The 115,343-nt window shown below is 46.1% G+C and carries 115 protein-coding genes and 1 other annotated feature (2 of these 116 running past the window's edge); of the genes, 103 read left to right on the forward strand and 12 right to left on the reverse strand.

The features are described from left to right. The 44 genes from HP548_RS29465 to HP548_RS29670 all read left to right on the forward strand — a co-directional run. A protein-coding gene (locus HP548_RS29465) for a hypothetical protein (protein WP_175383646.1) crosses the window boundary here: on the forward strand, positions 1 to 696 show its 3' portion. It extends 210 nt beyond the left edge of the window; 696 of the gene's 906 nt are visible here — the last part of the coding sequence; its start codon lies off the left edge, out of view; it ends in the stop codon at positions 694 to 696. A gap of 198 nt (positions 697 to 894) precedes the next feature. After that, positions 895 to 1,095, forward strand: a complete 201-nt coding sequence (locus HP548_RS29470; RefSeq protein ID WP_175384013.1) for a hypothetical protein — start codon at positions 895 to 897, stop codon at positions 1,093 to 1,095. Next, positions 1,095 to 2,558, forward strand: coding sequence for a phage tail sheath family protein (locus HP548_RS29475; RefSeq protein ID WP_175383647.1), 1,464 nt, complete (start codon positions 1,095 to 1,097; stop codon positions 2,556 to 2,558). The genes HP548_RS29470 and HP548_RS29475 overlap by 1 nt, the downstream gene beginning before the upstream one ends. 176 nt (positions 2,559 to 2,734) lie before the next feature. Next, entirely contained in the window at positions 2,735 to 3,142 is a 408-nt protein-coding gene (locus HP548_RS29480; protein ID WP_064640174.1) for a phage tail tube protein, read from the forward strand. A gap of 180 nt (positions 3,143 to 3,322) precedes the next feature. Continuing rightward, a complete protein-coding gene (locus tag HP548_RS29485) occupies positions 3,323 to 3,757 on the forward strand; it encodes a phage tail assembly chaperone (RefSeq protein ID WP_053783415.1) in 435 nt (144 codons plus the stop codon). Between the two features lie 35 nt (positions 3,758 to 3,792). After that, positions 3,793 to 3,915 (forward strand): hypothetical protein, encoded by a 123-nt coding sequence (locus HP548_RS33800; protein WP_256337973.1) that lies wholly within the window; start codon positions 3,793 to 3,795, stop codon positions 3,913 to 3,915. 25 nt (positions 3,916 to 3,940) lie between these two features. Next, the gene (locus HP548_RS29490) at positions 3,941 to 5,707 is read left to right on the forward strand and encodes a hypothetical protein (RefSeq protein WP_175383648.1); all 1,767 of its coding nucleotides are present in this window, start codon (positions 3,941 to 3,943) and stop codon (positions 5,705 to 5,707) included. A gap of 54 nt (positions 5,708 to 5,761) precedes the next feature. Beyond that, positions 5,762 to 6,391 carry a LysM peptidoglycan-binding domain-containing protein gene (locus tag HP548_RS29495; protein ID WP_175384014.1) on the forward strand — a complete coding sequence of 210 codons (630 nt, stop codon included), beginning with the start codon at positions 5,762 to 5,764 and terminating at the stop codon, positions 6,389 to 6,391. Beyond that, complete coding sequence (locus HP548_RS29500) at positions 6,388 to 7,374, forward strand: XkdQ/YqbQ family protein (RefSeq protein WP_175383649.1); 987 nt, start codon at positions 6,388 to 6,390, stop codon at positions 7,372 to 7,374. The genes HP548_RS29495 and HP548_RS29500 overlap by 4 nt, the downstream gene beginning before the upstream one ends. Then, entirely contained in the window at positions 7,367 to 7,777 is a 411-nt protein-coding gene (locus tag HP548_RS29505; protein ID WP_175383650.1) for a hypothetical protein, read from the forward strand. The genes HP548_RS29500 and HP548_RS29505 overlap by 8 nt, the downstream gene beginning before the upstream one ends. Continuing rightward, a complete protein-coding gene (locus tag HP548_RS29510) occupies positions 7,770 to 8,225 on the forward strand; it encodes a DUF2634 domain-containing protein (RefSeq protein ID WP_175383651.1) in 456 nt (151 codons plus the stop codon). The genes HP548_RS29505 and HP548_RS29510 overlap by 8 nt, the downstream gene beginning before the upstream one ends. A gap of 4 nt (positions 8,226 to 8,229) precedes the next feature. Then, complete coding sequence (locus HP548_RS29515) at positions 8,230 to 9,369, forward strand: baseplate J/gp47 family protein (RefSeq protein ID WP_175383652.1); 1,140 nt, start codon at positions 8,230 to 8,232, stop codon at positions 9,367 to 9,369. Then, positions 9,362 to 9,622, forward strand: coding sequence for a hypothetical protein (locus HP548_RS29520; protein ID WP_125477268.1), 261 nt, complete (start codon positions 9,362 to 9,364; stop codon positions 9,620 to 9,622). Before HP548_RS29515 ends, HP548_RS29520 begins: the two co-directional genes overlap by 8 nt. Next, positions 9,582 to 10,172, forward strand: a complete 591-nt coding sequence (locus tag HP548_RS29525; protein WP_175383653.1) for a YmfQ family protein — start codon at positions 9,582 to 9,584, stop codon at positions 10,170 to 10,172. The genes HP548_RS29520 and HP548_RS29525 overlap by 41 nt, the downstream gene beginning before the upstream one ends. Further along, positions 10,172 to 11,347 (forward strand): pyocin knob domain-containing protein, encoded by a 1,176-nt coding sequence (locus HP548_RS29530; RefSeq protein ID WP_175383654.1) that lies wholly within the window; start codon positions 10,172 to 10,174, stop codon positions 11,345 to 11,347. The genes HP548_RS29525 and HP548_RS29530 overlap by 1 nt, the downstream gene beginning before the upstream one ends. Beyond that, positions 11,344 to 11,748 carry a hypothetical protein gene (locus HP548_RS29535; RefSeq protein ID WP_175383655.1) on the forward strand — a complete coding sequence of 135 codons (405 nt, stop codon included), beginning with the start codon at positions 11,344 to 11,346 and terminating at the stop codon, positions 11,746 to 11,748. Before HP548_RS29530 ends, HP548_RS29535 begins: the two co-directional genes overlap by 4 nt. 46 nt (positions 11,749 to 11,794) lie before the next feature. Then, entirely contained in the window at positions 11,795 to 11,920 is a 126-nt protein-coding gene (locus HP548_RS33805; protein ID WP_281364931.1) for a CD1375 family protein, read from the forward strand. 236 nt (positions 11,921 to 12,156) lie between these two features. Further along, complete coding sequence (locus HP548_RS29540; protein ID WP_175383656.1) at positions 12,157 to 12,588, forward strand: phage tail terminator family protein; 432 nt, start codon at positions 12,157 to 12,159, stop codon at positions 12,586 to 12,588. Between the two features lie 241 nt (positions 12,589 to 12,829). Then, the gene (locus tag HP548_RS29545; protein ID WP_175383657.1) at positions 12,830 to 13,039 is read left to right on the forward strand and encodes a hypothetical protein; all 210 of its coding nucleotides are present in this window, start codon (positions 12,830 to 12,832) and stop codon (positions 13,037 to 13,039) included. Next, complete coding sequence (locus tag HP548_RS29550; RefSeq protein ID WP_175383658.1) at positions 13,039 to 14,355, forward strand: phage tail sheath family protein; 1,317 nt, start codon at positions 13,039 to 13,041, stop codon at positions 14,353 to 14,355. Before HP548_RS29545 ends, HP548_RS29550 begins: the two co-directional genes overlap by 1 nt. A gap of 1 nt (position 14,356) precedes the next feature. Further along, positions 14,357 to 14,815 (forward strand): phage tail tube protein, encoded by a 459-nt coding sequence (locus HP548_RS29555; protein ID WP_017690162.1) that lies wholly within the window; start codon positions 14,357 to 14,359, stop codon positions 14,813 to 14,815. 171 nt (positions 14,816 to 14,986) lie between these two features. After that, on the forward strand, positions 14,987 to 15,409 hold the full coding sequence (locus HP548_RS29560) for a phage tail assembly chaperone (protein WP_175383659.1): 423 nt from the start codon (positions 14,987 to 14,989) through the stop codon (positions 15,407 to 15,409). 201 nt (positions 15,410 to 15,610) lie between these two features. After that, positions 15,611 to 17,599: a phage tail tape measure protein gene (locus HP548_RS29565; RefSeq protein ID WP_217504859.1), complete on the forward strand. Its 1,989-nt coding sequence runs from the start codon at positions 15,611 to 15,613 to the stop codon at positions 17,597 to 17,599. After that, positions 17,600 to 18,295, forward strand: a complete 696-nt coding sequence (locus tag HP548_RS29570) for a LysM peptidoglycan-binding domain-containing protein (RefSeq protein ID WP_175383661.1) — start codon at positions 17,600 to 17,602, stop codon at positions 18,293 to 18,295. It begins immediately after the preceding gene. 13 nt (positions 18,296 to 18,308) lie between these two features. Continuing rightward, on the forward strand, positions 18,309 to 19,319 hold the full coding sequence (locus HP548_RS29575; RefSeq protein ID WP_175383662.1) for an XkdQ/YqbQ family protein: 1,011 nt from the start codon (positions 18,309 to 18,311) through the stop codon (positions 19,317 to 19,319). A gap of 6 nt (positions 19,320 to 19,325) precedes the next feature. Next, positions 19,326 to 19,583 carry a DUF2577 family protein gene (locus HP548_RS29580; RefSeq protein ID WP_175383663.1) on the forward strand — a complete coding sequence of 86 codons (258 nt, stop codon included), beginning with the start codon at positions 19,326 to 19,328 and terminating at the stop codon, positions 19,581 to 19,583. Next, complete coding sequence (locus tag HP548_RS29585; protein ID WP_063564533.1) at positions 19,580 to 19,993, forward strand: DUF2634 domain-containing protein; 414 nt, start codon at positions 19,580 to 19,582, stop codon at positions 19,991 to 19,993. The genes HP548_RS29580 and HP548_RS29585 overlap by 4 nt, the downstream gene beginning before the upstream one ends. Further along, positions 19,986 to 21,044 carry a baseplate J/gp47 family protein gene (locus tag HP548_RS29590; RefSeq protein ID WP_175383664.1) on the forward strand — a complete coding sequence of 353 codons (1,059 nt, stop codon included), beginning with the start codon at positions 19,986 to 19,988 and terminating at the stop codon, positions 21,042 to 21,044. Before HP548_RS29585 ends, HP548_RS29590 begins: the two co-directional genes overlap by 8 nt. Beyond that, on the forward strand, positions 21,041 to 21,586 hold the full coding sequence (locus tag HP548_RS29595; protein WP_175383665.1) for a putative phage tail protein: 546 nt from the start codon (positions 21,041 to 21,043) through the stop codon (positions 21,584 to 21,586). The genes HP548_RS29590 and HP548_RS29595 overlap by 4 nt, the downstream gene beginning before the upstream one ends. Then, a complete protein-coding gene (locus tag HP548_RS29600) occupies positions 21,587 to 23,932 on the forward strand; it encodes a hypothetical protein (RefSeq protein WP_175383666.1) in 2,346 nt (781 codons plus the stop codon). It begins immediately after the preceding gene. After that, complete coding sequence (locus HP548_RS29605; RefSeq protein WP_175383667.1) at positions 23,933 to 24,241, forward strand: hypothetical protein; 309 nt, start codon at positions 23,933 to 23,935, stop codon at positions 24,239 to 24,241. Next, positions 24,241 to 24,786 carry a hypothetical protein gene (locus HP548_RS29610; protein ID WP_175383668.1) on the forward strand — a complete coding sequence of 182 codons (546 nt, stop codon included), beginning with the start codon at positions 24,241 to 24,243 and terminating at the stop codon, positions 24,784 to 24,786. The genes HP548_RS29605 and HP548_RS29610 overlap by 1 nt, the downstream gene beginning before the upstream one ends. Positions 24,787 to 24,825: 39 nt before the next feature. Beyond that, complete coding sequence (locus HP548_RS29615) at positions 24,826 to 25,110, forward strand: hypothetical protein (protein ID WP_175383669.1); 285 nt, start codon at positions 24,826 to 24,828, stop codon at positions 25,108 to 25,110. Next, a complete protein-coding gene (locus tag HP548_RS29620; RefSeq protein WP_175383670.1) occupies positions 25,110 to 25,268 on the forward strand; it encodes a hypothetical protein in 159 nt (52 codons plus the stop codon). The genes HP548_RS29615 and HP548_RS29620 overlap by 1 nt, the downstream gene beginning before the upstream one ends. A 334-nt stretch (positions 25,269 to 25,602) precedes the next feature. Continuing rightward, a complete protein-coding gene (locus HP548_RS29625; protein ID WP_246318266.1) occupies positions 25,603 to 26,097 on the forward strand; it encodes a phage holin family protein in 495 nt (164 codons plus the stop codon). Positions 26,098 to 26,562: 465 nt separating this feature from the next. Continuing rightward, positions 26,563 to 27,501, forward strand: coding sequence for a glycoside hydrolase family 25 protein (locus HP548_RS29630; protein ID WP_175383671.1), 939 nt, complete (start codon positions 26,563 to 26,565; stop codon positions 27,499 to 27,501). 817 nt (positions 27,502 to 28,318) lie between these two features. Continuing rightward, positions 28,319 to 29,971 carry an ABC transporter substrate-binding protein gene (locus HP548_RS29635; RefSeq protein WP_076291570.1) on the forward strand — a complete coding sequence of 551 codons (1,653 nt, stop codon included), beginning with the start codon at positions 28,319 to 28,321 and terminating at the stop codon, positions 29,969 to 29,971. 155 nt (positions 29,972 to 30,126) lie between these two features. Further along, positions 30,127 to 31,131, forward strand: a complete 1,005-nt coding sequence (locus HP548_RS29640) for an ABC transporter permease subunit (RefSeq protein WP_175383672.1) — start codon at positions 30,127 to 30,129, stop codon at positions 31,129 to 31,131. A 252-nt stretch (positions 31,132 to 31,383) separates the two neighbouring features. Then, a complete protein-coding gene (gene nikC, locus HP548_RS29645) occupies positions 31,384 to 32,283 on the forward strand; it encodes a nickel transporter permease (RefSeq protein ID WP_175383673.1) in 900 nt (299 codons plus the stop codon). Between the two features lie 1,196 nt (positions 32,284 to 33,479). After that, positions 33,480 to 35,360 (forward strand): molecular chaperone HtpG, encoded by a 1,881-nt coding sequence (htpG, locus tag HP548_RS29650; protein ID WP_175383674.1) that lies wholly within the window; start codon positions 33,480 to 33,482, stop codon positions 35,358 to 35,360. Positions 35,361 to 35,938: 578 nt separating this feature from the next. Continuing rightward, entirely contained in the window at positions 35,939 to 37,354 is a 1,416-nt protein-coding gene (locus tag HP548_RS29655) for a deoxyguanosinetriphosphate triphosphohydrolase family protein (protein WP_175383675.1), read from the forward strand. A 30-nt stretch (positions 37,355 to 37,384) separates the two neighbouring features. Next, positions 37,385 to 38,380: an MsnO8 family LLM class oxidoreductase gene (locus HP548_RS29660; RefSeq protein WP_246318267.1), complete on the forward strand. Its 996-nt coding sequence runs from the start codon at positions 37,385 to 37,387 to the stop codon at positions 38,378 to 38,380. A gap of 361 nt (positions 38,381 to 38,741) precedes the next feature. Further along, positions 38,742 to 40,454 (forward strand): methyl-accepting chemotaxis protein, encoded by a 1,713-nt coding sequence (locus tag HP548_RS29665; RefSeq protein WP_175383677.1) that lies wholly within the window; start codon positions 38,742 to 38,744, stop codon positions 40,452 to 40,454. A 44-nt stretch (positions 40,455 to 40,498) separates the two neighbouring features. Beyond that, positions 40,499 to 41,473, forward strand: coding sequence for a TRM11 family SAM-dependent methyltransferase (locus HP548_RS29670; protein ID WP_246318268.1), 975 nt, complete (start codon positions 40,499 to 40,501; stop codon positions 41,471 to 41,473). Positions 41,474 to 41,609: 136 nt separating this feature from the next. On the opposite strand, the gene HP548_RS29675 is transcribed toward HP548_RS29670, so the two are convergent. Further along, positions 41,610 to 42,566, reverse strand: coding sequence for a D-2-hydroxyacid dehydrogenase (locus HP548_RS29675; protein WP_076291482.1), 957 nt, complete (start codon positions 42,564 to 42,566; stop codon positions 41,610 to 41,612). 189 nt (positions 42,567 to 42,755) lie between these two features. Here HP548_RS29675 and thpR point away from each other — a divergent pair, with 189 nt between their 5' ends. Then, positions 42,756 to 43,364 carry an RNA 2',3'-cyclic phosphodiesterase gene (gene thpR / locus HP548_RS29680; RefSeq protein ID WP_175383678.1) on the forward strand — a complete coding sequence of 203 codons (609 nt, stop codon included), beginning with the start codon at positions 42,756 to 42,758 and terminating at the stop codon, positions 43,362 to 43,364. A gap of 130 nt (positions 43,365 to 43,494) precedes the next feature. Further along, the gene (locus HP548_RS29685; protein WP_099855806.1) at positions 43,495 to 44,352 is read left to right on the forward strand and encodes a cell wall hydrolase; all 858 of its coding nucleotides are present in this window, start codon (positions 43,495 to 43,497) and stop codon (positions 44,350 to 44,352) included. Positions 44,353 to 44,629: 277 nt separating this feature from the next. Here the strand turns inward: HP548_RS29685 and HP548_RS29690 are convergent, their stop codons facing one another. Next, complete coding sequence (locus HP548_RS29690) at positions 44,630 to 45,850, reverse strand: MGDG synthase family glycosyltransferase (protein WP_175384016.1); 1,221 nt, start codon at positions 45,848 to 45,850, stop codon at positions 44,630 to 44,632. Between the two features lie 357 nt (positions 45,851 to 46,207). Between HP548_RS29690 and HP548_RS29695 the strand changes: the two genes are divergently transcribed. From HP548_RS29695 to HP548_RS29710, 4 genes are all read left to right on the forward strand, one after another. After that, the gene (locus tag HP548_RS29695) at positions 46,208 to 46,789 is read left to right on the forward strand and encodes a TetR/AcrR family transcriptional regulator (protein WP_076291486.1); all 582 of its coding nucleotides are present in this window, start codon (positions 46,208 to 46,210) and stop codon (positions 46,787 to 46,789) included. A gap of 208 nt (positions 46,790 to 46,997) precedes the next feature. After that, positions 46,998 to 49,280, forward strand: coding sequence for a YhgE/Pip family protein (locus HP548_RS29700; protein WP_175383679.1), 2,283 nt, complete (start codon positions 46,998 to 47,000; stop codon positions 49,278 to 49,280). Between the two features lie 675 nt (positions 49,281 to 49,955). Next, positions 49,956 to 54,554, forward strand: coding sequence for a glutamate synthase large subunit (gltB, locus tag HP548_RS29705; RefSeq protein ID WP_175383680.1), 4,599 nt, complete (start codon positions 49,956 to 49,958; stop codon positions 54,552 to 54,554). A 224-nt stretch (positions 54,555 to 54,778) separates the two neighbouring features. Further along, positions 54,779 to 54,934 (forward strand): hypothetical protein, encoded by a 156-nt coding sequence (locus HP548_RS29710; protein ID WP_175383681.1) that lies wholly within the window; start codon positions 54,779 to 54,781, stop codon positions 54,932 to 54,934. 102 nt (positions 54,935 to 55,036) lie between these two features. Here HP548_RS29710 and HP548_RS29715 read toward each other — a convergent pair whose 3' ends face one another. After that, positions 55,037 to 55,405 carry a helix-turn-helix domain-containing protein gene (locus HP548_RS29715; protein WP_024632898.1) on the reverse strand — a complete coding sequence of 123 codons (369 nt, stop codon included), beginning with the start codon at positions 55,403 to 55,405 and terminating at the stop codon, positions 55,037 to 55,039. 332 nt (positions 55,406 to 55,737) lie between these two features. On the opposite strand from HP548_RS29715, the gene HP548_RS29720 reads away from it, so the two are divergent. From HP548_RS29720 to HP548_RS29845, 26 genes are all read left to right on the forward strand, one after another. Continuing rightward, on the forward strand, positions 55,738 to 56,172 hold the full coding sequence (locus HP548_RS29720; protein ID WP_175383682.1) for a hypothetical protein: 435 nt from the start codon (positions 55,738 to 55,740) through the stop codon (positions 56,170 to 56,172). Positions 56,173 to 56,325: 153 nt separating this feature from the next. Next, entirely contained in the window at positions 56,326 to 57,084 is a 759-nt protein-coding gene (locus HP548_RS29725) for a tyrosine-protein phosphatase (RefSeq protein WP_175383683.1), read from the forward strand. A 66-nt stretch (positions 57,085 to 57,150) separates the two neighbouring features. Beyond that, entirely contained in the window at positions 57,151 to 57,903 is a 753-nt protein-coding gene (locus tag HP548_RS29730; protein ID WP_099855813.1) for a YveK family protein, read from the forward strand. Further along, positions 57,884 to 58,567: a CpsD/CapB family tyrosine-protein kinase gene (locus HP548_RS29735; protein ID WP_099855815.1), complete on the forward strand. Its 684-nt coding sequence runs from the start codon at positions 57,884 to 57,886 to the stop codon at positions 58,565 to 58,567. Before HP548_RS29730 ends, HP548_RS29735 begins: the two co-directional genes overlap by 20 nt. A gap of 262 nt (positions 58,568 to 58,829) precedes the next feature. Then, positions 58,830 to 59,738 carry a UTP--glucose-1-phosphate uridylyltransferase GalU gene (gene galU / locus HP548_RS29740; protein WP_079695397.1) on the forward strand — a complete coding sequence of 303 codons (909 nt, stop codon included), beginning with the start codon at positions 58,830 to 58,832 and terminating at the stop codon, positions 59,736 to 59,738. Continuing rightward, entirely contained in the window at positions 59,735 to 60,403 is a 669-nt protein-coding gene (locus tag HP548_RS29745) for a sugar transferase (RefSeq protein WP_217504861.1), read from the forward strand. Before galU ends, HP548_RS29745 begins: the two co-directional genes overlap by 4 nt. A 33-nt stretch (positions 60,404 to 60,436) precedes the next feature. After that, positions 60,437 to 61,399, forward strand: coding sequence for an NAD-dependent epimerase/dehydratase family protein (locus HP548_RS29750; protein ID WP_175383684.1), 963 nt, complete (start codon positions 60,437 to 60,439; stop codon positions 61,397 to 61,399). Positions 61,400 to 61,424: 25 nt separating this feature from the next. Beyond that, a complete protein-coding gene (locus tag HP548_RS29755; RefSeq protein ID WP_175383685.1) occupies positions 61,425 to 62,618 on the forward strand; it encodes a glycosyltransferase in 1,194 nt (397 codons plus the stop codon). Positions 62,619 to 62,625: 7 nt separating this feature from the next. Then, a complete protein-coding gene (locus HP548_RS29760) occupies positions 62,626 to 63,939 on the forward strand; it encodes a hypothetical protein (RefSeq protein WP_125477269.1) in 1,314 nt (437 codons plus the stop codon). Next, positions 63,936 to 65,099, forward strand: coding sequence for a glycosyltransferase (locus tag HP548_RS29765; protein ID WP_175383686.1), 1,164 nt, complete (start codon positions 63,936 to 63,938; stop codon positions 65,097 to 65,099). The genes HP548_RS29760 and HP548_RS29765 overlap by 4 nt, the downstream gene beginning before the upstream one ends. A 1-nt stretch (position 65,100) precedes the next feature. Beyond that, complete coding sequence (locus tag HP548_RS29770; RefSeq protein WP_175383687.1) at positions 65,101 to 66,183, forward strand: glycosyltransferase family 4 protein; 1,083 nt, start codon at positions 65,101 to 65,103, stop codon at positions 66,181 to 66,183. 37 nt (positions 66,184 to 66,220) lie between these two features. Continuing rightward, positions 66,221 to 67,366, forward strand: a complete 1,146-nt coding sequence (locus tag HP548_RS29775; protein ID WP_175383688.1) for a glycosyltransferase family 4 protein — start codon at positions 66,221 to 66,223, stop codon at positions 67,364 to 67,366. Positions 67,367 to 67,408: 42 nt separating this feature from the next. Next, positions 67,409 to 68,605: a glycosyltransferase family 4 protein gene (locus HP548_RS29780; RefSeq protein ID WP_099855830.1), complete on the forward strand. Its 1,197-nt coding sequence runs from the start codon at positions 67,409 to 67,411 to the stop codon at positions 68,603 to 68,605. A 33-nt stretch (positions 68,606 to 68,638) separates the two neighbouring features. Beyond that, a complete protein-coding gene (locus tag HP548_RS29785; RefSeq protein ID WP_099855831.1) occupies positions 68,639 to 69,991 on the forward strand; it encodes a lipopolysaccharide biosynthesis protein in 1,353 nt (450 codons plus the stop codon). Positions 69,992 to 70,043: 52 nt separating this feature from the next. Continuing rightward, the gene (locus HP548_RS29790) at positions 70,044 to 71,432 is read left to right on the forward strand and encodes a sugar phosphate nucleotidyltransferase (RefSeq protein WP_175383689.1); all 1,389 of its coding nucleotides are present in this window, start codon (positions 70,044 to 70,046) and stop codon (positions 71,430 to 71,432) included. Beyond that, entirely contained in the window at positions 71,429 to 72,760 is a 1,332-nt protein-coding gene (locus HP548_RS29795; RefSeq protein ID WP_099855835.1) for a UDP-glucose dehydrogenase family protein, read from the forward strand. The genes HP548_RS29790 and HP548_RS29795 overlap by 4 nt, the downstream gene beginning before the upstream one ends. A 39-nt stretch (positions 72,761 to 72,799) precedes the next feature. Continuing rightward, a complete protein-coding gene (locus HP548_RS29800; protein WP_175383690.1) occupies positions 72,800 to 73,717 on the forward strand; it encodes an LCP family glycopolymer transferase in 918 nt (305 codons plus the stop codon). An 18-nt stretch (positions 73,718 to 73,735) separates the two neighbouring features. Further along, on the forward strand, positions 73,736 to 74,326 hold the full coding sequence (locus HP548_RS29805; protein ID WP_217504862.1) for a VanZ family protein: 591 nt from the start codon (positions 73,736 to 73,738) through the stop codon (positions 74,324 to 74,326). A gap of 87 nt (positions 74,327 to 74,413) precedes the next feature. Continuing rightward, positions 74,414 to 74,932: a hypothetical protein gene (locus tag HP548_RS29810; protein WP_076291509.1), complete on the forward strand. Its 519-nt coding sequence runs from the start codon at positions 74,414 to 74,416 to the stop codon at positions 74,930 to 74,932. A 243-nt stretch (positions 74,933 to 75,175) separates the two neighbouring features. Continuing rightward, on the forward strand, positions 75,176 to 75,427 hold the full coding sequence (locus HP548_RS29815) for a hypothetical protein (protein WP_099855841.1): 252 nt from the start codon (positions 75,176 to 75,178) through the stop codon (positions 75,425 to 75,427). Between the two features lie 32 nt (positions 75,428 to 75,459). Beyond that, positions 75,460 to 76,368 (forward strand): ABC transporter ATP-binding protein, encoded by a 909-nt coding sequence (locus HP548_RS29820; protein ID WP_076291510.1) that lies wholly within the window; start codon positions 75,460 to 75,462, stop codon positions 76,366 to 76,368. After that, positions 76,361 to 77,158: an ABC transporter permease gene (locus tag HP548_RS29825; protein ID WP_076291511.1), complete on the forward strand. Its 798-nt coding sequence runs from the start codon at positions 76,361 to 76,363 to the stop codon at positions 77,156 to 77,158. The genes HP548_RS29820 and HP548_RS29825 overlap by 8 nt, the downstream gene beginning before the upstream one ends. A 221-nt stretch (positions 77,159 to 77,379) precedes the next feature. Continuing rightward, the gene (locus HP548_RS29830) at positions 77,380 to 78,453 is read left to right on the forward strand and encodes an AI-2E family transporter (protein ID WP_099855963.1); all 1,074 of its coding nucleotides are present in this window, start codon (positions 77,380 to 77,382) and stop codon (positions 78,451 to 78,453) included. Between the two features lie 216 nt (positions 78,454 to 78,669). Beyond that, positions 78,670 to 79,065: a GntR family transcriptional regulator gene (locus HP548_RS29835; protein WP_175383692.1), complete on the forward strand. Its 396-nt coding sequence runs from the start codon at positions 78,670 to 78,672 to the stop codon at positions 79,063 to 79,065. A gap of 342 nt (positions 79,066 to 79,407) precedes the next feature. Beyond that, the gene (locus tag HP548_RS29840) at positions 79,408 to 80,190 is read left to right on the forward strand and encodes a DUF1648 domain-containing protein (RefSeq protein ID WP_175383693.1); all 783 of its coding nucleotides are present in this window, start codon (positions 79,408 to 79,410) and stop codon (positions 80,188 to 80,190) included. Between the two features lie 52 nt (positions 80,191 to 80,242). Continuing rightward, positions 80,243 to 81,832 carry an alpha/beta hydrolase family protein gene (locus HP548_RS29845; protein WP_175383694.1) on the forward strand — a complete coding sequence of 530 codons (1,590 nt, stop codon included), beginning with the start codon at positions 80,243 to 80,245 and terminating at the stop codon, positions 81,830 to 81,832. Positions 81,833 to 81,977: 145 nt separating this feature from the next. On the opposite strand, the gene HP548_RS29850 is transcribed toward HP548_RS29845, so the two are convergent. Next, positions 81,978 to 83,324, reverse strand: coding sequence for a hemolysin family protein (locus HP548_RS29850; protein ID WP_163756378.1), 1,347 nt, complete (start codon positions 83,322 to 83,324; stop codon positions 81,978 to 81,980). A 375-nt stretch (positions 83,325 to 83,699) separates the two neighbouring features. Between HP548_RS29850 and cls the strand changes: the two genes are divergently transcribed. Together cls and HP548_RS29860 are read left to right on the forward strand one after the other, a co-directional pair. After that, positions 83,700 to 85,139: a cardiolipin synthase gene (gene cls / locus HP548_RS29855; RefSeq protein WP_175383695.1), complete on the forward strand. Its 1,440-nt coding sequence runs from the start codon at positions 83,700 to 83,702 to the stop codon at positions 85,137 to 85,139. Positions 85,140 to 85,485: 346 nt separating this feature from the next. Then, on the forward strand, positions 85,486 to 86,394 hold the full coding sequence (locus tag HP548_RS29860) for a YitT family protein (RefSeq protein ID WP_072734452.1): 909 nt from the start codon (positions 85,486 to 85,488) through the stop codon (positions 86,392 to 86,394). A gap of 59 nt (positions 86,395 to 86,453) precedes the next feature. Here HP548_RS29860 and ligD read toward each other — a convergent pair whose 3' ends face one another. The 5 genes from ligD to ku all read right to left on the reverse strand — a co-directional run bounded on the left by ligD (position 86,454) and on the right by ku (position 91,866). Beyond that, positions 86,454 to 87,344, reverse strand: coding sequence for a non-homologous end-joining DNA ligase (ligD, locus tag HP548_RS29865; RefSeq protein ID WP_076291517.1), 891 nt, complete (start codon positions 87,342 to 87,344; stop codon positions 86,454 to 86,456). A gap of 80 nt (positions 87,345 to 87,424) precedes the next feature. Then, the gene (locus HP548_RS29870; protein WP_175383696.1) at positions 87,425 to 88,390 is read right to left on the reverse strand and encodes an ATP-dependent DNA ligase; all 966 of its coding nucleotides are present in this window, start codon (positions 88,388 to 88,390) and stop codon (positions 87,425 to 87,427) included. 72 nt (positions 88,391 to 88,462) lie between these two features. After that, positions 88,463 to 89,560 carry a GerAB/ArcD/ProY family transporter gene (locus tag HP548_RS29875; RefSeq protein ID WP_175383697.1) on the reverse strand — a complete coding sequence of 366 codons (1,098 nt, stop codon included), beginning with the start codon at positions 89,558 to 89,560 and terminating at the stop codon, positions 88,463 to 88,465. Positions 89,561 to 89,779: 219 nt separating this feature from the next. Further along, on the reverse strand, positions 89,780 to 90,649 hold the full coding sequence (locus HP548_RS29880; protein WP_175383698.1) for a VOC family protein: 870 nt from the start codon (positions 90,647 to 90,649) through the stop codon (positions 89,780 to 89,782). Positions 90,650 to 90,954: 305 nt separating this feature from the next. Continuing rightward, positions 90,955 to 91,866: a non-homologous end joining protein Ku gene (gene ku, locus HP548_RS29885; RefSeq protein WP_076291521.1), complete on the reverse strand. Its 912-nt coding sequence runs from the start codon at positions 91,864 to 91,866 to the stop codon at positions 90,955 to 90,957. A 195-nt stretch (positions 91,867 to 92,061) separates the two neighbouring features. Between ku and HP548_RS29890 the strand changes: the two genes are divergently transcribed. From HP548_RS29890 to HP548_RS29920, 8 genes are all read left to right on the forward strand, one after another. Then, positions 92,062 to 92,358 (forward strand): hypothetical protein, encoded by a 297-nt coding sequence (locus HP548_RS29890; protein ID WP_063564487.1) that lies wholly within the window; start codon positions 92,062 to 92,064, stop codon positions 92,356 to 92,358. Between the two features lie 5 nt (positions 92,359 to 92,363). Beyond that, a complete protein-coding gene (locus tag HP548_RS29895; protein WP_053783520.1) occupies positions 92,364 to 92,540 on the forward strand; it encodes an H-type small acid-soluble spore protein in 177 nt (58 codons plus the stop codon). Between the two features lie 193 nt (positions 92,541 to 92,733). After that, entirely contained in the window at positions 92,734 to 93,216 is a 483-nt protein-coding gene (tsaE, locus tag HP548_RS29900; RefSeq protein ID WP_175383699.1) for a tRNA (adenosine(37)-N6)-threonylcarbamoyltransferase complex ATPase subunit type 1 TsaE, read from the forward strand. A gap of 2 nt (positions 93,217 to 93,218) precedes the next feature. Then, a complete protein-coding gene (tsaB, locus tag HP548_RS29905) occupies positions 93,219 to 94,067 on the forward strand; it encodes a tRNA (adenosine(37)-N6)-threonylcarbamoyltransferase complex dimerization subunit type 1 TsaB (protein WP_175383700.1) in 849 nt (282 codons plus the stop codon). A 237-nt stretch (positions 94,068 to 94,304) separates the two neighbouring features. Beyond that, positions 94,305 to 94,826, forward strand: coding sequence for a ribosomal protein S18-alanine N-acetyltransferase (rimI, locus tag HP548_RS29910; protein ID WP_076291524.1), 522 nt, complete (start codon positions 94,305 to 94,307; stop codon positions 94,824 to 94,826). Next, the gene (tsaD, locus tag HP548_RS29915) at positions 94,823 to 95,878 is read left to right on the forward strand and encodes a tRNA (adenosine(37)-N6)-threonylcarbamoyltransferase complex transferase subunit TsaD (RefSeq protein WP_063564484.1); all 1,056 of its coding nucleotides are present in this window, start codon (positions 94,823 to 94,825) and stop codon (positions 95,876 to 95,878) included. The genes rimI and tsaD overlap by 4 nt, the downstream gene beginning before the upstream one ends. 529 nt (positions 95,879 to 96,407) lie before the next feature. Beyond that, positions 96,408 to 96,578 (forward strand): hypothetical protein, encoded by a 171-nt coding sequence (locus HP548_RS34240; protein WP_432206571.1) that lies wholly within the window; start codon positions 96,408 to 96,410, stop codon positions 96,576 to 96,578. After that, positions 96,575 to 96,918 (forward strand) — a binding site (T-box leader). It overlaps the preceding gene by 4 nt. A 217-nt stretch (positions 96,919 to 97,135) precedes the next feature. Then, on the forward strand, positions 97,136 to 98,692 hold the full coding sequence (locus HP548_RS29920) for a 2-isopropylmalate synthase (protein ID WP_076291526.1): 1,557 nt from the start codon (positions 97,136 to 97,138) through the stop codon (positions 98,690 to 98,692). Positions 98,693 to 99,261: 569 nt separating this feature from the next. Here the strand turns inward: HP548_RS29920 and HP548_RS29925 are convergent. Further along, positions 99,262 to 101,220 (reverse strand): ABC-F family ATP-binding cassette domain-containing protein, encoded by a 1,959-nt coding sequence (locus HP548_RS29925; protein WP_175384018.1) that lies wholly within the window; start codon positions 101,218 to 101,220, stop codon positions 99,262 to 99,264. A gap of 278 nt (positions 101,221 to 101,498) precedes the next feature. Here HP548_RS29925 and HP548_RS29930 point away from each other — a divergent pair, with 278 nt between their 5' ends. The 8 genes from HP548_RS29930 to HP548_RS29965 all read left to right on the forward strand — a co-directional run bounded on the left by HP548_RS29930 (position 101,499) and on the right by HP548_RS29965 (position 107,283). Beyond that, on the forward strand, positions 101,499 to 102,137 hold the full coding sequence (locus HP548_RS29930) for a 5-formyltetrahydrofolate cyclo-ligase (protein ID WP_175383701.1): 639 nt from the start codon (positions 101,499 to 101,501) through the stop codon (positions 102,135 to 102,137). 15 nt (positions 102,138 to 102,152) lie between these two features. Next, on the forward strand, positions 102,153 to 102,656 hold the full coding sequence (gene moaC, locus HP548_RS29935; RefSeq protein ID WP_281364935.1) for a cyclic pyranopterin monophosphate synthase MoaC: 504 nt from the start codon (positions 102,153 to 102,155) through the stop codon (positions 102,654 to 102,656). Positions 102,657 to 102,693: 37 nt separating this feature from the next. Beyond that, entirely contained in the window at positions 102,694 to 103,179 is a 486-nt protein-coding gene (locus HP548_RS29940; RefSeq protein ID WP_024630749.1) for a MogA/MoaB family molybdenum cofactor biosynthesis protein, read from the forward strand. Positions 103,180 to 103,381: 202 nt separating this feature from the next. Beyond that, positions 103,382 to 103,630 (forward strand): twin-arginine translocase TatA/TatE family subunit, encoded by a 249-nt coding sequence (gene tatA / locus HP548_RS29945; RefSeq protein WP_076291530.1) that lies wholly within the window; start codon positions 103,382 to 103,384, stop codon positions 103,628 to 103,630. A gap of 78 nt (positions 103,631 to 103,708) precedes the next feature. Continuing rightward, entirely contained in the window at positions 103,709 to 104,491 is a 783-nt protein-coding gene (tatC, locus tag HP548_RS29950) for a twin-arginine translocase subunit TatC (RefSeq protein ID WP_063564478.1), read from the forward strand. A 449-nt stretch (positions 104,492 to 104,940) separates the two neighbouring features. After that, positions 104,941 to 105,222, forward strand: a complete 282-nt coding sequence (groES, locus tag HP548_RS29955; RefSeq protein WP_024630746.1) for a co-chaperone GroES — start codon at positions 104,941 to 104,943, stop codon at positions 105,220 to 105,222. 73 nt (positions 105,223 to 105,295) lie between these two features. Continuing rightward, complete coding sequence (gene groL / locus HP548_RS29960) at positions 105,296 to 106,927, forward strand: chaperonin GroEL (protein WP_063564477.1); 1,632 nt, start codon at positions 105,296 to 105,298, stop codon at positions 106,925 to 106,927. A gap of 119 nt (positions 106,928 to 107,046) precedes the next feature. Next, positions 107,047 to 107,283, forward strand: coding sequence for a hypothetical protein (locus tag HP548_RS29965; RefSeq protein ID WP_076291532.1), 237 nt, complete (start codon positions 107,047 to 107,049; stop codon positions 107,281 to 107,283). Positions 107,284 to 107,489: 206 nt separating this feature from the next. Here HP548_RS29965 and HP548_RS29970 read toward each other — a convergent pair whose 3' ends face one another. Next, positions 107,490 to 108,107, reverse strand: coding sequence for a hypothetical protein (locus HP548_RS29970; RefSeq protein ID WP_217504863.1), 618 nt, complete (start codon positions 108,105 to 108,107; stop codon positions 107,490 to 107,492). A 215-nt stretch (positions 108,108 to 108,322) separates the two neighbouring features. Continuing rightward, entirely contained in the window at positions 108,323 to 108,907 is a 585-nt protein-coding gene (locus tag HP548_RS29975; protein ID WP_175383703.1) for a TetR/AcrR family transcriptional regulator, read from the reverse strand. Between the two features lie 303 nt (positions 108,908 to 109,210). Between HP548_RS29975 and HP548_RS29980 the strand changes: the two genes are divergently transcribed. The 9 genes from HP548_RS29980 to rhaD all read left to right on the forward strand — a co-directional run. Then, positions 109,211 to 110,275 (forward strand): LLM class flavin-dependent oxidoreductase, encoded by a 1,065-nt coding sequence (locus HP548_RS29980; RefSeq protein WP_175383704.1) that lies wholly within the window; start codon positions 109,211 to 109,213, stop codon positions 110,273 to 110,275. 28 nt (positions 110,276 to 110,303) lie between these two features. Further along, the gene (locus HP548_RS29985) at positions 110,304 to 111,272 is read left to right on the forward strand and encodes an alpha/beta hydrolase (protein WP_175383705.1); all 969 of its coding nucleotides are present in this window, start codon (positions 110,304 to 110,306) and stop codon (positions 111,270 to 111,272) included. A gap of 197 nt (positions 111,273 to 111,469) precedes the next feature. Further along, a complete protein-coding gene (locus tag HP548_RS33985) occupies positions 111,470 to 111,694 on the forward strand; it encodes a hypothetical protein (RefSeq protein WP_343054948.1) in 225 nt (74 codons plus the stop codon). A 6-nt stretch (positions 111,695 to 111,700) separates the two neighbouring features. Beyond that, positions 111,701 to 112,405, forward strand: coding sequence for a helix-turn-helix domain-containing protein (locus HP548_RS29990; RefSeq protein WP_343054949.1), 705 nt, complete (start codon positions 111,701 to 111,703; stop codon positions 112,403 to 112,405). 26 nt (positions 112,406 to 112,431) lie between these two features. Continuing rightward, positions 112,432 to 112,920, forward strand: coding sequence for a DinB family protein (locus tag HP548_RS29995; RefSeq protein WP_076291538.1), 489 nt, complete (start codon positions 112,432 to 112,434; stop codon positions 112,918 to 112,920). A gap of 176 nt (positions 112,921 to 113,096) precedes the next feature. Continuing rightward, positions 113,097 to 113,384, forward strand: coding sequence for a hypothetical protein (locus HP548_RS30000; RefSeq protein WP_076291539.1), 288 nt, complete (start codon positions 113,097 to 113,099; stop codon positions 113,382 to 113,384). 184 nt (positions 113,385 to 113,568) lie between these two features. Then, positions 113,569 to 114,249 (forward strand): MORN repeat-containing protein, encoded by a 681-nt coding sequence (locus HP548_RS30005; RefSeq protein WP_246318296.1) that lies wholly within the window; start codon positions 113,569 to 113,571, stop codon positions 114,247 to 114,249. Between the two features lie 121 nt (positions 114,250 to 114,370). Further along, positions 114,371 to 114,892, forward strand: a complete 522-nt coding sequence (locus HP548_RS30010) for a GNAT family N-acetyltransferase (protein WP_175383707.1) — start codon at positions 114,371 to 114,373, stop codon at positions 114,890 to 114,892. A 395-nt stretch (positions 114,893 to 115,287) separates the two neighbouring features. After that, positions 115,288 to 115,343: the 5' end (the start) of a rhamnulose-1-phosphate aldolase gene (gene rhaD / locus HP548_RS30015; RefSeq protein ID WP_175383708.1), read on the forward strand. Its footprint extends 796 nt past the window's final position; the window shows 56 of its 852 coding nt (coding positions 1-56); the start codon lies at positions 115,288 to 115,290; its stop codon lies beyond the right edge, outside the window.

Raw genomic sequence — 115,343 nt, forward strand, 5'->3', positions numbered from 1 at the left:
AGGAGGATTATCAAAATCTCTCCATATGCACGCCCCGAAGATGGAGGAGCTGAACAAGTGGAAGTATGGTCAGCAGCGCTGATGGAAGGACTACACCAAGTCAGGCTGGAGGATGAAGAAGGTGGGGCATTTACCTGTATTTATCTGGGTTCTTCGGATGGTGATCGTGTGGATGCCAGTTCTGGACTGGTTACGCGCAGCCTGCGGTTTGGGGTGTATGTTCCAGAAATGCTGGAATACGCTCAGGCTGAAACCACAGATTTGTGGATGGCTGCACTTCAGGGCTGGACACGAACTCAGCTCGGACAGGAGTGGTCCGTATATGGGGATGCCTGGCCTGGAGGTTATAGGGCCAAGTCCATACTGTGGCGATTGACGGGATGCAGCACAACCACCGCAGGGACTTCTGCGCTGGAGATTCGTAAGCAATGGATTGGGCATGTGCTGGCTGCGAATGTGGGAGATGTCCATCAAACGGTCACACATCTGGTTGAACAACTGGCTGTGCAACCCCGTATTGCTTTGACGGATACAGACGGTACGCGATATGTGACGGTGGATGAAGTTTCTGCCGACTTGCAGGCAGACGCTTACTTAAACGGGCAGATTCGTCTGACGTTGCAGCAGCGTATTCGCCGTCCGGGTACGGATGTGCCATTAATTCGTGAGATTCACCATAGCAAAGGGATAGAGTAAGCGCTAGTCGAGAGGGACTCTAGATGGGGTTCCAGATGAGAAATTCAATATCATACTTTAGCTTCAAATTCATAGGTTCATAGCTTCGAAATCGAATAGCTTGTATAGGGTCATAGGGACAAAAATTCATAGGTCAAAATTATAGGCCAAGATCTGGTTCAAAGAATGCAGCAGTCCAACAGATGAGGTGAAATGGTAATGGCAAGCTCCGTGAAAAATAACAAACAGGCTGCCCCGCAGTATACGCGGGCCGAGCTGATGAATCATGCCGAAGCCCTCTTTGCCGTTAAGGCAGAGGTGCTGTATGGTGCGCTGTACGAAGCAGCGCAAGAGACGTTTTCCATAGAGGAAGCGAAGGAACGTATCAACCAATTTATGAAAGCGAAGGTGAAGGGATAATGGCAGGCGGAACTTGGGAGCAAACGAATCGTCCGGTACTTCCGGGCTTATATATGAATTTTCAGGCGGCAGCAACCTCGGCCATTCAGGCTGGTAACCGGGGAACGGTGGTTGTGCCGATTAAGGCAAACTGGGGTCCGGTAGGCACTTTTGTGGAAGTCGGAAGCGAAGCTGCAATTGAGCGTATTTTCTCGGCGCATGCCCTGGATAATGGAACAGCTTATACATCCTTGAAGCTCGCCTTGCTAGGTGGACCGAAAAAGCTGCTCGCTTATCGGGTAGCCGGAGAGACGGCGAAAGCAGCCACGCTTACGCTGAAAGACAGCAGTGATGCAGCCGTTCTGCAACTGGACGCCAAGTATCCGGGTGACCGGGGTAACGGGTTCTATGTCACCATTCAGCCGGGGGTAATTGATAATACGAAGCATGAAGTGCGGTTGTTTGAAGGCAACCGGATGCTGTATGCACTGCTGACTGCAGATATTTCGGCAGCGTCGCTGGCGAAAGAGATCAACGCGGATGAAAGCAACATTTGGATTAACGCTCAGGCGATTGGCGAGGGTATAGGTGTCGTTGCAACTGTTGCGGGAGCGGCGTTCAAAGGTGGTGCAAGTGGCAACGATGGACTGACCAATGCGGAGTATATCGCCGTGCAGGGCGCGCTGGAAGGTGAGCAATTTGACGTTTTGGCACTGGATCATGCGGCGGATGCACCTTTGCTGGCGAGCTTTGCAGCTTGGGTGGAACGTGTGCGCAATGAGGGTAAACCTGTGATGGCTGTATTCGGTGGTACTACGGCAGACGATACCTCTGCGACTGCAGCACAGAAGGCGGCGGCACGTTCACTCACATTGAATCATGAGGGTGTGATTAATGTTGGTACGGGTGTGCGCTTGGGAGATGCATTCTACAGCTCGGCGGAAACGTCTGCTTATGTCGCGGGTCTGATTGCCGGACAACGTCTGAATGAATCCACCACATACGCACCTTCTCCGTTCGATGACGTGACGCGTCGCTGGACTCGTGCAGAACAGGAGCAGGCGGTTCAGAATGGCGTATTTATTTTCTTCCATGATGGACGTCAGGTGAAGGCGCTTCGCGGAGTGAATACACTCGTGACCCCTGCCGTAGGACAGAATAATGCCTGGAAAAAAATCCGTTCCATCCGAGTTATGGATGCAATTAATACGGATTTGCAGCGCTCTGCAGAAGATACGTATATCGGCAAAGTGAACAATACGGAAGAAGGACGTCAGGCGCTGATCGGTGCGATGAAAGCCTATTTGGCGCTGCTCGCACAGAGCAATGTCATTGAAGCTGAGGAATACGATGTCGTTCTCGACCCAGCGTATTATGGTGCTGCACCAATTCTCAAGCCAGAGGCGGATCAGGTATTCCTGCAATGGAATGTGAAGCTGACGGATGTAATGGAGCAGTTGTTTGGAACGTTTTACGTGCAATAAGGTTGTGTAGAAGAGAAGATCGGTTATTAGATTAACTAAAATTATTTGAGCTGGTGTTTTGCACGATAACGGAGAGGGCAGAAAAATCTGGGGGATAACAGTGTTCGGGAGATTGTTCTGCCAGGGAGTTATATCGTGTAACAATGATCAGCCAACCATTCCAAGGAGGAATTGTCATGTTGGATGCGTCAAGAGTCATTCTCGGTACCCATGGTCAGCTGCATATCGATGGTGTGTGGCAGACCAATATTAATAAGCTGGAGGCCAGCGTTGAAATTGAGAAACGTGAGCTGAATCTGGTCGGCAACGATTGGAAAGTACACAAGAATGGTGCTAAAAAAGGAACAGGTACCATGACAGGTTACAAAGTAACTTCGGACATGATCCAGCGCGGCTTCACCAAGTTCCAAATTATCTCGAAGGTGGACGATCCAGAATCATACGGTCATGAGAGTGTTTTGCTGAAAGGTTGCATGGTGGACAAAATCCAGCTCGCCAACTGGACAGCGGGTGAGGAAGTACCGGAGGAAACAAGTTTTACATTTGAAGGATTTGAATTGTTGAACCCGATTGTAGCGAATTAAGGATGGAATGACTTCGAACTTCTAAAAGACCTCGTAATGAAGCTTGTCTGATCAGGCGTATGTGCAACGAGACTTACAGAAATGGGAACACATGTAGGCCGAGAAATTCTCGGTCTCTTTGTTGTCCCTGAATATGGAGATATTTTAACCAATTGTGAAATGAGAAGGAGATCGCACCCCATGAGTATGAACGAAAATATGTCTGAAGAACAAATTTTGGATCAGTTGTTTGAAGCAGCAGAACGTTTGCCGGAAGAGAATGTACGCATTCAACGTTTGGATCTGTTGTTAACCTTGCGTGGATTGACATCCTCTAAAGTGGATCAGATCCGAGAACGCTGTACGATTCGCAAAACGGTCAAAGGCCGCACCGAGGAAAAGGTGGATACCGAAACATTTAACGCGCTACTGATCTCCGAAGCAACGGTGAAAATGAATGTGCGCGGACTCGAACTGTCCGGTTGGGGAGACAACCGCATCACGGGTCGCATGAAGCTGTCCGGTGGGGAACAAGCGGTTCGCCGTATGTTACTCGCGGGTGAGCTGGATGCCGTTGGCGACAAGGTGCTGGAGCTTTCCGGCTTCGGTGTGGAGATTGAAGACCTAAAAAACTGATTCACTCCGGCGGGATGATCACGTTCCTGTATCATATGTGGGTTCGTCATCATCTACGGCCCGGAGAATTCTGGTCTTTGCCACGCGGGGAGCGTTCGCTGTTGATTGCGTTCTCGGAAGAGGAAATGGCAGCGATCACCTCGCAAATGAATCGATAACTAGATCGGACAGGGGGTGAAAGAAATGGCAGAAATGATTGTAGGTTTGTCCAAATCTAATGCGGAAATGCGAACGACCATCCGATATCTGGATCAGATCCAGCGTTCTACCGAACGGCTGGGCAGAGTTCGCTATCAGAGTCTGATCAAGGTGAACAATGAGCTGAGAACAACCGGGCGTAGGCTGGAGAGCATATATAGCACGGCTGTGCGATTGAGCAGACTGCGGATTACACCTAAGATTGGATTGGATGACCAACTTAGTCCGGCACTTGATCGCGCACTAGTGAAACTGAACAGTTTCAGGAATCAGATGGTGAAGGCATCAGGAACGGTATCCGTTGAGGTTCTTCAGAAGGTTGAAGTGGCGATGGGGAAAATGAACCCGGCGAGTGGTTCCTCCATATCCGTTGTGATCGGGAGTAACAATACAACCATTAATAATGCAGCTAAAGAAGAAGATAAAAAGTGGTGGGAAAAAGCGCTAGAATATACCAGTACTGGTTTGGATATTGCAAATAACTTAACTGATTTGATTGGGAAGGGAAAGAAAGCTTGGGCTGATCGAAAGTCTAAAAAGGATAAGGCTTCTAATCCCAGTAAGAGTACAGAAGTTGCAGAAGGTAAGATAGGCAAGAATCAAACTCGAAACAGTTCAAGAACAGGTAGTGACACATCAAGCAAACCGCCTGTCCGGAAAGTATCTGGTGGACGAGGGGGAGGAAGGTTTGCTTCCAGAGCAGCTACTCCAACTCCTGCACCAACGCCGAGTATGTCCCAAATTGATACAGACACATCTGAGCGTGCCTTTCAAGAAGCTAAAAAAATGGACAGAAACCGAAGAATTGGTGGCGGTAAAAAGTCAAATTTGGTATCAGGCTTGATGTCTAGTTCACCCATGGCGATGTCCAATCTCTTCTCGGGAGATGGCATGTTGGGTAAATTGGGCGGCGGCCTTGCCAAAGGTGCTGGAAAACTGGTTCGTCCAATCAGCATGCTCGCTGATGTGGCCAACATCGCAAGCGCACCGCCGGAAGAGAGGGGCCGAGCGGTTGGTTCCATGATTGGGGGCACAGCAGGAGCGGCGATTGGTAGTGCAATCGGTAGCGTCATTTCACCTGTCATTGGCACGTATATAGGCGGCGCAATCGGCGGTTGGGCTGGCAGTGCAGCAGGCGGCTGGATTGGGGACAAATCCAAGGATATTGGAAAATTCATGTCCAACGCTACCGAGGGTGTGGGTAACGCATTGTCGGGTGCAGCGGATTACATCTCTGAGAAAACGAAAAACATCACCGATGGCATATCCAGTTTCTTCGGTTTTGGCTCGAAGAAGGAGGACAAGACCGTATCGGCAGCAACGGTCGCTTCAACGTCGCAAGTAGCAACAGGTCCGCAGATGCCACCTGCGTATATTCCACCGGCACTGACAATGACGGGTCCAGCAGCTTATATGAACAATAAGGTCGGCCAGTCTACATCTGCTGGTTTCATGGGAACAAGCGTGATGCAGTCCCAAGCCATGGGTCTAGGTAACGGAGCGCAACCTGCTGGAAATGCCAATGGCAAATTACAAATTTCCGAAGACCAGATGAGCAGTCTGTCCGGTTACCTCAAGGATTTTAAAACCGAAACAACCAACCAGATTACCGTCAACGTACCACAAGGTGCTGTGCAGGTGACTGTCCGTGAGAATGCTATCGACTACGATGCGATTTCACATCAGGTTGGAATGAGATTTGCAGGTGAAGTGCGCCGTGCGATGGAAAATCGAAAAACGATTATGGCCTAAGCAGAAAGGAGGCCTGTCATGACTGTTTTTAAAGATAACGTGGAAGGTGTCAAAATGGAATTTACCCTGATCGATGGGAAAACGAAGTTTCAATTCCCGGTGAAACCGGAAGAACTGACAATCTCCCGATCCAAAGGGTATGAGACGATTAATCTGCTGGAGTATGGCGAGTTTGATTTTGCGCAGGGGGAGAAGGTGAAGGAGATCACCTTCTCTTCTTTTTTTCCCAAAGAATATGATGCGTCCTATTGCATGTACGAGCCTTTGCCTGACCCGCGTGTAGCGATGAATATGCTGAATACGTTTCTGGTATCGAAAAAGCCGCTGCGTTTCATCATTACCAACACGGGGGTGAACGTGCCCGTGTATCTGATCTCGCACAATACGACCTTTCGAGGCGGTGAGAGCGGGGATATTTACTTTGACATTACGCTGCGAACGTGGCGGGATTCCAAAGTAGAGAAGGTTGGCGGTGCAACATCCGCGAGCAAGTCCGGTTCCCGTACGGATCTGAAAACGAGCAGTAAGACCTACACCGTCAAATCTGGCGATTCCCTATCCAAAATAGCAAAGCTTGAGCTGGGTAGTAGTTCCAAGTGGAACGAGATTTATAAGCTCAATGTGAAGACCATCGGCAGTGATCCAAACCGGATCAAGCCAGGACAAAAGCTGGTGATGCCATGACCTACAAGGTCATTGTCGACGACAAATATGACATCACCAAGCTGGTGGAGACGATTACGTTGAAGGATTCGCTCGACCAGATTGCCTATCAGGCGAACATCCGGCTGGCGGTGTCAGCGTCTTCGGGTCTGCCTTCGATCTCACCGGGTATGGCGGTGCGGATCAGCGGGATTCCTTTTGGCGAAAAATCAATGGTTCACTTGCTGCACCCTGCCGTCATTTGGGAAGTGGAAAGCTCTAACAGCGGCACCAAGCGACTGTCCCTGACCGTCTACGACCGGATGATTTATCTGGAAAAATCAGAGGATGAGTTCCTTCTGCCGAAAGACCAGACTGCTACGCAACGACTGAAAACGTACGCTAAGGAATGGAAAATTCCCTACACCGCGCTGCCGGATACCAAAACGAAGCTGAGCAAAGCGGTATATCGGTCGCAGACGATTTTTTCGATGATGTTTGCCGATCTGAAGGAAACGGTGAAGTCCGGTGGTGATATGTATCATCCGCGGATGACGCCGGGTGGGTTGCAGTTGTTCAAGGTAGGCAGTAATGCGAAGGTGCACGAGCTGGATCGGCTGATCGATCTGACTCAGATGCGTACGCTCGAAGGTGCGGTCACCAAAGTTAAAGTGATGGCGGCCTCGGAGTCCAGCAGCGGCAAAGAAGTTCCTTCCAAAGTGCTCGCGATTGAGCAGGCTGGTGTAGCCGAGCTGGGCACGCTGCAAAAGCTGATCGAAGACGATCAGGTCAAAACGGCGACTGCCGCCAAGAAGCTGGCGAAAAGCCGTCTGACGGGTATTCAGGAGACCTTTACCGTATCTGCACCAGATGTGAATACGATTCGTGCCGGAGACGCGGTGCTGCTCAAAGGGTTGAAACTGATTGTCATGTCGGTTAGCCGTGATCTGTCCGCTGGGCCTGGAACGATGACGTTGGAGCTTGGCACGGTCGAGATGGTGAAAAGGAGGGTTTATCTTGAATAAAGAAGATCCGTACGGGCATTTTGCCGAGGTCATGCGGGGTGCGATGAGCACACAAACCCGTCAGGCTGTGAGCGGCATGGGAGCGGTGCTAGGTACGATGACTTCATCCGGCGTAAAGCTGGATGATTTCAAGCACGAAGTGCAGGACTATCTCGTGGCCGAGCTGCCGGGTACGCTTGGACTGCCGGAGCGCGAGGCTGCTGGCTCGATTTCCGGTATACCTGACGTGGCAAACGGCGGAACGACGGGCACGGGACGGTTTCTTTTGCAAAAAGGGGAAGTGGAAGAAGCGGTGTGGTCTCTTAGTAAAGGATTGAAAGCCGGTGACCGTGTGCTGGCGATGAGAGTGAATGGCGGTAACGACATTGTGGTGCTGTGTAAGGTGGTGAGTGCGAATGCCTAGTTTGTTCCCGGAAACGGGTTTGGTATGGGGAGACGAGGAAGATCTGTCGGGGGCGACCTCGGAAGAGGTGCGATTTGGACGGAGCTGGCGATTCGATTACGATGCGGGGGATTTTGTGCTGACCCCAAGTGGCAAAGTCGCTGCGGCGAGTGGGCATGAAGCTTGGGTGCAATGGTGCATCAAGGCGTTAAAAACGCCAAGGTACAGACATGTGATCTACTCCCGAAACTATGGATCGGAGCTGGATGAGTTGGTTGGTCAGGGGGACAGCCGGGGTGTGATGGAAAGTGAGATCGCCCGGATGGTTACGGAGACGCTGCTGGCTGATCCACGCACGGATTTGGTAGACCAGTTTACGTTTGATTGGAATCGGGAGCAGTGCAAGTTCTCATGCCGGGTGGCGAGTGTGCAGGAAGAGATGTTTATATTGGAAAGTGAGGTGATCTGACGAGATGGCTGAGATTCCGCGTTATTTGGAAGACCAGAAGGAGGAACAGATTATGCAGCGTATGCTGGATCGTCTGCCCGCGGATCTGGACAAGTCGGAAGGATCGTTTCTGTGGGATGCGGAGGCCCCGGTAGCTTTTATGCTGTCTGAGGCGGCGCTCTGGGCGCAGGAACTGCTGCGGCGTGGCTTTGCGAGTACTGCGGCGAGCAGTGATCCCAATTTTCGTTCGGAAGAGCTGGATCTGCGGGCAGAAGAGCATGGCATTACGCGGCGGGCTGCGGTGGCGGCACAAGGTGCAGTGAGGTTCATGGGTACGCCGGGCAAGGTGATTCCTGCGGGTACGGTTGTGGCTACGTTGGCAGATGAAATCTCCGGTGAGGCTTCGCTCGAATATGAAACCGTTGGTCGTGTGGAGCTGGGAGAAGATGGTCTGGGTAGTGTTGGTGTGCGGGCGCTCGTTGCCGGAAAAGAAAGCAATGTGCCTGCGGGCACCGTGACCGTGCTGTCTACACCGGTAAGTGGCGTGACGTCTGTGGTGAACACGGACGTTATCAAAGGCGGTGCGGATATTGAAGCGGATACGGCGCTGCTGGAACGCTTTTATGCCAAAGTCCGCAACCAGGGGACAAGCGGCAACAAGGCACAGTATGTGCAATGGGCCAGTGAAGTACCAGGTGTTGGCGCAACACGCGTAATTCCGTTATGGCAGGGGCCGGGCACGGTAGGACTGTATCTGCTGGATACGGACAAACGTGCGGCAGGCAGCGATCTCGTGGCGGCCGTGCAGAAGTACGTGGACCCGACGCAGGATGGTCAAGGTGAAGGCGTTGCCCCGGCAGGTCCGGTGGTGTCGGTCATGCCAGCCGAGGAAGTGCCCATGAACATTGAGGTGAAGCTGACGCTGGCGAGTGATGCAACCTTGGCGGATGTCCGAGCATTGATCGAACGCGGGGTGACCGCATATTTGAAGCAGCTTGCTTTTGCTGATCCGCTTGTGCGATACACCCGTATTGCCGCGATCCTACTGGACATCCCGCCGATTATCGACTATTCGGAGCTTACCGTAAACGGTGTGAGCGACCAGAATATCGAGATGAAAGCGAGTCAGGTGGCGGTGCAGGGGACGGTGGATGTGGATGAGTAGTGTTCGGCAGAAGGTGAAAGCGAAGTGTGGATGTGGTGGCAGCGGTAGTGTGGGACATCGGGAATGTTCTGACTATACGGTATCTGGTTCAGCTGGAAATGAAGAAAGTGTCGGGCAAGAAGAGTGCTTGGGTCGTGTGGTACGCCGCTCGGTAGCGCAGCTTTTGAGTGAAGCTATTTACGTTGATGTGAAAGGAAAGGAGGATGCTGCTCATGAATGCACCTTCTGCTGTTCATGTTGGATTGACGAGTGAAAAAGGGCGGGAGCTGTTCTCGTATTTGCCGAGTTATTATGAGACTTCCCGTGTGATGCAGGCCGATATGCAGTCCAAAGGAAACGAGATGGATCTGCTGTATCAGGCGCTGGGTGAAACATTGGATCAGTTCTTTGTTCGTACGGCGACGTGGGGTTTGGATTTCTGGGAACAGGAGCTTGGCATTGAGACGGATCGTCTCAAACCTATGGAGCAGCGGCGTGCCGTGGTGGAGTCCAAGCTGCGGGGTGCCGGAAAATTTTCGGGCAGACTGGTCGCAAACGTAGCTGAGGCGTATGCCGGGGGCAAGGTGGATATAACGTTTCAGCCGGAAGCGTGGAGCTTTACGGTGAGCTTTGTGGACACGATGGGCATTCCGCCCAATATTGACGATCTCAAACGCGCGATTGATGAACTGAAACCGGCCCACATGGCCGTGGAGTATGAGTATCGCTATCTGATCTGGGACGATCTGGACAATAAACAGATAACCTGGGATGAACTGGACACCGCGTCCCTGACGTGGAATGAATTGGAGGTGTGGGCGTAATGCCAAAAGAAACAGATCGATTGAAGTTGCCTCTTCCCTTGGGGAACGAGAATGTAACCCGGGAGAGTATTAACGGGATTTTTGAGAAGATAGATGCAGGTGTGGCAACACGTGAAGCAATCCTTATATCTGCTGGTTCTGATCTTAATAGTTATATTACAGAAGGGGAGTATTATTGCCCGGAGAATGCCACGGTAGAAACTTTAGCTAATTCTCCAACAGGTGTAGCTTTTCATTTGACGATAGAAAGACATGCTGGTGTCGTCCAAACTCTAACAACTTTCGAGCCGGGTGACCTACAAGTTTTTCAACGCAACTACTATTTCGGATGGGGTTTGTGGAAAAAAGTACCTACAATGGACGAGATTGAAGAGGTAAAGCTACTTGGAGTTGAGCAGAAAGCCAATGTGGTTGCCGTCCTCAACTCCATCGGTTTATCGGCATCCACAATTGAGTCATGGGCGCAACTGATTACGAAAATGTCCGGAATCATTCGGGCAACAGGGAACACAACAACCGCCGACGTAATCGCTGGAAGAACGTTCAGTAATTTGAACGCAAATGGTTTAACGGGTACTATTCCTGATCGAGGACCTGGAGGTATCGTTACGCCAGGAGCATCTGACCAGACCAAAGCGGAAGGACGATACACAACCGCGATTACAATTAAGGGTGAACCGAATCTTATAGCTGGAAATCTACCTAAAGACAAGACATTCTTTGGTATAGCTGGACTTTTAGAACGTATGACTACATCCGAAAAACAAAGTATAGCTAATCAAATTACAGCTAAAGGTGTACGGGCTACGACGAGTGATTCAAATGTGGTACTTGCCCAAAAAATCGGTATGATTGAAACCTCAAAGTATGCGCGGGGGAGTCTCTATGCTTCGGAGGGGCAGGTATATGTCAGTGGGGTGGCCTTCCGACCAAAATTGGTCAAACTGTACGGTCAATATTCTAGCAACGAGAGCTACTTTACAGCTTGTTTTCTCTTCGACGAACCAATCCATAGCGTATATGGTATTATCCCTCCGGACACGTCTATCAATGGAAGCGGGAGGTCAGGGTTTGGGGAAACCCTGACGGTTAATCGCATCAGCAATGACGGGTTTGGCGTTACTAATTACAATTGGAGATATAATCAGATTTATTGGGAGGCTTGGGGACATTGAATAACGCAATAGGTAGACGTCTATATTATCTGAAAACGACGGGTGAAGTGATTCAAGATACAGGGGAGCGTACCGGGTGGGTTGTGGAAACCACTGTGGAGCAAGACTTCGCCACATACCTCGCATTGCAGGAACGCGTGCCCGATACGGTGGGTATGATTCAACTGGGATACGGAGCATATGATGCTGATCGAGCAGAAGGTGGGATAATAACCCGGATTGACCTGGATAAGTTGGAACCGCTATTCGCATATCCTGATCCAGTTGACCCAGAGACGCCGCAGGAACCGCGTCCGGCGCTCAGCAAGGAAGTAGACGCCTTAAAGCAGGCAGACTTACAGAACAAAGAAGCCATTGCAGCCTTATACGAAATGCAGTTAGGAGCGGATCTGGAGGTTTAATATCCTTGTTCGGCTCCTTTTGTTTCTGAAAGGAGGTGAGCAGCTAATGCAGGTATTCGTTACGATTTATGTATCTCTGATCGTGGCTGGACGCCGGACGGTTGATCAAGTGCTGGCGAACATTCGCGAGGACGTTAAAGCCGATCTGGTAGCGCTGGGTTACGAGCAATAATCATTTATGCCCTCTGGAGTGGTCAGGATGCTTTGCCTATTATTCCTATTAAAAATATACAGGGATTTATTCTGTGAAATGTAGAAAAATGGATAAAAATAAGGTGAACCTATTACGTCTTTCACACGACCAGGTCTGAACGAATATTTATAACACGTAAAATCGGATGCTAGTCCCTGTTAGATAGGAGGACCTAACCTATTTCAAATTTCCATCACTAGAAAAGGAGGTGAACCATGACCACACACCAATTAACAACTGCCATCGCGACTACTCTAACAAAGAATTTCCCTAACATCCCGGTCCACCCAGCAAATGGCGGCACCACACCTGCTTCAGACGCCAAAGGCATCATCTACCGCCTGCTTTCCGCGCAACTTACCCGGGAGCGTAGCGATCGCTTCGTGCAATCTCATGCATTCGAAATCCGCTGGCTCGATGCAAGCAACATTCCAGACACCCTGCCGGACGAGCTCTTAGAAGCATTGGAAACGATCAATATAGAGGGAACCCCCTATCGAGCAACGGATCTACGTTGGGAGACCGAGGGCACTACACCTCGAATGCTGGTGTACTACACCATGCGAACCATCAAAGTGTCGGAGTCCGTCCCTGCCATGCAACAACTGGAGCAGCGACCCACCGCAATTAAAGCCGCGAAAGAATAACTATATAAATTGAACTAAACATTTACATGAGAACGGAGAGGACAGCAATAACCTGAAGAAGCGGAGCGTGCGCCTTTATCCCCGGATTTTCCCCTTTGAAAAAGGGAATCAAAAAAATCTGGGGATAACAGCGATCGGAAGGTTGTTCTGTCATCGGAGTGGCAAATGTAAATATTCTTTAGTTGAACTTAATCAATCAAATGAGGGGATCAGTATGAAAGGAATAGGAGGCGCATTGGCGATGTTTACGAAAAAAGAACCGGACTCTAAAAAACCGGAGGCTCAACAGAAAAACAACCAGAAATACAGCAAAGCACAGTTCGCCGAATCCCGGCAACTCAGCCGAATTGAGAAAGACATTTTGGCAGCAGTTCTGCTGGAACAAAAAACGTACACCTTGCAAGAAGCGCAAGAACACATCCAACAATTTATGAATGGGGAGGCACAATAATGGCTGGAGGAACATGGACAACACAAAACAAGGTACGCCCCGGCGTATATATGAATTTTGCATCGGAGGGCACATTGCCGGGGACGGTAGGGGAGCGGGGAACGGTGGCATTGGCACTTCCATTATCATGGGGACAAGCAGGCACAATCCTGACTGTACAAGCAGGTGAAGATGTACAAGCCAAGTTGGGCTATGACTGGACAGCACCGCAATTACTGCTGATTCGCGAGGCATTGAAACGGGCGCAGACCTTGCTTTTTTACAGACTCAATGCAGGTACCAAAGCCAAGGCAACCTTGGATAAACTGACGGTGACAGCCCAACACGGTGGTGTACGTGGTAATGATCTGGCTGTTGTAATCTCAGCAAATATCAATGACCCGGAACAATTGGATGTCTCCACGTTGCTTGCGGGTAAAGAAGTGGACAAACAAACTTCATCCACCATCGAAGCTCTGGAATCCAACGCATACGTCACATTTACTGGTGAAGGGGCACTCACAGCTACAGCGTCACTTCCACTAACAGGTGGATTGGATAGTACAGCAACGAACCAGGAGCATGCCGATTTCCTCACCAAGCTAGAGGTGTTAGATTTTAATACGGTCGGTCTGATCTCAGACGATGCCACACTCAAGTCAGTCTACACAGCTTACATCAAGCGTTTGCGTGATACCGAAGGCAAGAAGGTGCAACTGGTTCTGTCCGATTATCCGGCAGCAGATCATGAAGGTATTATCAGTGTCAAAAATGGTGTTGTGCTCGCAGATGGTACCGTTCTTACGCCGAAACAAACCGTAGCATGGACTGCCGGTGCAACAGCGGGAGCTAATCTGAATGAATCCCTGACGTTCCGTGCCTATGACGATGCCGTGGATGTGAACGGACGATTGACGCATAGCGAGACAGAAGCAGCATTGCGTAATGGCGAGTTTGTCTTTACCGCGAGCAGCAACCGTGCAGTGGTGGAACAAGATGTGAATACATTCCGTTCCGTAACACCGGATAAGGCACGTCATTTTGCCAAAAACCGTGTTGTCCGTGTACTCGATGGTATCGCAAACGATATGAAACGGATCTTCGAGTCCTATTACATCGGCAAAGTAAACAACAACGAAGATGGGCGCAGCCTGTTCCGTTCCCAATGTGTCACTTATCTGAAGCAACTTCAGGATATCGGTGCCATTCAAAATTTTGATTCCAAAACAGATATCACTGTTGCTCCGGGAAATGAGACGGACAGTATTCTGATCGAGATTCAGGTCCAGCCTGTGGATTCCGTTGAAAAAGTATATATGAAAGTGAAGGTGGTTTAAGATGGCATTTTTGAAAGCAAGCGATACGATCTCCGGCCAGGAAGGCCGCGCATACGCAACGATTAACGGACAGACGGAAGAAATGTTCTATGTGAAGACGCTGGAAGCAACAGTGGAGAAACAAAAAGCAGAGGTCAAAACCTTGGGCCGTCGCGGTGTACAGCACAAAGCAACCGGTTGGTCCGGTTCAGGTTCCATGACGATCTTTTATACCACTTCCCGTTTCCGTGAGCTGATGCTCCAGTACATGCAAAATGGTGTGGACACGTACTTCGACATTGAAGTGACCAACGAAGATCCTTCGTCTACGATTGGCAAACAGACCGTAACCCTCAAAGGCGTCAATCTCGACAGTGTGATCATGGCATCCCTGGATACCGAGGCGGAGGCGTTGGAGGAAGAAGTGAGCTTTACTTTTGAAGATGTCGATATGCCTGTATCGTTCAATCTGCCGAAGTAATGTAGCGTGGAAAGCATAGTGATTTGAGATTTATAAAGAGTATAAATTAACAGCGGGTTTGTAAAAGAAACCTGTTCAACTTGCCTGTGTTACGGGCTATTTGGCATGTCAAAATTCTGCTCTTCGCCGCTTCTTGCGGCGGGGAGCCTAACTTTAGAGGAGGAACAATACATGAGTGGATTAAGTATGTTTTTTGCCCAAAATGCAGCAATGGATACAACGGAGGAGTATATCGTGTCCCCCCGTTTCAAGGATGAGAAGGGCGAGCCAGTGGCCTGGAAACTGCGCAGCATGACCGAGGACGAGAACCAGGAATGCCGCAAGGCGGCTACTCGCAAAATTAAGGGCAAGAACGGTGTCTACACACCCGACATCGATCCGAATGATTACATGGCTCGTCTGATGAGTGCAAGTGTGGTTTACCCCGATTTGAAAAACGCAGAACTCCAGCGGTCATATGGCGTGATGGGGGCGGAATCGCTTTTGCGGAAAATGCTGTTGCCTGGGGAATTTGCTTCGCTGGGTGAACAGGTTCAGAAGCTGAACGGCTTCAATCAGGATATGAACGAACTGGTGGATGACGTAAAAAACTAATTAAAGAGGGCGATTCCGAAGCCAATCTGGCTTATTACGCTCTCCATGAATTAAACATTTTGCCGCATCAGCTAATGGCCTTCTCCATGCGAGAACGAGCGGCCATCTATGCGATGATCTCCATCCGGGTAGAAGAAGAGAAGAAAGAACGGTCCAAGAATCGCGCCCGGAAGAAATAAAAAGGAAAGGAGGGAGAAATGAATGTATGCCATGTTTGCAAGACTGTATATCATGTCAAACAATATGGTTCAGCAATTTCAAAATCTGCCTACCGTAATCAATTCGGTATTCAACCCTGGAAATCTGAGCCGAATTCAGTTGGCAGGCAACTTACTCCAAGGTGTGTCAGAAGAACAGGCTAAGGTAAATGCTGCCTTTACAGAAGGAGCCCAGCGCGTGCGTTCCTGGATCAGCATGATTAAATCAGCAGGACAAGCGGTTCTTGTACCAGCGGCGCAGGAAGAGGATCTGAAGCATCGCTATATGTCTACTACGGGTGATGATGCTCAAGGGGAGACGATCTTTAATCGGTACCGTGCGGAAGCGTTCAAGAGCGGACAGAATGTTACTGATGCTTTGAAAGGTGCGCTATCGCTCATCCCATATGCACAGAATACGGATCAGGTTGACCAACTGAGAGATATGACTAAACGGTTGAGTATGCTTTCTCCAGATGGAAAAAGTATGTCAGATGCATCCAGTGCCTTGGTCGCTGCCATGAACGGAGACAACGGTGAACTTGCCAATTCTTTTAACATTCCTGCAGAAGCTCTTAGCGGAGCGGGTCTGCAACAAACCATTGATTCATCCAATCTGGATGGGTTTATCACAAAGCTTGATGTCATTCTGCAAAAACAAGGCTATACCCAACAGGCTTTTGACACCATGTTAGATTCACCGTTACAGAAGTGGAATGCACTAGTTAATCAGTTTAATGGAGTTCTCCGTCAGATTGGACAGGCAGCCCTCGTTGCCTTAACACCTTTACTGGATCGATTAAATGAAGCCTTTGCAAATGGGGAGTTCACGCTCATTATTGAGTGGATTAGTAATGCATTTACTGTTGCGGCAAACGCGTTGACGATGCTGGTAAACGGTATTTTATACCTTGCAGCCGTGATTCAGCAGAACTGGGATATCATTCAGCCTATCCTGATGGCATTGGCAATTGTTGTACTGGCATTGGTCATCGCACAAGTCTATAGTCTAGTTGCTGCGTGGTTATTGTTGAATTGGCCGATTCTTTTGGCAATTGCTGCGATTGCGGCAGTTATTGGAATCCTGAACATGATGGGGATGTCAGGTACACAGATCCTGGGAGTTATTATTGGGTCATTTATGATGCTTGGGGAAATTGTACGCGTAGTTGTGGCTACAGTCTGGAACCTGTTTGCTTCGCTGGGGGAGGCTATTGTTAACTTTTTCATAGACCCAGTGTATGCCATACAGAAGTTATTTAAAGACATGGGGATTTTCATACTTGATATATTCTATAATGTTGTAACTGTAATTGAAGATGCCATGGAACGAATTAATGGTGGGCTTAACAGTCTGATCAAACTGGTTAACAAAACTTTTGGCTTTAATATTGGTTTGTTTCAAGAGTCAGATATTAATTTAGGTGGCAAGCAAATAAAGGAGTGGAAGAAAGGCCTGGAATCCTGGGAGCCTACGAGTGACAAAGATGTGAAGACATTTTTCAAAATGGACGGAGAATACAATCCTAAAGCTTTTGAAGATGGTCAGCAGGTTGCGGAGGATTTACTTTCTGGTTTCTCTTCAACCTCGAATGCGGATTCCAAGGATAAAGGTTTACCAGGCGGTAATTTTGGCAAAGACTTCACACCCGAAATACCCAAAACACCTCCTATGCCTTCCATACCAACTGCACCTGTTCCCACCGTTGTTCCAAATAACAATATGAGTAACATCAACAAAATCAACAATATCGGGCAGGTGGACAAGATCGGTGATGTGGATGGCACAGTGGATGTGACGAGCGAGGATCTGAAATTGATGCGTGAGCTTGCCGAGATGCAGGCGATTCAACGATTTGTCAGTCTGACGCCAACTGTTCAGGTCACCACAGGGGATATCAACAGCGGACATGATGTGGACAGCATCATCAGCAAAATCACCGATGGACTGAACAGTCAGATCGTCTCCAGTGCTCAGGGGGTGTATGGATAAGTGGAATATTATATTCAACTGAGTTTCAATAACCGCTCAGAATACATGTTTTTCCCGGTGACACCAGAGAGCATTGAGTTTTCGGATTCGGGAGACGGTAGTACGTTTAACGTGAGCGCTTTGGGTGAAATTAACGTGATCAAGTCGCCGAAGCTGCGTGAAGTCAGTTTCAGCGGGATTTTTCCGGCTGACTACAGCCCGTATCATCTGAACTATGATGCAAGACATCCGGCGTTGCAGAAACAGTTCTACCGTGATCCCTATGAATATGTGAAAAAGATCATCCGTTGGATGCAGACGGGTAGACCCGTCAGAATGTTCTTTTCCAGTGAAAGGTACACCATTAATATGGCGGTTTCCATTGAGAGCTTCGACTGGAAGGAGACAGCGGGTACGGTGGGGGATATCCAGTATGATATCAAGCTGAAGCAGTTCATTTTCTATGCCGCCAAAAAAGTAGTGCCACTCAAGGACAGCAAGGATACTGCTGCTTCAAAAACAAAAACTAAAGCCTCCCGGCCCAATGAAAAAATCCAGCCAAAGACTATTACACTCAAAGCCGGAGACTCCTTGTGGTCTGTAGCCAAAGCCCATCTGGGAGATGGATCTCGCTGGAAAGAGTTGCAAAAGCTGAATGGCATCAAAGATGCACAACTGAAGAAGCTGCCGATTGGACTTGTGATCAAGCTTCCGTGAAAGGAGAGGGAATATGCAAGAGCAGATCAGGCTGGACGATAAGCTGGCAAACATGAAGGAACGGTTATTGCTGGATGACAAGCAGGGCAACATCTGGGACATTAGCGAAATTGCTGGCGATATTACGTACAAAACCTCCCGTATCGGCAAGCCTTCCTCTCTTGAATTCACGTTGATCAAGGGCAGCCTGTACCAGAATAAGAAATTCACCTATGAGAATGGATATGTCGTGAAATATATCAGCAACGAGGTAGGCATATTTTACGGATATATCTTCTCGGTGGATAGTGGCAAGGACGAAAGTGTCAAAATTAAAGCCTATGACCAGACTCGTTATCTGACCGCAAATCAGACGTACAAGTTCGTTAACGCAACCGCTACGGATGTGATTAAACGAATTGCTACCGACTTTCAGTTGAAGGTGGGCGAGCTGATCCAGCCGAAATATGTTATTCCGCGTATGTTGTTTGATAATAAAAAGCTGATTGACATGATCTGTGAGGCGTTGGACCGAACGTTGATCTATGGCGGAAAAAACTACATCTTCTACGATGATTTCGGCAAGCTTGTGCTTCGGGATGTGGAAGAGATACCTTACGGCTTTGTCATTGGGGATAACAGCCTGCTCACCGATTACAGCTATACAAAGTCTATTGATGACCAAACATATAACAAGATCAAGCTATATCGGGACAACAAGGAAACGGGCAAAAGAGAAACGTTTGTTCATCAGGATTCAGGCAGCATCCGTCAATGGGGGCTGCTTTTTTTGTACCAAAAAGCGGATGATGGTCTGAACGAAGGCCAGATTGATGACATGCTGAAGACCCTGATGACCCTCCGTAACCGCGAGACGCAGACGTTGAAAGTGGATGCGCTTGGTGATTTCAAGGTGAGGGCAGGCAGTTTTGTGAACATCCAGATCGATGAACTGAAGATTAATCAATATTTTCTGGTAGACGAATGTACGCATAAGGTACAGGGGGGCGTGCACACGATGTCGCTGGATTTGAAGGTGGTGTAACGATAAATGATGCTGGACGTGATTAAAAAAGCGGCGGTGGCCGCTGTAGATGCCAAGTCTCCCGTTCAGGTAATGTACGGAAGCGTGACAAACACACAACCTCTGGAGATCACTGTTGAACAACGGCTGGCATTGGCTGAGCCTTTTCTGGTACTGCCGGAATCCGTAGTGAACAAAGCTTGGACCGTGGGCGACCATGTCTTGTTGTTACGTGTTCAAGGTGGAGACAGCTTTGTCGTGCTGGATCGGCTGGTGAATCCATGATTCCACAGGGTGCGCAGATTAGTGCAGAAGATCAGGAAGAAGCTGCTGTGCTTCCAAGTCTGACGTATGTATTTCAAGCTTCGGGACAACGAATTGGAAGGCTGCAACTGGATGGAAAAGATGCGGTAAAACAGGCGGTGTATAAAGCGTTGTCTACACGCCGCTACGAGCATCTAATCTATTCCTCGGATTACGGCATGGAATGGTCCTGGGAAGGAATGGCAGGGAGATCCATGGTTGAATCGGAACTGGAACGCTGGATTCGCGAAGCATTGCTTCCGGATGATCGTATATCGGATGTAACGGAGTTTGATTTTGTCCACGAGGCCGATGGGGTAAGGGTTTCTTTTACCGTGGAAACGGATTTTGGCAGCTTCAGGGAAGAGACGGAGGTGAACATGGATGTATGAAGAGCAGACGTTTGAAGTTATTTTAAACCGAATGCTGGACAGGGTACCGGATGGTGTGGATAAACGTGAAGGCAGTATTATCTATGATGCGCTTGCGCCAGCGGCAGTGGAAATGGCTCAGATGTATATCGAGCTAGATGTGAACGCCAATCTGAAGTTTGCTGATACAGCATCTGGAGAGTACCTGGATCGCGCGGTTGCTTGGTCTGGCATTAGTCGAAAAGCGGCCACGAAGGCACGTTGGGTTGGTAGTTTTCAGGATAATGAAGGTAACCCTGTTGAGGTTGCTTTGGAGAGTCGTTTTTCCACGGGGGAGCGGGTGTATGTTGTTGTGGAACGAATAGCGGGAGGGCAATATGTATTGGAATGTGAGGTCGCGGGAGCGGTTGGTAATGAGTATACAGGGGCACTACTGCCCATCGATTATATTGCCGGACTGACGAAGACTGAATTGACACAGTTGCTGGTTCCTGGTGAAGACGAGGAAACGGATCAAGCCTTGGTTGATCGTTATCAGGATAAAGTTTCCCGTCCGGTCACGAGTGCCAACAAATATCAGTATGAGTTATGGGCACGGGAAAACTCCGGGGTTGGCAAAGCAAAGGCTTTTCCACTGTGGGATGGTCCAGGTACAGTCAAAGTGGCATTGCTGAATAATGAAATGCAAACACCTGCTGAGGCGGTCATTGAGGCTGTGCAGGAATATATCGATCCAACCCAGGATGGAATGGGCGAAGGCGCTGCCCCAATTGGTCCCGTGGTCACGGTGGTCGGAGCAGAAGAAGTGCCCATTCATGTCGAGGTGCAGGTCACGCTTGCATCAGGCTCAACGTACGACGGTGTAAAAACGCTGATTGAAGCGGGGGTTACTGCTTATCTGAAAGAATTGGCGTTTGCCGATCCGTTGGTTCGCTGGACGCGTATTGCCAATGTCATTCTGGATATTCCGCCTGTGATCGATTACAGCGATCTGCTGGTGAATGGTGGTATGTCCAACCTGGAGATTGCACCTGGTGCAGTCGCCGTTCTCGGGACGGTGAAGGTGACATGAGCAAAGCAGAGGTATTAATGACTCTTTTGCCGTCGTTGTATGAAAATGTGCTGGAGATGCAGCTTCTTACCGAGACCGAAGGGGTTGAGTTAGACAAGCTTACCGTTGGTTTGGAAAGTGTGCTGGATCAATTCTACCCGGAGTCTGCGACCTGGGCATTGGAGCGTTATGAGCGGGATTTGCAGATTCAGACGAATCAAGCCAAGCCGGACGACCAGCGGAGATCCGTGATCATTTCCAAAATGCGCGGCAGCGGCAAAGTCTCTGGCTCCATGCTTAAGAACGTGGCGCAGGCCTACGAAAGTGGCAGTATTGATGTATCCGTCTCACCCGAGGAATATCTGATCCGGATTCGCTTCATAGATACATGGGGACTGCCGCCCAATCTGGACGATCTGAAGGCAGCGATTGAGGATATTAAACCAGCACATATGACCGTGGAGTACCGTCTACGGTATTTGACGATTTCGGAGGTTGAAAGCATGACGCCGGAGGAGATCGAACAGACAGGACAGGATAAATTTGCAGGAGGTGGAGCTTAAATGAATGAACCAAAAACACCGAATCTTGGTTTGAATAAGATTGACCGTTCTTCACCATCGACAACCTATTTTGATCTGGACAAGTATCTGGATCAGAACTGGGAGAAGGTTGATGATTTTGCGGAGCAGGTGCAGGGAAAGGCTGAGGAGACAGCAGCGCAGGTCAGCGCTATTCAGGAGCGGCTTGATACGGAGAAGCGTAGAACTGTAACACTGGAGCCAAGATTACAAGTTATTAATGCTGAACGTGCCTCGGCGTTTAAGTTGGAAGGTATTAAGGGCCGTACGCTGGTGAACTTGTTGGGCCGTTGTGGAGGTATGGAGAGTTTATCTGGCTTGAATGCCATTCGATCTAATCTTTCGTTGGATCTGATGAATAAAGTAGACGGGAGCAGCGGACTAAAGGTTACTGTTAACTCCGCTGCTTCTCCTAGTGCGGCAGGTGTTGCTACAGTGTCTCTTTCTAATTTTAAAGCGAATAGCTTTTACGTATTAATTGCAAATGTAAAAAACGGAAATTCAATAGAAGGGGCAAATATTGGATTCGGTGGAGATTTTGGCGGGCCATATTCAACATTCGTTCAGACATCTGATAAATTTGTTACGGTATGGGTAAAGAAAAAAGTTTCTACTCAGGGGAGTGGAATTATTGATTTTGCAGTTTTTGGAAACCCGAATCAGTATGGTTACTTTGACTCTGGTCGCCTTTATGAAATCAGCGAATCCGAGTACAATGCGCTCGACAGCATGAATCCGGAACAGGTAGCTCTTGAGTATCCTTATGTTGATAGTGTGCAACCTGTGCTAAATCCATACGTGATTAGGTATGGGGAAAATCTGTTGCCGCCATTTTATGAGTGGGAGATTAGCACGTCTCAAGGATCATATACACTGTCATCTCCTTATACAATTAGCATCTCAAATACAAGCACTACGTGGGGCCAATATGCAAGGTATTATGTTCCTGTTTTGATAGGACAAACCTATGCCTTATCTGTTACTATATCCGATTCAGGAGTGAATGAATCTTGTTATATGTACGCTTGTGATGCAAGCAAACAAAGGGTAGGTAATAAGATCACAAACAGGTCTATCACCGTCCCCGCTGGAGCATCTTACGTAGAGATTGTTGTTAATACAGTGGATGCGAATGGGGCTGTAGTTGGATTATTTACTTTTGCTAACCCGATATTCAATATCGGTAATGAAGCCAAATCATTTAAACCACGTAAAGACGTTATGCACACACTACAAACGGATTTATATGCTGATCCAGTAACTGGTGAGAATGCTGATGAAGTATTTGAGCAGGGTGGACAGTATTACAAGATGAAAAAGTGGTACAAAGTTGATTTTGAGGGGAGTAGAATTACAAGCACTATCTTAGGCAACAAATCCGGATTTAAAACTCTATACCCTAAGTTAGAAGGCGCCAATTATGGCTATTCTTCTATGGCGGCGTCCGCCGCTGTTAAATACGATGGGAAAATCTTAACGTGGGGATCTCATGAGGCAATTGCAGACGGATGGGCGATTGATAAACTCAATAATAATTTTGCAATTTCCGTACCCAACGCAGACAGCGGATGGGGAGACGCATACACGCCGACAGTAAATGAGATTAAGGCGTATTTCATGGGCTGGACGATGCGTAACATGAGCGCCAGCAATTACAATGATCCGACAAACGCGTCTCAAAAAACATGGACACCGATAGGATACTCACCTCCGGCCAACTGGAATAGCACATGGGCACATTTAAGAACGTCAGTACCAGTAAACGAGAGTTCTCCCTCTATTAAAGATGGGACAATTTCGTCATACCAGCTTGTATATCAACTTGCAATACCAACTGTCGAGCCGATCACGTCCGAGGGACAATTGACGTTGATTGAGGGAGATAATCAGGTGGAAGTGGGAACGGGGATTGTATTGCGTGAGAGTATGAAACCAGCTCAGGGAGGAAATGGAGATTGGGGAATCAATATAGTAAGTAGTTCGATTAATACTCCCTTAAAAAACAAAGCTGCTTTAATAATGAAGATCTACCGAAACTCGCGGACTGATAACGCTTGGAGCGTCGTGACCAGAACAGATGGGTCAGCTTATGGTAATCAGCGAGCATATTCAGCTAACGCAAGTTATGATCCGTCAGCAGCCTACAGTGTCACATACCTGATGCTGGACACGTTCCCGATAGCTCCATTTGTCGGATCAGTCCCAGACAACGAAAAGGCGCTACTAACCAACTTGGTTCAGGACATACAACAGGTTAATGCACGTATGGGCCTTATGGAGTCAATAAAGATTTATAGAGATCAAGAAAACCTATGGGGGGCGTTATAGATGGCAGCAGTAGCAAAAAGATTGGTGAAAAGCAATGCTATTCCAACAACGTCAACCGTGCTTTATACAGTTCCTAATGGTGTGACAACCATGGTTAAGGCACTAACAGTATGTAACTCCAATTCAATTGTTGTTAATTTAACTTTGTTGTTTGCTGGAACATATGTAATTAGTAATTACCCTATTAAACCATCTGAGACAATCACGCTGCCTTTTATGGACCAAGTTCTGCTTTCCGGCGAAGCGATTTCAGGACTCGCAACGGCGGGAGCGCTAAATTGTTACATTAGTGGTAAAGAGGTGACGTAATGCCGACACTTGATAATTATTCACTAGGCAATTACGGGTTGGGTGGGTTTGGAGGGATTAGATACAACAGCGTTCAGCTTATAGATCAAAATGCAGCTTATAGCATTCCGGGAAATAGTTCTGATCCAGTCATCGCGTATGATACGGGGATAAGGTTTAATGCTGGCACGAAATTAATTACAATTGCACCTGTTAACACCAGTGCTAAGTTTAATATCTCTCCAGCTCCTAACGTTTATGGACAATGGGCACTTGCGGACGCAAATAATGTAATATGGCCCCTTACAGTGGGCACGAATTCACAGATGTACAGCTACAATAGTTTAATTGTGGACTTGGGAACAGACTCATCATCAGCCAGTTACAATCCCAGTAACTATGGTTTTTTTAGTAACGCAGGACAGTGGGTGTTGCACACAACTTCCAAACCATCGTTATTCAATAAAGAATCTGAAATGAAATTTGTCGCTGTAGGGGCAAATTTCAACACAAATAAAAATAATATTACGGTTATCGTTAGCGGAGTTAGAGTTATTTCCGCCTGAGTAAACAATATTTAGAAATAAAAAGGAGGTGAGGATAGGATGAAGTCAGGTATGAGAATTATATATGATCAAGATGGAGAAATTGTAACATCATTTTGGCAAGGTGACGGTTCGCCCCGAAACGAGATCAAAAAATTGGGATACGTTGATTTGAAATATGACGAAATCGACTATAACATTTATCGAATTGTGAAGATTGATCCAGAAACCAAAAAGCCAGTCATTGAAAGAATTCATCCCGAATTGACTCCAGAAGAGAAAATGAGGGAATTGGAAGACCAAATCTTATTATTAGCCAATGAAAATACAGGAGGGATTTTGTAATGGTAAATGAAGTTGTGGTACGGATTGCTGCTGAACGAATTCTGAACAAGCGACTTAATCCAAAGACTGGTCAAGTGTATTTACTTGATGACATCACAAATGCCGATTATCTGCAAGCAGTCGAAGGTTACATTTTAGAGAAAATTGAAGGAATTTAAGCAGCGTACCCAAGTGGTGCGCTTTTATTATGCCCTCTGGAGTGGTTAGGGGGCTTCTCATATTTAAGGGGCGGATCCGTGTTTAATCGAGAGGCTTTTAACCCGCGAATATCCGTTTCGTCTTTGACCGCACAGGTTCCTGACATATCAGGAGCTGCTGTATCTGCTGCAACTATGGAAATGACGGGTTAAGTGGTTATGTGCTTGCCGTTACAAAGTCGGATTTCATTGGAGAGATTGCAAAATAGGTTGTCTCATCCAAAATGACAGTAGAATAGAATTAGCATTGTAAGCTTCGAAGCTTCCAGTATTAACACATAAAGGAGGTGAAACCATGCAACAGGACACCCTATGGAAATGGCTCCTTGCTCTATTAACCAGCTCAGCAACCTACTTCTTCGGAGGCTGGTCAGGCGTACTGGGTGTACTACTCGTGTTCGTCATCCTCGACTACCTTACCGGCATCGCGGCGGCAGGAATGACTGGCAAGCTAGAAAGCAATGTTGGTATGTTCGGCATCGCACGAAAGGTATTTATATTTGCAATGGTATCGGTGGCTCATCTGGTGGACGGTGTTCTGGGAGACGGACATTTGTTCAGGGATGCGGTCGCCTTTTTTTATATCGCAAATGAGTTGTTGTCCATTATTGAAAATGGGGGCAAGTTGGGCGCACCAATCCCGCCTGCGATCAGACAGGCCATTGAGGTGCTTAAGGGCAAGGGAGGGGACGGGGGTATTCCCAGCAATTATACTTCTGATTCCAATGAATCTTTAGTAAAATCAAATCATGAGGACGCTGATCAACAGACCAGAGATGAAATGAAGTAGGGACTTAGCATTCATTCAAATGTTCCTAGTAGCAAGAGATAGATCAATATTCGAATCGAAAGCCGATCCCTGTCCATTGGCTACAAGTAGTGAAGAAGACGGAATCGATTCTGAAGAAGCGATAGCGGTCGCCTTTGTCTCCGAATTTCAAACCTTTAAGAAAATAAATCAAGAAAATTTGGAGACAACAGCGATCGGAAGAACGTTCCGTATCTGGAACGGTCACGTACCGACTCGGTATTTTTCCTTAGTGAGTTGATGGAAAGCCAATAGACTACCAATAGAAGTTAGATAGCACCGACATAGAATACTAAGCAGATTGACCAAGCAAACCCACTGACATAACCCATAGCCATCCAAACTTACCTTTCACCAACAATCAGGGACACGCACACAAGCAACCCCAGATCCCCAAGCATTAACTATATACAAACGGCAGTTTGCCGCATAAAGGGTGTGAGAAACATGCAAACGAGAAGCTCGGGCAATACGCAGGGCATTGACGTCTCCCGGTATCAGGGCACAATCGATTGGGCTAGAGTGAAGGCAAGCGGTATTACATTTGTGTTCATCAAGGCGACCGAAGGGCAGACGTATACCGATCCAAATTTTCAAACCAATGTAACCGGCGCACTGGCGGCAGGCATGCTGGTCGGAACGTACCATTTTTTCCGCGCAACGACTACTGATGGTGCGAAGGCTGAAGCGGCGCATTATGCCAATACACTGCAAAAAGTAGGAGGCGCCAAGGCGCTGCAATTACCTCCTGTCATGGACTACGAGAACAATCCGGGTAACCTGAGCAAAGCTCAGATCAACACCGTAGCTAAGGCATTTTTAACGGAATTGCAACGTCTCACGGGTGTGAAACCGATCATATACACGGGCAATTCATTTGCCGGGAATTTTGACACGTCACTCAGTTCATACGATCTATGGATTGCGCGTTACAGCAATACACGAGTACCGGATGACCAGCAGGCCTGGAAACGTTGGACGTTCTGGCAGTATACGGACTCGGGCAAGGTGAACGGGATCAGCGGCAACGTGGATATGAACGAGTTCGAAGGATCGGCAGCGGAATTGAGAGCAAGATATGCAACTGCAACACCAAAGCCGCCAGAGCCATCCGAACCGACCAATCCCACGAATCCAACCGAACCACCGAAAGGGGGCGAACCGATGACAGCCGAAGAGAAAGCAGCGTTTGATGCGCTCAAATCCCAGGTCGATAAATTGCAGGCGCGTCAGCAGATGGAAGTTCCAGTCTGGGCGAAAGCGGCCGTGGACGCAGCGCTGGCATATGATACCAAAAATCCGCTGTTCAGCATCGATAGTGGGGCGAGTTATGATTTTTACCGTTTTATCACGGTCATGTACCGCAGAGGTTTATTCAAAAAATAAGCTAATCTAACTTAAAATATAAGTTGGAACTGGTTTTAAATGAGAGCACACAACAAGGGACACACGACGCATTTTGTCGAATGGTGTTCCTTTTTTGTGTTTTATGTAAATGATATTAACATATATAATAAAGTTGAAGACTTATGTCCGTAAATCTCTTGTCTATTTGATGAATGTGATGTAAAGTAAGTTACACGAAATCGATTTTCACCACTGTTTATTTACACAATCCTCCTCATCATGACAAGACTTTAACATGAAAAGTTATTGTAATGTCTCCCTGTTGTAAAATCCAACATCTCTAGATTAATCACACAACGTTATGACATAATCCAATCCAACCTGTTTGAAAAACCACTAGACTATTCTGTTTATCTACTATCTGTTACAGCTAATTGCACCATTGGATTTTAAGCCATTACACTTTAGCCATGACGTTTAACTCCAACTCAAACCTTAAGCCAAACTCCATACCAAACAACGCCACCATTCTCTCTAAATCAGCCTTGTTGGCCGCCACCAAGTCCGTACCATTCTACTATTGCTTATTGACCTAAGTTCAATTATTAAGCAACAACGACAGGCAGTTATATCTGGTCACAACATTCGAAAAGTCTAACAAAATGTGTACGGTTACATCCGTTTTACATTTCATATATACTCCTCAACTTATCTAAACATCCATCACAGGTATCAAAGGCATCTAAAGCCTTTCATATGATACAAGGCACCAAACCGATCGATTGTAATCATTGAAGTTTTTTCACGCCAGTATCACACACATTATGAGACAGGGAAGGGTGTTGTACGTATGCGAATGAGAAAAAAGTGGTTATCCGGGGTCATGGCAATGGCCATGAGTACAGTGTTGATTCTATCGGGCTGCTCCAGCGCCAGTAATGAGGGTACAGGCAATTCACCCGCTCCGGCGGAAGGTAGCGAGCCTCCGGCAGAAGTGGCAGCACAAGATACGATGATAATGGGACGCGGCGGAGATTCGGTGGCGCTGGACCCGGCAATCGTAACAGATGGGGAGTCGCTGAAGATTGGACATCAGGTATTCGACTCATTGCTGGACTACAAAGAAGGTGGAACTGAGGTTGTTCCTGGACTGGCTGAGAGCTGGGAGATTTCGGCGGATGGACTCAAGTATGACTTCAAACTGAAGTCCGGCGTGAAATTCCACGATGGTACTGACTTCAACGCAGAGGCTGTGGTGTTCAACTTCAACCGATGGAGTGATCCGGCCAGTGAATATAAATTCGAGGGAGATTCCTTCGACTATTATGACTCCATGTTTGGTCCAGAAGACGGACGTGTGATTAAGGAAGTAAAGGCGATTGACGAGACAACGGTCGAGTTCACCCTGAACCAGCCACAAGCGCCTTTCCTGCAAAACATTGCGATGACGCCATTTGGCATTGCAAGTCCAACCGCGATTCAGGAGAAAAAGGAAAATTTCAAGAGCGAGCCAGTAGGCACAGGCCCATTTGTATTCAAAGAGTGGAAGCGGAACGACTCCATCACCCTGGAGAAGAATCCGAATTATTGGAAAGAGGGACTGCCGAAGCTGAACAAAGTAATCGTGCGTTCCATTCCGGATAACACGGCTCGCTTCAATGCGTTGCAAAACGGCGAGATTGATATTATGGAAGACTTGAACCCGGACGATCTGTCCATCCTTGAGGGGAATAGTGAGCTGCAAAAAATCGAGCGTCCACCATTTAACGTGTCATATATTGGCTTCAACTTTAAGAAAAAACCGTTTGATAACGTGAAAGTAAGACAAGCGCTCAACCACGCGGTGAACAAACAAGGCATTATCGATGCTTTTTTTGCCGGACAAGCGCAGCCAGCGGTAAACCCGATGCCGCCAACGCTTTGGGGGTATAACGACAGTATTGAAGACTATGCTTATGATCTGGAAAAAGCAAAAGCATTACTTGCCGAAGCCGGCTATCCTGATGGATTGCCTGACCCGGTAACATTCTATGCAATGCCGGTATCCAGGCCGTATATGCCTGACGGCAAGAAGGTTGCCGAAGCGATCCAGGCCGATTTTGAGAAAATCGGAGTGACCGTCAACATTGAATCACCAGAGTGGGCAACGTATCTGGATGATGCCAAAGCCGGGGAGAAAGACGACATTTACATGCTCGGCTGGACCGGTGATAACGGTGACCCGGATAACTTCCTGTACACGCTGCTCGATAAGGATGCGATCCCGGGCAACAACCGCAGCTTCTACGTAAACGAAGAATTGCATACGTTGCTGACGAGTGCGCAGAAAGAAACGGATCAGGACAAACGTGCGGAACTGTACAAGCAAGCGCAGGTGATTATTAAGGAAGATGCTCCATGGATTCCACTTGTGCACACCACTCCTATTTTGGCTGGTAAAGCGAACCTGAAAGATTTCGTGCCGTCCCCATTGGGAACGGAATCCTACGCCAATGCCTACTTTGAATAACTTATATACGAGCTGAACTTAGTATTAAATAGGAACCATTAGTTCAAAGCGCTGGCGTACACGCAATGCTTGGCAGAACCCACATCAGGATGTAACGATCTAAAGCATGCATGTCTGCCAGCGCTTTTTATACGTTAAAGGCAGGTGAATGAGGAGTGAACAGTTACATCGTCAAACGTGTACTCGTGTTACTGCCCGTGCTGCTGGGCATGACTCTGATCGTCTTTTCCATTATCCACGCCATTCCGGGTGATCCGGCCGAGACCATACTCGGGCAAAAGGCAACCGAACAATCCAAGCAAGCTCTGCGTGACCAGCTCGGACTGGACAAACCCTGGTTTCAACAATATTTCGCTTATCTGGGTGATCTGTTTAAGGGAGATCTGGGCACATCCATCCGCACCAAGGTTCCCATTGCCCAGGAAATTGTGCCCTATCTGACAGCGACCCTTGAATTAACGATGGCGAGTATGCTGTTTGCGATCATTATTGGCGTGAATGCAGGGATTGTCAGTGCGTGGAAACATAACTCGTGGTTCGATTACTGCTGTATGGTCATTGCATTGGTGGGTGTATCGATGCCGATCTTCTGGCTTGGGTTGATGGAGCAGTGGCTGTTTGCGAACAAACTGCACTGGCTGCCATCCATCGGCAGGATGAATGCACGCGATCCCATTGAAGCCATTACGGGCTTGTATGTGCTGGATACGATGATTGCCGGACGCTGGGATCAGCTGTGGACGGTAACGAAACATTTGCTGCTGCCAAGTATCGCTCTCGGCACGATTCCAATGGCCGTTATTGCCCGGATGACGCGTTCCAGCATGCTTGAAGTAATGAGTTCGGATTATATCCGAACCGCGAAGGCGAAGGGACTTGGCCCGTTTTTCGTCATATATGGACATGCATTGAAAAATGCGTTTATTCCCGTGCTCACCGTCATCGGCATACAGACCGGATCTTTGCTGGGTGGAGCCGTACTGACCGAAACGATCTTTGCGTGGCCCGGTGTAGGTCGCTATATATATGAAGCAATTAGTTCGCGGGACTATCCGGTGATCCAGAGTGGCATTCTGATCGTGGCATTTTTCTTCGTAGTGATCAACCTGTTTGTGGACTTGCTGTACGCCGTATTCGATCCGCGTATTAGTTATAAATAGGAAATTCATCATTTGGGTTGATGAATGGAACTTAATATAAGATCTTTAAAAAATTACACGACACGAAGAGTGCAGAACCAATCTGTAGAAGCGAAGTGTTCGCATTTATCACCGGATTTTCACCTTTAAAAGGTGGATCAATAAAATCTGGGGATAACAGCGATCGGAAGATGGTGCTGCAATCGTAGTGCCTGAGTGTAATAGAACTCGTTGATCTTGTATTTCATTCATATTCAAGAAGGGAGACGCCGCATGGCCAAATTATCGACCAATACCGGAGCATCCGTTGACGCCGCGTCGGCACCTGCATCAGGTCCATGGCGGGAAGCCTGGAGAACGTTTCGGAAAAATCGGCTTGCGCTAGCAGGCTTGATTATTATCGTTTTTTTCATCCTGCTGGCCTTTGCTGCCCCGTATATTGCCCCGTATGATTACAAAGAGCAGGTACTCGCAGATCGTCTGCAAGCCCCTTCGGCAGAGCATTGGTTCGGTACGGACGATCTCGGGCGTGACGTATTCTCCAGAGTGCTGCACGGAGCGCGAATTTCATTGTGGGTTGGTTTCTTTTCTGTTATTGGCTCTATTATTGCGGGCGCATTGCTCGGTCTGATCGCTGGATATTATGGAAAATGGGCAGACATGCTCATCTCGCGTTTGTTCGATATCCTGCTTGCTTTCCCCGCTATCCTGCTGGCAATTGCCATTGTGGCGATTCTCGGTCCGTCTTTGCAAAATGCATTACTCGCAATAGCGATCGTGAACATCCCGACCTACGGACGACTGGTACGTTCAAGGGTACTTAGCTTGAGACAGGAGGAATTCATTACGTCAGCGCGTACGCTGGGGGCTGGCAATATGCGAATTTTGTTCCGGCACATCTTGCCCAATAGTCTCACCCCGCTCATCGTACAAGGTACCCTGGGGATTGGAACAGCGATTATTGAAGCAGCTGCGCTTGGGTTCCTCGGCATGGGGGCGCAACCCCCAGACCCGGAATGGGGCAAAATGCTGTCGGATTCCCGCCAGTTTCTACAAAAAGCACCGTGGACGCTTATTTTCCCCGGACTTTCCATCATGTTCACCGTGCTCGGTTTCAACTTGCTGGGCGATGGCCTGCGTGACACCCTTGATCCAAAGATGGCCAAAAAATAGAGGTTTGCATCTCCAACCGTAACCGTAGCCCTATCTCTGTAACTCTAACTTTTGCTGTAACGGCAGCTTAAACGCTAACCGTAAGTGTAACTTGTAGCTGTAACGCTAACTTCTGCTCCAATTTAACGAACCTAGGAAGCCTTATTCTGCGATCTACTGCCCGTTCGCCAGTCTAACGAATTTCACACACGCTATTTTGCGAAAAACCTGCGGTAAGTCTCAAAAGGTCGACTAAAGGTGAGCAATATTGTGTCTACAATTCGTTAGATTATGAAATCATCCTAAAAAGGCCAATTAATGTCTGTGGGGTTCGTTAGCGTGTGAATTTCTACTGTCACCTGCCCAAGACAGTCAACCAGCGCACTAGTTGCGACACAGCAAGGTGGATGACCCTTCGAAATACATTAGATGGGGATGATGTGATACAAGCTACTATTCCAACATTACAATCTGTCTCCAAGCCGGTTCGAACTTTGGTTCGAGGCGGCTTTTGTGTTGCATGATGTATTGAGCTAAAATGGTTAGAGATGTGCAGAACATGAAGTGTTATTCGATGATTTTGTTAAAATAACCGCCATCGTATTGACACCCAATTTTCCCATATGTTATATAAAAGGAAAGGGTTTAGCACTCCAATCATCAGAGTGCTAATAAATGATATTTTTACTACACGACTACATATGGAATGATTGTGTTTTTGAATATGGTTTTAATTAACCTTGAATAGGACATGAGAGTGAAATGAGCCAGAAAAAGCCTGGCACGCGAAAGAATGATCAATAGATTAGATTTTCAATTGATTAAAATCTCAATGTTTAAAATCAGTTGGTGAATGGTGCGGCAATAGTGTAGGGGACGAAATCGATTCTGTAGAAGCGAAGCGTTCGCCTAAAAGCTTTCTGAAGGAAAGCTGCTACGGAAGCATACGCTATCCCCTAATTTCTTTTGTTAAAAGGAGATCAAGGAAATTAGGGGATAACAGCGATCGAAAGAACGATTCGTAACCGGAACGGCTAGACCGCACAAAATCATGCGCTTATTTTAAATGAGGAATAGAGTGAATCAAAAAAATCTAGGTATCAAAGCGATTGAAGGCTTTTCTAGTAACGTAACATTCTGCATGTGAGGATTCAAAGGTTTACTTTCTATATTTAACCCAATCATTCTATCCCCAATTTGAAAGGAGACACCCATTCATGGCTAAAAAAGAATTCCAGGCTGAATCCAAACGCTTGCTAGATATGATGATCAACTCCATTTACACCCAAAGAGAAATCTTTTTGAGAGAACTGATCTCCAACTCCAGTGACGCCATTGACAAAATATATTACAAAGCACTGACGGACGACACACTCGTCTTTAACAAAGAGGACTACTACATCAAGCTCACCATCGACAAAGAGAACCGTACGCTTACGCTCACTGATACAGGAATCGGGATGACCCAGGAAGAGCTGGAGAACAATCTGGGAGTTATCGCGAAGAGCGGCTCACTGGCGTTCAAGAAAGAGAATGAAGCCAAAGATGGCCACAACATCATCGGACAATTCGGGGTTGGTTTCTACTCCGCATTTATGGTGGCGGACAAGCTCACCGTAACGAGTAAAACGCTGGGTAGCAACGAAGCATGGAAATGGGAATCCGAAGGCGCGGACGGGTACACGATCTCTCCAGCCGAAAAAGATTCTGTGGGTACGGAGATCGTCCTGACGATCAAACAAAATACGGAAGAAGATTCGTATGACGAATTTTTGGAAGAGTACCGCCTGAGATCCATCATCAAGAAATACTCCGACTTCATTCGCTACCCGATCAAGATGGATGTGACTGGTCAGCGTGCAAAAGAGGGTACAGAGAACGAATTCGAAGAGTACAAAGAAGAGCAAACTGTGAACAGCATGGTGCCGATCTGGCGTAAAAATAAAAGCGAACTGACCGAAGAAGACTACAACAACTTCTATATGGAAAAACGCTACGGTTTTGACAAACCGCTCAAACATCTGCACATCAGCGCGGATGGCGCAGTGGTATACAATGCGATCCTGTTTATCCCGGAGAACACACCATTTGATTATTATACAAAAGAGTATGAAAAAGGGCTTGAACTGTACTCTAACGGTGTATTGATCATGGATAAATGCGGTGATCTGCTGCCAGATTACTTCGGATTTGTAAAAGGTATGGTGGATTCGGAAGATCTGTCCCTGAACATCTCCCGTGAAATGCTGCAACATGACCGTCAGCTCAGTCTGATTGCGAAGAACATCAAGAACAAGATCAAGAGCCAACTGCAAAGCTTGCTCAAGGACGAGCGTGAGAATTACGAGAAATTCTATCAAGCGTTTGGCCGTCAGCTGAAGTATGGCGTATACAGCGACTATGGCGTGAACAAGGATACCCTGCAGGATTTGCTTTTGTTCTCTTCTTCTAAAGAGAAGAAGCTGGTTAGCCTGGACGAGTACGTTTCCAGAATGCCGGAAGATCAGAAGTATATCTACTACGCATCCGGTGAATCCATTGAACGGATTGAGAAGCTGCCACAGATCGAGGGTGTACTCGACAAAGGTTATGAAGTATTGTACTTCACCGACGACATTGATGAGTTTGCAATCAAGATGATCACGAATTATAAAGAGAAAGAATTCAAATCCATCTCCAGCGGTGACCTGGGCATCGAGGACAGTGCAGATAAAGAAGAGACGGACGCACAGGACAACGACAACAAAGAGTTGTTCGAAGCAATGCAAGCACAGCTCGGCGGCAAAGTAAAAGCTGTTAAAGCTTCCAAACGCCTGAAAAGCCACCCGGTATGTTTGTCCACCGAAGGTGAGCTGACGATTGAGATGGAGAAAATCCTGAAAGCCATGCCGAACAGCGAAAATGTACAGGCGGATAAAGTGCTGGAAATCAACGTAAATCACGATGTCTTCAAATCCCTGAAAGACGCATTCGCACAGGATAAAGAAAAACTAAGCCTTTACACAAGCTTGCTGTATCATCAAGCATTGCTGATCGAAGGACTGCCAATTCAAGACCCGGTAGAGTTCACCAACGATATCTGCAAAGTTATGGTCTAAACTACCTTCTTCACCCGACAGGGCATTTGCCCTGTCGGTTTTTTTATTTTTATCTCTTTACCCATACAGCGGAGGGGACGGGGAAGACAGACTATCATTGAAGTAATGAATGAACAATTTAATGGTATTCTTTAGCCTCTCAAAGTCTTGTTTGAAGTCCCCCTTTATAGGGGATGTAATGTCATTTTAGATTGGGTGTGAATCAAACAGCGAAAGTAGTGAAGGGGACGGAATCGATTCTGAAGAAGCGAAGCGTTCGCCTTTATTCCCGAATTTCTCCCTTTCTAAAGGGAATCAAGGAAATTTGGGAATAACAGCGATCAAAAGAACGATCCGTAACCGGAACGGCCACGCAAACTGTATAAGGCACTTTTTTTCGTCATAAGTTACTTTCAATATTAATCATTATCATTTAGGTGCACGGATGATAGTCTGGCGGGGTATAATAAGAGTAGACGACTGTGCATCACAAGTTGATGTGAGAAGAGATGACAATCGCAGACAGGTTTTGCTTTTCGAAACTGCAGAATATGTGTATAATCACTCAAAATAGAGACAGTCGGCTAGGAGTGATCAACATGCAATGGAACGATCTGAGAGAACATAGACAATACCCTGAACTAACGAAACTGGATGGGGCTCGTGCAGCCTATGAGCGCGACTATTCCAGACTAATACATTCACCGACCTTTCGTCGGCTGCAAGGCAAATCGCAGGTGTTTGGTGCAGGAACGGGCGATTATTATCGCACACGATTGACCCACTCCCTGGAGGTGGCGCAGATTGCACGAGAAGCGGCAAGAAGCTTGCTGCGTCGCTACCCGGAGGTGGAGTTGAACCAGGCGGACAGCCCCGGACTGATTATTGATTCTGAAGTGGTGGAGTGTGCCGCGATTGCGCATGATTTCGGTCACCCGCCTTTTGGGCATAAAGGGGAAGAAGTGCTGGATGGCATCCTCGATGATCTCATTAACACAGAGGCCAAGAAAATCATGAAGAAAAATCGCGGGGCCAAATCACCTCAACCGGAACCGGAAATTCGTGCAGAGCTCAAGCGGAAGTATGAGCACTTTGAAGGCAACGCGCATAACTTCCGTCTCATTATGTATTTAGAAAAACGGGAAGATATCGATGGGCTGAACCTGTCGGATGCAGTGCTGCTGGGCATTAACAAGTACCCTTATCCTGGCACGGAGAGCAAGAAAGGCATGTATTATCATGAATGGCAGTATATCCGCGAGATTCGCGATCGTTGGAACATTCCTGCTGGCAAAAAAACGCTTGAAGCGCAGCTGATGGACCTCTGCGACGATATTGCGTATTCCGCACATGATCTGGAAGATGGCATCAAAGCAGGTAAAATCGAAGTACACGAGCATTTCCTGCAAGATCCGCATATCAATCGACTGATTGTGGATAAGATTACGACACTGGAGGATCTGTTCTGGAACGGATGGACAAGGGAAGCGATTGGCAAAAAAGTTGAAGAAGTCCTCGCTTCGTTCCTGCGCATCTGGAATGAAAAGATGCCATTCTGCGAGCATGATTACTCACGTACCCGCCGTGAGGTCAAGGCTTACTGGGTCAGCCTTTTTGTCGCTAGCCTGGGGGTTATTGATAACGGAGACTGGAAAAAGGTGACGTTTGTCCGTGAAGGTGCCGAGGACCTCGACATGCTGCGTACGGTGAGTGTGCTTAAGAGCTTTGCCTGGGTGACCATGATTCGTGACCTGCGTGTGCAGAGGTTGCAAAAGCGCAGTGAATGGATGATTAAGCGTCTGTGGGATGCTTTTCTTGACCCGGAAACGTCCAAATCCATTATTCCGTCCGATTGGCTGCAACGTTATGAGAAGGATCAGGCGAAGGCGAATCCGATCTGGACTTGGGAGCACATGGTGATTGATTATATAGCCGGGATGACGGATGCTTTTGCCGAGAAAATATACAATGAACTATACGGTCTCAAGGTGGGTTCCATCTACGATCTGGATTAGAGATAAGCATGACGAAGGGAGATGAGACGCTTGGGTGCGAACATCAGTGGAAAATACAATCTGGGCGTACTTGACCTTGTTCCAAGGTTGAACGGCGCCACAGCAGAACAGGCGCTACAACAATCCGTTACACTTGCGCAGCATGCTGAAGCCTGGGGCTATTCAAGGTACTGGACGTCGGAGCACCATGACATGGACGAACTTGCATCAGCATCACCGGAAGTGTTGCTTGCCCATATTGGCGCGCGAACGAACACGATCCAGCTTGGCTCCGGTGCCGTACTGTTACCACATTATAGCCCGCTTAAGGTAGCGGAGTCGTTCCGACTGTTGGCGGCGCTCTACCCGGGGCGCATTGAGTTAGGCTTGGGACGTGCTCCTGGGGGCGGTCCCCATGCAACGATGGCCTTGAGTGGCAATTACTTGCAGCATGTGTCCAAGTTGCCTGAATCGCTCGCGGCACTGACCGAACTACTGGAAGATCGATACACTTATGAGGAACATCCGGTGACGGCCCGTCCGATTCCGGAGCTTCCATTATCCTTATGGATGTTGGGTACCAACGTGAAGAGTGCTGAATTTGCCGCTTGCTTCGGTATGGGGTATGTATTCGGACAATTCATGAGTGATGCGGATGGTACGGAAGCTGTGCGGCGTTATCGGGAGGGTTTTATCCCCAGCGCCAATAGGAAAGAGCCGGAGGTTATGGTTGCTGTAAGTGTGCTGTGTGCGGAGACGCAGGAAGAGGCGTTGTCCTGGAGCCGCGAAATGGCGGAGAGACGCAGAGCTGTTGGAAAAGAAGTTTCAACGCAGTCTGACCATGTCAGCACAAGTACCGGCACCAATGACATGACCGATGCCAATGAGAATGAGGTGCAACGGCACTATGCCGGTACACCTGAACAAGTCTCGAAACAGTTGCAGCAGGTGTGCCAAAGGCTGAATACGGATCGGCTGCTTGTAGTGACAACTGGACCGGATTACGAGAGAAGGTTGGCCTCCTACAAGTTGCTGGTGAACGCATAAGGGGGCGGCTGCTAGCCGTTATGATACAAAGAATGGCGGGCTCCATTCCGGTCATCTGTATGGATTCAAATCGTAAGAGCTGCAGATCGGATATTTGCCGTATGCTGCAGCTCTTTTTTGCTTCATTTAAGTCTGAATTTTACATCATTCGATTCCGTTCAACAGATGATGTGAAATAATCACAAGATTTTACAAAATAAAGCATGACTAAAATAAAAGAATGTTATAATACTTTACGTCTCTTTTCCTATAGATATAATATAGAAAAGAGTAATTTGCAAGATGCCAAAAGAAGGGTAAAACAACGACAAAAGCACCTAAAATACGGAGTGGCCGAAGATGGGCACAAGGGGGAAATCATATGTTCAGCAGATTCAAGATCAAGAGTATCGGTCTGCGTATCAGCATCGCGTTCTATCTATTAATCCTCTGTTTAATTCTTCTTAGTGTCACGATTGTTACACAAATGAACTCAATGGAAAAAAACACGAATCTGATCACCAATAACTGGATGCCCTCCATCCAGCAGATTAACCGATTGAATTATACAACAGAACATATTTTGTCATTGAGCTATCGTCACTTTGATGCACAGGCAGGGGCCAAAGCGGACCTTGCTGAAGAGCGCACCAAATACATTCGCGAAACGGCCCAGGCTATTAAAATATATGATCAGCAGGAGAAGACAGCTGAAGAAAAAGAGCAATGGGAAGCATTAAAGAGCAAGTGGGAAGCTTACCTCAAGATAAACACGCAATCCATCAAGCTGAGTGATGAAGGTCAGGAACAACTGGCTAAGGAAGTATCCGAAAAAGGGGCCGCCTCCTTCGATGCCATGCAAGTCCATCTGGACTATCTGGTGGATTACAATCAGCAGCAGTCCGATCTCTCTGCGGCTCAGACGATCAGATCCGTCCAAGATGGCCGAATCATTATCGTCATTGGTGTTCTTGTAATGATTATCATTACAGCAATTGCGATCCCAATTATCCGTTCACAAGTCGTTAAACCACTGCTTCGGGTGATCAGTGCCGTGAAACTGATTGCGGAAGGTCAATTGAATGTCCAGGACATACATACCAAACATGAAGACGAAGTTGGTGTTCTTGCCAAAGCTGTGAATGACATGAAAGGTAATCTGACGTCCATGGTATTGAATGTTAGACGAATTGCTGAAGCCGTCAACCGCCAAAGTAGTGAATTGGCTATTTCCTCTGAAGAGGTTAAGATCGGCAGTCGCCAAATTGCCATAACGATGGAAGAGTCAGCAAAAGCGGCAGAGAGTCAGGCAGAAACGGCTGTTGAATCCGCCCGTACCGTCGAGGGGCTGAACGCAAATATTCAGCAACATTCGGAACAGGGGAATCAGCTTCGTCTGATGTCAGACCTGATTTTGAAACAAGGACAGACCGGCCGCGAGTCCATGGAGCAATCCGTGAACCAAATGCTACAGATTGCTGGCGCAGTTTCCTCTTCCATGAACAAGATGGAACAGCTGGACCGTAAAAACGAAGATATATCGCAGTTGGTTCAAGTCATTCATGACATTGCGCGCCAGACCAACCTGCTCGCATTGAATGCTTCCATTGAAGCTGCCCGGGCAGGAGAGAGTGGACGCGGATTTGCAGTTGTTGCAGCAGAAGTGCGGAAGTTGTCCGAAGCCGTTCGAACTTCTGTGGAAGAGATTACCGTCATCACGGAGGACATCCAGAAGGATTCTCAGGGCGTTGTTGAGGAATTACGAACAGGTGTACTGGAAACAGAACGTGGGCAGCAGCAAGTACGTAATTCCGGCAATCTGTTCCGTACCATTAGTGAGTCGGTAGAGGGTATGGTTCAAGTCATTGGTACAATGACGGATGGACTGGAAGGTATGCAGGAAGCGAGCGGACGGATGAATGATTTCAGTCAACAAATTTCGGCAGTATCCGAGGAATCCGCGGCAAGTGTAGAGGAAGTGTCAGCGTCAGCCGAAGAACAGGTGAGTTCAATGGAAACGATTAGCGGCAATATTCAAACCCTGAAAGATCTGTCCGAAGATCTGCTTTCTTCCATTGAAAAATTAAAAATATAAAACCTCTTCTTATAATAGAAGAAACATGAAGGACGGCTACCATATTGAGCTCTACAAACAGCAAAGATTCAGTTGTCGGAAGTTACGTATATACCTTCGCTTGCCATGAGAATGAACGTGCCCTATGTGAATTGGAATTGGAAACGATGCTCGTTCCTGGGACAGATATTGGTTCAGGAGATCACGCCTATGTACGCTCCAATATTTGCATTCCACCAGGTAGAAGTCCATTTGTCCGGGGCAGACTGGATGTGATGGCCGAAGCGGATACAGTAGCAGGTCTGAAACCTGCTGCTTCACAAGTCGCCTTGTCATCTCGTGAAACGTTCAAGGTTGTCTGCTTGAAAGAGGGTGATGACATGCCGGATTATGCGCATTCTCGTTTGCTGGAAAAAGAGCTGGGCATGTGCATTAAAGGCAAAGCTATGATGAAACAGCCTGACGTGACTTTTGGACTAATGCATGTGAATGGAAAATGGCTCTTCGGTCAATGGACAGAAGCCGATCGCTCGTGGCAAACCCATCATCAGAAGCCGCAAAATTACTCCACAGGCCTTGGTGTTACGTTAGCCAGAGCGTTAGTCAATATTGCTATTCCGCAAGTGGAGGGGCATCAGTTGCTCGATCCATGCTGCGGAATGGGAACCGTTGTAATTGAGGCATTGTCGATGGGAATTGAGGTCAAGGGAAATGATTTGAACCCTTTGGCGGTACAGGGTGCACGCATTAATCTTCCTCATTATGGGTATGATCCAACCAGAATTACCCTCGGGGATATGAATGATCTGGAAGGTTTCTACGATGCAGCCATTCTGGACATGCCATATAATCTCTGTTCTGTTCTTCCGGATGAGGAACAACTTGCCATGTTGACGAGTTTGAAGAGACTTGCAGGACGGGCAGTGATCGTTTCCACCGAATGGGTGGAGGGGCACATTCTGGATGCCGGATGGAACATTGATCAGTATCGAACGGTGAGCAAAGGCACGTTTATACGTCACATTTGGCTATGCACTTAGAACGGCTGCGCTGAAAATAACAGAAAAAACCTCCATACCGGAAAAAATCCATTTTCCGGTATGGAGGTTTTTGATTTTCGTAGGGAAACTACCTTACATGAATTTGTACAATTTCACCTAGGACCATCTGGAATTTTTAGTATTTATGACTATAATTCACCAGATTGAGCGGAAGGGTTTTTCCGGCGATATATGCTTCCAAATTTTGAACAAAAATATCAAGTGCCCGCTCGGTGTATTGCTCTGTACTGCCTGCAATATGCGGAGTAATCAAGACGTTATCCTTACCCCATAGTGGATGATCTGCGGGGAGCGGTTCCTCCTCGAATACATCAAGTGCAGCAAAGGCAACCTGTCCACTGTCCAGTGCACCCAGCAGAGCTTCCGTATTTACGCTTGGGCCACGTCCCACGTTGACGAAACAGGAACCGGATTTGAAATGCTCAAATGCAGACTGATTATAGATATGATGCGTTTCATCTGTGAGTGGCAAAATATTGATGACGTAATCGCCTTGCCCCAGTGCTTCGTGTAAGCCGGACATATTGTACATTTGGTCTACATTTGGAACGTCTTTTCCGGAGCGACGAACCCCAATGACGTTCATGCCTAGTGCTTTGAGAATACGTGCGGTTTCTGTTCCAATCTCTCCAACGCCGACGATAACCGCTGTTTTGCCATGCAATTCCGGAAGTGGTTTGCCTGGGGATTTCCATTCTGCCTGCTGCTGGTGCAGCATCGCTTGTCTGAGCCAGCGGCTGTGGGACAACATCATACCAAGAATAATCTCGGTTATGGGAATGGCGTGTACGCCATTAGCACTGGTTACCAATATGCTTTTTTGTTCCAAATCTGAGAAAGGAAGGTTGTCCACACCTGCGGACCAGACTTGAACCCATTTTAAAGGGCTGTTTTCTTTCAGTGCATGTTCGGTTACCAGAGGAGACCAGCCTAAGACAATTTCGGCTTCTTTTAACTCTGATGTGTCAATCTCTTTGGCTTTGCCAACCGTAAGTGTATAACCTGGTGCTGCATCCAGAATACGTTGTTGCTGCTTTGTCGACAAGGATGGAAAACATACAATTTTACCCATAGTTAGTGGCCTCCTGAATTGAAATAAGTTGTGGTATTAGTTTAGCAGAAAAGAAGGCGATGTGCGTAAAAGGCAGGAATACAGCCTCATGTGCAAATCCCAAAAATTGTGTCACTCTATACTTAACCAGCTTGAAACCATAGAGACGACTGTGAAATAATAAAACGAACTCTAGAAGAGGTGTATACCATGAATAACTATTCACATTCACATACGGATCTTCCATCCCGACGGGAACGATTGTTTATTGCACTCCGGGTGCCGGCACATATTCAGAATTCACTTCGGATATCTGCGGAACAGGTGCAAGGAAAGCTTGATTTTCGCAAATGGACGGACTACCGGGATTATCATATTACATTGCAATTTCTGGGGGATACCCTTGTTAGTGACATTGGACATCTGCGGAAAGCGCTACGTTTGGCAACGGTCGGGTTCCAGCCGTTTGAACTGCAATTATCCGGATGGGGAACGTTCGGTTTGGAAGAGGCACCAAAGGTATTGTGGAAAGGTGTTGAAGGAGAAGTGGACCAACTTCATCTTCTGCAAAAACAGATCGTGGGCGCAACTGCTGCCCTTGGATTTGAGGCCGAATTAAGACCTTATTCTCCTCATATTACGATTGCGCGTAAATTTCTGGGCCAGAACCCAGGAAATGAAGATAAAGGAATATTTGGAGTGCTTCCAGGGCAATTTTTAGGTGTTAATTCTTGGATGGTCCAAGATTTTGTGCTTTATGTGACACAGCCAGGTCAGGCGCCGATGTATGAGGTCGTGGATACGTTTTCTTTTTCCTGAAACTCATTGATATGACATAAAATCACATTGACATAACGTTATTCCCTATGTAATATTAGCCATCGTTATTCAAATTCTTTTTTTGTGGTTACTTAGTTTAGGGAATTGTTTCGACAGGAGGAATCTTCGAATGGATATTATAAGCAAGAATCGTTGGGTGGCACCGATGTTATCTGTGCTGCTTGTATGTATAGTGGGGGCTAACGTCGTTCAGGCGACTGGAAAATGGAATGAGGCAAGTGATAGCAAACAGATGACCGAACTTGCGGCATCTGCAGAAAATAGTGAAAATTCTTTTAGCGGAGACAGGCGTATGATGCAAGACGGGACAAGTCTATCTTCTGATGCGTCTACACAGACTGATAACTGGACCAATTCGCTCCCGGCCAAGAACTGGCTGACGGCTGCCCAGGAAGAGCAGGAACAGAAAGAAGCCAAGGCTAAACATGCGGCCAGAGCTGCAGCAGCGGCCAAAGCAAAGAAAGAGGCTGCTCTGAAATTGGCCAAGATAGAGCATGCCAAAGCGGTAGCTGCAATTACGACTCCCCCCCAAAAACTTTACTTTACACGGACCAAACTCCTGAACCAGGAAGACTCGAAACTTGCAACCTGGTCATACAGTGTGTCCGATAAAGAGCTGCTTCTGCTGCAAAAAATTGTCATGGCAGAGGCGGAAGGTGAACCGTACGAAGGCAAAGTGGCAGTTGCCAATGTTGTCTTAAACCGGCTGCGGTCAGCCAATTTTCCCGATACCATTTACAAAGTAATCTACCAGAAATCTCAATTCAGTCCTGTAGCGAACGGGCGCTTGAAACGTGTTACTCCTAATGAGGACAGTATCAAGGCAGTTAATGCAGCGTTGAATGGGAAAAAGGAAGTCGCCGATGATACGTATTATTTCTTGTCATTGACGCTTGCGGACGATCTGACAGTGGCTCGCTCCCAGAAAAAAGTAAAAACGATCGGGCATCATACTTTTTACAAGTAATTGACCAGTAAATTCTGCAAACAGGCAGGGTAGTTAACTATGTATTCGCTACATAGACCTTGAAAAGCCCTGTAATGCAGTTTTATTTCGTCGTTTTTAACTTTATTGGCGATGAGAGTTTGTTATTTAAATTACCCTTTTTTGCAGCAAATCATACGGAGATAAGATTGAAATAAAAGAAGGTTCTCTTCCGGATTAATGGAGGGGAACCTTCTTTGTGCATGTCTTTAAGAGATGAAATACCTTCGTAGAACGACTAGAAGGGGTCATAGAGCTGCTAGAATGGAATTCTGGTACCTGACAGCGAAGTTGCCCCGATTCCGGCTGTGAAGCGCTCCTTGGGCGCCGATGTGACTTCCGCTGTAGCCGGGAACAATAAATCATGGACAGCCTGGGCACAACACGTTGGATCGTAGGTGTTTCTGTTCCCTGGTTTGTGGACTGCTTTCAGCTGGCTTTCAGCTTCACGTGGTGCATAGATCTGCTCACACAAATGCCTGAAGCGATTGGTAATAACGTCAGCAGAGTGAATGATTTGACCGTATCCGGCTTGTACAAAATATTCACAGTTCTCTTCTTCCTGTCCCGGCAATGGAGGTACGAATAACATCGGCAAGCCTTTAGCCAATGCTTCTGTACAAGTCATGCCACCTGGTTTCGTAATGAGCACATCGGATACGTCCATCAGTTTGCTGACCTCACGAGTATACCCAAGAATGCGTATATTCGGATGTTGGAAGCAGGACATTTCCTTCAGCTTGGCAATCATTTTCTCATTGCTTCCCAGACAGAAAAGCAGCTGTACCCGATCCGCCCATGACGTGAGGGTCTTCATATGCTCTTCATCAAAGGAAAGTCCCCATCCGCCACCCATTAGCAGAGCAGTGGGTATGTTCTGAAGCCCCATTTCCTGTCGGAGGCTTACCTTGTCTCCTGCTTCCCAGAAGTCAGGATGAACAGGAATACCGGTGATTTGGATGCGAGAGGGTTCAACACCCCTGATCTCAAGCAGAGCCTTAACTTGTGGTGTGGATACCAAATATTTGTTGACCTCGGGATTAATCCACGTTGCATGTACGTCGTAGTCTGTGACCAGTGTATAAAGTGGAATATTAAGTCCCTGACGTTTCAGTCGTGAGATGACCGCATTCGGAAATGGATGAGTACAGATCACGGCATCGGGTTTCAATTGGGATACGACCTGAGCCGTCTGTGTATAGAAAATCCGATGCAAGGCCAGTTTGGTAAATCCGTTTAGTGATTTGTTATATTGTGTCCGATACAGCAGACTGACCAGCTTGGGCTGAACGGTTAGTGTCTTGCGGTATGCAGACAGAATAAGCGGAGCCATGGTTGGATTTAAAAATTTGCCGAGCTCAATAACCCGACTATGCACATGTGGACTGACTTTCTTAATGCCGCTTGCGAGCGCATGGGCGGCCTGGGTGTGACCGGTGCCGAAACCTTCGGATAACAAGAGCACTCTTGGTTTTCGCATGAGTTCACCTTTATTCATCAATTTAAATTTAACATTCACAGTCATACCGCACGTTGCATTACTACATGAATATACAGCGAAGCGGAAAATCATGTTCATTCGTTACATATTTACACTATAGTTAATGTTCTGATACATCAAAACTTCGTCTTTATCCGTGTTGTTGGAGTCATCATACACTATAGACGACGATAGAAGCAGTTTCCACTGCATTTCGGTTAAAAAAAATTAACACAATTTTTTAATGTTAGGGTTGCAATCTGATGAGGAGAGTGGTAATCTTGGTTTTGACCGAATGACCGAATTGTATTTCTGGTCATTTAAAGAGGACGATCAACGAAAACGAGGAGGGATATGATGGCTCCGATTGACAGGAGACAGCAGGTCATTCATGCAGCCGCGCAGTCTTTTGCCATGTTTGGATACAAGGCAACCACGATGGATCAGGTAGCGAAGATTGCGAATGTTGGCAAGGGAACGATCTACACGTTCTTTACGAATAAGGAACAATTGTTTGATCAGATTTTGGTGGAAGTAATCCAGGAAATGAAAAACATTGCTCATCGTGAAGTTCATCAGGAAAGTGCTTTTTTTGATAATCTGTTTCGTGTGCTTGATTCATTGCTAGAGTTTCGTCGTGATCACGATTTGCTGGTTAAATTGTCCCAGGAGCTTAAGGATTTTGGAACTCTTCAGGCCAAGGAAGGTTTGGAGAAAGTGGAGAAAGTTATCTCCGATTTTCTGGCACGGGAGCTTGAGAAGGCAAGAGACAACGGAGAGATTCGTGATTGTGATCCACAGGTAGTTTCCTTTATGATGATTCGTTTGTACATTGCCCTCACCTCAGACTGGAGCAAGCAACACGAGCCGCTGAGCAAAGAGGAAATCAAGAATTACTTTCGCCTTTTCTTAATGGAAGGAATTGCTGCAGCAACGTAACCCGAATTTATTATTACTATAATATGGGTTAGTCATACGATTGAAGGCAGTGAGGGCTTGTCGAGAGACAGGTTTGTTTTTTTGCTCTAAAGTGACCGTTTGAGGAAAGTAGTCACTTCGTGTTTCGGTAAATTTCCGAAACGCGTCAAATTAATTTCATTATGGTTATTCTGCTTAGGAAGCAGAGAGAACAAGGGGAGAAAATGACATGAAATCTTTATCCGTGTTTTTCAAGGATGTGGGATCGGCCGTGAGAAACCCGAAGGTGTTGATCCCCGTTATTGCAATTTTGTTTATACCGATTCTATATAGTGGTATCTATTTGGCTGCCTACTGGGACCCATATGGTCATGTCGATGAAATGCCGGTTGCGGTTGTTAACCTTGATAAAGGTGCAGAACTGGAAGGCAAATCATTGCATGTCGGTAGTGACCTCGTGGATGAACTGAAGAAAAATGCAGATTTTAAATGGGATTTTGTCAGTGCCATCCAAGCCAAAGAAGGCATGGAAAACGACAAGTATTATATGCAAATTACGATCCCGGAAAACTTTTCATCCCAGGCAACCACGTTGCTTGATGATAAGCCAGAACCGGCTGATCTGATCTACGAACCAAATGGAAATTACAGCTTTGTGGGTGCGCAGATTGGCAAAACGGCCATCAAAGATCTGAAAGCTAAAGTTTCGGCCAAAGTAACGGAATCCTATGCGGAGACCCTGCTCGACAAATTTTCCGAAGTATCGGACGGATTGGCTGAAGCTGGCGATGGCGCAGGAGACTTGAATACGGGCGCAGGCAAGCTGGATGATGGAGCTGTGAAGCTCAAGGATAATCTGGCGAAACTGGCATCCGGTACATTGGAACTTCAGGATGGCTTGTCTCCATTAAGTGATGGTGTCAATGCACTACACACGGGGGCAACCAAACTTGAAAGTGGTACATCGAATCTGGTATCCGGTTTGCAGCAGCTTCAAGCTGCGGCGACAAGCCAGCTTCAGAGCGGTGCAGACCAGTTGAAGGACGGCAGTGCCAAGCTGGAAACTGGACTTAAATCTTCCGTGGACGGAGCAGGCAAGCTGCAAGCGGGTCTGCAATCGTCAGAGCAAGGCAGTGCGAAGCTGTCTGAGGGTCTGCAAAGTGCAGTCCAAGGCAGTGGCACCTTGGCCACTGGCCTTCAATCGGCAGTAGATGGCAGCAGTAAGGTTGCTGACGGTGCTCAGGGCGTTGCTGATGGGTTGAAGCAGTTAGCTGCATCCAACCCTGAACTGGCAGCCAGTGAAGACGTACAGAAGCTGCTGGCAGCCAGTGCAGCGGTCGCTGAAGGCAGTAAGCAACTGCATGAGAGCGAACAGAAGCTTGCGCAAGGTGCAGATCAATTACACCAGGGCAATCAGCAACTGGCAGCAGGTGCGTCCGAGCTGCATGGAGGCCAAGAGCAGCTTCTGACAGGTGCGAACCAGTTGGTGGATGGTCAGCAGCAATTGCTGGCGGGCGCTGGACAGCTTAGCCAAGGCGGAGCGAAACTCTCCGATGGTCTGAAGCAATTTAGCGGCAAGCTGGGCGAGGCTGCAAGTGGCGGCACATTGCTGGCAGATGGAGCCAAGCAACTGGGGTCCGGAACTACAGCCCTGCAAACGGGTGTGGGTAAACTGAGCGGTGGTGTGAGTTCGCTAACGGACGGCTCCAAACAACTCGGTGACGGAGCAGGCAAGCTGGCAGACGGTTTAACTGAGCTGAAAGACGGCTCAAGCGAACTGGCTACCAAGCTGAACGATGCGGCTCAGAAAACATCAGAAGTCAAGAAAACGGACGATGTGGTGAATATGTTCGCTGAACCTGTGAATACGTCCGAGAACACAACAGAGAACGTGAGCAATTATGGTACAGGGTTGACGCCGTTCTTCCTGTCCATCGGTTTGTTTGTTGGATCGCTGATTTCAACGATTGTTTTGAAAATGCGGGAAACTTCCGTACCGGGTGCAACAGGTTGGAACCGTTTTGTCAGCCGTACACTCGTATTCGGTTTTGTGAGCATTATCCAATCCGTGATCGTGGCAAGCTTCATGCTGTACGGTCTTGGACTGGAAACACACAGCGTACCGCTGTTCTATCTGTTCACGATCTTTACGGGACTGACCTTTATGTTTATTGTTCAAGCCCTCGTAACTTGGCTTGACTTGCCAGGGCGTTATGTTGTCATTCTGTTATTGGTCTTCCAGCTTGCAGCAAGTGCGGGAACCTTCCCGGTAGAGCTGATTCCGTCGTGGCTTCAGGCATTTAGCCCTTGGCTGCCAATGACGCACAGCATCATGGGCTTCAAAGCAGTTGTATCCAGTGGTAATTTCGATGTGATGTGGCATCAGGTCGGTATTCTGGCAATCTATGCAGGTATATCTGTGTTGCTGACCTTGGCTTTCTTCCTTTGGAGCGGCAGACGTCGCAAAAAAGAAGCCGAAGTGAATGAATCCGGTCAAGTGGTGACGGCATAAGCCGAATTAAACCGGAATAGGACAGAATAGTGAAAATAAACTTTGAACTCAAGTATCAAAATTATGCAATATAGTAGTCAAATAGTGCAAAGAGTCTGCGACCCGAAAATGGGCTGCAGACTCTTTTTGTATACAAATGCATAAGGATGAAGATATTCGCAGGATCATGGCAAGAGAAATTGGCCCAACTATGGTTAAACACAGGCCACATATGGAATGATTTTCTTTTGTCAGCAATTAAAATTAGTTGTACTCTGACATAAAATGTGTATAATTATTCGAAAAAGAGATGAATTTTAGCATCAGTACACTAAAGCTGTACTGCAAAACATTTCTTATCAGAGGTATTAAAAAGTTTAAATTGCGCTGATGTTAGGTCGGTGTTAAAATAATAGAACTATATCAAAAAACGTCGCTCCATATCAGCGGCCGTGCCAGCGGTTGCGTGTTGTTATACCAAGCTGTTTACCGGGTGATCCGGACCAGCTCATCTCATGGATGGCCTCTGCCGCAATAGCAGCATTTATAAGATTGACAGCCCTTATTGCTGTCGCCCTCGTTCATCCAGCAGGCAATTTTTCAGGTTGAAAATGCCCGCCCCTCCCGTTTTATTGTTGCTTGTTGCCTATGTTCTTGATCTTTCCGAAATACTTCACTATAGAAAGGTTGCGTTCCATGAGACACATCGGATTACCTCCTAAACAGGGTCTGTACGACCCACAGTTCGAAAAAGACGCATGCGGAATGGGTTTTGTTGCCAACATCAAAGGAGTACCTTCACACGACATCGTTAGTCAGGCACTGACCATGCTCAGTAACATGGAACACCGCGGAGGACAGGGCAGTGAGCCGAATTCCGGTGACGGAGCCGGTATCTTGATCCAGATTCCACATCGCTATTTTGCACAGGAAGCGGACCGTCTTGGTTTTGCATTACCTGAACAGGGCTTTTACGGCGTAGGGATGCTGTTCCTTTCACAGGACCCTGTCATTCGGAGCGCGCATGAAGAGAGCCTTAAGAAGATCATCGAAGAAGAAGGCCAGACGTTCCTGGGTTTCCGGGATGTGCCTACGTTTGATGAGATGCTGGGACGTTCTGCGCTTGCAGCGAAGCCTTATGTGCGTCAGGTGTTCATTGGAAGATCGGCAGATGTTAAGGATGAATTGGGATTTGAACGGAAATTGTACGTCATTCGTAGACGTGCGGAGCTGGCTATTCGTTATTCGGCGGATGAAGCAGAAGGTGGTTCATTCTACCTGCCAAGCTTGTCCTGTCGCAAAATCGTCTACAAAGGCATGCTGACAACGGAACAGGTGGGACAGTTCTATCTGGATCTTCAGGAAGATCTCGTGGAATCAGCGATTGCGCTTGTTCACTCCCGTTTCAGTACGAATACATTCCCAAGCTGGGAACGTGCCCACCCGTATCGCTTCATGATCCACAACGGTGAGATCAATACGATGCGTGGTAACGTGAACTGGATGCATGCCCGGCAGTCGCTGTTTGAGAGCGAATTGTTCGGTAACGACATCTCGAAAGTAAAACCGGTTATCAATCCGGATGGTTCGGATACGGCCATGTTTGATAACACACTGGAGTTCCTGTATTTGAGCGGCCGTTCATTGCCACACGTGGCCATGATGATGGTTCCTGAGCCTTGGAGTACAGATGAGGGAATGGACCCTGCCAAGAAGGCATTCTATGAATATCACAGCACGATGATGGAGCCGTGGGATGGACCGGCAGCAATGGCCTTTACCGACGGTTTACAGATTGGTGCAACTCTTGACCGTAATGGTCTCCGTCCTGCACGTTACTATGTAACGAAAGACGACCGCATTATTTTGTCCTCTGAGGTTGGGGTACTTGATATCGCTCCTGAAGAAATTCTTTACAAAGATCGTCTGCGTCCTGGACGTATGCTGCTTGTCGATACACAACAAGGACGTATAATTGCGGATGAGGAAGTGAAAGCTCTCATTGCGGCCGAGAATCCGTATCAGGATTGGCTCGATGAGCATCTGATGGATCTGAATGAGTTGCCGGATGCACCGGAACTGCCTGATCCAAAACATGATAACGTGACCCAGCTTCAGCTGGCGTATGGATATACATTTGAAGAGTTGCGCAAAGTGTTGGAGCCAATGGCTTCAACAGGTATGGAAGCTACAGGCTCCATGGGTTATGATGCACCACTGGCGGTTCTATCGGATCGTCCGCAGCGTCTGTATAACTATTTTAAACAAATGTTTGCACAAGTTACCAATCCACCGATCGACGCAATTCGTGAAGAGATTGTAACGTCTACAGCAACTACGATCGGACCTGAGCGTAACCTGCTGAATCCTGAACCGGAGAGCTGTCGTCAGATTCGTTTGGATACACCGGTACTTTCTAATGAAGATTTTGCGAAGATTCGCCATGTTCGTCGTCCGGGCTTCCGTTCCATGACGATTCCGATCTTCTTTACAGCAAAAGAGGGCGCAGAAGGACTTCGCAAAGCGATGGAACTGCTCTTCGAAGCTTCAGACCGTGTCATTGACAAAGGTCACAACATTTTGATCCTGTCTGACCGTGGTGTGGACGCCGAGAATGCGGCTATTCCAGCATTGCTGGCTGTAGCAGGTTTGCATCATCATCTGATTCGTAAAGGAACCAGAACCAAAGTCAGCATTTTGCTGGAATCGGCAGAGCCGCGTGATATTCATCACTATGCCTTGTTGCTTGGTTACGGCGTAAGTGCGGTGAACCCATATCTGGCGTTTGAAACGCTGGATGACATGATTCAGCAAGGGCTGCTGCGTGGCATCTCACATGAGAAAGCCGTGAAGAACTACATTAAAGCCGCTACCAAAGGCGTTATTAAAATATTGTCCAAAATGGGAATTTCGACGATTCAATCCTATCGTGGGGCCCAAATTTTCGAAGCGGTGGGTCTGAAATCGGACTTCGTTGATCGTTACTTTACGTGGACGCCTTCCCGAATTGGCGGGATTGGCCTGGAAGAAGTGGCTGCCGAAGCATTGACTCATCACAACCGTGCCTTTACGGACAAAGATGGCAATGACAAAGTGCTTGATTCCGGCGGGGAATACCAATGGCGTAACGACGGAGAAGAGCATCTGTTCAATCCGCAAACGATCCATACGCTGCAGCATGCAGTACGCACTGGTGATTACAAACTGTATAAAAAGTATTCCAAACTCGTGCAAGGCGAAAATGATCAGTTGCTGACCATTCGCTCCATGCTGAGACTGAAACCAGTCGGTCCTGCGATTCCTTTGGAAGAAGTAGAGTCCGTCGAAGATATTATGCGCCGATTCAAAACAGGGGCAATGTCCTTCGGTTCAATCAGCAAAGAGGCACACGAAGATCTTGCTATTGCGATGAACCGTGTTGGTGGTAAATCCAATACAGGTGAAGGCGGCGAAGATCCGGCTCGCTTCATTAAAGATAGTAACGGTGATTCTCGCCGCAGTGCGATCAAACAGGTGGCATCCGGACGTTTTGGTGTAACATCCAACTATCTGGTTAATGCCGACGAGATTCAGATCAAGATGGCACAGGGAGCAAAACCGGGTGAAGGTGGACAGTTGCCTGGACGTAAGGTGTACCCTTGGGTTGCTGAGGTTCGTGGATCAACACCGGGTGTAGGTCTGATCTCTCCGCCACCGCATCATGATATCTACTCGATTGAGGATCTGGCCGAGTTGATCTATGACTTGAAAAATGCCAATCCACGTGCAGAGATCAACGTTAAATTGGTATCCGAAGTCGGCGTTGGAACGATTGCTGCTGGTGTTGCTAAAGGTCGTGCCGACATAATCCTCGTCAGCGGTTATGACGGTGGAACTGGGGCTTCTCCACAGGGTTCGATTCGCCACGCGGGTATGCCTTGGGAGCTGGGACTTGCAGAAACGCATCAAACGTTGATGCTGAACAATCTGCGTGACCGTGTCGTACTGGAAACAGACGGAAAAATGCTGAATGGTCGTGACTTGGCCATCGCTGCTTTGCTGGGAGCTGAAGAGTATGGATTCTCTACAGCACCACTCGTTGCACTTGGCTGTATCATGATGCGTGTCTGCCAGATGGATACATGTCCGGTAGGTGTAGCAACACAAAACCCTGAATTGCGTAAAAATTACACGGGAGATCCTGCTCATGTCGTTAACTTCATGCGTTTTGTCGCTGAAGACGTTCGCGAAATCATGGCTGATCTTGGCTTCCGTACCATTCAGGAAATGGTAGGTCGTACCGATTGCCTCGAAACGGTAGAGGCTGTAGACCACTGGAAGAAAAAAGGTGTAGATCTGTCGGTATTGTTGCATGTGCCTGAAATGCCAGAAGGCTCTGCACGTTACCGTACACAGCATCAAAACCACCAATTGGAAGAGACGCTGGATATGCAGCAGTTGCTGCCATTGGCGCAACCTGCGCTTGAATCCGGTCAACCGGTTGAAGCGGTGCTTCCAATTACCAATGTAAACCGTGCAGTAGGTACCATTTTGGGTAGTGAAATTACGCGCAAATATGGAATAGCAGGATTGCCTGAAGATACGGTTCAATTCAAATTTGTCGGGTCCGCTGGACAAAGCTTCGGGGCCTTTGTACCTAGAGGTATTACATTGACCGTTGAAGGGGATTCCAATGACTATGTAGGTAAAGGGTTGTCCGGAGGTAAACTGATCGTCATGCCTTCACCGAAAGCCACATTTGATGCCGAAGATAACATCATCATTGGTAACACGGCTCTATACGGTGCAACCAGTGGTGAGGCGTATATTCGTGGTATTGCGGGAGAGCGGTTCGCTGTGCGGAACTCGGGTGCCAAAGTGGTTGTTGAAGGTGTAGGCGACCATGGTTGTGAGTACATGACGGGGGGACGTGTCGTCGTTCTGGGTGATACAGGTCGTAACTTCGCAGCCGGGATGTCCGGAGGTATCGCTTATGTGTATGATCCGAAAGGCACATTCCTGAAACGTTGTAATCTGGAAATGGTACTTTTGGAGCGTATCGAAGATGTCTCTGAGAGTGCTGATCTGCGAGGCATGATTCAGCGTCACGTTGCGAACACAGGCAGTGAGGCGGGGCAGCGCATTCTGGATAACTGGCAGCAATCTTTAGATCAATTTGTTCGGGTTATTCCAAAGGACTTCAAACGAATGACTGAGCAAATCGAACGGATTCAGGCAACGGGCCTGACCGGAGAGGCTGCTTTGCTGGCTGCATTTGAAGCAAACATGCGTGAACTCGCACGTGCAGGAGGTTGATTCACCATCCCTGTTTGAATGCATGAACAGGTTGTCTTAAGAATTATAGGAGCTTTATGGCTGCCAAACCGGCGCCGTAGAGCTCCTATTTGGTTTTCGACAAAATTAGAACCTAGACAAAAAACGCTATCGCCATGAGACGACAACATTGAGGAACTTTCTCAAGTATAATAAGGCTAGTTTTGGAGTGCAGGGAAAGTATAAAGATAAGAGAGGTTAGCGGAATGAATATGAAGCAACCAAGCAGGGGCGACCGTAAGCCGAAAGGTAAACCAGTCGAAGCTACCCAGATGGACATCATGAAAGTTTTACTACAATGCGGAATCGACCCGGAGCGTTGGAACCATTTCGTATCCTCCGACAACAACAAGCGCGCTTGACAACACATCGACAAGCCTAGAATAGATGGAGGGAAATCAAGACATAAAAAAGCCCAGCAACCGGAGAATGGTATTTCTCGGTACTGGGTCTTCTTTGCGGATTTAATCCATACTACGTTCCATACGGACAAAAGCAATAAAACGACGTGCCTCTTCTTCTGTTAAGGGTTTGCCATCAATCATCAGGCCGAAGCGTTCCAGCACTTCCTTATCCGATAATTCGAGGGCGTCCACGAACTCCCTTACATCCTCATCCATTACGACATCACTTTGTTTCGTCCGTCCAATGAGATAATCAATGGATACGCCAAAGATGTCAGCAAGTCTCGTTAACACTTCGAAATCCGGTTTGCGTCGGTTTTTCTCGTAGTGGGAGAGAGCAGCTCTTGTAATATGAATGGAGCTCGCAAGTTCTTCTTGAGTAAGTCCCCGCTGTTCCCTTAATTCAGCAATGCGATTTCCGTAGCTCATATGCTATTTCCCCCTGAACGCCATCAAATATATATTAGAACAATCCTGAGCCAAGTGTTTGATCAGGGCAGCTTTCCTGCATCATCGTAACGCCTTAGTAGTCCTATTTGAATATAGGTCTGTCTAAGGACATCTCATATTGTCGTAAATCAAAAGAACCATGTCCAAATACTGCTTGACATGATACAAATTGTATCGTAAATTGGACGTATGGAGTTACAAAATGTATCATTTGGGATATTTTAAGTATGACCACGTTGCCTAGCCAATATACCTGTGAGAAGGAGTATAGGCAACTCTTGTAAGCTAATCCATTCTAAAGGAATGAAGCCATGAATTCAATGATTCAGGAATGGGCGGATCTCAAGTTAAATGTCCATATGTACATTCAGGAGTTTCATGGCAAATTGGTAGACCGCAAAAGACGCCCCGTTCTGTTGCTTGGTATGGACACACGAGCGATCACCTTCCTGAGCGACCTGGACTTGCCAATCTCATCAGAGATGCTGATTGGTTTGGATGTAGAAGATAGCCATGTATGTGTACGACTCCACGCAAGGTTGCAATGGAAACAGCCCTTCGGTGAGCTCACATTGTATCATTCAAGCTTGCATATTCAGCAAGAGCAGACACTATATATAACGGGACAGTTAAATACAATGATTCGAGAAGTTCAGTTTCCGACCGTTTCCCGGTTTCAGTATGAGAAGGCATCGGAACAACCTAACTTGCAGGAAACCTATCATTACATTGATTTTACCATATGAGTTGAACACATTCTAAACATATTCTGAACAAGCATGTACTTAACGCCATTTTACTATATTTCATAGCGTTATGCATTAGTTCTTTAACACCAAAAGCATTTGCGCAATGAATAAAGGGGCGAGGGGGATCATACTATTTCAGGAAGTTTGGATATGGTTGAAATGCACTGCCACATTTTATCCGGTCTGGATGATGGCCCTGTTCGAATGGAGCAGTCCGTTGCGATGGCTGAGAAGGCGGCAGCCTCAGGAATTACCTCGATCATTGCTACTCCGCATCACCTGAACGGGCAGTACAACAATCAACCCAACGTGGTCAATCAGGCAGTGGACCTGCTACAAGCAGAACTTCGCAAACGCAATATTCGCTTGGAGATCCGTCCCGGACAGGAGATCAGGGTACATGACAACCTGATTGCAGACTTATACGCAGGAAAGTGCTGCACACTCGCCGGGAGTCGTTACATGTTGCTGGAATTGCCCTTTGGTCATATCCCCTCGCAGTTCCCCGGGATACTCCAAGAACTTAAGTTGGCGGGGATCATTCCAATTATTGCTCATCCCGAACGAAATCGTCCAATCCAGAACAATCCCGATTTATTGGTTGAATATGTTGGGCAAGGTGCTCTATGTCAAATCACGGCTCAATCGGTCATAGGACTTTTCGGACGAAAAGTTCAGAGATGGTGTTTTCATTTTTGCAAAGAAAACGGATTTCATTTCATTTCATCAGATGCCCATGATATGGAAAAAAGAACATTTTCAATGAAAGCCGCTTACCGTTTGCTTGAACGCCGATTTGGAAATCAACTGGTTCAAAGTTTGCAAAATAATGCTTGGTCGGTATGGAACAATCAAATCATAGAGCCGGAAAAACCCGTAATGATGAAGCGTAAATTGTTGTTCTGGTAACTGGATGAAAATATATAAGACACCGTTCTTCATCATAATTGCTGATTTAAATGGGAGGAATACGAGATGGAGTTAAAAGAGTATATGCAAATTTTACGAAAACGAATTTGGATTATTGTTGCCTTTGTTGCGGTTGCTTGCATAGGGGCAGGTGTTAAAAATTATTTTTTGACTGTACCTTTATATGAGGCAAATGCCAAATTAATCGTGAACCAGGCATATAACGTTCAAGGTGTTCCAAGCCTTGATATTAGTTCGATTCAAACCAATATTAAAGTGATTAATTCCTATATCGAAATTATTAAATCTTCAGCAATTCTCGATAAAGTTGCTGCTACATATCCCGATCTAGATATGAGCGGGAATCAACTAGCACAGAGCATAAGGGTAACGACCGCGAACGAATCCCAGGTTATGAGTTTGACCGCCACCGGTTTATCTTCTGAAAAAGCAGCGAAAACAGTAAACGCCGTTGCCAAAGTGTTTAAATCCCAAATCCCCGTAATCATGAAAGTGGACAACGTAACCATTCTGAGTGAAGCCAAGCCTACGGATTCCTCTAAACCTATTAATGTAAATCCTGTTATAAACATTCTGATTAGTTTCCTTGTTGGTCTCTTACTATCTATAGGATTTATATTCCTGTTGGAATATCTGGATGATACCTTGAAGACGGAGGATGAATTGGAAAAAGAACTGGGTATCCCCACACTTGCTGTTATCTCCAGAATCAGAAAAGAGGAAGCTCGTTTATCCAAGCAATCAACAACATCTCAAAAACAGGTAGGTGATGGCCAGTATGCCACGGTTAACCAATGAGAAAGGGACCCTTGTAACAATGGCTAATCCTAAATCTACTTCATCTGAATCTTACCGGAAGTTAAGAACCAATATTCAATTTTCTTCTATTGATAGTCAGATTCAAACGATCATGATTGCTTCGGCGTTGTCCGGTGAAGGGAAAACGACAACAATCGGTAATCTGGCAGTTACATACGCGCAGGAAGGGAAGAAGGTCCTTCTGATGGATACCGATTTACGCAAACCTACGGTGCATCGCATGTTTAATGTTCCTAACCATGTGGGGCTAACGAGTGTTTTATCCAGCCAATATAAAGTTACGGAAGTACTTCGAGAAACCGGAGTGGAAGGGCTGCATGTTTTGTCTTCCGGCCCTATACCTCCTAATCCTTCAGAGATGATTGGATCTCGTAAAATGACGGCTTTGCTCCAGGATTTGAAAGAAGAATACGATGTGATTTTATTTGATACACCACCTGTTCTGGCGGTTACAGATGCTTTAATTATTAGTTCATTGTGTGATGGAGTAATTCTTGTTGTGAGCGCGGGCAAGGTGAAAAAAGATCTTGTCAAAAAGGCAAAAGCCCATCTTGAGCATGTGAACGCACGTATCCTTGGAGCCGTCTTGAATAATGTTCAGCTGCCCAAAAGTCGAAGTTCTTATTATGGTGGAAATGCATAACGAATGTGCGCATTAAACTAAAGATAATATCATCAAAGGTGATGTCTACTATACCTTTATCAAGGTAGGCACTCGGTCACACTGTGGGTAGTGTACCTTAGACGTATATCGTCAAGGGTGTGATGTGAGGATGGGTTTAATGCCCTTTTATGAAATTAAAAGTAAGAATTGCATCAATTTATTTCATGATTTCATGGATTTTAATAAATGATCCAACTCATGCTTTTAAACATAAAAAATAATAATGGATAGGGTGGTATTTATGACTAAAGTGAGGAAAGCAATCATTCCCGCAGCCGGATTGGGAACCCGATTTTTACCCGCTACAAAGGCAATGCCTAAAGAAATGCTCCCTATTGTGGATAAACCAACCATTCAATACATCGTTGAAGAAGCTGTAGCTTCCGGGATTGAGGACATTATTATTGTAACGGGCAAGGGAAAACGTGCGATTGAAGATCATTTTGACAGCGCGTTTGAACTGGAGCAAAATCTGCTCGAAAAAGGAAAGCTCAGCTTACTGGAAGAAGTCCGGAAGTCCTCCAACGTTGATATTCATTACATAAGGCAGAAGGAAGCGCTGGGACTCGGGCATGCTGTATGGTGTGCTCGAAACTTTATTGGAAATGAGCCATTTGCTGTATTGCTCGGCGATGATATTGTGGTTTCGGATGTGCCGTGCACGAAGCAACTCATTCAGCAATATGAGAAGGTCAACCAGTCTGTACTCGGAGTGAAAACAGTAAGTCCAAGTGAAACCTACCGCTATGGAATTATTGATCCCCTGCATACAGAGGGACGCTTGTCCTCTGTAAACAGTATGGTTGAAAAACCTCCATTGGGTACAGCACCTTCCAACTTGGCTATTATGGGCCGATATATTTTGACACCTAAGGTATTTGAGTATCTGGAAGAACAAAATGTGGGTGCAGGTGGTGAGATCCAGCTCACGGATGCGCTGCAAATGCTGAATCGGGATGAAGGAATTAGTGCTTATGATTTTGAAGGGTCCCGATTTGACGTCGGTGAGAAACTGGGCTATATCCTGACCACACTTGATTTTGCTCTCAAAAATAAAGAATTGCGTGCGCCGGTCCTAATGGCGATAGAAGAGATTTTAATGAAGGAACAATTGAATCAAATGCTTGTAGCAGGAGGGGATAGTCTGTGAAACTTTCAAGACCGGAATACTTTGGGAGTGGAGAAGCCCTGGTCAAGGATGGCACTTCGGCAGTATTGGAACAGCCTTACTCCCAGCGTGTTGGCGGATATGCTGACATAATAAAACCGTTTATCGATTTTATTATTGCGGCTGTGTTGTTGCTGATTACATCACCGGTCATGCTTGTTGCAGCAATTATGATTAAGCTTGATTCCAAAGGACCTGTAATATTCAGACAAGAACGTTACGGGAAAAACGGAGTTAAATTTAGTATTTATAAATTCAGAACGATGCGTACGGATGCGCCGAAATATGGCGTATCTCCAACGACAAGCGATGATCCGAGAATTACACGGCTGGGTAGATTACTTCGTAAAACTAGCCTGGATGAGCTGCCACAATTGCTTAATATTATCAAGGGTGACATGAGCTTTATAGGTCCCAGACCTGAAATGAAGCGAATCGTAGAAGAAAGCTACACGGATCTGGAGCGCAGACGTTTTCTGGTGAAACCAGGGATTACTGGATTATGGCAAGTAAGTGATGTTCGCAAGGAACCGATTCACCATAATCTGCAATATGATTTTCACTATATCTCCAACGTCTCTATGAAGATGGATATCATTATCATTTTTAAAACCGTTGGCGTTATGATCAAAAGTAATACATTTTAACCAACTCTTTAGATAATATGGAGCGTGATCGCATTGAAACATGTTGTAGTGACTGGCGCGGCGGGTTTTTTGGGCTCACATCTAGTCAAATCATTAATTGATCAAGGACATCAGGTTACCGGAATAGATAACCTTTCAACAGGCATATCTAAAAATCTGCAAGAGGTGGCTAACAGCCCCCTCTTTTTTTTCCGTGAAGCTGATGTTACGCTACCCGACTCACTGGATTTTCTGGTAGATCAGCCAGTGGATGAAGTCTATCATTTGGCTTCACCCGCTTCACCCAAGTTCTATCAGGCAGATTCGATCGGGACGATCTGGGTGAACACTCGAGGAACCTATCATTTGCTGGAGCTCGCTCGTACCAAAGGAGCAAAGTTCCTATATTCTAGTACGAGTGAAGCTTATGGAGATCCTGAAGTTCATCCACAGCCTGAAAGTTATCGAGGTAATGTGAACACTTGGGGACCAAGGGCCTGTTATGATGAGGCCAAGCGTTTGGGAGAAGTTTTTTGTTATGAATACTACACGAAACACAGTGTTCCCGTGAAGGTAGCGCGTATTTTTAATACGTATTCCTCAGGACTACGAAACGATGACGGTCGTGTCATTTCCAACTTTGTAACACAGGCACTGACGGGGCAGGATATCACGGTGTATGGTGACGGATCACAGACTCGCTCCTTCTGTTATGTGGATGATAACATTCGAGGACTACAGCAACTGATGGCAGTAGATAGAGCAAATGGAGAAATTATCAACATTGGAAATCCCACGGAATATAGCGTACTTGAAGTTGCTCGTTTGGTTAAAGAGCTTACGCAATCAGACAGCAATCTCGTTTTTTTACCTTTGCCAGAAGATGACCCTAAGGTTAGACGTCCGGTCATTGACAAGGCTCGAGAAATTTTAAATTGGGAACCTGAGATTGGCTTGGAAGAAGGATTACAACTTACGATCCACCATTACCGGGCGATGCTGCAGGAAACCTCATGAAGCTGAACAAAGTGAGTTGAGATAAGTGCATAAAATATTGATTGCCCACAGTTTATATCCACCGCATGTCATTGGTGGGGCTGAAATATCCACACAAATCCTTGCTCAGACTCTGGATCTAAGTTATGACGTAAAGGTCATTACGGTAGGGGGACACAAGGAGGGCGAAGTGCGGAAAGATTCCGTTAACGGAATTGAAATCTTGAGATTGCCGTTTAACAATCGTTACTGGATTGGTGATTCTTCGAGGCGAGTATCTACCTCTGACAAAGTGTTATGGCGAGTTCAGGACATATTCAACATCAGACAGTATCGGTATATTAAACGATATCTTGCGCTGACACGTCCGGTTGTAGTTCATACCCAGAATATCCCTGGTCTCAGCCTGGCGATCTGGAAAGCAGCGTTTGAACTGGAGATTCCAGTGGTGCATACACTTCGGGATTTCTCACTGATTGAGCCTATTCAAATATCAGCGTATTCCAGAGTGTACAGACAAATTTCGAAGAGATACAGCCGCATGATCTCATCGGTAATTGGCATATCGCAACATATCCTCAGGACGCATACAGCGATGGGGTTCTTCGAACACGCCTCTAAACATGTGATTCATAATATTGTAGAGAATAATGATAATGTTCAGGACTTGTATGCTGACAAGGAGGTTCGTCATGATCAGCCGCTGAACATAGGATATTTTGGACAATTAACCGAAGTAAAGGGTGTTCATTATTTGATTGATGCAGTGAAAAAATTAGATCAGAAGATTTTAGGAAAGTTGTTTATTCACGGAGATGGTCCGATGCTGCATCAATTGCAAGAACTGGCTGAGTCAGAACCGCGTATCATTTTTAAGGGCAAATTGGATAAATCACAAATCGCCCGGAGGATGGCAGGGATGGATTTGACCATCGTGCCTTCTACATGGGATGAACCTTTTGGTAGAGTGGTCATTGAGTCTTATCAGGTAGGTACACCCGTCTATGCTTCAAAGGTTGGAGGAATGCCGGAGATTTTGATGGATTCAGGGAGATTTACATTTGCAGCCCACAGTGCAGATGAGATTAGTAAGGCGATTCTCAACTATTATGAGTTGTCTGAATTGGAAAAAAATCAAATGAAGCTTCAATGCTTTGCACACAGTCAATCCTTTAATGAAGATTACCTTCTCAAGGAGCACGCCAACATCTATGAGAAGCTAATCAGGTGTGGAGGTTAACATGTACATGACTTCTTTGGATGCCAGAACCAGATCACATTCGTTTGCACAGATGAGATCCGAATCCCCGTCCTCATTGTTTACGGTGTCCATGCATTTTTTGCTTATCTATCTATCCATCTACGGTTTGATTTCAATTTATGTAGATAATATTGTGATTCGTTCTTTGAAAGACGTAGGTATGGTGTTCATTTCCATTTTTTCTTTTGCTAGAGTTTATCGTCATCAGGTTTCCTTCTTAAATCCGTTCCTGTTTATACTGGGATCCATTGTAGTGCTGGGAGCATTGAACGTATTGCTGGGTTCAAGTGTGGTTACGCTGATCTATGGTATCAAAATTACGTTTTTGCCTCTCGTGATGTTATTTACAGGCATGCTTATAGCTCAATATGATGGAATTTATGCATTTGCCAGAACTAACCTGATCATTTTTATGATGCTAATTGCGGGATGGTTAATTCAATACTCTTTGGGCATAGAAAAGCTAATCACCATGGGATTTGTATACGGAGTGAATATCAAAAACTATCTTGAGGGAGTACCACGCCTGTCTTCTATTACCTATTCACCTGATGGCTACGCTTACGCCCTTCTTATGACAGGTATAATTGCTGAACGAACCAGAGCTGCAGTGAACCATCGGAGTTTTCGAATATTGATCCAGCTGTTGACAATCAGCTTCTTGCTGTTATCTACCATTCGATCAGCACTGTTACTATGGTTCGTATATCAAGTAGGTATGTTTTTTCTGCATATTCGTAAATATACCAAAAAAAATACATTGATCTTAGGCGTTACTTTCATATTACTCCCAGCAGCAGTATTTTTCGGAGGAAAAATGCTGCAATCCAAAAATCTTCTTTCCAGTTCTTCCCTATTAGATCGATTGCAGTCATGGGGCAGCAATCTGACCTCTCCGTTCACGATGAATGGAATGATCGGTAATGGAATTGGCTCAGTAGGGGCTGCAAGCCGGAGAACACATATGATAGGACTAAACTCCAGTAATTTTGCGGTAGACAATCAGTACTTTTCCTTATACGAACAGACAGGTTGGATCGGAATCGTTTATTTTATCGCATTTTTTATGTGGATCGTTGTCTCGCTCGTGAAGAGAATGGATAAACTTCCTGATTCGAATTCTTTGCGTCTGCCTCAGGTAGGGCTCGCTCTTGGCGCAGGAGTGGCAGCCGCAAGTTTAACAACGAATGTACTTGAGTTGCTTCCTGCCAACGTTTTCTTCTGGATGTTCATTGGCATGGCTCTCTATCAGTATCGCGAAGCAGACGATATACATTACAAAGCGGGTGAGCTTAAATGAAAGTTTTGCATATAGGAGAATACGTTGTTGGCGGGGTAGCGACATATTTAAACGAGCTTGTTGCATACCAACGTCATATTTTTGATGTTTATTTGCTGATGAGCGACCATAATTCGGCTTCTGATTTTGATTTGGAGCCAGATCGCATTTTTCGTTACAAGTATAAACGGCACCCCAAGCACTTTTTTTCGGCCATGAGACAGATTCACCAAACCATACGACGCATTCAACCGGATATAATTCATGTTCACAGCTCATTTGCGGGTATGCTCGCAAGGGGCTTATTTTTTATAACGCCTCGAAAAGCGAGCGTGTTTTATTGCTCACATGGATGGTCCTTTCTAATGGATACTAAGCCTTTACATAAAAAGGCGTATTTCATGATCGAGAAAGTGCTGGAGTTCAAAACAGATTTTATCATCAATATTTCGAAGTATGAGTTGGAACAATCCGTTCGACTAGGAATGTCCCCTGCTAAATCGAGATTTGTATACAGTGGTCTGCGTGATCGGAAAAATATCCAACGACCAGATCATTCTCCACCAGTTGTTCAAGATGATTTGGATAAGACGAGTGTCATTCAGCTCTTATTCGTTGGCAGATATGATCGACAGAAGGGACTAGATATCCTTCTAGATGTCATGGGTAAATATCCTGAACTTCAGCAGTTAATCCGGCTATATGTCATCGGTGATAGTGTGCTGGAAAAGAATGAATGGAGCTTCCCTGAAAATGTTGTTCGGTTGGGTTGGGTGGACAATGCGGAAATTGATAACTATTACGAGCAATGCGATGCAATTATCATGCCATCAAGGTGGGAGGGATTACCCTTGGTAGCTCTGGAAGCTATGAAGAACCACAAGCCAGTGATCGCAAGCAATCGGGCCTCTTTGCCGGAGTTAGTCTCACATGGCATGAACGGATACATCTTTGATCTCAACCGACCCGAAGAGCTGAGAGAGATTCTTATGAGTCTGGATAAAATGACGCTGGCCGCCATGGGCGAAGTAGGTCATGGCATTTACAAGGAGAAGTTCAGCTCTGATCGAATGAATGAAGAGTTCGTTAGTCTCTATTATGAAGCGAGGAATATCGGGGTTGCCTTCCAGGGGGTTCATCCTGCTTCACGTTTGGAAATTTCAAAGAGAAATGGAGAATAACATGATCAGAATATATATTAATGCCCGCTTCCTAACTCAGACCGTTACCGGAGTACAGCGGTATGCAATTGAGCTTATAAAGGAAATAGACAAACTCATTGAGGCGGGAGAGGTGGATGGAACAAGATATGAGTTTTGTCTGCTTTCCCCCGCAAATGTTATCACTAAACTTGAATTAAAGCATATCCGTCACCAGGTGGTCGGCAGATTCAAGGGACATGTGTGGGAGCAGCTTGAGCTTCCGCTCTATGCGAGGAAAGGATTACTGATCAACCTTTGTAACACAGGCCCGGCGTTCAAACGAAATCAGGTCGTTACAATCCACGATGCATCCGTATTCAGTTATCCGAAGGCATTTTCTTTTGCTTTTCGTTCATGGTATCAGTTTTTGACCGTTAGGTTGGGGAAGATTTCCAAAAAGGTGATCACGGTATCCAATTTCTCCAAAGGAGAACTGATCCAACACTGCAAAATTGCCGCACAGAAAGTAACCGTCACTCATTTGGGCATTGATCATATTCATCATAGGCAAGCTGCTCAAGGAACGCTGGAGAAATACGGGATTAAATCACCGTACGTCCTGGCTGTCAGCACCATGAATCCATATAAGAACTTCAAGCTGATTTTAGAAATTTTGCCTGAGGTGAAGGCGCAAAATTTGAGTGTGGTCATTGTTGGTTCGAAAAACAGCAAGGTATTCAGCAATCACGCATTGAGCGAATCGGATGGCATAAATTGGGTGGGTTATGTGACGGACGAAGAGTTAAAAGCGTTGTACGAACATGCTGCTGGCTTCATTTTCCCGTCGTTGTATGAAGGATTTGGCTTGCCGCCGCTTGAGGCGATGGCGCTCGGGTGTCCGGTGATTGTATCTTCTCGAGGGTCCATTCCGGAAGTATGTGGGGAAGCTGGGCTTTACTTTGATCCTCATCATCCGCAGGAAGCCGCTTCACGCCTAGTCGAGATTATGTCTGACCCGGAGCTTGGCCAGAGATTGTCCATTCAGGGCAGAGAGCATTCGGCTTTTTTCTCCTGGAACAAATGTGCCAAGGATACAGTCAACGTAATCATGAGTACGGTGTAAGAAGGCTTTATGCGGTCTTTCAAGGGAGATAAAACCTATGAATAAGGTATTTGTTGCTATTGATTTCCCGCCCGAAAAAGGAGGGATTCATGATTACGCTTATGGACTTATATCACAGATTCCGGCAGAAGAGACTACGGTTCTAACGAATAAAATAAAGGATGTTGCAGCGTCAGAACAATTTGACCAGAAGACCGATTTCGAGATTATCCGGAAACGAATCTTTTGGAATTCCAATAAGCTCCTGCTCATCGTATCGCAGCTGATCCTATTCTTCCAGCTTATTATTCTGAAATGGCGCAAAAAGGCCGATGAAATACACTTTGTTAACATATTCCCAGTAGGCATCACAGGCCCGTTTATGAAAACTTTTTTTGGGGTTAAATATTTCCCTTATGTTCATGGCCTTGATGTTATGGGGATGGTGAACAGCAAGTTGTTTCCACTCTTGTTGTTCATTTTGAGGCGGTCTGAAAAGGTGATTGCCAATAGTCAGTATACCAAGTCAAAGTTGGTGGAGCTCGGTATTCCGGAGAGGCAGATTGTCATTATTCCACCGGGATTAAACGTAAGTAAACTAATCGGTGGTTCTGATTTCAATGAAAATATCAGGGATAAATATAATCTGCATGGCAAAAAAGTGATGATAACCGTCTCTCGTTTGGTTGAACGCAAGGGACATGATGTCACTCTTAAAGCTATTAGTCATCTGATCGAGCGGATTCCTAATCTGAAATATCTAATATGTGGAGATGGTCCACACAGAGGGGAATTGGAACGTCTGGTGAGGCAGTACGGGTTAGATTCTGTAGTCGTTTTTACAGGAGGCATCACTGACCATGAGCTACATCAGATATATGAATGTTCTGATCTTTTTGTCATGCCTAGCCGTGATATTAAGGAAAAAGGTGATGTAGAAGGTTTCGGAATCGTATTCCTTGAAGCCAATTACTACAGATTACCTGTGATTGCGGGCAACAGCGGTGGAATTCCTGACGCAGTAAAGGACGAGATAACGGGTTATCTTGTAAATCCTCTGGATGAAAAGGAAATCGCCAATCGTATCGAAGAATTGATTACGGATGAAGGACTGGCCAGAACGATGGGAAATAACGGTTATGACTGGGTTATTAATCATTGCTTATGGTCGCATCGCGGACAGCTGTTGAAGCAACTCATCTAATTGTATCCACAATCTTCATGTTCTAATCTAGGAGGATTAAGGATGAAAATATGTATTGTTACCCATAGGATTGTTAAAGGAGAAGGGCAAGGCAGAGTCAACTATGAAGTCGCAGTTGAAACCTTAAGGCAGGGCCATGAAGTTATTATGATTGCCAATGAGGTGGAGTCACAATTACTTGAGAATAAAAGCGCTACATGGATTAAGGTATTTCCTTCTCTCAAGTTACCGCAGCTATTGCGCTATCAAATCTTTGCCTTTAAGAGTGCGATTCATATTCGCAAGCTAAGAAAAGCAAAACAGGTTGATCTTGTCATGGTCAACGGTTTTATCACTTGGGCTAAAGGTGACATCAATGCTGTTCACTTTGTACACAGCACATGGATTAAATCCCCCGTACATAGTTTCCGCGTACACCGCTCTTGGAAACGTTGGTATTTTGGTCTTTACACTCTTGTTAATGCGTTTCTCGAACGGTACGCTTTTCGCAAAAGCGGTAAGATTATTGCTGTTTCCGAGAAAGTGAAGAATGAATTAATTAAATTGGGCATTAAGCATGATAAGGTGCAAGTCATTCATAATGGAGTGGATGTGCGTGAATTTTATCCCTGTGAAACTGGGAAGAAGAGCAAAATGGATATCAACCCCAGCCAGGTTGTAGGTCTTTTTGCTGGTGATATCAGTAGTCCAAGAAAAAACCTAGACACCGTGCTAAAGTCAATGGTATCCGTACCTGCGCTATCTCTTGTTGTAGCTGGTTCTACTAACAGAAGCATTTATCCTCAAATGGCCGAGGATCTGAATATTAAAGATCGGGTTCATTTTTTGGGTTTCCGCAAGGATATGGGACATATCATGCGCAATGTGGATCTGTTTATCTTCCCTTCACGTTATGAGGCTTGCAGTCTAGTTGTACTCGAAGCACTTGCATCAGGAATACCGGTCGTTATAACAGAGGAATCGGGCGTAACTGAAATTATACGGAGCTCAGGCGAAAATATGCCCTCAGGAATTGTCCTGACTGATCCAAACGATGCAGAGCAGTTAACTAATGTTCTCAATTCTCTTATTCTCAACGAGATGAAAATGGAAAAAATGGGTAAGAAATCTAGAGAAATTGCATTGCAAAATGATTGGAAAATGATGTCCAGGAAATATTTAGACAGTTTTGAAGAGGTTCTGTATCAGAAAGAAAAGAAACGCTCCCTAAGAACACGGAGTTTAGAGGTTGAATCATAATTACGCCTGGCTAAACAGAGAGAGGTTAATCTTATGATGGAACTAGCTTCGAAAGGGAATATCAAACAGCGAAGTATATACACGTCCATATTAATGACCAGTTTCGCCAACATTTTGATAATGGGAATTACAACAGTGACATCTATTATTACTAGTCGAATGTTTGGAGCGGAAGGCAAGGGGGAACTGGCTGCGATTCTGTTTTGGCCAGGATTTCTTACCAATCTGGCAACGTTAGGCTTGCCAACGGCACTAATCTATCATATCAAAAAAAATAGTATTCAAATCCCTGTATATATGGGGATGGGATTTCTAGTGCAGATTCCAATCAGTATTATTCTAGGATTCATAAGTTGGTTTGGAGTATCAACATGGTTATCGAATTATCCTGATTCGGTTATTTCCATTGCGAGGGTATATATTACATCCCTTTCTCCCATTTTTCTGATCATTGGTGTATTAGCAGCGACGGCACAAGGTACAGAGAAGTTTCATATCTATAATTTCGCAAGGCTATTTGCCCCACTTATTAATTTCGTAGGCCTGGTTTTTTTATGGATTAGCGGAACCCTCTCATTGGAACGTGCTATTATTGTAAGTTTTATTTCCTACTTCATTGTACTAGGATTCTATGCGTACACACTTCGGATGCATATCTCAATACAGATATCCAAAGTTATGGGTCACATCAAATCCAGTTTGCACTTGTTTAGTTTTGCGGCAAGAGTAAGCGGAGTTGAGTTGCTCAACACACTTTATAATCAGTTTGATAAAATTATTATTTTAGCGTTGTTAACCCCCCGTGATTTTGGTCTGTATTCCGTCGTATACGCACTATCCCGTATGTTTAATGTATTCCAGACGGCTATAACGAACGTCATATTCCCAAAAGCTGCTGGATTGGAGCAAGAAAAAGTATTTGGTCTTGTGGGTAGATCGTTTAGAATCAGCATGATTTTTATGATGATCATTGTTGTGCCTAGTATGATCGTTGGTCGTTACTTTATAGGTTTATTATTTGGCGAAGAATTTTTGGATGCCAGCAGTGCTTTTTATCTTCTTTCATTGGAATGTGTTGTGGGCGGGGGAGCGAGCATACTGGCTTCTTCATTTAACGCTCTAGGACGGCCTGGAGTAATTCTGGTTGGACAGAGTTCTGCTGTTGTCATAACCATAACTTTATTTTTCCTTCTTACACCTCACTACGGATTACATGGAATTGCGCTTGCTCTGCTAACAGGTTCTGTTGTGCGGATTATGGTTTCTCTGATCTCATTAAAAAAAATATATAGTATTCCAATGAGACAAATGGTTTTTAACAAAGATGATGTTCATTTTTTGCTGAAACGCCTTAACCAGCAGAAATTTTTGAGGAGAGGTAGATGAGACAGAGTAAAAGCTCAAATGCGTGTAAAATATAGAGAGTGGAGTGATAACCATGAGAATCGTACTTCTCTCCGGTGGATCAGGCAAGAGGTTATGGCCCTTATCCAACGATACGAGATCGAAGCAGTTTCTGAAAGTACTGGAGGGCCCTGAAGGGCAAACTGAATCCATGGTTCAACGGGTGTGGAGGCAACTACAGCATACTGGATTAAGCGAACAGGCCACGATCGCAACGAGTAAGCCGCAGGTGGAGATTTTACGGAGTCAACTGGGAGATGAGGTTGATCTTGTCGTAGAGCCAGAACGCAGAGATACCTTTCCCGCAATTGCCTTGGCAGCTGTGTATCTGTACTCGGTACAGGGTGTCAGTCTGAACGAAACGGTTGCTGTACTTCCCGTTGATCCCTATGTGGAGGAATCCTTTTTCTATAAAGTTACGGAGCTTGAAGGAGTGTTAGATGAGTCTGGTGCGGAGCTCGCATTAATCGGGGTAAAACCCACGTATCCTTCAGAGAAATACGGTTATATTATTCCTGATCCCCATGAAACCGAAAAACATAACCATTACGCCAAAGTATCACGTTTTCAAGAAAAACCCTGTGAGACTGAAGCGGCAGAGATGATAGAACAATCTGCCCTTTGGAATTGCGGGGTTTTTGCATTCAAGCTGAACTATCTGATTAATCTGCTGATTTCCCTTGAACTGCCAATTCAGTATGAAGAGATGCTGAAACAATACGGAAGATTACAGAAAATTAGCTTCGATTATCAGGTAGTCGAAAAAGCCAGTCACATCGTGGTTACACCTTATGAGGGATATTGGAAAGATCTCGGCACATGGAATACGCTGACGGACGAGATGAGTACTCATATTGTGGGCAAAGGTGTAATGACGAACAGCTCGGTGAACACACATCTGATCAATGAGTTGAATATTCCGGTGTGTGTGTTGGGGGTTTCCAATCTTATCGTTGCGACCAGTCCGGATGGAATTCTGGTTAGTGAGAAAGAGGCAAGTCCACAGATTAAAGAGATTCTTAAGGATGATACCCAACGTCCTATGTATGAGGAACGCCGCTGGGGTTGTTACAAAGTGCTTGATTACACGCGTAATGCCAGAGGAGAAGAGGTATTAACCAAACGCATTATCGTTGGGGCGGATAAAAATTTTTCTTATCAATACCATCTCAAACGAAATGAAGTATGGACAGTTGTTTCGGGTCAAGGCGAACTGATTCTGGATGGTGAACTGAGATTGCTTAATCAAGGGGATGTCATTTCGATTCTGGCAGGTAGTAAACACAGTGTAAAAGCCGTAACCGAACTTGAAATTATAGAAGTTCAGCTGGGCAGTGAGCTGGTGGAAGAGGATATCGTGCGAATCGAGATGGAATGGGCAGATATTATCCAAAATTGCGTGAATTGGGGGAAAACAAGATGAATATCGCGGTGATTGGAACAGGGTATGTAGGTCTTGTATCAGGAGTATGCTTTTCGGAGATCGGCAACCAAGTCATCTGTGTGGACAACAATGAGGCCAAAGTGGAGATGCTCAACGAGGGCAACGTTCCTATCTATGAGCCAGGCCTCAAAGAGTTGATGGCTTCCAACATGAAAGCAGGAAAACTATCGTTCACCTCCAATATTGCTGAAGCGATTAGCCAGTCGGATATTATCTTTATCGCTGTAGGCACGCCTTCTCTTCCGAGCGGTGAAGCCAACCTGAGCTATGTGGAGCAGGTAGCTATAGAGATTGGAAGTCACATTGAAAGCTACAAAATTATCGTGACCAAAAGCACCGTTCCTGTTGGCACCAATGATCGTGTTCGCGAGCTGATTAGCAGTATTTCATCTCAGCCTTTCGATGTGGCTTCTGTTCCCGAGTTCCTCCGCGAAGGATCTGCGGTTAATGATACGCTGAATCCTGACCGGATTGTCATTGGAACAAACAGTGATCGCGCGATTAAAACACTAAAAAAACTTCATCGGCCATTGACCGAGAACTTGATCATTACAGATATTCGATCAGCCGAAATGATTAAATATGCTTCCAATGCATTTCTCGCAACCAAAATCTCATTCATTAATGAAATCTCGAATATATGCGAAAAAGTAGGAGCTGACGTTACACGAGTAGCCGAAGGTATGGGTTACGATAAGCGTATAGGAGCTTCCTTTTTGAAGGCAGGTATTGGTTATGGAGGTTCATGCTTTCCAAAAGATACACAGGCTTTAATTCAGATCGCAGGCATGGTCGATTATGATTTCAGACTGTTAAAATCCGTTGTCCAAGTAAACCAGGATCAGCGTTTTCATATCATTCACAAACTGGAAGAGGCGTTGGGATCTTTAAAAGGAAAAACCATTGCTGTCTGGGGATTAGCGTTTAAACCGGAGACAGATGACGTGCGTGACGCTCCAGCGATCGATATCATTCAGCATCTAAGTGATGCTGGAGCAGTAATCAAGGCTTATGATCCCATTGCAACTGCAAATTTCCGTAAAGAGGTAGATGTCGCCTCCATCACGTGGGAAGAGAATCCACTTCATGCTGCTGAAGGAGCAGACGCCTTGTGCGTGTTGACTGAATGGAAGGAATTCGCTCATATCGATTTGAAAGAACTGGCCGAAATCATGAAGGATCCAATTATGATTGATGGTCGTAATTTGTATAGTGCTGAACAGGTTCAGGCATCTAATCTTCAATATTATTCTGTTGGTCGTCCGGGTTTGACGAAGCTGGAAGGGAAAACGGCAGCAATCATTTAACCGCTATTCATCATCTTGAATGTGAGTGAGGAAGAACCCATGAAAAAGTGGATGAAAGTTACCATCTGGATTGTTTCCTTTTTTGTAGTTGTTGTGTTTGGTTATGCCATATATCTCTACCAATCCGTTAAATCAACCGCTGACCAAATTTATGAGCCTAGAAATCCTGTAAAGCCCGTCTCGGTCACAGATAGCAGAGGTGGGCTACCGGTGGACATCAACAGCAAAGAGCCTTTTAACGCACTGATTTTGGGCGTGGATGAACGTCCGAATGATCGAGGGCGCTCGGATACGATGATCGTATTGAGTGTGAACCCCGGGAAAAAACAAGTGCTCATGTTTAATATTCCGAGGGATACACGGACAGAAATTGTGGGACACAACACTGTAGATAAGATCAATCATGCTTATGCCTTCGGAGGCGTGGACATGTCGGTAAGTACCGTCGAGCAATTTTTGGGAGTCCCCATTCATTATTATATGAAAGTGGATATGGAGGGCTTTGCCAAAATCATTGACCTGGTCGGTGGCGTGGACGTAAACAATCCTTTTGCATTTGATTATGAGGGCCAGCGTTACGATCAAGGAAATATTCATTTAGATGGCGTTGCTGCGCTCGGTTTTTCAAGAATGCGCTATGATGACCCGAAAGGGGATTTGGGGCGTAATGATCGACAGCGTGAAGTTCTGAAGCAGATGCTTAAGAATACGATGCAATTCTCCAGTGTACTTCATATCCAAAATATGCTGGATGAACTAGGTACTCATGTCAGAACGGATGTTACTTTTGATGAAATGAAGGAACTCCTCCTCGATTATCGTAATGATCTGGAGAATGTAGATACGGTGGAGATCAAGGGTAAAGGCGAGAAAATCAATGGGATTTATTATTACATCGTGGATCAGCAGGAAAGGGATCGCATTCACGGAATAATTGAAGAACATTTGGAGAAATAAACAGAAAATGAAAGGCTTATGAAAGTGGTGAGAACCTTGCTTATGGAGGAGGATTACGGGAAAAGAAGACATAAGCATAGACGTAAACAACGACCTTATGTTTATATATTGTCCCTGCTGCTGATTGTAGCCTGGGTTCTGGTGATTTGGCACTTTTCGACCCAATCTTATCAGCAGCAGACCATCCAGCCTTGGCTGCATAAATGGTCTGAAAAGGTGAAGATCGGATACGCACTACCCGATGTGCAATTCACATACGGTGAGCTTGAATATTCTTTAAGACAGCGACCGTATGGTTTTGTTGAGTTCATATTTCGGAAAAGTGCACATTTATTTGTATATGCTGTGCTGGCGGTGCTTATCTATGGTGGGCTGAGGTATAGGAAAATGCGCATGTTCACTTGTATGGCTTCAGCCCTGGTCGTAGTAGCGGTTATCGCCTCCATTGATGAATATATTCAGCAGTTCAGCCCTGACCGGACGAGTTCAATCCGTGATGTCGGCGTGGATCTGCTTGGCGGATGTGGCGGAATTGCCTTATATATAGGGGCTAATGTCGTTTTCAGAAGATTCAGGTCTCCAAGACGATCATCAGTCAAAAGAAAGTGATTTCCCAGGAAATGCTACCCGCTAGTTCTTGCTTCTACTTGCTTGCCATCCATCATAAGTATGGAAGTAGGACAAGGGGGACGATGCATGCTGCGAAGAAGGAACCGGAATGCGTTACTTAAAAAGATCGGATTCATAGCACTTGTGCTGCTGCTGTTGTGGCTCATAGTCAGAACCATCCCATATCTGTTTCGTGCAGATGCACCAGATGAAGCTGCTGCCATTGCCCAAGAGTTTTACAAATATGAGCAGACAGGTGATTTCGGCAGTTCATGGGAGTTGTTTCATCCATTGATGAAAGAGCGTTTTCCCAAAAGCGCCTACTTACAGTCCAGAGCGCATATCTTCATGCAGCATTTTGGAGTCGAAACCTTTGATCTGGAGATGGAAAAACCGGAGCGGGAGTTTGACGTTACGGTAATTGATGGCGTTAAACCATTTGCAGAGGCGTATCGCATTGGTGTTACCCAGAAGTTTACGGGAACCTTTGGTCAATTTAAAATCGTGCAGAATTGTTATATCGTAAAGGATGGGGACGATTGGACATTGCTTTGGTATTATCCGAAGAATGGAGATACCGAGACTGAGCATGATAAAACCGAATGATAGTATTAACCCATACTATGTACCGAATTGTATCATTTGTACTTGAAAAGGCTCTATGAATGCGAGACTTTAGTCGCATTTATGGAGCTTTTTTTGCATTTCATTTCTTTTTAAACCTGTAAGGGGTTGACATTAGTCCCGGTGTCAAGTAAATTACGAGTTAGATACAAATTGTATCAAAATTCAGCGTCTAACGACAAATAACAGGGACTTCAATGCTCCTTGTGAGGGGAAGGAATATCATTGATCGAAACGGACCGCTTTTACTGTGTCAGTTGTGGGATGATTGTGTCGGTCGCTAGGGGCTCTGTCGAACTAAAGGAAGAGGACTGTGGAGGCAATCACGTATTTCGCACCGGATTTTATCGGAGTGAGATGCCGCTTGGATGCTGTGAAGCGTGTGTAGTTCATACGAAACGTCAGGGGAAATCCCAGTTTGCGGGACAATATACTAAAGATTATGATACACTATCTTCATATGAGAAGCGGGCATGATGTGAGTGTCCGTTGATGAAGGAGGAAATGGAATGCAACAGGAGCCGGTCGTCCGTCTTCAGGGCGTCAGTAAAATCATCTCCTCCCGATCATTGGTCAGTGACCTGACTCTGGATATTTCTCCGGGGCAGGTTTTTGGTTTTTTAGGACCCAATGGGGCGGGGAAAACAACAACGATTCGAATGATGGTAGGGCTGATGTCCATCAGTCAAGGAGATATCATTATTTCGGGACACAGTGTGAAGAATGAATTTGAGCAAGCCATAGCTCAGGTTGGAGCTATTGTTGAGAATCCAGAAATGTACAAGTTTCTGACTGGATATCAGAATCTCGTTCACTTTGCCCGGATGTCACCTGGTATTACGAAAGAACGCATTGCCGAGACGATTGAACGTGTTGGGCTTACAGCACGCATTCATGACAAGGTAAAGACCTATTCACTAGGTATGCGCCAGCGTTTGGGCGTAGCCCAAGCCATATTACATAAACCAAAATTATTGGTATTGGATGAACCCACCAACGGACTTGATCCGCAGGGAATACGGGAACTTAGGGATTATTTGCGCCAGCTCTGTCAGGAGGAAGGGATCACAGTCTTTGTATCCAGCCACTTGCTGTCCGAGATGGAATTGATGTGTGATACCGTTGCGATTATCCAAAATGGCAAATTGATTGATGTAAGAAATCTAAAAGCTGAGGCAGGAGTGGACGTACTTACTGAAGTTGCTTTTGAAGTAAATGATGCATCACGTGCAGCCGAACGAATTAGCGAAGCTACAGTTCAGGGCAATGCCATTGTGGTTCGTTTATCTCGTGAGCAGATTCCGGACTTGAATGCGAGGCTGGTCAGTGAAGGGTTTCAGGTATATGGTATCCGTAACGTAACCCATACACTGGAAGATCAATTTTTGCAGGTGACTGGGGGCGGAAGCATTGAGTAATTTCGGCAATCTAATTATGAATGAAAACATGAAAATTTTCCGTCGTCCGCGTACTTGGATTATGTTATCCATTCTGGCATTGATCTCACTGTTGATGCCGGTTCTGCTTAATGAAGGCATGGGATCTAGTGAGGTCCCATACTGGCAAGCAGCTATTACAACCGTTCAGATTGTCTTTTTCCTGAATACCATCTTCTGTGTCGTTATTGCAGCTGAAGCGGTAGCTGGTGAGTTCACCTGGGGAACGATTAAACTTCTGCTGATTCGTCCGTGGTCGCGCAGCAAAATACTGGCATCCAAATATTTGTCCGTGATTGGGTTCAGTATTCTGAGTACGTTACTTGTTGTTATTCTGGCAACCGTAATGTCGTATATGCTGTTCTCTCATTCCGTAACTCCGGATGGAAGCGGTGCTTCTGCATCACATGCATTTGCACTATGGGGATATCTGTACGTGGACTTGTTTATTACGCTCGCTATTGCCTTTATGGTCTCCTCCGTGTTTCGTTCGGGAGCTCTGGCCATCGGTTTGTCTCTATTTATCATGTTTACACAGAATTTGTTCTCATTGATCTTCAATCCCGTTCGTTACGAATGGGCCAAGTATGTTCTGTTCAATAACATGGATCTCAGTCGCTATATGAATTCAGCGGCGGATTATGGATTGCTTGGCGGCGATGGAAATGCAGGTATGACACTTGGCTTTTCTATTGCTGTTCTAGCTGTATATTATGTCATTTTCATGTTGATCTCATGGGTTGTATTCAACAAAAGAGATGTGGCAGGCTAATCGCCTGCTTCTTTTTTTTTGCCCAATTTCTCTTTCGGGATAGAAAAGAGAGTATATTCAGCATCCGCTGTGGCATGACTAGCATTTAAGGGTACATATAATAATACATGCGAATACGACTTGGAATGGAACACGCTGCCCAAGCTGTATTAAGTTGCAATACATACATATTATCGCCGCAGTCGTATTTGGCAGAGCAGCGTATGGAGGGATCACGTTTCTTGATAAACAACAAGTTTTACCGTATATGCACAGCAATTATTTTGCTGCTGCTCATCGTGTATTTGGGGGATAAAGTCAACTTTATTTTCAGCCCCCTGACCTCGCTGATTCACATCATCATCATTCCGCTGCTGATTGCCGGTTTCTTCTATTATCTGCTGCGTCCGCTTGTCGACTATATGGAACGGCACAAAATGAAGCGTGCACTGTCAGTTCTTATTATTTACGTGGTGATTGCGCTGATTATGGCAGGATTCAGTGTGCTTGTATGGCCTTCACTGCGTGAACAACTGTTGAATTTTGTGGAGAATGCCCCGGTACTGGTTACTTCGCTCAGTGATCAGTTGGCTGAATTTGAGAAGAGTGGTTTCCTTTCAAAATATATACCTGAGGATTCCGATCTGTTCTCACGTTTCTCTGATTTTTTAAGTCAAGGAATTGCCCAGGTAACGGATTACGTGTCCGGATTGTTCTCGGTTGTATCCAATCTGGTTATCATTCTGGCGACGTTCCCGATTATGCTGTATTACATGCTCAAGGAGGGCAGCAAATTTGGAACCAATCTTACACTGTTGCTCCCGAGACGTTACCGTAAAGATGGAGAAGAGACGGTCCATGAAATTGACGAAGCCTTAAGCAGCTACATTGTAGGTCGTGTCATTGTCAATGTAGCATTGGGCATCCTGATGTATATTGGTTTTCTCTTTCTCGGTTTGCCATATGCTTTACTACTGACGGCCGTATCCATTGTTCTGAATTTCATTCCTTATGTAGGGGCCTTGCTGGCAGCCATTCCTGTCGTTATTGTGGGGTTCATCGAATCACCTTCAATGGCGATCTGGTCGCTTGTCATCATTGTCATCGCCCAGCAAATTCAGGACAATCTGATCTCTCCTTATGTCTATGGCAAACAGTTGGACATTCATCCGCTGACTACCGTTATCTTACTGCTTGTAGGTGCAGACTTGGGGAACATTCTTGGGATGATTATCGTTATTCCGCTGTACATGATTCTGAAAATTATAGTTCGCAAAATCCATTATCGGATTGTCGAAGATAAGACTGAACTTTGAAATGGAATTTGAAATACAACTGTGTCATGTGTCACCACTAATGTTTGCTCTTGAAACATATGGATAAGCTCAACAGGATATGCCGCATATCAATGGTGAAGGGTCAGGAAACTTGCCCTCGCGATGGATATGCGGCTTTTTTTCATACTTATTGCTCACTTATGTTATATCTGTTATACTTGATATATAACAGATAACGAAAAAGAAGGTGGACCCTTGATTATTCAACTGGATATGCAATCCGAACTTCCCATCTATTCGCAACTGGTTTATCAAATTATTGAAGGTATTGCTAGTGGCGAGTTACAGCTAGGTGAGGCGTTACCTTCGGTTCGGAATTTGGCCGCAGATATTGGTGTTAATCTTCATACGGTCAACAAAGCTTATACACTACTCAAGCAAGATGGATACATTCTTGTTCATAGACAAAAGGGAGTCGTAGTGAACCCTGATGGAATGCCTGATTTAACAGATGATTTTTTGAAAAAGCAGCAGAGAGAATTAAGACCGATTATTGCCGAAGCGATCTGTCGCGGAATGACCAAAGAGGAACTATCTGCGGTATTAGACCAAATGTATGATGATGTAAAGATGGGTCACAACATAGAATAAAAGAATCAAGGGAGTGTGTTATATATGGAACTATTTAGTATATTACCTATCATTTTAATCTTTGCTCCATTAGCCTTACTTCTATCCTTTGCACCATATTTGACAAGGGAAACCATCAGCTTTGGGGTTACGGTAAGTGAATATAATTATTACACACCCATCTTACGTAAGCTCCGGAGTATGTTTGCTACAGTAAGCCTGATCGGGAACGGGATTGTTATACTTGTCTGTCTGTATTTACTCCGATCTGCTAATGAAGAGTCTACCGCAATGATTACCGGTGTTTGTACAATGATATTCATTGTGTACTGGGCAGCACTAAATATGATATTTCATTTCAAGATGAAAAAGCTAAAGGGAACACTTACAACTGTAGAAGCACCTCAACGGGTTAAAATTGATACCACCTTCCGCCAAAACAAGCTCACCTATTCCAACTATTGGTTTCTCATTCACTTTGCTATTATTGTAGCCATTGCGATCATTTCGATCGTGAATTATAAGGCACTACCTAACATCATTCCAATGAAATATGATCTTCAGGGCAATGTCACTTCCAGTGTGCCTAAAACCTACCTTTCGGTACTGGCTATTAATCTGGTACAGCTAGGAATCATTGCACTTATGATGTTGGTGAACTGGAGTATTAAAGCAAGCAAACAACAGCTTACTACGTCTAATCCTGCCAAATTTGCTGCTGAAAATATTCAATTCCGCCGTAAATGGTCCCTATTTACGATCATAACAGGGTTGCTTCTTACCATTTTATTTGCCTTCATTCAGATTAATATGTTCGTCCCGAATATGGTCTTGTTAACAAGTATTAGCTTCATCACCCCTGTGGTGATCGTCTTAGGCGCTGTGTTGCTGTCTCTCACAGGCAGACAAGGCGGTGGGAAAATTCGGAATCATCAAGAGGATCGTGAAAGATCCAGGGAGCAGCCTGTGAATGACGATGATTATTGGAAGTTTGGTTTTATTTACTTCAATAGCAATGATCCTTCTTTTACCGTAGAAAAACGTTATGGAATAGGCTGGACTATTAACTTCGCTCGTCCACTATCTTGGGTCCTGTTATTATTCATCATTGCTATTGTTGTTATAAGTATAGTCCTGAGCCAATAAACGCTCATATGTCTATGCATATAATAAAAATTGCTTAGGGGGAGTTATTACGATGAACAATTGGAAAAAGCTATTACTTTCTCTTATTTCTGCATGTCTCATCCTGCCAGTAACATCTATCTCAGCAGCTACTGAACAAACCGCTGATGGCAAAGCTTTAGTTCCTATTCGTGAGATTGCAGAAAAGAATGGGGCAGAAGTATCTTGGCAACAAACAACAGGACAAATCACAATACGAAAAAATGAGCTTACGATTGTAGCTAAGGTAGGAGAGAAACAGGCGATGGTGAATGGGCAAGTCGTCCCCTTAGACAATCCTGTTGAGCTAACGAAAGGAGTTACCTTTATGGATGGGAGATTTCTTACCGAGACACTGAAGGCAGCACCTGAGGATATATTCATTTCACTTATTAGTGAGGGCAATGGTAAGGAAGCTGCGAAGTATGTTCATACCTCTGTTAGCGGAGTGTTGTCACCCACGTTGTTGAGTCAGCTATGGGGAGCTTTAGAAGGACAAAATGGCAAAATTACAAGTGAAACCATAGCTAAACACGTAGAAAATAACACAGTGCATCGCAATGTCACCTACACTTTTAAGACAGCGCTTACTCGTTTAAATATTACAGTCAGAATGAATCATAACGGACTTGTGGATGACTTGTATATTGCTGCCGCTACGCCAGATGTTTATCAAAAACCAAGCTATGACGATCTATCTGCTTATACAGAGCAAGATATTACCGTTGGTCAGGGTGATTTGGCTTTGCCAGGGACATTAACTTTGCCCAAGGGAGAGGGACCTTTCCCGGTTGTCATTCTGGTACACGGATCTGGGCCTAGCAATCAAGATGCTGCCATTGGTGGTGCAAAGCCATTTCGCGATCTTGCGGTAGGTTTAGCTTCACAAGGAGTTGCTGTATTAAGATATGATAAGGTCACATATGAACATACCTATAAGGTCGCTTCACAGCCTAAATTCACGTTAAAACAAGAAAGTGTAAATCAGGTAGCCGATGCAGTAGATTTGCTTAAAAAGAATCCAAATATTGATCCTACAGCGATTTTTGTGGCTGGACATAGTCAAGGCGGGTTTGCAGTGCCGTTAATCATTGCTGACGATAATCAGCATGATATTGCAGGGAGTATTCTACTTGCTGCACCAAGCAGTAGCTTTGTGGATGTGCTGACCGAGCAGCAAGACGAATTGGTAGATCGGATGAAGCGGCTAGATTTAGACACGAAGATCATTAAAGAACAAGCTGATTTTTATAAAAATGTTGCTGCGATCGTTAAAGATCCTAAATATTCCGTAGATCATCTTCCTGAGGCGTTTCCACTTCAACCTGCTTATTGGTGGTTTGAGCAGAGAGATTATGTGCCTGCGGAACTGGCTAAAACACAAAATACCCCTATGCTTATTATCCAAGGCGAAAATGATGTGCAAGTGTCTATGAATCAATTCGAGAACTGGAAATCGGCTCTTCAAGATCATTCCAATGTGACATACAATAGCTATCCAAAGGTAAATCATCTTTTATCCAGCTATGATGGACTTTCGATTGGTCAAGAGTACGCTGAGCCATCTAATGTCTCCAAAGCCATTATCGATGATATTGCGAAGTGGGTATTAAAATCAAATTAAAAAATGGGACGGTAAGTTCCATTCTGGTTGAGTGATAACATGGGGAAGTAACACATTCAGCCAGAAATAATAAGAAGAGCACTTACCAAAGTAGGGGCAAGTGCTCTTCTTATTATATATGAAGTTGTTGCTTTATTTAGCCCAATTAGGCTCTCTTCTCGTCTTCATCAGTGTAGTCGGACATGGTCAGTGGTTCCTTAGGAACAACGGCGACTTTGTAGAAGCGATTTTTGTCTTTTTCCAGCAAAACGAAGGTCAGATTCTCGAACTCATATTCTTCCTGTTCATTCATCTCTGGACGATGGCTATAAAGCCATCCCCCAATGGTATCCCATTCGTCAGCATCCAGGTTTGACGTGAACATGTCGTTAACCTTGGACAAGGACACCTTGCCATCCATAATGACATAGTTTTCATTGATGACCTGAATATCCTCGACTTCGTCTGCGTCAAACTCATCCCGGATTTCACCGACAATCTGTTCAAGCACATCCTCAATCGTTACAATCCCGGAAGTCCCTCCATACTCATCAACCAGAACGGCAATATGCACGCCATCCTTCTGCATTTTTTTGAGCAGGTCCTTGACCGGTGTCGTTTCGTGAACAGCCGATACCGGCTGAATCAGGGAAGACAGATCGACAGGTTCGTCGTTTCCATATAACTCCAGGAAAAATTGTTTGGTATTAATGATACCGATAATATCGTCTTTGCTCTCATTTACTACTGGAAAACGGGTGTATTGTTCTTGCCGGATAATATCCAGGTTTTCCTCGTTCGATCTATTGACATAAAGGCAGACCATATCAGTCCGGGGTACCATGATTTCTTTGGCAAGCATCTCATCAAAAGCAAAAATCCGGCTTACATATCCGAACTCAGCTTGGTTGATTTTGCCGCTCTCAAAGCTTTCATTGATGATAATCTGTAATTCTTCTTCGGAGTGCGCATCTTCATGTTCTGATGCAGGTTTGATTCCGAACAATTTGACCAGTTGATTCGCTGAGCTGTTTAACAGCCAGATAAAAGGATACATAATTCGGTTAAACCAGATGATAGGTGTAGACGTCAGTAGAGCAACGGCTTCGGCTTTACGGATTGCAATCGTTTTAGGTGCAAGTTCACCAACTACCACATGCAAATACGTGATGGCGACAAACGCAATAACAAACGATAAGAATGAAGAAACTGCCTCCGGCATGCTCATGCTTTCGAACACAGGATGAAGAATTTTCTCAACCGTGGGTTCTCCCAGCCAGCCCAGTCCCAGAGATGTAATCGTGATACCCAACTGACAGGCGGACAAATATCCATCCAAGTTGGCAACGGCTTGTTTAACAGCCAAGGCACGCTTGTTTCCTTCTGCAATCATTTGGTCAATCCGGCTCGGGCGAATTCTTACGAGTGCAAATTCCACCGCTACAAAAAATGCCGAAAGTCCTATCAAAAAAGCAACCAATACTAAATTTAACGCATACCTCTCACTGTCCATTAACTAGTCTTCTCCTTTAAGTAATAAGTTTTTAACGAATATTATATCTAATTTTACGTAAGAAGACCACCTTCCGATCAAGAAAAGAGGAAGAGTCTGGAAGGCCATATGATCGAAATGGCGATGGAATGCTGATCCACAGACTGGAATGAATCATATGTAGAGGGGAACACAGTCAGAATATCCAACGTCGAAGAATGGAATGAACTGGCTGAGCGCCGCTACAATCAGCTGTGTATGTAACATTTTATCTAAGCAAACGTTACGAACAGTGCATACATTGGGTATCTAATGATTAGCTAAAGGCTTTATCGTCAAAGCTTGTACAGTGAGAGAGAACGGCAAGGATACACCTTGCCATGAGGAGGAAGCCGAATGTTTTGGCTGGTCATTATATTGCTCGTATTTACTTTTCAGGCAGCCACCATTCTGTTGCTGGAATTCCGTAATCCGGCGAAAGCTGTGGCATGGCTTTTTATTTTATTCTGTGTACCCTTGATCGGCTTTGTTGTGTATTATTTTGTCGCCCAGGACTACAGCAAACGCAAGAAGGTCCGTAAAGGCGGTTCGCGAATCTTTCGTGAAATACGGGAAACGATCTGGGAGCAGGCTCATATTGTCGAGCATGCGGATCAGATGTCGGGCGGCCGATACAATCATCAGCATCGTTTGTTTAACCTGCTGACACACCTGTCTGAGAGCCCGATTACAGGCTGCAACCGGAGCCAGGTACTGACGAATGGTGAAGAGACATTTGGAGCCATGTTGAGGGCCATGGAACAGGCAGAGCACCATCTGCATGTTGAATTTTATATATTTCGAGATGATGTCATCAGTACAAAGTTTCAGGATGTGATGATTCGCAAGGCAAAGGAAGGTGTCAAAGTACGTTTGATCTGCGATGGACTTGGCAGTCACAAGATGAGCTGGAGCTTTATTCGCAAGTTTCAGGACGCAGGCGTGGAGTTTCATTATTTTCTGCCACCGCTCATTGCTACGATTGACCGAAGAGTGAATTACCGGAATCACCGTAAAATTGTTGTGGTGGATGGAAGGATTGGATTTGTGGGTGGGATTAATATAGGTGATGATTATCTTGGGCAATATCCGGAGGTTGGATTCTGGCGTGATACTCATGTACAGATTGAGGGAGATGCCGTATATTTCCTGCAAAGTACGTTCTTGAACGATTGGAAGCTCGCTTCCGGCGAGCAGATTACAGAGCCTCAGCTGACAGAGCTGTTCCCGCCACATATTTGCAGTGGGGAAGAGCGGATTCAGATTCTGTCCAGCGGGCCGGATCAGGACTGGGATGCCATTCAGGAAATGTGCTTTGGGGCGATTTCCGTGGCATGTGAACGCATATACATCACAACACCCTATTTCATTCCGGACCCCGCTTTGTACGAAGCAATCAAGACGGCTGCCGTCAGTGGGGTGGATGTGAAAATCATCATTCCGTATCAATCGGATTCGCGGCTGGTGCATTTGGCTTCTATGTCCTATGTCGAAGAATTGTTGCGTGCGGGAGTGAAGTTCTATCAATATCGCAAAGGTTTTGTGCATGCCAAGGTCTTAATTGTGGATGATTTGCTTGCAACGGTAGGTACAGCCAATATGGATATGCGCAGCTTTTTCTGCAATTTTGAGTTAACCGCCGTGTTGTTCGAGACATCATCTATGGACCGGCTGACTGAGGATTTTGAACGTGATCTGAATGAATGCAGCCAGATTGACGTGAAGGTGTTTCAGCAGCGCTCACGGTGGGAAAAAGGGGCAGAAATGCTTTCTCGCATGCTTTCTCCGCTGCTTTAGCCGTTATAAGGCGGATTTCTCAAGATAAGTTCACTTTTTGTGAATTTATCTTCTTTTTGCTAACTATTTTGCTCAAATTTGATCTTTTATGATATAATGTTTATATAAATTATGTCTTGGCGAAGGAGGGGAGTCTGCGGGAAAACAGGCTCCCTTTTGCTCTCTTTTGGAATTGTCAACCGGAATTAAGACATACTTGAATACATTTCATATAGCCTTTAGGTGCTTTTATAACGGGGTGCATATAGCGTTGGAACGGTGTTGTTCCTCTGTATGTAGGGTTCCTCTGAGTACTTAAATGATTTATGAAATGGATTCACATATTGATCAAAACGGGGGGGATACCATGTCCAATGTATCGGTTAAAGAACTAACATCCAAGCCGGACCGCAATGTGAAGAGCTCGGTGTTTTCACTGAAGCTTCTGCAGCGCATTGTGATGATTCTGGTCGGTGCTGCACTGATGGCTGTGTCACTCGAAGTATTTCTCGTGCCGAATGGCGTTATTGATGGGGGAATAACAGGGATCTCGATTATGGTGTCAGAGCTTACACATCTGCCACTCGGAATTTTCCTGACCTTGCTTAACTTGCCTTTCCTGATTCTGGGGTATAAACAGATTGGTAAAACGTTTGCGTTGTCCACACTGCTCGGGATCGTCGTAATGTCCATTGGAACGTCATTGTTACACCGCGTTCCTGCACTGACGCCAGGAGAACCATTGCTTGGAGCTGTATTTGGTGGATTGATCTTGGGGGTTGGAGTTGGTCTTGTCATTCGTTCTGGCGGTTCACTGGATGGTACGGAGATTGTAGCCATACTGTTGAGTGAGAAATCACCATTGTCTGTAGGTCAGATCGTATTGTTCATTAACGTATTTATTTTTGCAGGTGCAGGTTTTGTGTTTGGCTGGCCAAACGCCCTGTACTCCATGATTGCTTATTATATTGCAATGAAGATGATTGATATTGTGAATGAAGGTTTGGATCAATCCAAATCGGTATGGATTATCAGTGAGAAGTATCGTGATATTGGTTCAGCCTTAACCGACCGTCTGGGTCGTGGCGTCACTTTTCTGGATGGAGAGGGCGGCTTCAGTGGAGACGAGAAGAAAATTATCTTTGTGGTTATTACCCGTTTGGAAGAAGCTAAGCTGAAGTCCATTGTTGAAGATTGGGACCCACATGCCTTTGTGGCAATAGGTAACATTCACGATGTGAAGGGCGGACGTTTCAAGAAAAAAGGTATACATTAGCGAATCTCATCGCGAGTAAACGAAAAAATAGCCGGTACCCTTGGTTTGAGGGTAACCGGCTATTTTTGTTTTAAATGCTGGATAATCAGTTCAACAGGCTGGGGGTCGACAGCTGCGATCAGATCTCCAGTCTCCGTCAAGCGTTCCACGATGTTCATCAAGTGGTAATCCTTAACCGAAACGTTGTTCCGAACTTCATCCCATGTGAGAGGAGTAGAAACTGTACCGCCTGGTTTGGCGCGGGGAGTGTAGGGAGCTGCGAGCGTTTTGCCACCGTAATGCTGGAGGTAATCAAAATAAATGCGATCCCCCCGGTCTTTTTTTAGTCGTTCCAGTGTAAATAGATCCGGATGTTTTTGAGTGACGTATTTGCCTACAAAATAACCGATGTCTCTTAATTCATCGAAAGTTACACCTTGGCGGATCGGAACAATAATCTGTACACCTGTGGCACCGGAGGTTTTCGGTACCGATCTAAGGCCAAGCGAAGTTAGCGTTTCCCCCACGATCAGAGCAGCTTGCATGATGCGAGGTTCTTCTTCCTGCGAAGGATCGAGATCAATCATCCACTCGCAAGGCAGATGGCTGCCTACAGCATGTAAGGAAGGGTGAAACTCAAGAGCGGCCAAATTGCCAAGCCATAACAGATCAGGAAGGTCATTCATCACTACATATCGTATCCCATCATGCATCTCAGTTCGTACAAACTCCGGAACGGGCTCCGGGGCGTTTTTTTGATAGAAAAACTCGCCACCTGCACCATGTGGATAACGTATCGTGGTGAGCAACCGATTTCGGGTGTACGTCAGTAGATAGGGGGCCAGTGCCGCCAACTTTTGCAAATAGATAGCCTTGGTTACACCCGCTTCGGGCCATAACAACTTATCCGGATTGGTCACGGTAAGTTCCATTCCATTAATCGTTATGGTGCCCTTTATTGTATGGGCCATGAATATCACCTCCTCTGGTGAGCAAGTATAATTTTAAATGGTAAGCCTTTTTGATGTTTCGGGTGTATGGTGAAAGTAGTTTATCGTTCAGGGATAAGATGACTGATCTGGCTGATCGCACACTCATCTCGCTTTACCAAAGCAAAAGCCTGGATGCTTGGGTGACGTAGGGTAAGATGGTGGGTGAGTTCCATGAATTGCACTTTGACGCCGATATGTGGTTCAATCCATGTCGTCTCCGCGCTTCTCTCGGGTATGTTGTGAAAAGGTCTGTCCTTACGAATAAGAGGTTGTACTTCTTCGGTTAGTTTACGCCAGGAGTCCGAGTTCAATTTACCAGTGCCGACATGACCAATATAGACAAAGTTAGGCCCATCATATACACCGACTGCAATTGCATTGACGATGCCGCTTCGGTAGGTAACCCCTCCAATCATGGCATATAGGTCGTGGAAAATCTTAACCTTCTGCCAGCGTTGATCTTTGCCGTTGATTCCATAGGTACTAGCAAGGTCTTTACATACAATTCCCTCCATCTGGTGCTGTCTCATCACAGTGAGCAGGGCGTCGGGATCGGACGTGTTAGTCACCTCTTGAACATGTGGAGCAGAATTCAGAACTTGGTGCAGCAGACGCTGACGATCTGCAAGTGGCTGATCTGTGACCCATTCTCCATCGCAGTAAAGAATATCAAATACCATATAAGTCACCGGGATCCGGTTTACAGCTTGGGCAATGCCATCCGGTCTGCTCATGCGATCTCGCCGCAGCACGTGATAGAAGGACGGTTTTCCTGTATCTGGATCAAGGGCAATAATCTCTCCATCCAAAATATAAGAAGGGACGGAGCATAGGTTGCGTGGCTGAGCCAGCTCAGGATATTGTGCAGTTCGGTTGTGTAATCTGCGATTAATTAACTGAATTCCCTCTCCGTCCTCGTAAGCAAGCATGCGGACCCCATCCCATTTGATTTGGGCAATCCAATTTTGCCCGGTAGGGATCACATCTCGGGATATAGGTTCAAAAGGAACCAAGGGATTGAACATGTGCTTAAAACTCCTTTCCTCTTTCAAATCTGCCTGAAGGTTGATTCTCTAAGTTGAGTAGTGTAGGTAGGTCTAGCTCTTCCGCAGCCGTTCTTTCAGCTTATGTACCATAATAAGCAGTAAAGGAATCGCGATACCACAAGTCAAATCCCAATCAATCCAATACGGAATAACAACTTTGAGATAGAAATTTTCGTTGGGTGCTAGCACAATGGACATGGACAGAATCAACATGGCGCCAGGCAAAATGAGTGGACGATAGCTGGACAGTTTGAAGAGATGAGTGATTCCGATTACAAAGCTGTAGAAGAACAGAATGCTCTTGAAAAAGACGGCAATTATCCAGACGGAAGCCATAAAGGCCTCAATCCGCTGCAAAAAGTTGCCTATATTGATCTTCAGCGATAGATTAAATGCTGCGAACCAATGGTGCTGCGTCATAAATGGACCCATGACCAGCAGACAGATGGTTAGCGTTAGGGTAAGCATCAATCCCCCTATGATGGCTGCTAGAAGGATATCCTTTTCCCAATGTGCTTCCTTTTTCGCATAAGGAAAGAGCATAAGAAAGATGCACAATTCACAATAAGGATAGGTAAGCACAGCGACAAAGCCTTTAAAGGGATTCAGAAAGCCTTCTGCAAGAACGGGCTTGATGTTGTCCAGATGCGAATGCGGGAATAGACAGACGGTCAGAATGAGCAGGAACAGCACGATCAAGGGCAGAAGTACCTCGGCACTTCTGCCTATGGGTTCCAGACCAGAAAAGAGTCCCCAGGCAAGAGTACAAACAAAAAGCAAACTCACAATGAAGAGGGGAGATTCAGGCAGGATCTGGGTCGTCATGAAATCCCCAATTTCTCTTATGAATGCAGATGTACCCATTAGAAAATAGAATAGATAAAAACAGCTGATGAACGCCCCAATCCAGGGGCCAAGCGTATACAATGCATGTTGGATCAGATTCATGCGGGGCTGAAGTTTGTATACAACGAGCATGATGGACAGTACCCCTGCTCCCCCGGCAACCCCCATTAATGCGGATATCCATGCATCCTGATGCGCATATGAGGTAACCATTGAGGGGAAGACGATAATCTGTTCACCAATCGTGCATAAGAACATCAGTGAGCCCAGTTGTCTTACAGTTAAACGCCCCTTTTCAATCATGTGGGTTCTCCTTCGCATGTCGATCTAGATATTTGGTTAGGATACGCCAATTGCACCAATTTTATTAGGAAATGGGTAAAGGAATAGATCTGCATGAAAAAGTAGGCAAAAAAGCCCGGACAACGGATTTCCCCATGGTTAGAGCGAGGAAATTGATGTCCGGGCTAATCAGATTGTAATCAACTTAAGGCACAACGTTTACGTCACAGATTCCCCGTCTTAATTCGTTGAAGTTAAGCGAATACGAATATTCTGTGGGTCTATAGTAAACCAGTCCTTACCTTGCTGTTCAATCGATGTGTTGGATTGACGTAGTTGTTCTAGAGCTTGTTCCAATTGTTCTTTTCCGTCATAAATGATGGTGAAGTAGTCAATGCCTGTCGCATTGGCCGGATTTACAGGGGCGCCTGTACCAGCCCAAATGTTCAGTCCGATGTGATGGTGATAACCGCCAGCCGATACAAACAGGGCGGACATGTTGGCGAAGTTACCAACGATATCGAATCCAAGTACTCCTGTGTAGAAACGGCGTGACTCTTCCAGACTGCGTACATGGAAGTGAACATGACCAATGACCGTTCCGGCAGGTAATCCCTGCCAAGGTTCGTTCGCGGCGAGAGCAAACAGGCTGTCTACATCAACAGGATCACTTGACATAATGTAGTTATTTTCTGAATCTCGCTTCCAGGTGTCGCGGGCACGGTCTGCATAGATTTCGATACCGTTCTGATCTGGATCGGAAATGTAGAATGCTTCACTGACCAGATGATCACCTTGACCAATTTCGATGCCGAATTCAGCCAGATTACGAAGAGCAAGGCCCAGCGATTTGCGGTCAGGCAGCAGGATGGCGAAGTGATACAGACCTGAAGTGGAGCGAACAGGCATCGTTACTGCATCGGTCAACTGCTCAAGGCGCAGAAGAGACTGCTTTCCATCGGCTGTCAGGGTAGCGACTTTGTCGCTGCGTTCAAGCAGTTTCAGTCCGACCACTTCGGTATAAAATTGAATGGATCGATCCAAATTGCTGATTCGCAGACTTACTTCACCCAGATGGGTTGTAGCAGGGATTTGATAAGTAGAAGTCATAAGGAATTCCTCCTGTATAAAGTTTAGTTGAATTGTTGCGGTTCACTTATTGGCAATGGAATAGGGCTATTGTAATGTCATAGTTCATATAGTTATGAGGCCTAACTGTACATTTATAAATAAGTTACTTTTCATAAGTTAATATAAAATATAAATCAACTTTCGTCAATTGTATTTTCGATTTTGGTATATTCATTCTTGGTTGAGTATTACTTCAATTATGGAGTACAAAACAAAAATCCGGCTGCATGGCCGGATCTCCAATGTTGATGTTAGTGACAAGTGAATCCTGTGCTGTTTGCTGTTTACGCCTTGGGTTTAGGAGCAGCCTTCTTTCTTTTGGCAGGAGCAGGAGTCTCTGTTTCTCCTCCAGCTGCTGCTTGGACTGAAGTTTTCTTGGGAGCACGTTTCTTAGGTTTGGCTGTGGTGGTTCCGGGATCGGTTGGAATGGGCTTCACAGCTTCAATACTTGCTTGCAGTGCTGCCATGAGATCCATGACATTCGCTTCTGGTTTAGCAGGGGCAATTTTGATTTCTTCACCGGCTACTTTGTGATTGATCAGATCCAGCAGTTTGGCGCGGTAGTCGTCCGTATATTTACCAGGTTCAAAAGGAGTAGATAACTGATCGATCAGTAATTTGGCCATCGTCAATTCCTTCTCGTTTACGTTTAGAACCTCGGGCAGGTTGGGAACCTGAGAGACGGGACGAATCTCGTCTGGATAGAAAATGGTTTCCATGGAGAGGCAATCGTCCAGCACACGAATGGCGGCCAAACTACTTTTGGAGCGAATGGATATCTTGGCGATGCCAATCTTTCCTGTATCCCGCATGGCTGTCATTAATAGCTGGTAGGCGTTTCCTCCCGCTTGATCGGGAGAGAGGTAATACGTTTTTTGAAAATAAATCGGATCGATCTCCGTTAAATCCACAAAATCCAGAATGGTAATGGTTTTGCTGCTGGAATCATTTAACGCTTCAAGCTCGTCCTTTTCGAACAAGACGAATTTGCCTTTCTCATATTCATATCCTTTGGTGATCTCTTCCCATTGAACCTCAACTTCACAGGAAGGACATTTACGTACATAAGCAAGTGGACTGCCGCAGACTTTGTGAATGTAACGCATGGAGATGTCTTTGTCTTCGGTAGCCGAAAACATTTTGACAGGAACATGAACCAGACCAAAGCTAATGGCACCTTTCCAGACTGTATGCATGAACGGCTCCTTTCCGAGAACATTTTAGGTATAGTATGGGCATTTCACGGGCGGGATAACCCTATTTTCCCGGATCGGTATGCTTCAGAAAGAGTGGGGGATGATAACAGAAACATCCTTGAAGATCTTCGCTTATAGCGTTGTTTTGAAAGAGGATGATGTTAGTTATTAACTATCACGTCAGGAGGTACCCCTATGAAGAACAAACGAGACGAAGCTGAAGCTCACGCCCATACGTTCTCTCCGTATCCTCGTGCCGAGTCGGAAGGGTCTGAAGGTTTTCATACACCTGCAACAGCGGTTAACTGGGAGGCTATCACGTCAGAAGAGCTGCCGCTTGACAGGGAGTCGTTTATGCTGGACATTGACCGGATGGTGAATGAAGGTCTGGGCGGTGGACAAGTTACAGAAGATAACGGATATATTGGTGAGAGTACAACAGATAGCATGGTGCGGGAATCGCATGATGATCCGGAAGGGGAGTATGAATAACAATGATGGATGTGAAACGGGCGAAAGCCATTTATGATTCCAAAGACACGATTGCTGTTACATTGGAAGGAGATCCGGTTTGGATCGAAAATGTGGATGAAGCCAATGGCATGGCAACGGTGCAGGTAGGCAGCAGACCGGGGAATACCCAGACGGTACGTGTAGACCGTTTGGAAGAGTAAAAGAGAACATCTGGTAAAGGATGTCTAGGAAAGGCCGGTGCCGTCAGGTGCCGGTTTATTTGTCATTCGTGTGAATGGTGGCCTATCTTCCGTTCTGCTTCTGATCCTTCGATGTTGCGGGGTGAGAATGGGACCGATATAATAAAGTTCAAAGTGAACTCAGGCGGCTTGACCGCCAAAGGTGGGGCGTATATTGAATCAGACGCATGAGCAGTGGGTGTATCACTCCCAAGGCATTGCAGATACAGAAGTACTCGCGTCCGCACTCGCTGAACAGGCAACCGCCGGCATGGTGATTGCACTAGACGGTGATCTGGGCGCGGGCAAAACGGCATTTTCACAAAAGTTTGCGTGGCATTTGGGTGTACGTGATGTGGTTAACAGCCCCACGTTTACATTGATCAAGGAATACGAAGGGCGCCTGCCCTTGTATCACATGGATGTGTATCGCATATCACTGGAAGAAGCGGACGAGCTTGGACTGGATGAGTATTTCTATGGAACCGGAGTTAGTCTGGTGGAATGGTCCAGCATCATTCCCGAATTACTGCCACAGGAACACCTGCATGTGCAGATCGAGACGACGGGCCCGGAGGATCGAACGATTACGCTGGATGGGTATGGCGAGACTTATGCTGCCATGTGCCGACAGTTCAGACAGAATGGAGTCAAATGATGATGGAAGATTTACAAAAACAGCCGCGCCAGCGGTTTTTGGCGTTGGATACCTCGACTGCGGTGATGGCAGCCTCAGTGATGGAAGGCCACGCCCTTCTGGAAGAACGCAATGAACGGGCAGAACGCAACCATTCGGTACACGTCGTGCCTGTAATGGAGCAGCTGCTGGAAGCCAGCAGAACGCAACCGGGACAGCTGGACGGCATTGCCGTCGGCATTGGCCCGGGCTCGTACACGGGCATCCGCATTGCGGTGACCGCGGCGAAGACGCTAGCCTGGGCGTGGGACATCCCCGTTGTCGGGGTGTCCAGCCTTCAGGCCCTAGCCTGGGGCGGCTGGCACAGCGGCCTCGCCGCCAAGGCCGAAGCTGCGGCGGAGGATGCCGCCGCAGGGGCTGGCGGAACGCTATCCGCGGACCAGGGCGGCACCGGTGCCGCCCCTGTCCACTGGATCGTTCCGCTCGTGGATGCACGGCGCGGCCAAGCCTATACCGCGCTGTTTGCCTCCGCCGGGAGCGCTGCGCCCCGGCGGCTGGCGCCAGATGCCATCCGTATGGTAGACGGATGGCTGGAAGCCCTCGCCGCCCGCATGGCGGAAGCGGCGCCGGAAGAGCGGCCCGCTGCCGTCTGGATTGTCGGCGAGACGGGCCCGCATGCTGCGACAGCGGCTGAGCTTCGCTGCCCCGCAGGAACGGCGCTCCAGCTCGTACCCTATGAGCTGGAGGGCCGCTGGATTGGGCGCTTAGGCGCCGAGGCGCTGCTTGCAGGTCAGCGAGATGACGTGCATGCGCTCGTGCCCAACTACACCCAGCTGGCTGAAGCGGAAGCCAACCTGCTACGCAAAGGCTAAAAGAGGTTGTTCAAAAAGTCCGCTTTTGATTACGAAGGATGCCTAGTGGCATCATCAGCATCGAATATGGAATTCGGCCGAAATAAGCGGATGCTTACGAAGAATGTTTCCTTGGGAAACATTGAAGTTGCTCACGTAGTTTCCCTACGCTCCGCTACTCCATTTCTAGCTTTATCCCATCTTCTCGGTACTGAAAACCGGTCTTTTTGAACACGCACTAAAAGGGAGGGGAAGCAGATGGACAACGTGGAGAATGACGCGCAGGAAGCAGCGCTTCAGTTCAGGTTCATGACTCTGGGTGATATTCCCGATGTAATGATTATTGAACATGAAGCCTTCACCCTGCCCTGGACGGAAGAAGCATTTCAAAATGAATTGACACACAATCATTTTGCTAAATATATGGTCATGGAATTGGAAGGTACGGCGATCGGCTATGCCGGTATGTGGACAATTATGGATGAAGCCCACATTACCAATATTGCAGTCCGGGAAGCTTATCGTGGGCGCAAGCTCGGTGAGAAGCTACTGGACGAATTGATGAAAACGGCGGCTTATCTCGGGATGGAACGAATGACGCTGGAAGTCAGGGTTTCGAATCGGATTGCCCAGAGCTTGTATCAGAAAAAAGGGTTTGAATCGGCTGGTCTTCGTAAAGGGTATTACTCCGACAATGGGGAAGATGCGATGATTATGTGGGCGAATTTGCCGCCTGCGAGCCGGAGCGGCGAAGAGGAAGGAAGCGTAACGGATTCATGAAGGATTTCAATGAAAAGGTAAGTTCAGCACCATCTTATATATTGGCAGTGGAGACAAGCTGTGATGAAACATCCGTAGCGGTAGTCAAGGATGGACGGGAAGTGCTGTCCAATCTGATCTCCAGTCAGATCGAGACTCATAAGGCATTTGGTGGGGTTGTGCCTGAAGTCGCTTCGCGTAAACACGTGGAAGTCATTACATTGATGTTGGAACAGGCTATTGAGCAATCCGGCATCCGTCCGCGTGATCTGAGTGCGATCGCCGTGACACAAGGACCTGGACTGGTTGGTGCATTGCTGGTCGGCATCGTGGCAGCGAAAACTATGGCCATGGCACTTGGCAAACCGCTCATTGGCACACATCATATCGCGGGACATATCTATGCCAACAGACTTACCCATGAGCTGCAATATCCAGCAATGGCACTGGTGGTCTCAGGTGGTCATACCGAGCTTGTGCATATGGAATCCGAAGGAAAGTTCAAACTGATCGGACGTACGCGTGACGATGCTGTAGGCGAGGCTTATGACAAAGTGGCGCGTGCACTGGGTTGTCCCTATCCGGGAGGACCACATGTGGACCGGATGGCTGCTGAAGCAGAGCAGGCGGTACCTTTGCCTCGTGTCTGGCTGGAAGCCGATTCCTATGATTTCAGCCTTAGCGGTCTGAAGTCTGCTGTACTGAATGTTTTGAATCAAGCCAAAATGCGCGGAGAAACGCTTGAACCATCTGCTGTGGCACGGGGATTCCAGGAAGCTGTCGTCGAAGTGCTGGTAGAAAAAGCAGTAAGGGCTGTCCGTGAGTACGGATCACGTCAATTGCTGTTATGCGGTGGCGTCGCGGCAAACCGGGGATTGCGTTCAGCTTTGCAGGAACGTTGTGCGAAGGAAGGGCTCGAATTGCTGATCCCGCCGATGGAGTATTGCACCGACAATGCAGCGATGATTGGAGCTGCCGCGTATTTGAAGTGGCAGCGGGGAGAAATCTCGGAATTCGATGCCAAAGCTGATCCTGGACTTTCACTTGAAGCATGGTCTGTTCAATCGCTCTAGAATGATTCATGTATATACTTGACAGTCTCAAGTGAAGACTGTATATTAATTACAAATTAAAACAGGAATACGATATGTTCAACTAAACATTTACACGATAGCGGAGAGGACAGAAATAACCTGAAGAAGCGAAGCGTTCGCCTTTATCACCGGATTTTCCCTCTTAGAGAAGGGAATCAAAGAAATCTGGGGATAACAGCGATCGGAAGGTTGTTCTGTCATCGGAGCGCCAGTGTAAATATTCATTTGTTGACTTATATAGATTCCTGAACTGAAACGCAATGAACAGGAACAGTAGGGTATTTCCCGGTCATAGAGAGCTGCGGGGTGGTGCAACGCAGTCGAAGGAAACCTGAAACTCACCTGGAAGCGGAACGATGGAACACGGTAACTCCCTGGGAGAAGCCGAAGGCCGATGATGGCCCAAAGTACATGGTTACGGGTTGCCTCCGTGAATGGGCCGTTGTTGATGGAATCCGGATGACATATCGGTAGAAGATCAACAATAACTGAGGGGGCTTTTGTCACTTTGGGCAATGATAATGGTATGGACGCATACAGGATCAGCTCGAAGGAAATGAAAGTCAACAAGAGTGGTACCGCGAAGGTGAACAGCCTGTCGTCTCTTGCATTATTGCAGGAGATGGCAGGCTTTTTTGATTTTCAAAATGGTGATGAAATTCATGGTCACATATCATAAATGTAATGAACGGGAGCAGTAAAACGATAAAGCGCACAGAGAGCTGCGGGGTGGTGCGACGCAGTGGCTGGAATCGTTCGAATCTCGCCCGGGAACGGAGCTGTGGAAACAGATGAGACTATGTCTCATCCCTTGTCCTATAACCAACAGGGCATTGTGGTACACAGCAACGGTTAACCTCCGTTATAGGGTGTTTCTCCGGCTGGATCGATTGTTATTGTTGCGTACGTAGCTGCAATGGATCTTGGCTGGAGACGACGAGGTGGATGGTGCCTGGCGCAAGCCTGGACCATCAAGCAAGAGTGGTACCGCGGAGGGATAATAACCCGCCGTCTCTTAGATGAGATGGCGGGTTATTTGTGTTTGCTGCCGGCAGCAGGGTGGGCGATGGGAATCAATAATTATGGTTTAGACAAAGAAATATGTCCGGCGTGCAAGTCGACGTGCACATCGGCATGGAATCCAAAATGAATAAACATAGAAAACGGGAAATGAACATCTCGTTCACATCCCCAAAATAACCAATATACATTCAAATTTGATGGAGGTTGATGAATATGACAACGAACAATAACAAACGCATGATTGAGATTTTTGATACAACACTGCGCGATGGAGAACAAGCACCGGGAGCGAGTCTGCAGCCTGAACAAAAAATTGAACTGGCACATCAGTTGGCTTCTCTGGGCATTGACGTCATCGAGCCTGGATTCCCGATCTCAAGTCCAGGTGAGTTCGCTGCGGTTCAGGCGATTTCCAGACAACTGCAAAACGTGGAGATTTGCGGATTCGCGCGTGCGGTCAAAGGGGATATTGATGCAGCCGTTCGAGCAACGGCTGACGCAGCACGCCGTCGTATTCATCTGTTTATCTCCTCTTCGGACATCCATATAGAGCATCAATTGCGCCGTCCGCGCAGTGAAGTCGTAGCTACCGCCCGGGAGATGGTCTCCTATGCTCGTCAGTTCACGGATATTGTGGAATTCACTGCCATGGATGCGGCTCGTACGAAGATGGATGATCTGATCGAAATGGTTGAAGTAGCCATTGAAGCCGGAGCAAGTATTATCAATTTGCCAGATACGGTCGGGTACGCACTGCCGCATGAATATGGAGAGATGTTCCGTCAGGTACGTGAGGGCGCAAGAGGTGGAGATAAGGTTCGATACAGCGCACACTGTCATAATGATTTGGGTCTCGCGGTTGCCAACAGTCTGGCTGCGATTGCCAACGGTGCTTCCCAGATCGAAGTAACCATCAACGGTGTGGGAGAACGGACGGGTAACTGTGCATTGGAGGAGCTGATTATGGCTCTGGAGACGCGGGGAGACGTTATTGGCGCAACGACAAATATCAAACTGAACCAGATGTATGAGACATCCCGTCAGATTAGTCGTGCGATGCATTTCCCAATTGCCTACAACAAACCTGTAGTAGGGCGCAATGCCTTCCAGCATGAGTCTGGTATTCACCAGGATGGTCTGCTCAAGAATCGGAGTACGTATGAGATTATGGACCCGGAAGCGCTGGGCATTCCACGCAGTATGATTATTCTGGGTAAACATTCCGGGCGTCACGCTTTGAAAGATCGGGTTCGCAAATATGGCTTTGAACCCGATGAGCAGCAAATGGAACAGCTGTATGAGATATTTAAAGAAACTGCCGATCAACAGAAAGTGGTCAGTGATGACCAGTTATTGCAGATGGTAAGTCAGACCATGAATATTCCTGCGCAGGATTATGAGCTGGTTGAATTGCAGGTTACGGCGGGCAGCATGACGGATCGAATGGCAGCAGTTCGCATTCGCACGAGCGCAGGGGAGCAATCCTATTCTGCGGTTGGCGGTGGTCCGGTAGATGCAACGATTCGAGCGATTGGTCAAAGTATCTCGGACGACATTACGTTTGTCGATATGGAAATGCACGCACTGAGCGGAGGAGAGGCTGCGAGTGCAGAAGCTGCGGTTACCGTGGAGCGTGCTGGACGTGAATTCAGAGGAACTGCCACGCACAATGATATTGTCATGGCAGCAGGTCTGGCTTATGTAGCAGCATGCAATGCGGCCGGACTGAAGGCGGAGTCTACTGAAAGTGATGAATCAGTGCACGCGTAATATTACACTTCCACATATCACACCACATAACTTTGTGCTTTGTATTCAAAAGCAAACCAGAGGCAGACCTTAAATACAGAGGTCTGCTTTTGTCCTTTTATAGGGGATAAAATATGAGGGCCAGGATAGGTTTGTCAAGATGTGATTATAGTTATCCACATATTCAGGATAATTTGTGGGTAACTCTAGCAAACCCAAACCAGTAATGTTTTCGAAAATAAATGTCTTTAGGGGATAGAAGTCCCCTGTTATATCCACAAAGTTGTGGATAAAGTGGATAACTTGGTGGATAAATATGGTTTTTGTGCAAAAAAAGCTATTCTACCGCCGTATAATTAAGTTGATTAAGTTGCTTGCTATATTGCTTTCTTGTGGATAAAGGGGAAGGTAATCAACAGAAAAATAATTTCCATGATTCGAGTGAATTTGACAATTATGCAAACACCCTTGTCAAAACTCTACGGTTTATCATTAACAAAAAAGCTGATTCCGTCAAGGAATCAGCTTTTAAGTATTGTTAAATGTTCCACGCCGCATGGCAGCAGGAAATGCACTGGAATGGTCCAATTTTATTCCATAGCTAATTCTTCCCACTCTTCATAAGCCTTGGCCAGTTGAAGTTTGTGATCCTCTGCTTTCTCCTGGAGTTCTTGCAGCTTCATGTAGTCCTGATATATTTCAGGCAGGGCCATCTGAGCCTCAAGCTCCGTAATCTCCGTTTCCAGCTTCGCAATCTGTTGTTCCAGAGCTTCCTGCTTGCGCTGGCGGTTACGTTCTTCGCGTTTGGCCTGCTTGTCCGCTTCGAATGAGGCGGCTCCGGATTTTTCGGTTGAGGATAGGGCTGGATCAGATTTAGCCGAGTTTTTGGAAGAGGCAAGGCGTGCTTCAGCCGCTTCGCGCGCGATATCTTCAAGCTCCTGTTTCTTCTCCACATAGTCATCATAATTGCCCAGGTAATGTTCTGTTCCACCCGGATGCAGTTCAACAATGCGTTCAGCCATTTTATTGAGGAAATACCGGTCATGCGAGATGAACAGCAACGTGCCTTCATAGTCCATCAGTGCTGCTTCAAGTACTTCTTTGGCGAACAGGTCGAGATGGTTCGTAGGCTCATCCAGAATGAGCATATTGGCTTCCTTGAGCATGAGCTTGGAGAGGGAGACACGTGCTTTTTCACCACCGCTGAGCGATGAGATTTTTTTGAGTACATCATCTCCACTGAACAGGAAGTTGCCTAGCACCGTACGAATCCGTGCTTCCTCCATGCCTGGATAGGCACTCCACAGCTCTTCCAATACCGTATTGGAAGGATTAAGTCCCGTCTGCTCCTGATCATAATAGCCAATCTGCACCTTGGTTCCCCATTGGATATCACCACTTACAGGACGCAAACTTCCGGTGAGACATTTCAGCAAGGTGGATTTACCTATACCGTTGGGACCGATCAAAGCAACCGTTTCCCCGCGTCTTAGATCAAAAGATACATTGCGGAACAACGGCGAAGCCTCATCGTAGGCAACGGAAAGCTGATCCACACGGAGCACTTCTTTACCGGACATGACAGCCGTTTCAAAAGAGAAATGAGCTTTCTTCAGATCTCCCATCGGTTTGTCGAGCCGTTCCATCTTATCGAGTGCCTTGCGGCGGCTCTGTGCCCGTTTGGTCGTTGAAGCACGTACGATATTCTTCTGAACAAAGTCCTCCATTTTGGAGATTTCATCCTGTTGTTTCTCATATTGCTTCATCTGGCTTTCGTACTCGGCAGCTTTCAGTTCCATGTATCGGCTGTAATTGCCCGTATATTTTCTGGAGCGGTGTCGTTCGATCTCCACGATGGTTGTTACAAGCCGGTCAAGGAAATACCGGTCATGGGATACAACCAGCAAGGCGCCTGAATAACCTCTGAGGTAATCTTCCAACCACGTGAGGGTGGCGATGTCGAGATAGTTGGTAGGCTCGTCCAGCATGAGCAGGTCAGGGGCCTGAAGCAAAATGCGAGCAAGCGCAAGACGTGTCTTTTGTCCGCCGCTCAGTGTGGCAATCTGAGTATCTGGTGAAAATTCACCGAAGCCCATCCCGTGAAGTACACTGCGAATACGGGTTTCCATCTCATAACCGCCATGATCCTTGAACCAGTCCGAGCGTTTGGCATAACGTTCAAGCAGATCGGCGTATTTTTTTTCGTCTTCCATCTGTGCGGGGTCGGCAATATCCTGTTCCATCTGGCGCAAATCCGCTTCAGCCTGGGTCAGATGGGCGAATACGTTCATCATTTCTTCCCATATGGAGCGATCGGATTGCAGTCCGCTGTTCTGGGCGAGGTAACCAAGCGTTGTTTCCTTGGATTTGAAAATCTGTCCGCCATCATAGGACATTTCCCCTGCTACAATTTTGAGCAAAGTGGATTTTCCTGCGCCGTTAACACCAACGAGGCCGATGCGCTCGCGTTCTAATATTTGTAAGTTCACGCCGTCCAGGATTGGATCGACACCAAAACGTTTGATAATTCCGGATACTTGCAGCAGCATAAAATTAAGTTCCTCCATAGGTCCAGTTCTTGATATGACAACTATATCCCAGTTTACATGAAATACAGAGCAATTGCACCGATTTGGAGTGCCTGGGGCGTGTAGTCTTTTTGGTCAATCAATGATAAACTGAAAGAAGGCATGTTAATACATGAGGATTTTGCAGAAAATGAATCATTTTAACGATTCCAACACGATGACAACTGGTGCATAACATATAAATGGTTTTAATTGAGAGCTAGTTTACCTTCCCGATCAACAGGAGGTTATTCAAGGACATGCAGGATCATACGGAACAGAAAATCCGTCTTCGTTCCAAGCTGAGACAGAGCCGGGATCTGATGGATGAAAGCATGCGTCAGCAGGCGATGACTGAGATCAATGATGTGACGAAGCGGGAGCTGGAGCGCCTTAGACGGGACAAATGGAAGCTGGGGAACAAGCGGCTTATGATTTTCAGCTATTTGTCTTATGGAAGCGAAGCATCTACGGCCTTTTTATTTGAAGAAGGCTGGAAGCATGGAGATCGGATGATCGCACCGAAAGTGCTGGCCAATCCGGCTCGTATGGAGTTGCGGCGTGTCATGGGTGAACAGGATATTCAGCCAGGAATATGGGGGATACCTGAACCCAAGAATTCCTGTGAAGTGCTGCAACCTCATAGCTGGCCGGATATCGATCTTGTCATCGTACCTGGGCTAGGATATGACCTTCAAGGAGGGCGCATTGGTTATGGCGGCGGTTATTATGATCGTTTTGCCGAGACACTTGCAGTGAAATGTGCAATGACGGACAAAAGACCACTGATGGCTGCATTGGTATTGCCAGGCCAGCTTCAAGATGAAATTCCGATGGACCCGCTTGATCTGCGGATTGATCTGTTGATAACAACCGAAGGTATATTACATATCGTATAAAGGGTTGTGATGTGATTGAATTCAGAAACGAATAACGACCAGGCTTCCGGCAGTAAACTGACTCATTTTAATGAACAGGGACGAGCTCGGATGGTTGATATTTCGGGTAAGGAAAGTACCGTGCGTACAGCTGTTGCGGTATCCAAAGTGACGATGAATCCGACTACGCTTGAAGCGATTCGGGAGGGCCGCATCGGTAAAGGTGACGTTCTGGCTGTGGCCCAAATTGCGGGTATTCAGGGCGCCAAGAAAACGTCGGACTGGATTCCGATGTGCCATCCATTGGCATTGACGGGTGTGGATATTCGTTTTCATGATAACGGTGTCGATGAATTGCAGATTGAAGTTACGGTCAAAACCGAAGGGAAGACAGGTGTCGAGATGGAGGCGCTCACGGCGGCGTCGGCTGCGGCACTGACGATCTATGACATGTGTAAAGCCATGCAAAAAGATATGATTATCGGTCCAACCATGCTTAATTCCAAAAGTGGTGGCAAAAACGGCGATTTCAGCCGATAAGGGACATTTATTTTCATAGAGGAGAAGGGTGATCTTTATGGTGTGGAGAACAGCAATCCTGACAGCCAGCGACAAAGGGGCCCGCGGGGAACGTGAGGATACGAGTGCCCAAGTGATCCGGGAACTTGTGGAAGAAGAACTGGGTGGGGAAATCGTGGAGTACCGCATCGTTCCGGATGAACCCGATGAGATTATTGCGGCTTTGATTGAAATGACAGATTATTTTCACGCTGATTTGGTATTGACCACTGGGGGAACGGAGCTTGCGATTCGTGATATTACTCCAGAAGCGACAAGGCGGGTTATTGAACGGGAAGTTCCAGGCATGGCTGAAGCCATGAGATACAGTGTCATGGGCAAGAATCGTTCTGCCATGCTGTTCCGCGGCGTATGCGGCATTCGCGGACGTACATTGATTGTCAACCTGCCAGGTACACCGAAGGGTGTGCATGAGCATTTGGCGGCCATTATGGATCAGCTTCCGGAAGCGCTGCTGATGGTTACGGGTCAGTTCAAGCAATAAGAGTGAATCATATAGTAGCGGGTGTGAAATCAAGCAGGGAGAAATGATTGGATGTCGAGGTCTCTTTTGTGAATAATGTGGGTTATGTAAGTGGTTACATCTATGGTATGATTGACATAATTCAAAATGAAGCAAAGACATCTATGAGCCTATGGCCAAGCGTGTGCATCTTTGAAGCTTGAAACGAGGAGGAATAATATCAATGTTAAGTTCCATTGGACCAACAGGTTTTATTTTGCTGGCCGTTATCGCGTTGCTTTTGTTTGGACCTAACAAGCTTCCGGAATTGGGGCGGGCAGTCGGACGCACTTTCCGTGAATTCAAAGAAGGCGCACGTGAGATTATTTCGGATGATGATTCATCCAGTCGCAAGGAGCAGGAAAAGGCGAAGCCACTGGCATCTGAGACTGCATCTACAGACAAGCCTGAGGATAAACGCCTGCCGGAATAACTTTGACGGCAATGAAAGAGAAATCCCTTCCTGCCGGAAGGGTTTTGTATTTTAAGCTGGCAACAATGGGGGGCAGGCATGACGCAGCAGAAGGAAGAAATGACGCTTACAGAACATTTGAGTGAGCTGCGCAAGCGGTTGATTTATGTGTTGAGTATTTTTATTTTGGGACTGGTGGCAGGCTTTCTGGTGGCGGATCCAGTGTATCAATATCTGACGAAGGCAGAGACTGCTCAGGGGTTTGTGCTGCATGCATTCTCGTTCTGGGACGGGATTGGCATCTACATGAAGATTGCCGGACTATTCTCGCTGGTCATTACGCTGCCGTTTACGGTGTTTCAGCTCTGGAAGTTTGTCAGTCCAGGTCTGCGCCCGCGTGAGCGAAAAGCCACGTTGAAGTATGTACCTTATGTATTTCTGTTATTTCTGATCGGGTTAGCTTTCTCGTACTACGTTGTTTTCCCGATGGCACTTTCTTTTACTTCATCGATTACGGAAAAAATGGGGCTTGTCGAGACTTACGGAATGAAGCAGTATTTCAGTTTTTTGTTTGGTATTGTACTGCCGGTGTCCCTTTTGTTCGAACTTCCGTTAATTATTATGTTCCTGACAGGGCTGCGGATATTGAATCCGATCCGGCTTCGCAAAATGCGCAGAGTCGCTTATTTTGTCCTGATTTTCATTGCAGTTGTGGTCACACCACCTGACTTTATTTCCGATTTTCTAGTGATGATTCCGTTGTTACTGTTATATGAGATTAGTGTGTTTCTGTCTGGCTTTGTGTATCGTAAACAGCTTGCAGCTGATGCAGAGGCTGAGTCCCGTTACATCCGTGCCGAGGATAAGCAGAGCGCAGTATAACAAGAGAGATTCCATAGGATGTTGTAATCGTAATAATTTTGCATGGTGCTCGTCCCGGGATAAGGCGGTCAGTTCTTACCCGGGATATGAAGGGCGACAAACTTTTTACAGTTATATATTCTGATGGACGGGACAAGCAGGCATATTATGTTCAACAATGGATACAATGGAAAAGGGCTGACTGAGAACGATGCAGGAGGACTTACGGATTCTGTGGAATAAGTAATAAGGTATTATGGCATTTACGCAGGCCAATCGGGAGTTTTTTGGCCGGGTTCATGTAAATACAACGTAAAATCTCGCAGGAATTCATGAAAAGGACTTGAAATCATGCTTCAAGTTGAAGTATCATAAAGTTGGTTGTTAGCACTGAACACTGTCGAGTGCTAATACATATGGCTACAACCTACAATGTAACGTTATATAATTTCAAAAGGAGGCTATTTTTCATGATCAGACCTTTAGGTGAACGCGTATTGGTAGAACCACTGGAGCAAGAGCAAACAACTTCTTTCGGGATCGTACTGCCGGACTCCGCTAAAGAAAAACCGCAAGAGGGTAAAATTATTGCTGTTGGCGCTGGAGTATTGAAAGACGGAGTACGTGTAGCTCTGGAAGTGAAAGAAGGAGATCGCGTTATTTTCTCCAAATATGCCGGTACAGAAATCAAGTTCGAAGGTAAAGAATATTTGATTATGAAAGAAAGCGATATTCACGCGATTCTCGACTAATTCAAATTTAATCGGTTAACCGAACCATATAGCAACATCATTTTACACAATATACTAGGGAGGTTTTCTTACCATGGCTAAAGACATTAAATTCAGTGAAGACGCTCGTCGTTCCATGCTTCGTGGTGTGGACGCATTGGCTAATGCAGTTAAAGTAACACTCGGTCCTAAAGGCCGTAACGTGGTTCTGGAGAAAAAATTCGGAAGCCCGCTCATCACGAATGACGGTGTAACGATTGCTAAAGAAATCGAACTGGAAGATGCATTCGAGAACATGGGTGCACAACTGGTTAAAGAAGTAGCAACCAAAACAAATGATGTTGCCGGTGACGGTACAACAACTGCAACTGTATTGGCTCAAGCGCTGATCACAGAAGGTTTGAAAAACGTAACTGCAGGCGCTAGCCCAATCGGTATCCGTAAAGGGATCGACAAAGCGGTTAAAGCTGCTGTAGCTGAACTGCAATCCATCTCCAAACCAGTTGAAACCAAACAATCCATCGCACAAGTTGCAGCGATCTCTGCAGCTGACGAAGAAGTAGGCGAACTGATCGCTGAAGCTATGGAAAAAGTGGGTAAAGACGGTGTTATCACGGTTGAAGAATCCCGTGGATTCGCTACAGAGTTGGAAGTGGTTGAAGGTATGCAATTCGACCGCGGTTACATCTCTCCATACATGATCACGGATACGGACAAAATGGAAGCAGTTTTGGACAACCCGTACATCCTGATCACAGACAAAAAAATCTCCAACACGCAAGAAATCCTGCCATTGCTTGAAAAAATCGTTCAACAAGGCAAACCGCTTGTATTGATCGCTGAAGATATCGAAGGCGAAGCACTGGCGATGCTGGTTGTGAACAAATTGCGTGGTACATTCAACGCTGTAGCTGTTAAAGCTCCTGGCTTTGGTGACCGTCGTAAAGCAATGCTGCAAGATATCGCTGCCCTCACTGGTGGCCAATTGATCACGGAAGAACTGGGTCTGGACCTGAAATCCGCTGTTGTGGAACAACTGGGTACAGCTCGTCAAATCCGTGTAACGAAAGAAAACACAATCATCGTTGACGGTGCTGGTAACAAATCCGATATCGATGCACGTGTAAGCCAAATCCGTACACAACTGGAAGAAACAACTTCCGAGTTCGACAAAGAGAAACTGCAAGAGCGTCTGGCTAAATTGTCCGGCGGTGTAGCAGTAATCAAAGTCGGTGCGGCTACTGAAACAGAATTGAAAGAACGCAAACTGCGCATCGAAGATGCCCTGAACGCAACTCGCGCTGCGGTTGAAGAAGGTATCGTATCCGGTGGTGGTACAGCGCTCATGAACGTATACAACGCGGTTGCAGGCGTAGCCCTGTCCGGTGACGAGCAAACAGGCGTAAACATCGTCCTGCGCGCTTTGGAAGCACCAATCCGTACTATCGCAGCTAACGCTGGCGAAGAAGGTTCCGTAATCGTGGAACGTCTGAAAAAAGAACAAACTGGCGTAGGCTTCAACGCTGCGACTGGCGAGTGGGTTAACATGATCGAAGCGGGTATCGTTGACCCTGCGAAAGTAACACGTTATGCATTGCAAAACGCTGCTTCCGTAGCGGCAATGTTCCTGACTACTGAAGCGGTTATCGCTGACAAACCAGAACCTGCAGGCGCTGCTGGCGTTCCTGACATGGGCGGTATGGGTGGAATGGGCGGCATGATGTAATAAAGGTGTAAAAACCTTTTAATGCCGATAGATGAAAGGCTCCCGAAAGGGAGCCTTTTTTCATTAATTAGATAGGGTGCTTTGAATTTATGTTTTAATAACTGGGGGGAGGAAATCATTTGAGAAAGAGTACAAAGTGGACATTATGGATTCTAGGCTTGATGCTCGCTGCAATTTTCATCAACTTCTATATGAATCTATATAGCTTCGCTTATGCACTGATTACCGTGCTTTTACTTGTATTTATGGGGTGGGGATTCTTAGCCAAGTTAAAGAACGACGTTCGACAACATGAAGATCATCATAGAAGAGAGCACCAGTCTGCGATCGATGACATCGATCGATACACGAGGTAGTAATCAATGAACCTGCCATACATAGCTTTGTTGTTAACGGACATGTTTACAACTTTTGTCCATCAATAGTTTAAAGGCTCCCACTTGGGAGCCTTTCTTTATTCAGATACAGGAGTGGATATGAAGGAAAGGCTAACGAAGTTTGCAGAAGGGAGAAGGAATGTTGAGTCGTTCCTATCTAAACGACTGGTTTGCACATTTGCAACTCACTCAACAGTTGTTATTCCAAAAATAGAAACATTGTCTTGAATGCTGAAGTGATATTCAAATCCATTTCGAACAGTCGCTCCATCAAATTCACTCTGACTTACATCGCGATCCAATATGCCGATATCCTGAATCACCTCTTGCGCATCATTATATGTGTATTCATTATTGGTTGTCAGAATAAGAGTAGCGATAGCAGTCAACAGGATTCCACCCGTTGGTTCGCTGACATCACCAGTCCCGTATAACCTGACTTCTTTTACTTTTTGATTCGAATTTAATTTACCAACCAATCGTAAATCATCATTAAATACATACTCGAAAGCACCAGTATCCTGCTCTGAAGAGGCTTTCATATTCAAGCGGGTAATACTCAAACCGTTCAGTCGGTATTTGCCCACGGCGGCATTAAACTTGTTTTTGAATTCCTCTGCTGTCATATAGAAGCTAGAGGCATTCGTTTGGGTTAGAGGTGCGTGATCTACCTCTGTTGTATCAGCGCCTGATTCGTGTTTCTCCGTCTGATCTGTTCCAGATGATTGCGGAGGATTTGAAGGTAAAGCCAATATGCCATACATTCCGATCGAAGCAATTGCAAAACATGCCGCCGTTAGCATAACATGCCTTATCGGTATCCGGTTATGTTTCCTCATGGATAAGATCATCAAAACAAGAAATACGAAGAAGGCTATAAAACTAAGGATGAATAGTATTGTAAACAGATATTGCAAATTCTCACCTCATAATACATCGTTATTTCGCTCGTCACCTCAAAAAAGCACTGTCGGCGTTTTAGCCAGCAATGCTATTTTTTTCTTATCATCGCTTGGATTTAATTCAGCAAGGAAAGTGTGACTCGAATCGAGTTATCTATAAATGAACGATTGGGACGGGATTTCATAAAAACGGTCAGTCCAATTAGCGATACGATAAGTGCTTGGGCGACAGCCTTGGCGTCCAGGGAAGGGTTAAGTTCACCTGATCGCATTCCCCGCTCAATATTTTCCTGAAAGATGACCGACAGGTACATCTGATGTTCCCGGGTGAGAATTTCAAATTTCTCATCATGGGGTGCAAGCTCAACCATCGTATTGATGCAAAAGCATCCGCGACTGAGTCGCTCTGCGTTGTATTCTTCATCCACGATTTCTGCAAAAAAAGTACGAAAGGCCTCTTTTACCGATGAAATACCCGCCAGTCTGGTTCGCATCTCTGCGGCACGAGCCATCGTGTACTTCCGTAGCGAAGTTTCGAATAATTCTCTTTTATCTCCAAAAGTGGAGTATATACTGGGCCTTTGGATGCCCATTCTCAAAGTCAAATCGCTTAATGAAGTGGCCTCATATCCTTTTTCCCAAAAAAGCTGCATCGCTGCATCCAGTACTTTCTCTTCGTCAAATTCGCGAGTTCTCGCCATAATAAATGCTCCTTGTTACTTATATTTTCTAAAGTATAGATATTTTGTATTGGATCATGTAGATCTTGATTTGCTAATTATATTTATTACTCATCAGTATGATATATACTATATAACTCTCAATTATTTGTCAAACGAACGTCTTTTTGATGATGTATTTAAGAAATATGATATAGATTTTATGCAAATAAAATGATTGACATTAGGCGAAACAGTAAGATATATTAACTACCTAAATAACATACCGATCGGTAATTTATTTTGTCAGTAACAGTCCAATTTTGAATAAAGGAGAAATGAGTTATGGAAATAGGAATTACTTCGTTTGTGGAGACGACACCCGATCTTCGCACAGGTGAGGTCATAAGTCATGCACAGCGATTGCGTGAAGTAGTGGAGGAAATCGTACTAGCCGATCAGGTGGGGCTGGATGTATTTGGCGTAGGAGAACATCATCGTAAAGATTATGCCGCTTCTTCTCCTGCGATGGTGTTGTCCGCAGCTGCATCCCTGACCAAGCGTATTAGGCTCACTAGTGCAGTAACAGTACTTTCGTCGGCTGATCCGGTACGTGTGTTTCAGGATTTTGCCACACTGGATGGCATTTCGAATGGACGTGCAGAGATTATGGCAGGGCGGGGCTCCTTTACCGAATCATTCCCTTTGTTTGGATATGAGCTTGGTGAGTATGATGAGCTGTTCGATGAACATCTGGAACTGCTGCTCAACCTGCAGAAGTCCGAAATAGTCAATTGGCGAGGTGGGCACAGACCTGCAATACATAATTTGGGCGTTTATCCTCGGCCTGTGCAGAGTCCTTTACCTATATGGATTGGCAGCGGGGGCAATCAGGAATCGGTTGTTCGTGCAGGGTTGCTGGGACTTCCGTTGACGTTGGCTATTATTGGCGGGAGCCCGGAACGGAATTTTGGCCCCCTTGTACAGCTGTACAAGCAGGCAGCGGCACATGCCGGACATGACGCTTCGAAGCTTACCGTAGGGTCGCATTCGCTCGGATTTGTGGCTGAAGATACAGAGCTGGCTGCTGATCTGTTCTTTCCTTCTACTCAGGCGGGCATGAACAAAATCGGCAAGGAACGCGGATGGGGACATTACAGTCGTGCCAGCTTTGATGCTGCACGTAGTCACGACGGTGCTCTGTATGTAGGTGATCCGGAGACGGTTGCCCGGAAGATTGTTCATCTACGCAAGAATGTGGGCATTACACGTTTCATGATGTACGTTCCCATTGCTACGATGCCGCATGATCAGGTGATGAGAGCGATCGAATTGCTCGGAACAGAGGTCGCTCCTCGAGTACGGGCAGAGTTGGCTAAGTGGGAAGCTGAGCATGGACAAAAAGCATAGAAAACATACACTGAAGGAGGAATTGTATATGAGTTTTGTAGATCGGGTGGTACCTGAATTAAGAGATGCATTAACCCAGTTTCCGGGCTTTAATTTGAAGGGGGGACTGAAGGTTAGCCGGGCGATGCTCATGAATCCACCGATTGAGAAGTCGGAAGACGTACGCACCACAAAGAGAATTATTGCAGGGGCAGCAGGAGACATGCTGGTCAAAATATATGAACCGGCTGAGCGTACTGGAGATAAGCTGCCAGCGATGTTGTGGATTCATGGAGGAGGATATGTGCTGGGACATCCGGATATGGATGATGCGTTATGTGAGCGCTTTGTACAAGCGGCACATTGCGTAGTTGTATCGGTTGATTACCGCCTGGCCCCTGAGCATCCTTATCCCGCTGGTCTTGATGACTGCTATGCAGGTCTTGTATGGATGACAGACGAAACAGAGTCACTCGGCATTGATCTCACCAGGGTCGCAATTGCTGGAGCAAGTGGAGGGGGAGGACTGACTGCAGCGCTTGCACAAATGGTCCGTGATAAAGGTGGACCGAGTCTAATCTTCCAAATGCCTTTGTACCCGATGCTTGACGATCGCAATATTTCGGCTTCGAGCCATGAAATTACGGATCAAAATGCTACATGGAATCGGACAAATAACTTGGAGGCATGGAGTATGTACCTTGGAGGAGAGATGGAGGGATTGGGAGAAAACGAAGGACACAACATGCCTTCCTACGCTGTCCCGGCAAGAACTGAAAATCTGGCAGAGTTACCTCCAATGTATACGTGTGTTGGCCAGCTCGATCTATTTCGAGACGAGACAATCGAATATGTGACACGCCTTGCGGCAGCTGGAGTGGATGTCGAAATGCACCTGTATCCTGGTGCTTATCATTGCTTCGAAGTGTTTGTGCCTGATGCGGAAGTTAGCCAGCGGGCTAGTCAGGATTATATTCGTGCCATGGCTAGAGCGCTTAATCCTTCATGGGAGAAATAAATGTCTCCGGCGTTGTTCATAAAAATTGATGTTCTTTTCATCTTCATTTCAGATTCCGTTAAGGTAGCTGGGGTAAGATAAGTCTTGTAAACCCCTTCTCGTGTTAATAGATGTGTGACTAGCCCCGTCGGATCGTCCGGCGGGGCACTTTTTTTCTTCATTTTTATCCGTTAATGGTATGATAGTTAAATATATAAATGCTAGTTACGGAGGGATGGCTCGTGGACCCCAGCCTGCATCCGCTGTTCAGACCCATTCAGATGAATGGGTCTGATCGGAACACGTATTATATTGAGCAAATACCCTCTGTTTCCCTGATGGCTCATGTAGCCTGTTATTGGGAATCGGGTTCTATTCCGCATGAGGGAGAGCGAGATCAGGAAAGGATCTCAGTGCCCGCTCGGGTATTGCCAGATGGCTGAACGGACATGCTGATTACATACGACTCGGTCCGTTCGGTTCATTCCTATGCGTATTGTGGCAATTATTCGCATCCGTTCGCTCTGCCCGAGCCATCCGATGTCAGTCCTTCCGCAGATTACACATTTGGCGTACGTCTTTTTCCGGGTGGAGCATACGTCTTTCACGGTTTGCCATTGGAAGGATTTACGGACATGCGAATTCCGCTTGAGGAATGTTGGCCGCTCAGATTGAATGAGCTTCAGGAGCGGATAGCTGGAACGAAAACCTTTGAAGAACGGGTGCAGGTAATGAATGCCTATCTGATTCCATTATCCGTGCAAACCAGTACATATGAGAATAATCTGATGAAAAATGCATTGCATCGTATCTTTATCGATGGGGGACGTATGAGCGTCAGTGAGCTGGCCATGCGTGAAGTTGTTAGCGAACGCCAGCTGAATCGGAAGTTTGCAGAATGGATCGGAATCAGTCCGAAGCGATTCAGTGAGGTGGTTCGTTTTCACCGCGTCCTGGGCAGTATTCATCAGGGGCATACGGCGGATGGGGCAGCGCTGGCCCTGAATCATGGTTTTTTTGACCAAGCCCACTTGATTCGTCAATTCCGCAAGTTTTATGGAGAAACTCCGCTGACCGCTGCCAAAGAACATCAACAAAGGTTGTCCGATTTGTACAATAACTCGGTTGTCTCTTCCGATATACTTAGATCGTGAGAATAATAGTAAAGGAGATATCATATATGAATGGAACATTGCAAATTCGGGATCATCTGCTCAATGAATTGGAGACGGGAGTACGTACGGGGGCGAGTCTGATCCGCCTGATCCGTCCAGAGGATTGGGCGTACCGCCCGCAGGACAATATGCGTTCACTGGTGGAACTGGTCCATCATTTTATTCAAATCACGGCATCAGACCTTGCCATTATGCAGGAGAAGAGCGAAGCTGAGGTTGGTGTGGTAGAGAATAGCCTGTCAGGGATCGAGGATATTGAAAAACTGGAGGCAACACTTTGGGGCAATTTGGAAGCCTACAAAGCTTATATTGTATCACTGAGCGAAGAAGATCTGTTGAACCGCTCAACCAAAGCTTTCTATATGGAGCATGGTCATTTGCAGGCTCAATGGCAGATTGAAACGCTAACGCATGTATTCCATCACCGTTCACAGTTGTATAATTACCTCAAACAGCAGGGGCATGAGCTGAACTTTTTCATGCTGTATGCTTAATAATCTCACAATATGAGTTTCATGTAAGTGGCTCCGCTGGATGATCTGGCGGGGCTTTTTGATTACTTTAGTCTAGCATCTCTATCAAAATGGACGTTATCACACGGTCATTTTACCGTTACATTAATAGATTTCAAGCATAGAATACCGTATCAAAGCAAAAGGAGGTGATTTCGATGGCCATCCTTTTACCGCAACAATTTTACAATTTGGCTGCAAGCGTGGGCAAATCGTACTACGAAAACCTGGCTGGAGGAACCAATGCCAGCATTACGGTTAACAACTTTGGTCCTTTCCCGGTAGACCTGGTTGTGACTCGTGTTAACGCTCCAGTGATCACGTATTTGATCCCTGCTGGCAACAGCCTTACGTTGTCTGTTGATTTGCTGCTCGTAGCTGCTTTGTTGACTACTCCCGCAGGTGCTTCAACAGGTACAATTCAAATCGCAACAGCTGATTTCTAATGAATGTAGCATGCTTTGTGAACCTCTGTCGGACATGTTGTCGGCAGAGGTTTTTCTATTTTTTATGGATGCATCTGGGGTGAAAATGATATTATACTAGGGTATTTATAAATTTAAATAGTTGTTATAGGAATGATTGATATTCTTATATCAAAACGAAAGGGAGATTGAAATTTTGAAAAAGATGTTGTTGTACGTTTTGGGATTAACCTTGTGTGTATCATTGTTCATGTCTCCATACACTTCAGATGCAGCCTCTTCAATGAGCACCTTGGAGCTTGGAAATGGAGTAACTTATTATGGTGAAACTAAGAATGGCAAGCCCCATGGCTATGGGACGATGACCTGGGGAAAGAGCAAGACTTATAAAGGAAACTGGGTAGCGGGCAAACGTTCAGGATATGGTGTCTACAAAGCAGTGACAAGTGATAAGGACCGTGTTACAGACCTCAAGTATGATGGCTTTTGGAAGAATGACAAAAAGGATGGAAAGGGTGAACTGGAGATTAGAGAAATATCCTACGAAGCAACTATGCTTGAAAATCGTATTCAGAATGGGACCTTTGCAAAGGACCAATGGATTTCAGGATATGATGTACGACATGGAGAATACGACCCGCCTTATTACTTTGCATACAAGGATTCAAATTTAAGTCTTAAAATACTGGGCGGTGCAGAAAATATTTTAGATGGATTGAAGGACGGTTATTTCTTTTCATTTACATATCAAAAAGGAAAAGTATACAAAGATGTCGGTGTTGGAGATGAATTCAGTCAGAAGCAATTTAGTTCTTTTATCAAAAGTGTAGAAAAAGAGATTAAGCCTCATATTAATCAGTTTGAGAAACTAGCTCAGAAATTATAGTAATTATTCTTAGAAATATAACGGGTACAATCAAATTTTTTGTTTACTAAGGCTGCTATTCGAGTAATTTATTGTAGAAGTAATAGTAGACTGATGTTGTGAAACAGGAGGGTATTGGACGATGAAAAGACCAACGTTTCTTGAAACCGAGCGGCTTGTTTTCTCGACATGGAATGAAGAAGATCGTGCTCTGGCTTCCGCTCTATGGGGAGATCATGAGGTATCGAAGTGGATTAGTAGCAAGGGATTTCTGAGCGAGGATGAAGTGGAAGCGCGGTTGACGCAGGAAATAAAAAGGCAAGAAGAGGTGGGAGTGCAATACTGGCCACTCTTTGAGAAAGATTCGGAAGTATTTGCTGGTTGCTGTGGTTTGCGCCCGTATTCTCCGGAAGAAGAGATATATGAATTGGGATTTCATCTTACCCGGGATCATTGGGGCAAGGGCTACGCCATGGAGGCGGCACGAGCGGTGATTGACTATGCATTTGGAGAACTGAAGGCTAAAGCGTTGTTTGCTGGGCATCATCCAGACAATGAAGTGTCACGTCATATGCTATCCAAGCTGGGCTTTGAGTATGTACGGGATGAGCGGTATGAACCGACAGGACTGATGCACCCATCCTATTTGCTGAAAAAGGAATAAATATGTTCCACATTCAGGGCAGCACAACGAAACGTTTTTAAATATATAGCTTAAATGTATGGATAGTAGCTGTGACTGTGATTTTTTGGTAAATGGGTTTTCATCGTTTTTTTATTTCATTTTCAGCTTCTATTAAGGTAGCAGAGGTAAGATAATTCTTGTAAACCCCTTCTCGTGTTAGATAGATGTGTGACTGACCTCGCCGGACGCCGGTGAGGTATTTTTTTGCTTATTTTTATAAATATACACAAAACAAACACAAACAAAAATAAATAAAGCAAATAACGCTGCATATTATTGACTTATAAAAGTAAACAAAGGTATAATGAATGTGAAAAAAGGAACTTACTTTGTACGTGACGGACATTATTTTTTATCATGAGGAGAGAATGATGATGAACGTGACCCTTACGAATGAAACAACGCAGGCTGCGGGCTTCCATATCCCATT

This window comes from Paenibacillus taichungensis, from assembly GCF_013359905.1.
Lineage (GTDB): Bacteria > Bacillota > Bacilli > Paenibacillales > Paenibacillaceae > Paenibacillus > Paenibacillus taichungensis.

What these genes read in the sequence shown, in the direction of transcription:
- tsaB (WP_175383700.1), top strand. Translation starts at nt 93,219, where the DNA reads ATGGAAGATTTACAAAAACAGCCGCGCCAGCGGTTTTTGGCGTTGGAT.
- HP548_RS29510 (WP_175383651.1), top strand. Translation starts at nt 7,770, where the DNA reads ATGCCTAGTTTGTTCCCGGAAACGGGTTTGGTATGGGGAGACGAGGAA.
- HP548_RS29880 (WP_175383698.1), bottom strand. Translation starts at nt 90,649, where the DNA reads ATGACTTCTACTTATCAAATCCCTGCTACAACCCATCTGGGTGAAGTA.
- HP548_RS29515 (WP_175383652.1), top strand. Translation starts at nt 8,230, where the DNA reads ATGGCTGAGATTCCGCGTTATTTGGAAGACCAGAAGGAGGAACAGATT.
- HP548_RS29675 (WP_076291482.1), bottom strand. Translation starts at nt 42,566, where the DNA reads ATGGGTAAAATTGTATGTTTTCCATCCTTGTCGACAAAGCAGCAACAA.
- HP548_RS29580 (WP_175383663.1), top strand. Translation starts at nt 19,326, where the DNA reads ATGATGCTGGACGTGATTAAAAAAGCGGCGGTGGCCGCTGTAGATGCC.
- HP548_RS29540 (WP_175383656.1), top strand. Translation starts at nt 12,157, where the DNA reads ATGACCACACACCAATTAACAACTGCCATCGCGACTACTCTAACAAAG.
- HP548_RS29720 (WP_175383682.1), top strand. Translation starts at nt 55,738, where the DNA reads ATGAATTCAATGATTCAGGAATGGGCGGATCTCAAGTTAAATGTCCAT.
- HP548_RS29975 (WP_175383703.1), bottom strand. Translation starts at nt 108,907, where the DNA reads ATGGCGAGAACTCGCGAATTTGACGAAGAGAAAGTACTGGATGCAGCG.
- HP548_RS29775 (WP_175383688.1), top strand. Translation starts at nt 66,221, where the DNA reads ATGAATAAGGTATTTGTTGCTATTGATTTCCCGCCCGAAAAAGGAGGG.
- HP548_RS29795 (WP_099855835.1), top strand. Translation starts at nt 71,429, where the DNA reads ATGAATATCGCGGTGATTGGAACAGGGTATGTAGGTCTTGTATCAGGA.
- thpR (WP_175383678.1), top strand. Translation starts at nt 42,756, where the DNA reads ATGAATAACTATTCACATTCACATACGGATCTTCCATCCCGACGGGAA.
- HP548_RS29605 (WP_175383667.1), top strand. Translation starts at nt 23,933, where the DNA reads ATGGCAGCAGTAGCAAAAAGATTGGTGAAAAGCAATGCTATTCCAACA.
- HP548_RS29790 (WP_175383689.1), top strand. Translation starts at nt 70,044, where the DNA reads ATGAGAATCGTACTTCTCTCCGGTGGATCAGGCAAGAGGTTATGGCCC.
- HP548_RS29665 (WP_175383677.1), top strand. Translation starts at nt 38,742, where the DNA reads ATGTTCAGCAGATTCAAGATCAAGAGTATCGGTCTGCGTATCAGCATC.
- HP548_RS29850 (WP_163756378.1), bottom strand. Translation starts at nt 83,324, where the DNA reads ATGGACAGTGAGAGGTATGCGTTAAATTTAGTATTGGTTGCTTTTTTG.
- HP548_RS29890 (WP_063564487.1), top strand. Translation starts at nt 92,062, where the DNA reads ATGAAGAACAAACGAGACGAAGCTGAAGCTCACGCCCATACGTTCTCT.
- HP548_RS29730 (WP_099855813.1), top strand. Translation starts at nt 57,151, where the DNA reads ATGGAGTTAAAAGAGTATATGCAAATTTTACGAAAACGAATTTGGATT.
- HP548_RS29940 (WP_024630749.1), top strand. Translation starts at nt 102,694, where the DNA reads ATGGTGTGGAGAACAGCAATCCTGACAGCCAGCGACAAAGGGGCCCGC.
- HP548_RS29595 (WP_175383665.1), top strand. Translation starts at nt 21,041, where the DNA reads ATGAGCAAAGCAGAGGTATTAATGACTCTTTTGCCGTCGTTGTATGAA.
- HP548_RS29700 (WP_175383679.1), top strand. Translation starts at nt 46,998, where the DNA reads ATGAAATCTTTATCCGTGTTTTTCAAGGATGTGGGATCGGCCGTGAGA.
- HP548_RS30000 (WP_076291539.1), top strand. Translation starts at nt 113,097, where the DNA reads ATGGCCATCCTTTTACCGCAACAATTTTACAATTTGGCTGCAAGCGTG.
- HP548_RS29600 (WP_175383666.1), top strand. Translation starts at nt 21,587, where the DNA reads ATGAATGAACCAAAAACACCGAATCTTGGTTTGAATAAGATTGACCGT.
- HP548_RS29500 (WP_175383649.1), top strand. Translation starts at nt 6,388, where the DNA reads ATGACCTACAAGGTCATTGTCGACGACAAATATGACATCACCAAGCTG.
- HP548_RS29610 (WP_175383668.1), top strand. Translation starts at nt 24,241, where the DNA reads ATGCCGACACTTGATAATTATTCACTAGGCAATTACGGGTTGGGTGGG.
- HP548_RS29620 (WP_175383670.1), top strand. Translation starts at nt 25,110, where the DNA reads ATGGTAAATGAAGTTGTGGTACGGATTGCTGCTGAACGAATTCTGAAC.
- nikC (WP_175383673.1), top strand. Translation starts at nt 31,384, where the DNA reads ATGGCCAAATTATCGACCAATACCGGAGCATCCGTTGACGCCGCGTCG.
- HP548_RS29475 (WP_175383647.1), top strand. Translation starts at nt 1,095, where the DNA reads ATGGCAGGCGGAACTTGGGAGCAAACGAATCGTCCGGTACTTCCGGGC.
- HP548_RS29490 (WP_175383648.1), top strand. Translation starts at nt 3,941, where the DNA reads ATGGCAGAAATGATTGTAGGTTTGTCCAAATCTAATGCGGAAATGCGA.
- HP548_RS29545 (WP_175383657.1), top strand. Translation starts at nt 12,830, where the DNA reads ATGTTTACGAAAAAAGAACCGGACTCTAAAAAACCGGAGGCTCAACAG.
- HP548_RS29985 (WP_175383705.1), top strand. Translation starts at nt 110,304, where the DNA reads ATGAGTTTTGTAGATCGGGTGGTACCTGAATTAAGAGATGCATTAACC.
- gltB (WP_175383680.1), top strand. Translation starts at nt 49,956, where the DNA reads ATGAGACACATCGGATTACCTCCTAAACAGGGTCTGTACGACCCACAG.
- HP548_RS29840 (WP_175383693.1), top strand. Translation starts at nt 79,408, where the DNA reads ATGAAAAAGCTAAAGGGAACACTTACAACTGTAGAAGCACCTCAACGG.
- HP548_RS29970 (WP_217504863.1), bottom strand. Translation starts at nt 108,107, where the DNA reads ATGCTAACGGCGGCATGTTTTGCAATTGCTTCGATCGGAATGTATGGC.
- HP548_RS33800 (WP_256337973.1), top strand. Translation starts at nt 3,793, where the DNA reads ATGTGGGTTCGTCATCATCTACGGCCCGGAGAATTCTGGTCTTTGCCA.
- HP548_RS29785 (WP_099855831.1), top strand. Translation starts at nt 68,639, where the DNA reads ATGATGGAACTAGCTTCGAAAGGGAATATCAAACAGCGAAGTATATAC.
- HP548_RS29690 (WP_175384016.1), bottom strand. Translation starts at nt 45,850, where the DNA reads ATGCGAAAACCAAGAGTGCTCTTGTTATCCGAAGGTTTCGGCACCGGT.
- HP548_RS29860 (WP_072734452.1), top strand. Translation starts at nt 85,486, where the DNA reads ATGTCCAATGTATCGGTTAAAGAACTAACATCCAAGCCGGACCGCAAT.
- HP548_RS29710 (WP_175383681.1), top strand. Translation starts at nt 54,779, where the DNA reads ATGAATATGAAGCAACCAAGCAGGGGCGACCGTAAGCCGAAAGGTAAA.
- HP548_RS29550 (WP_175383658.1), top strand. Translation starts at nt 13,039, where the DNA reads ATGGCTGGAGGAACATGGACAACACAAAACAAGGTACGCCCCGGCGTA.
- HP548_RS29495 (WP_175384014.1), top strand. Translation starts at nt 5,762, where the DNA reads ATGGAATTTACCCTGATCGATGGGAAAACGAAGTTTCAATTCCCGGTG.
- HP548_RS29630 (WP_175383671.1), top strand. Translation starts at nt 26,563, where the DNA reads ATGCAAACGAGAAGCTCGGGCAATACGCAGGGCATTGACGTCTCCCGG.
- HP548_RS29555 (WP_017690162.1), top strand. Translation starts at nt 14,357, where the DNA reads ATGGCATTTTTGAAAGCAAGCGATACGATCTCCGGCCAGGAAGGCCGC.
- HP548_RS29770 (WP_175383687.1), top strand. Translation starts at nt 65,101, where the DNA reads ATGATCAGAATATATATTAATGCCCGCTTCCTAACTCAGACCGTTACC.
- HP548_RS29995 (WP_076291538.1), top strand. Translation starts at nt 112,432, where the DNA reads ATGAATGGAACATTGCAAATTCGGGATCATCTGCTCAATGAATTGGAG.
- HP548_RS29625 (WP_246318266.1), top strand. Translation starts at nt 25,603, where the DNA reads ATGCAACAGGACACCCTATGGAAATGGCTCCTTGCTCTATTAACCAGC.
- HP548_RS29810 (WP_076291509.1), top strand. Translation starts at nt 74,414, where the DNA reads ATGCTGCGAAGAAGGAACCGGAATGCGTTACTTAAAAAGATCGGATTC.
- HP548_RS30005 (WP_246318296.1), top strand. Translation starts at nt 113,569, where the DNA reads ATGTTGTTGTACGTTTTGGGATTAACCTTGTGTGTATCATTGTTCATG.
- HP548_RS29845 (WP_175383694.1), top strand. Translation starts at nt 80,243, where the DNA reads ATGAACAATTGGAAAAAGCTATTACTTTCTCTTATTTCTGCATGTCTC.
- HP548_RS29930 (WP_175383701.1), top strand. Translation starts at nt 101,499, where the DNA reads ATGCAGGATCATACGGAACAGAAAATCCGTCTTCGTTCCAAGCTGAGA.
- groES (WP_024630746.1), top strand. Translation starts at nt 104,941, where the DNA reads ATGATCAGACCTTTAGGTGAACGCGTATTGGTAGAACCACTGGAGCAA.
- HP548_RS29760 (WP_125477269.1), top strand. Translation starts at nt 62,626, where the DNA reads ATGACTTCTTTGGATGCCAGAACCAGATCACATTCGTTTGCACAGATG.
- HP548_RS29520 (WP_125477268.1), top strand. Translation starts at nt 9,362, where the DNA reads ATGAGTAGTGTTCGGCAGAAGGTGAAAGCGAAGTGTGGATGTGGTGGC.
- HP548_RS29820 (WP_076291510.1), top strand. Translation starts at nt 75,460, where the DNA reads ATGCAACAGGAGCCGGTCGTCCGTCTTCAGGGCGTCAGTAAAATCATC.
- HP548_RS29920 (WP_076291526.1), top strand. Translation starts at nt 97,136, where the DNA reads ATGACAACGAACAATAACAAACGCATGATTGAGATTTTTGATACAACA.
- HP548_RS29470 (WP_175384013.1), top strand. Translation starts at nt 895, where the DNA reads ATGGCAAGCTCCGTGAAAAATAACAAACAGGCTGCCCCGCAGTATACG.
- HP548_RS29725 (WP_175383683.1), top strand. Translation starts at nt 56,326, where the DNA reads ATGGTTGAAATGCACTGCCACATTTTATCCGGTCTGGATGATGGCCCT.
- HP548_RS29615 (WP_175383669.1), top strand. Translation starts at nt 24,826, where the DNA reads ATGAAGTCAGGTATGAGAATTATATATGATCAAGATGGAGAAATTGTA.
- ku (WP_076291521.1), bottom strand. Translation starts at nt 91,866, where the DNA reads ATGCATACAGTCTGGAAAGGTGCCATTAGCTTTGGTCTGGTTCATGTT.
- HP548_RS29530 (WP_175383654.1), top strand. Translation starts at nt 10,172, where the DNA reads ATGCCAAAAGAAACAGATCGATTGAAGTTGCCTCTTCCCTTGGGGAAC.
- HP548_RS29805 (WP_217504862.1), top strand. Translation starts at nt 73,736, where the DNA reads ATGAAAGTGGTGAGAACCTTGCTTATGGAGGAGGATTACGGGAAAAGA.
- HP548_RS29485 (WP_053783415.1), top strand. Translation starts at nt 3,323, where the DNA reads ATGAGTATGAACGAAAATATGTCTGAAGAACAAATTTTGGATCAGTTG.
- HP548_RS29480 (WP_064640174.1), top strand. Translation starts at nt 2,735, where the DNA reads ATGTTGGATGCGTCAAGAGTCATTCTCGGTACCCATGGTCAGCTGCAT.
- HP548_RS29800 (WP_175383690.1), top strand. Translation starts at nt 72,800, where the DNA reads ATGAAAAAGTGGATGAAAGTTACCATCTGGATTGTTTCCTTTTTTGTA.
- HP548_RS29695 (WP_076291486.1), top strand. Translation starts at nt 46,208, where the DNA reads ATGGCTCCGATTGACAGGAGACAGCAGGTCATTCATGCAGCCGCGCAG.
- HP548_RS29590 (WP_175383664.1), top strand. Translation starts at nt 19,986, where the DNA reads ATGTATGAAGAGCAGACGTTTGAAGTTATTTTAAACCGAATGCTGGAC.
- HP548_RS29980 (WP_175383704.1), top strand. Translation starts at nt 109,211, where the DNA reads ATGGAAATAGGAATTACTTCGTTTGTGGAGACGACACCCGATCTTCGC.
- HP548_RS29925 (WP_175384018.1), bottom strand. Translation starts at nt 101,220, where the DNA reads ATGCTGCTGCAAGTATCCGGAATTATCAAACGTTTTGGTGTCGATCCA.
- HP548_RS29565 (WP_217504859.1), top strand. Translation starts at nt 15,611, where the DNA reads ATGTATGCCATGTTTGCAAGACTGTATATCATGTCAAACAATATGGTT.
- galU (WP_079695397.1), top strand. Translation starts at nt 58,830, where the DNA reads ATGACTAAAGTGAGGAAAGCAATCATTCCCGCAGCCGGATTGGGAACC.
- groL (WP_063564477.1), top strand. Translation starts at nt 105,296, where the DNA reads ATGGCTAAAGACATTAAATTCAGTGAAGACGCTCGTCGTTCCATGCTT.
- HP548_RS29780 (WP_099855830.1), top strand. Translation starts at nt 67,409, where the DNA reads ATGAAAATATGTATTGTTACCCATAGGATTGTTAAAGGAGAAGGGCAA.
- HP548_RS29870 (WP_175383696.1), bottom strand. Translation starts at nt 88,390, where the DNA reads ATGTTCAATCCCTTGGTTCCTTTTGAACCTATATCCCGAGATGTGATC.
- tsaD (WP_063564484.1), top strand. Translation starts at nt 94,823, where the DNA reads ATGAAGGATTTCAATGAAAAGGTAAGTTCAGCACCATCTTATATATTG.
- HP548_RS29895 (WP_053783520.1), top strand. Translation starts at nt 92,364, where the DNA reads ATGGATGTGAAACGGGCGAAAGCCATTTATGATTCCAAAGACACGATT.
- HP548_RS29685 (WP_099855806.1), top strand. Translation starts at nt 43,495, where the DNA reads ATGGATATTATAAGCAAGAATCGTTGGGTGGCACCGATGTTATCTGTG.
- HP548_RS29655 (WP_175383675.1), top strand. Translation starts at nt 35,939, where the DNA reads ATGCAATGGAACGATCTGAGAGAACATAGACAATACCCTGAACTAACG.
- HP548_RS29990 (WP_343054949.1), top strand. Translation starts at nt 111,701, where the DNA reads ATGCTGATTACATACGACTCGGTCCGTTCGGTTCATTCCTATGCGTAT.
- HP548_RS29585 (WP_063564533.1), top strand. Translation starts at nt 19,580, where the DNA reads ATGATTCCACAGGGTGCGCAGATTAGTGCAGAAGATCAGGAAGAAGCT.
- HP548_RS29525 (WP_175383653.1), top strand. Translation starts at nt 9,582, where the DNA reads ATGAATGCACCTTCTGCTGTTCATGTTGGATTGACGAGTGAAAAAGGG.
- HP548_RS29575 (WP_175383662.1), top strand. Translation starts at nt 18,309, where the DNA reads ATGCAAGAGCAGATCAGGCTGGACGATAAGCTGGCAAACATGAAGGAA.
- HP548_RS29715 (WP_024632898.1), bottom strand. Translation starts at nt 55,405, where the DNA reads ATGAGCTACGGAAATCGCATTGCTGAATTAAGGGAACAGCGGGGACTT.
- HP548_RS29735 (WP_099855815.1), top strand. Translation starts at nt 57,884, where the DNA reads ATGCCACGGTTAACCAATGAGAAAGGGACCCTTGTAACAATGGCTAAT.
- tatC (WP_063564478.1), top strand. Translation starts at nt 103,709, where the DNA reads ATGACGCAGCAGAAGGAAGAAATGACGCTTACAGAACATTTGAGTGAG.
- HP548_RS33985 (WP_343054948.1), top strand. Translation starts at nt 111,470, where the DNA reads ATGCTAGTTACGGAGGGATGGCTCGTGGACCCCAGCCTGCATCCGCTG.
- HP548_RS29560 (WP_175383659.1), top strand. Translation starts at nt 14,987, where the DNA reads ATGAGTGGATTAAGTATGTTTTTTGCCCAAAATGCAGCAATGGATACA.
- rimI (WP_076291524.1), top strand. Translation starts at nt 94,305, where the DNA reads ATGGACAACGTGGAGAATGACGCGCAGGAAGCAGCGCTTCAGTTCAGG.
- htpG (WP_175383674.1), top strand. Translation starts at nt 33,480, where the DNA reads ATGGCTAAAAAAGAATTCCAGGCTGAATCCAAACGCTTGCTAGATATG.
- HP548_RS29765 (WP_175383686.1), top strand. Translation starts at nt 63,936, where the DNA reads ATGAAAGTTTTGCATATAGGAGAATACGTTGTTGGCGGGGTAGCGACA.
- tatA (WP_076291530.1), top strand. Translation starts at nt 103,382, where the DNA reads ATGTTAAGTTCCATTGGACCAACAGGTTTTATTTTGCTGGCCGTTATC.
- cls (WP_175383695.1), top strand. Translation starts at nt 83,700, where the DNA reads ATGTTTTGGCTGGTCATTATATTGCTCGTATTTACTTTTCAGGCAGCC.
- ligD (WP_076291517.1), bottom strand. Translation starts at nt 87,344, where the DNA reads ATGGCCCATACAATAAAGGGCACCATAACGATTAATGGAATGGAACTT.
- HP548_RS33805 (WP_281364931.1), top strand. Translation starts at nt 11,795, where the DNA reads ATGCAGGTATTCGTTACGATTTATGTATCTCTGATCGTGGCTGGACGC.
- HP548_RS30010 (WP_175383707.1), top strand. Translation starts at nt 114,371, where the DNA reads ATGAAAAGACCAACGTTTCTTGAAACCGAGCGGCTTGTTTTCTCGACA.
- HP548_RS29635 (WP_076291570.1), top strand. Translation starts at nt 28,319, where the DNA reads ATGAGAAAAAAGTGGTTATCCGGGGTCATGGCAATGGCCATGAGTACA.
- HP548_RS29875 (WP_175383697.1), bottom strand. Translation starts at nt 89,560, where the DNA reads ATGATTGAAAAGGGGCGTTTAACTGTAAGACAACTGGGCTCACTGATG.